Consider the following 113,129-nt stretch of genomic DNA (forward strand, 5'->3'; position numbering starts at 1 on the left):
TGGAAAAAATTAAGGATAGTCTACCTGCTTTGCACGTCCATATCCTCTCAACAATTCACTGACCGTGACGAATTTATACCCTCTATTTTTCAGTTCAGGCAATATTTGCTCGAGGGCTTGTACGGTCTGTCTTCGATTGCCTCCGTAATCATGAAATAGCACGATGTCTCCATTCCGAGCGTTGTTCAAAACCTTGTTGACGATTTTTTTTACACCGGGATCGCTCCAATCACGTGTATCTTGATGCCAGGACCACATGATCACGAGAAAACCAGCTTGCTTGGCTGTATCGACCACGGTCTCGTCATAATATCCCCCCGGAGGACGAAAGAGGGTGGGACGAACCCCTGTTGCCGAATAAATCGTCTCCTGCGTTTTTTGCACCTCTTCTAACAGTCGCTTCGCGGACAGCTTTCGAATATCTGGATGACTGTAAGTGTGATTGGCAATCTCATGTTGATCATTCGCGAGAGATTTGACGATTTCCGGGTACTCGCTCACACGATTGCCTACGACAAAAAAGGTGGATTTCGCTTGATATTGCTTCAAAAGCGCTGCGATCTGAGGAGTGTATACCTGATCTGGACCATCGTCAAAGGTAAGGGCAATCACCTTGCTCTCTGTCGGCACTTCCCAAACGATATCTCCTCTTGTTTCGTAATACTCGCGATTTTTTCCCCGAATGGCATTGGCTGTCTCGTTGAAGGAAGGAGCCAGAATGACAGCTAGCAAAAGGGGGAAAAAGAGGATATGCTTTTTCATTCGTTCACCTCGTTGCAGAGACTTTCGTGCTAGGTGGCTGTACGTAATGATGTACTCATCGTTACTATGCGACAAATCTTGATGAATATTCTCGTGTGTCTTCGTGGAAAAGACACTTGTTCTTTTTATGTGGATAAATTAAGCTAGTAAGAACATAAGACGTGAGAGTTGGGTGGAGGAATCAATCATGAAGGTGGCAAAATTCGGGGGAACTTCTCTGGCGAATGCTGAGCAAATAAAAAAAGTATGCCAAATTGTTATGGCGGATCGGGATAGACGATTGATTGTTGTATCGGCACCTGGGAAACGGAACAAGGAAGACACGAAGGTTACTGATTTGTTAATTGCCTATGCGGAGCGATCTTTGGCTGGGGAACCGACAGAGGAAGCGAAACAAGCAATTTTCTTGCGCTATCGGGAGATCGTAGCAGATCTCGGGCTTTCTGCCGAGATCGGTCAAGCGATCGAAGCGGAGCTCGAGGAGGTTCTCGCAAACAAGGCGGGCTTGTCCACGGAAAGATTCATGGATGCAGTCAAAGCTGCCGGAGAGGATACATGCGCCAAGGTTGTTGCTCGTTATTTGCAGAGCTTGGGTGAGGTGGCGACCTACATCAATCCAAAGGATGCAGGAATGCTGGTTACGGATGAAGCAAGCAATGCGCATATCCTCCCTGAAGCGTATGCCAAATTGGCGACATTGCGAGAGCGGGAGGGAATCGTCATTTTCCCTGGCTTCTTCGGTTATTCGCGTGCCGGTGATCTGGTTACTTTTTCACGAGGTGGCTCGGATATTACGGGCTCGATTTTGGCTGCGGCAGTTGAGGCAGAAGTCTACGAGAATTTTACCGATGTGGACTCTGTTTATGTGGTCAATCCAAACCTCATTGCCAATCCGAAAAAAGTAACAGAGATTACGTACCGAGAGATGAGGGAGCTGTCCTATTCCGGTTTTAGTGTATTCCACGAGGAAGCGTTGATTCCCGCGTATCAAGCAGATATACCCGTATGCATCAAGAATACGAACAATCCGTCTGCACCTGGTACGATGATTGTGGCCGAGCGAGGAGCTGCTACAAACGGAGTGTCGGGGATTGCAAGTGACGGCGGCTTTTGCAGCATTTACGTCAGTAAGTATTTGATGAACCGCGAAATTGGCTTTGGTCGCAAGCTGCTACAAATTTTGGAGGAGGAAGAGCTTTCGTATGAGCATACCCCATCTGGGATTGATAACATTTCCGTCATTCTGCGCGAGCGTGATCTCACGGAAGAGAAGGAACAGCGGATTGTAGAGCGCATCCGCCGGGAGCTGTTCGCTGATGATGTCGCTGTTCAGCATAGTCTTGCGCTCGTCATGATTGTCGGGGAGGGCATGCGTCAATCGGTGGGGACAACGGCGAGAGCCACTACGGCTTTGGCTTCTGCGAAAATCAATTTGGAAATGATCAATCAGGGTTCATCGGAAGTAAGCATGATGTTTGGGGTGAAGGCCGAAGAGGCAGACCGTGCTGTGATTGCTTTGTATCAAGAGTTTTTTGGGGGAGAAGAACCAGTGGTTTCCTCATCGTCACAAGCCGCTTCTGTCAGTGTGTAATCACGTGCTTCAAATGACCCGCTATTTTCATTCTGTACCCATTGATAGACACGCCATGCTGGCTGGGCGGATGCGAGTCCTACAATCCAATAGCTGAGCGTGGGATAATGCCAGCCAGCAATGTCGCGTGCAGAAGGGATTGGCGGCGTATGGGGGTGTGTATGTAAGACACCTAACCATTGAAGATCGTTCTTGCGAATGTGCTGCAAGGCTTGAAGAAACGTTGTCCCATCCCAAGCGAACACATGCTTGTCAGGTGAGTTTGGCATCGGTACATAGGCAGTAATCGTTGCTCCATGACCTACGAGCAAAGCAGAATACTCATAAGGAAACGCCTCTTGTGCTTCGGCCAGGAGGCGTTTCGCTACTTTTTTCGTTAGGAATATTTTGTTATTCTTAATCGCAAAGGGGTCACCCAACCAAGCGGGATTTTTCATTCGGCTTTTGTCCTTCTTCTCTATTTGGCTATGATTTGGAGGTTAGCATTCGATGACTACGATACAAGTGGGAGTTTGCGGCTGGGGAGATCAGCACGAATTGTACGTACAAGGTGTGCGCAATCGAGACAAGCTGTCTGTATATGCCAGCCACTTTCCAATTGTAGAGGTGGATAGTTCTTTTTACGCTATTTTACCACAGCGAAATTACGAATCGTGGGTGAAGGATACACCTGAACGATTTGGCTTTATCGTCAAGCCTCATCAAGGGATGACGGGACATCAACGGGGGGATGCTTCGGGAAGCAGACGGGAATTGTTTCGCCAGTTTGAGGAGAGCATTCAGCCCGTCGTAGAGGCTGGCAAGCTCAAAGCATTGCTGTTTCAGTTTCCGCCGTGGTTCGATTGCACCCGGGAGCATGTCCAGTATGTGACTGCTTGCCGCCAAGCCATGCAGGCGTATCCGTTTGCGGTGGAGTTTCGCCATCAAAGCTGGTTTGAATCACGCTATTCGGAGCGAACGCTTGATTTCTTGCGCAAGATCGAAGCGACACATGTCGTATGTGACGAACCGCAAGTCGGAAAAGGCTCAGTCCCGATTGTTCCTGCCGTGACCAAGCCATCCTTGGCGTTGGTTCGCTTTCATGGGCGCAACAAAGCGGGCTGGCGAGATCCCGGAGAGGGACAAAATTGGCGAGATGTCCGTTATTTATATCGATACAGTGAGACAGAGCTTGCAGAGTGGGTTGAACACATCAGACTGCTCGAACAGGAAGCGGATGAAGTCTGCATTTTGTTCAACAATAACTCTGGAGGAGATGCAGCGGCGAATGCGAAGCAGTTTTCGGAGATGCTTGGCCTTGCACCTACTGGTCTGAATCCTCGTCAGATGGACCTGTTCTCCACGTAGCTAGAAAGAAGGGGAGTTTCATGCTTGCAGTAATTGCCATCTTGTTTGTCATCATTGGAGTCGTGGCTGGTGTCATTGGCAGTATCGCGGGTCTGGGTGGTGGGATTTTTTTCGTACCTGCTCTGCTTTATTTTGCGAACTGGTACACGCCTGGATCGATGAACCCGCAAGTAGCAGCGGCGACTTCGCTAATCGTGATTGCGGTAACCGCCCTTTCTTCTTCTCTTTCTTATCTCAAACAAAAAAAAGTAGATAAGCAGAGTGCTATGCTCTTTTTTATCGGGAGTGCCCCAGGTGCTATTGTGGGCGTGTATCTTAATACATTACTAGCAGTGGAGGGCTTTTCGCTGCTGTTTGGCTTGTTTCAGCTCTGCATGTTTGTCGTATTGATGGTCAAAGACAAAATCAAGCCACGCAGCATTAAGTGGGAAGTTCAACGCCACTTTGTTGACAACGAAGGAAATGAATACGTGTACGGGTATAGCAAATGGTCCGTGATTACGATTGCCTTCTTTGTCGGGATTACCTCTTCGCTATTTGGCGTGGGTGGCGGCATCCTGATGGTTCCAGCCATGATGATTTTGTTTCGCTTCCCGCCACACATTGCTACGGCTACGTCCATGCTGGTCATCTTTTTATCAGCGGTGGTTGGGTCAATCACGAATATCTTCCACGACAACGTACACTGGCTGTATGCAGCGATGCTCGCACCAGGGGCATGGGCGGGCGGAAAGCTCGGAGCGATTATTGCCAGTAAAATGAAGGGTCGCACCATCGTGCTGTTTTTGCGTGTTCTGATATTGGGAATTGCCATACAAATGATCGGGGAAGCGATTTTTGGATGATTTTTGGATAATGAGACGAGAGGGAGGGGAAAGCCGTGGCTGACACCTGTACCTTACATATTTTGCACACGAATGACTTGCATAGCCATTTTGATACGATGCCGCGAATTGCAACCTGCCTGAGCATACATCGAGAAGAGTGGGAGGGCAGGGGAGAGCATGTGCTGACGGTCGATATTGGAGACCATATGGATCGAATGGATATCCGATCGGAAGCGAGCTTTGGGAAAACAAATGTCGAGATCATGAACCGAAGCGAGATTCAATACGCGACGATTGGAAACAACGAAGGCATCACACTCCCAAAAGACAAGCTGAATGAACTGTACACAGATGCACGCTTCACGATCATTACAGGCAATCTGTTTGAACCGAGAACCAATTCTGTCCCGTCTTGGGCTGTACCATATGCTATTCATACCGTCGGCGAGCTGCGGCTGGCGATCTTGGGAATGACGATTCCCTTTGGTCCCTCTTATCAAAGTATGGGCTGGGAGATCAAGGAACCGATTCCGATTTTGCGTGAGCAGATTGCAGCGCTGCGCTCGGCAGTGGATGTTGTCATTTTGCTTTCGCATCTCGGCTATCAGACAGATTGTGTGCTGGCTAGTGAAGTCGATGGCCTAGATATCATTTTGGGCGGACACTCTCACCGGGCGCTGCCTCATGGAGAACGCATAGGAGGCACCTTGATCACACAAGCCGGGCGATTTGGCGAGTATGTCGGTCATGTAGAGCTCGTCTGGGACAGGACTCAAAATGGCATCAAAGACGTGCGCGCAGAGCTTTTTCACACAGAACAGTATCAGGTAGACGAATCATTGAGCCAGTTCATTGAGAGTGAAAAAGTATGGGCACAAAATCGTTTGTTTCAGCCGATTGCGCAACTGGAGCAAGACCTGCATATAGGCTGGACGGAGGAGACCCCCTATGGTTCCTTCATCGCAGCGAGTATTCGCAAATGGACGGGTGCTGAGATCGGCATGGCAAATGGTGGGTTGTTGCTTGCAGATTTGCCGCGGGGCAGCTTGTCTTTTGCCGATTTGCTGCACAGTATACCACACCCGATCAATGCCTGTGCGGTCACGATTACAGGCGCACAGCTCACCACTGTTCTGGAGCAAGCCATTCAACCGGAAATGATTCAGCGGGAGCTGCGCGGGTATGGTTTTCGCGGCAAAATAGAAGGCTGGATGTGCGTGGACGGATTGCACATTCGCTACAGTGAGGATGACCAGCCGCAAATTATCCAGATTGAAGTCAACGGGCAACCGCTTGATCGCGAGCGTCTGTATCGAGTCGGGACGATCGATATGTTTATGTACAATCGCATGTTTCCCGAGTTGCTGCTCGGCAGTGAGCTTACGTTTTTCTTACCCGAGATGCTACGTGAGGTGCTCGCCATCACGATAAAGGACCAGCAGATGCTGCAAAATGCGTTTCTTCCTCGTTGGGAAAAGATATCGTCCGCGTCAAAAAACCAATCGTAGAGACCGTTTTTTCGGGAATGCTATCGAAAAACGGGAGGAGACGAGCGATGCGCTTCATTGATGAGGTATACGAGCTGTACAGAGGACATTTTAATGGCGATGAAGAGGACATTACGGCGGTTATCGTCGGCATTCTCGCTGAGCAGTCTCGGGATGATTTGTTGGACTTGGTCGAGGAAATGGACGAAGAAGAGCTGTTTCACATGCTCGCAACGTATATGATTGAAGTCATGAAACGGAAAGTCGCGATGGAGGATGAGCACTTTCCGACAAGCATCATGCATTAAAATTCGATCAGGGAGCTCCTTCATTCAAACCTCACCTTTCTCTGCTAAATGTCATAGGATGGTAACGCTAACAGACAGGAGAGAAAAGGGAGGAATCTTGATGGTCGAGGTAGTGCCAATCCACTTTCCAGAGGGGACTGCTATTGCTGTCACTGTTCGTTTGCCCAAGACGACGCTATTGGCTGTAACGACCGATCATGGCTACATCATGTGTGGGGCGCTGGATGTAGGGCTATTAAACGAAAGGCTAGCAGCGAGAGAAATTCTTGCCGGTCGTGCGGTGGGGGTCAAGACCATACAGGAATTGCTGGATGCACCGCTGGAGTCCGTGACGACGACGGCGGAGGAGAAGGGGATTACTGCTGGGATGATTGGGCGGGATGCTGTCGTGAAAATGTTGTAAAACAACAAATGGTTTGCCTATAGAAAAACCTTTGTCCGATGACAAAGGTTTTTTAGTTTTCTCGCTCCTGTTTTACCAACGGGCATTTTGTTCTTCACAGATTCCGATCTTGTTTTGCACCACAACCGTTTTTCCATCAGGTGTTGAGAGTGTCCCGTCATATCGGCCGATTACTTGATGCAGAGTGGTCCGCACCAACGCAAAATTTTTGTGCTCGGTTCGAGCAAAGAGTGGTGTAAAGGTAAGGCGTACGGCAGACGATTCTTCGCTCGCAAGCGTCCAAGGGAGCATCCGGTTGTCAGGATCGTAGGAAAAACGCATTTGTTCACTCAGCTTGTAGAGGACACCGTCGATCATCAAGCCATTTTCCGTCATACCTGTTCCGTCCGTCCAGCCTTTGCCAAAGTTAAAGCCTGCGACACCTTCCGCGTGACGGAAAGAGCAGGTCGTCCAGTTCCAGCGAGTGTGATACGGCCAAACGCCACGTCCAAAATCCAAACTAGCAAAAGCATTCTGTCGATCGAGCAAATAGGTTTTCCCGTTATAGGCAATGGTGCCGTGCACAGGCCTGGCCGTTTGCTTCGATGTGAACTGAAAGCGCTCCGCACTCCACGGAATCACGACATTTAAGGACTCGGCTGGCGGATCAATCACGATGTCGAGCGAGAGAGGCTTATCACCGGGACAAATGGCAGTCGCTTGTACGCTCGTTCCGCTGGCTTCTGGGTGAAAGGAGACGGAGAGCTTGCGACTCGCAAAATGGCAAGGATCATCTACAGTGGCACCAAGCCGAATCCCTACACCAAAAGGAACCGTAACGGCACTGTCCGCGGTCTCCCCTGTCGTTAGATCAATAAAATGGACAAAGACAATGCCAGCGTAATCCAAATTGACCATCGCAATCGACATCGCACATTCAGGCGCGGTGATAAACCAAAAATTCCATTTTTTCCGGCGAAGCCAATGCCCACTAAATTGGCAGTCATGCAACGGATAACGGGACCAGCCAACCGCTTCGGGAAGCAAGCGGCCATCCTGGTCACATAATGAAAGAGGCTGCGTTAATTCTTTTTCGATAAGCGGCATATGATCATCTCCCTTGACAAACAAGGATTCTTTCAGACAAACTCGTCCTAAGCGTCTTTCCTCGATAGACATGAAATGGAAATCTAGAAAAAATTTCATGTAGAATCAAGTCGAATCACGCTATAATAGGGGTACCCTGAGGAAAGGCGAAGGAAAGGAAATGCGACTGAAATCCATTCAAAAATGCCAGCCGGGTGATAAACTGGCTCGTTCCATCTATACAGAGAATGGAACGATTCTCGTTGGGGCCGGAGTAGAACTAACCCAACGAATGATAGATCGACTCAAAACCAAAAACGTGAACAGTCTCTACATTCAAGACAAGCGCACCGATGATATCATCGTGGAGACAGTCATTTCCGAAAATACTCGCAGACAAGCAATGTCCATGATTCACGATACATTCCGAACTGTTCATCAAGTCCCGGACAAATGGCAGCAGCTTTTTTCGGACAAGGGTTTGGGACGTAAGCTGCGTGATGTCATGCAAATCGTTGCGGATGAATTGAACAACAGTGATTCAGCCATAAATTTATTGGCAGATGCTTGCGCCTTCGACAATTACATATTCACGCACTCATTTAACGTTGCCTTGTATAGCACAGCTCTCGCCATCAATACCGGCTGTTCGGAAAAAGATGTGTTGGAGATTAGTATTGGCGGTATGCTCCACGACATCGGTAAAGTGCATATCCCAGACAACATTTTGAAAAAGCCGGGCCGCCTGACGCAAGAAGAATTTGAAATTATGAAAAGACACACGGAGATCGGCTTTGAAATGCTTCGTCGGCAAGACGACATCCCGTTGCTTGCAGCCCACTGTGCTTTTCAGCATCACGAGCGCTGGGATGGCACAGGCTATCCACGGCAACTGAAAAAAGAAGAGATTCATCCGTTTGGTCGCTTGATGGCTGTGGCTGATGTATTCGATGCCCTGACGTCGCATCGGGTATACCGTCGCGGAATGCTTCCTCACGAAGCGATGGAGGTACTCTACTCCGGTTCAGGCAAACTGTTTGACCAAGTCTATGTAGAGGCTTTGCGAAATACGATTGCACTCTACCCTGTTGGTCTGACCGTCACCCTGAACAATGGTCTGTCTGGTGTCGTTGTCGATTCGAACAAAGGAATGCCGAGCCGTCCGATCGTCAGAATTCTGGTGGATGAGGACGGTCGGGATATCGAGCATCCCTATGAGTGTGACTTGTCCAAAATGCTGACGCTCATGATCATCGCTTGTGGCGATTTGGTATAATCAGAGCCAGTCTTTCTTTTTAAAAATGATAAACATCGTCGTGCCGATTACCGCCATACATCCCAGTACGATGTAGTAGCCGTAGGGTGAACGCAGCTCAGGCATCACATCAAAGTTCATCCCGTATATACCGGTCACAATCGTCAACGGCATAAAAATCGTCGTCAAGGCGGTAAAAACACGCATAATATCGTTGGCTCTGCCAGCAAGCGCCGCTTGATACGCTTCGCGCAAGTTCCCGATGAGCTCGCGAAAGGCTTCAAAGCTCTCTACAATTTTGCTGGCATCGTCTACAATATCGCCAAAGTACTTCCGCAGATAAGGTTGAATGAGCGGGAGTTCTTTTTTATGTAGGGCGTCAATCAAATCCCGCTGGGGTACGAGCATTTTACGGGCGTACAGGATTTCACTGCGCAGCCCGATAATTTGATCCAGATGGGATTTTTTCGTGTGCATCAAAATTTGTTCTTCCAGATCTTCAAGCAGGTCTTCAATTTTTTCGGTCACATCAAAATAAAGATCGACAATTTGATCGACCAGGTAGTAGAGAAATGCATCGGGGCGATTGACTTCCTTTTCCCGGATGATCGAAAGCATGGTAGTGAATTCAGGGGCCTCCTGCTTCGTTACGGTGATGATGGTGCTGCTGCCCAGAAAAATATTGATTTCACGCAAGAAGATATCATGATTGTGAAAGGTAATGCCATTGATGACCATAAAGTAATGATCCTCGTAGTTTTGCAGCTTGGGCCGCTGTTCTTCCTCGTCGATACAGTCTTCCACAGCCAGATGATGCAGTCCGAACAGCGGCTGTAAAATATCCAAATCGAATGGCGAGGCATGAATCCAGTAAAACCCGTTCACAGGTGGAGTAGCAGCCTCTTCGATGTCTTCTATCTCAGTGATGATTCCGTTTTGTACGAGTCTGATCTTCATGTTCGATTCTCCTGCAAGTGGATTCGGTTGCGGCGGGTAGACGGGGCCAGATTTGTGTGAGAATCAGTTCATAAGCAGAGCGAAGTGCTCGGCGGCTAGGCGGAGCCTTTGATATGCGCTCTTGCTTGGGAGTCGTCATGCAAGTTCGCCTCCTCGATGAAAGCCTTCATCCTATATGTATGAACGTCAACTCGTCCGCTTTCCCGCTTCGGCTAGTGATGGTAATTCCTTATGATTCGTACTCATGCGAACCTCCGCACGTTTTATTGCCATAGTGTTCCTCACTTTCTACATTCCCTTTCTCTTATTTTACCGTGTAGGACGGTATGACCAAAGCCATTTTTTGCATACTACAGATAAGCTGAGCAGATGAAAAGGTGGATGTATCGACATGTGGACAAGCAAGAGGGCAGGTATGATTGGTTGTATCGTATGGATGTTGACAGGAGCTGGTTGGGGACAAGCTGCTCTTGCCTTAGAGGCGAGAGACGTACAGCCTCCTCCGACTGTGTTTGAGGAAATCCAGATTAAACGGCAGGATGTGACAGGCGATGGTAAGCCAGATCTGATAACGCTGCTAGGAAAGAGATTTGCAGCAGACAGTCCTTACTTCGAACACTTGAAAATCATGGTACAAGACCCCGTTGCGAAAAAAACAACCTTTTTTACAACACCGTATGGCGCCTATCAGCCGGAGATGTTCTTTTGTGATTTTACCGGAGGGGGTGTGCAACAAATTTTGCTTCAGGCGCCGACTGGGGGCAGTGCAGGGACGTCTGAGTTTTATTTGTTCGCAGACAAGAACAATAAGCCGGCGATTCTGCCTGTTCCGCAACCCTTGACGATTTCGGGCTCCTATCAGGATCATTACAAAGTGAAGTTGACGATCAAGGAGACGGGGGAGACTGTCGTTCTCGATTTGTCTGATCGCAAAAAAATCTATGAAGAAAATGGTGTCTACAAGAACGGGAAGCTGGTTTCTCCAGTAGAGGTATTACCTAACACCTTCAGCGTACTCAAGCCCATCGATGAGAACCGCGATGGCATCTGTGAATTAAAAGGGGAGCAGAGAGTCAGCGGTGTTGCCAACGCCGATACGATCGCGTATGTGGAGTCGTACTGGAAATGGGACAAGACGAGCTGGAAGCTGCAACGGGCAGTCGTGAGGAAAGCGGAAATGTAGGGGTTAGCAAGGCTCATTCAACCGCCCATTGTCAAGTTGGGCGGTTTACACCCGTTTGTAAAGGGGTATATAATTGAAAGGATATTCATATGTACTCAGATAAAAGGAGTTCAGGCTATGAGCACATGTCCGTTTTCCACCTTTTTTGGATTAAAAGGGAAAGGAAAAAGTGAATCTTTTTTTCAGGGGGTGAAGGAAAAGGGGGAAGTGCAGATTGTAGGGAAAAGCACACTCGCGAAGCAACTAGCAATGATCAACCTGACCGAAGAAGAACTGAGCATTGTGAAAGCACTTCAACCACTTATCATTCAAAATATTGAGGCTATTATTGATTACTTTTATGCCAGTATTGAAAATGAACCGCTTTTAATGAAAATTGTAGACCAAAACAGCACGATTGAACGGTTGAAACTAACGTTGAAGCGCCATATCTGCGAAATGTTTAGCGGACGCATCGACAGCGCTTACATTGAACAGCGTAGTAGAATTGCGGTTATTCATATGCGAATTGGCTTGGAACCAAAATGGTACTTGAGTGCATTCCAAAACATGCTGGTCTCCTTGATTGATATCTTGCAAAAAAACATCGCGGACAAGGACGAGTTCGTACAAGCCTTCACGGCCGTCACGAAGATTCTCAGCATCGAACAGCAAATTGTGCTGGAGGAATATGAAAACGAGCATGAAAAGGCACGGCGAGCGGATCAAGACAAAAAGGACGAGCTGCGAATCCTCCTGACCAATTCCGCACATGAGCTGGCAGCGGTATCAGAAGAAAACAGCGCGTCTGTGGTGCAACTGACAGAACAGTCGAGAGAAGTGCTTCGTTTTGCTGAAAATGGCACGGGCTTTTCCACGAAAGCACAAGAGCTGTCCCGAGAAGGCAAAGAAAAGCTGGAAAAACAACAGGAACAAATGTGCTTGATTCAGAGCAGCGTCAAGCAAATCTCGGAAGAAATGAACGCGATGGAGAAGAACGCCGAAAAAATCCAAGGGATTGTCGAGGTCGTGACGGCGATTGCTGAGCAGACGAATCTCTTGGCTTTAAATGCTGCGATTGAAGCAGCACGGGCTGGCGAACAAGGACGCGGATTTGCTGTCGTAGCCGATGAGGTACGCAAGTTGGCGGAACAGACGAAAAAGTCAGTATTCGGTGTGCGTGAGCTGATCGAAAAGACGAACCAACAGACAGTGGTTCTTTCGTCTGTTGTGGTAGAAATTCAAGCGCTAGTCCAATCGAGCACTGCGGTAGCAAACGAGACGAATGCCTTTTTTGAAGGAATCATGAGCGCTGTCTCAGACAGTAAAGAACAGAGCTCACGAATTCAGCGGGAGCTGGAAAACTTCTTCAAAGTCATGGAAGATATGAACCAAGCAGTGGCACAGGTAGCCAGCTCTGCGGATGAGCTATCGGAAATAACAGAAAACCTGTAGAAAAACAAAGATCAGTATTATGTTGTCGGTTCAAAGGGGCAATATTGGCGGCAATTACGCAATGGAGGACTGTAAACGTTTATGGAAACAACCGGACTTTGTCCATTGTTGCGAATGGCATGAATTTCCCCAGGCTCAACAAAATAGTATTCACCCGTGCTGACATGAGTTGTTTGTGCTCGTAGAACTTCATTTTCATTATTCGTTTGGACATAAATCATATTCGTTAACGTGCCTGAGACTACCAATTCCCATCCAAAAGAATCACCGTGATTATGCGGAATGGATTCTTGTTCTGTCGGCAGATGGATCAAGACCACTTCTACATGTGGCGTGGAGAATAATACTTTGCGCCCATAAGGGAGGTTTAGCGGCTCCGGGATGTATGGACCGAGTTGTTCCATGCAAGGAGACAGGGATACGAGAGCGTGTCTAAGCTGGGCAGGAGTAGGCGAAACAAGGGAGCCAAATGCTTGTTCCAGACGTTCCAGATTCATAAATAACCTCCCAAACGAAAGTCATACTCCCTACACCATATGATTAAATTTCAAGAGAAGTGATAGCCTGAGCTTGTCCAAAAGGAAATTATTTACCATTATTATTGCATTGTAAATCAACAGGATTACTTGAGTTTAAGGCGCTTTTAGAGAAAAAGCGTCTTTTTTGTGCTATCGACAATCAGTTCACTCACCACCTATGTCGATGTTTGTCGAAAAGGTTGACTTGTTTCGACACAGGGAATTATTTATTATTATCACATTGTAAATGAAGAGTCGTTTGTTTGATCAGGGGACGCTTTAGAATATAGAGCGCCTCTTTTTTTTTGTATGGACTTGGATTTCATTGGGGGATTTGTAAATGGAGAGGAAGAAAGGGCTACTAGCTAAAGGCATGCTCATGATCATGTTCACAGTTGGAGCATCGCAAGGGGCATTTGCTCAAGGAAACGTCCCAGTTGTATCAAAGACTTCGTACGCATCCATCGTGGAAGCGGATATTCCGGGGGTAGTAGCGCGTGTTTCTGCGAGTGTAGTAGCGATAGTTGGGAAACCGGAGGGGAATGAGAGCGGTAGAGATAACCGTTTTAATCTCGCTCATGGGACGGGTGTCATTGTTAAAGCGGACGGCTGGATATTGACGAACGCCCATGTCGTAAAGGATATGCGCAATCTCACAGTCATTACGGTAGACGGCAAGCAATACAGTGGAACCGTTACGAATATGGATGAAGAGAGCGACTTGGCTCTGGTGAAGATTCAGGCAACGGGCTTGCAGCCGGCAAAATTCGCTACCAATTATGCGATCCGTGTAGGAGAGCCAGTGATCGCGATTGGGACACCGATCTCTGTTTCGTTACGCAATTCAGCCACGCTGGGTATTATCAGCGGGGCAAATCGGTCGGTCAGCTCGACATATCGCTTGATCCAGACAGATGCTTCCATCAATCCGGGTAATAGTGGGGGACCACTCGTCAACGTAAAGGGCGAGGTCGTCGGGATTAATTCGATGAAATTCGTTTCAGTAGGGATCGATAATCTCAGCTTTGCGATCCCCGCAGATACAGCGCAATACGTCATGAACCACTTTTTTACGTATGGCAAAGTAAATCGTCCTTACTGGGGTGCAGAATTGGAGGAGAGCTGGGCAGCTGTGGTCGGACTTCCGACGAAAGAGCCGTTGCGCATTACACGCATTGAGCCGGGCTCACCAGCGGCAAAGGCGGGCTTTCAAGTGGGGGACGTCATTTATTCCATCAACCAAGCTCCGTTCAGTACATTGGTTGAATTCAATGAGCTGTTAAAAAAATACTTGCCAGGGCAAACCGTAGAACTCATGGTGCAGTCTGGTGGCGATATGGTTAAACGTAAAGTGCAATTTACCAAGTATTCGTAGAGGAAAAGGAAATGGGGAGAGCGTCATGGCTAAGAAGAATTGGAAGGTCCTTTGTGCAGCAACAATGCTGGCTGTCTCATTGACAACAAGTCAGGTAGCTTGGGCAGCAAATACACAAGCAGAGCAAAACGTAGAGGTAAAGCTTAAATTAAACGCGAGTAATGCGAAGGTAAACGGTGTTGATGTCACAGTCGAGGAGCCGTATCTCTCGCAAGGAACGACGATGGTTCCACTCAGTCTATTAACCTCCGCATTTGGAGTTGCGCTTCAGTATGACAACGAGAAGCAATTGATCGAGCTCATCTACAAGACAAAGAATGTGAAGCTTGCGCCAGGCAGCAAGGAAGTGTGGATCAATGGTAAGGCCGTGACCTTGACCGCATCGCCCGAGACGAAAAACGGCAAAACAATGGTGCCGCTCACGGTACTTACCCAAGGCTTAGGGCTTACGATTGTGATCGATGCCAAGACAAAAGACGTAAGCATCATGGGGGCAAAGCAAGGAGATGCCCTCAAGACGGACAGCTCCCTCGATAGCGATGTGGGCAAAACAAAGATTGGTGATAGCTATTATGGCTGGTCGATGAAGTACCCGACTGGCATGATTCAAGCGCATCAGAGCTTCCAAGGGAATTACGTCCTGTTCAAAGACGCCAAGGAAGCAACCTATTGGCTCGATGTTAGCATTGAGACGAACCAACCGGAGAATCTTTCAGGCAACGGATTATTAACCCGCTTGGCTGACATGACGGAAAATTCTATCCTGTCAAAAGAATACATAGCCAATGAAAAACAGCCGTATGCACGTCTGATCACGAAGTCTTCTGAAGGCAGTATGAATGAAGAACGAGCCTATCAAAAAGGGAGCAACATCTATTACGTTACGCTCACGCTAGAGAACGAGGTCGACTTCCGCAATCCTGCGAAATACAGTTTCTACAAAAGCTTGTTAGATAGCTTCACCCTAGACTTTCCGACCGGTGAAAAGTCAGTGAAGGACTTGTCCACAGTGGAAGGAAACTACCGTTGGTACAAGAACGATGACTTTGCCTTAAAAGTAAAAGTACCAGCGGAGTGGACTCCGAACTACAGTGAAGACATGCTCTTCTCTAATGATGCAGGTACAGAGTGGATGAAGATCAAGATTACCTCCAAGGAGCAAGGTCTTACGCTGGACGAGTGGGTCAAAGACCATGAAAAGCGCAATCGGGAAGATATAAACGAAAACTATATCAAGGTCAGTCCAGAAGTAGGATCTACCTCGATTGCAGGCGAGGCCGCAAAGGAACAGGAATACAGCTTCTTGGATGGAACGACCTGGTATACGTATCAATATCTATTTTTCACGAAAGGCAAGTACAAGTATTTGATTACGATCGCGTATATGAAGGATGAGCCTACGGAGGAAATAACCGACCTCACGCGTACGATCAAGCAGTCTTTATCCATCGATCCCTCGAAAATGAATCCGTCACTTGGGCAAATCGCGGATGATGATCAAATCGACAAGAATAAGACGGTCATCATCAAAGACAAGAATGCCACGTATTCACTGGAGATTCCAGAGTATTGGCAGGAAACAGGGGGAGAGAACGGAGGACGGTATTATGCATTTTTGGGTGGAGATTTTACTTTCCAGGCAATCCCCGGTAAATTGAGCGCCGTAAAGGAGCTCATCATCAAAAACATTGAGGAGAGCAAGGCAATCAAATTTACACTCAAAGAAAATAAAGCCACGACGCTGGCAGGTAAGCCTGCTCACAAGCTGCATGTCCAAGGAAACGAAGCGGGCGTAAGCTTCGAACGCACCCTCTACTTTATCGAAAAAGGAAACAGTACGTATTTACTGTATTGGTCGCTGGTGGATTCGGCTAAAACAAAGGCCGCAGAAGAGCGTCTGCAAAAAGTAGCGAATTCTCTTACGTTTACAAAATGATAAAGGAAGTAAATCTGAACGGCTGTCGGGATGGCAGCCGTTTTTTTGTCGACAACTAGCCTATATACCACCTATCATGGAAGTGCGGCAGCAAATGCCGTACAGGACGATTTGGGGAAGCGCCCCCGTCAGAATGTTCCGGACAAATGAGCTTTTTATTTCAATTTTGAGGAGGCATGCGCATGTCAACTGCCATAATCAGTGTACGCACCCACTAGAGGGGGCGTTGATCCAAACCACCTGTTATGATCGGGAGGTTTGGATGCAGATGAATCACAGATGGTATTTGTATGTCAATGCGTTGTCGTCCTTGGGATCACGGATGAATTTGATCGCGTGTAGCGCGTTGATTTTTACATTTGAACATAGTGCTTATTGGATGACCGCTTTTTTTGTGGCAAGACAACTAGGAGGGATGCTGTTTAGTCCCTTGGCAGGCATATTGGCCGATCGAATGGACAGAAGGCGTACCATGATCGCAAGCGACATGGGGGCAGGTCTTGCTATTGTGGCCATCGCTTTTTATCCGACACCGTATGTATTAATTGCAGCGGCTTTTCTCAATGGCATGCTGTATACGCTGTTTCATATTAGCTTTCAGGCATCCATGCCGCAAATTTTTGAGAGTGAGCAACTGGTTCAAGTCAATGGATTGAAGGTTCGGCTGGAATCATTGGTAGGCATCATAGGCTTCATGCTGGGAGGATGGCTGACAGATCATTATGGCTATACGATTGTGATCGTTTTGGATGCCGCCAGCTTTCTTTTCTCGGCATGGATTCTAACGAAACTTCGGTGGGAGGAGAAGGGGGACAATGCGCGAGCTGCGTCAAAAGCATCGAGCGGCTTTCGTGTCACCCTTCGCTACTTACGGGAAACACCCGTGCTTCTGACGATTAGTCTGTTAGCTTTTCTCGTATCGCTCAGTACGTCTGCGTATAATTACGGGTTGCCATTTTTGGCGGATCAATTGCGTAGTAGTGACGCTACTCTGCACGGATTAATGTGGACGGCGATGAGTGTCGGAGGCTTGATTGGCTCCTATGTGGCAGCTCGTTTGCGGATAAAGCTGGTGAATGGGATGCTCGTCGCTTATGCTGTTTGTTCCGTGGGGATTGTAGGGGCATTCGCGGCAAACCATGCTGTGTTTGTGCTTCTGCTCTTGGGTTTCGCGGGTCTTTTTTCCGGGGCAGCACAGGTTTATGAGAGCACACTTTTGCAGCAAGCCCCAAACGAGCTGCGCGGCAAGGTGATGGGGGTACAGGGGCTCTTGAGTCGAAGCGGGTTCTTTGCTGGTTTTCTCATGGCTCCATTCTTTGTGGGTGCCTTCACTTTATTTGGGATGCTGGTCTTTGCCCAATTGATGTTTGTCGCAGGACTAATCGGATTTGGCTTGTATCTTGCTTTTACTCCCAAAAAATAGAAATCCGGCCTCTCGATACACGTAGTCTTTTTTCCACCCTCTAACCATAGGATGTACCAGTTGGGAGGTGTCGGGATTGGCCGTATTTCGACCCCGTCGGCGTTGGAGAAACCCGCTTTCACGTACGAGAGCGTTTTTGATCGCATTGGTAATCTTTTTTGTTTTGACGATACAGACCCTTGTGTTTTTGCAAAATCGATTGGAGCCCACTCTCATAATCCTGGCGACGCAAAAAGCCGAGCAATTGGCGAAAGAGGCGATAACAGATGCTGTAACCAAGCGGATTTCGCAGCAAGGTGTCGACTTCAATCAGATTGTCAAAATCGAGAAGAACAACAAGGGGCAAATTCAGGCGTATCAGTTCAACTTCAAGGAATATGCAAGAATCGTGGGCGAGACAACAGCGAGAGTCCAGAATAAGCTCCAAGAGTTCGAGCAAGAAAAAGTAGACCGCACGATCCCGCTTGGTTTGGCTACAGGAAACTCCTTTTTGGCATCGATGGGGCCGAATTTGCCAGTGACTTTCGTGCCCATTGGCTCGGTCAAGACCAAGCTGGAGACAGAGCTGAAGGAAGCAGGCATCAACATGGTGCTGGCGACGGTTTATATTTTCGTGGAAGTCGATTTGCGCATCGTCATCCCTTTTGCGACTGAGGAGCAGACGGTCACGACAAAAATCCCGATCACCCATTCCTTGATCATTGGCGATGTGCCGACGTATTTGTATAACAACTCGGAAGGCAAGCCGGATGTACCGCGGATCCCTGGTGATACACCGAACAGCACTCCGTAATCGCTGAATAGGAAAAAGCGGCAGCGCGTTGCTGTCGCTTTTTTTATGCACTGCATTTCGAAAAATCCGAATATATAAACTTTTTTATTGCGCATAAAATGACAAATTATAACAGTTAAAATACGTTACCTTTATTTGGAAAATTATTAAATGTACCTGGCATATAGAATCGAACAAGCTAATGCAGGTTACACCCTTTTGCCGGAGTACTAAAAGGAGAAATTATATGCAAAAGAAAAAGCATATCTTAGTAGCATCCTCTATAACCACTGCTTTACTATTCAATGTATTGACACCAACTATGGCGATGCATGATGCAAGTAACTCAGCAAAAAGAAATGATGTGATAGAATCTTTATATAAATTAGATAAAAGTATGGAAGCTGCAGAAGGACTATCTGAGGCAGAGCTTGCTAAAAAAGTGTTTAATAGTCTTACTCCTGAAGCTCAACAAAAATTTGTAGATTTTATGGTAAAACAAAGTGAGACTGGTGATTCCAGTTTATTAGATTATCATGAGGAAGTGATAGGAAAGGTTGAGAAAGTCAATTATAAAATGGGAAAAATGCCTAATAAAACAGCGCTAAAAGCCGATCCATTGGATATCCTATCTACTAAACTTGATAGATTAAAATTACCTAGACCAGTCTACTATTCGTTTATGGCAGTTGGTGGGGGTATAGCAGCAGCCGCAGCTGATGGGCCATTACCTATTGGAGATATTATTGGAGTACTAATTGCTGTTGGTGCTGGAGCAGTTGTCGGATACTATTGGGATGAAATAGAGCCAAAGTTTGACGAAATAATAGAAGCATTTCAAGATTCATTTACTGCGATGGCTGATGAAATTGTAGAAGCTTTTAACTATCTTTATGCAAAAGGAATAATATACTACTATGATATTCCTAAAAGGCTTTTAAATGATAAAGGTGATGGTGTTGATTTAGGTCAGTTTGATAAGAGAATTGATGGGAAAACCAGAGAAAATGAAAAAACCGGTTGGAGTATTCAAAAAGATCGGGGCAATAAGCCTCATGGTGGAAGTGCATGGAAACTTAGAGATAGTAAAGGTAATCGAAAGGCTACATTGGATGATACAGGTAAAATCCTTCGAGAATAAGCTTGAGGAGGAAATTTGATGAATATCACTAAGATAGTTGAGGGCATATGGGGAAAGAAATGGTCTCCATCAGAGGATATCGAAAAAGATATAGAGTGTGATACGGCTCTCTTAGATCATAGCCATCTTGTGGCGGAACGGTTCCCACAAAAAAGTTTTACTCTGGATAGATTCCCCATGCAAATAAAAAATCAAACTGTTTTTGAACAGGTAAATATCTTTTTTGATATGACGAATGATAATCCTACCTTAATTCATTCCTATCTAAGAGAAGAAGAGAAATTTAAACAGGTATTCCGTAAACTTTGGGCGTACAATTCGGTTTGGATTGAAACAACATTACCTAATGTAAACGTGGAAATAGCGGCAGTTGCTCTAGATAGTGAGAATAAAAAAATAAGGGTTAAAGAGATTCATTCGGAATTGAAAGCATCTGATAGTATGAGTATGAAAATAAATAATCTGCATGATTTTGAATTATTCCTTGAATTAGGGCTTCGTGAGAAAGTCCCTACCGTTTTTATTTTTGAAGATATGAAGATTTGTGTATGGTCAAATTTTGATTTTTCGTTACCTTTATATTCGGGTGATGATAGATACACTGAGCTACTCCAAAGGATTTGTTCTACGGAGGGAATATATTTGCGCTCATTAACTGATTGATCATCGCTGGAAATGGGCATCGAACGCTAAGAGCCGCCGACAAGCTCACCATAGTGACTGAATAGAAAAAGCGACAGTGCACTGCTGTCGCTTTTTGTCGTGAAGGAACATGAAGAAGAGCGGGTTTGACACGAATACGATTAAAAATGGTTGGGTCTATGAATTGACGAGATCACTTATTAGGAAGGAAAATCGCGTCTATGGACTTGAAAAAACTACGCTACTTTATTGCAGTAGCAGAAGAACTGCATTTCAATCGCGCTGCGAGTAAATTGAATATGACGCAACCTCCTTTGACTCAACAAATTCAAAGTCTTGAGGAGGAACTTGGCGTGAAGCTGTTGGAACGGACCAAGAGACAGGTTCGTCTTACGGCAGCAGGCGCGATTTTCTTGGAGGAATCCAGGAGAATTGTTTCTCAGTTGGAACAAGCCGTTACGAGAACAAAACGGGCAAGCCAAGGGAAAATTGGACATTTGTCCATTGCCTTTGTAGATTCGGCAGTGGGTGGTATGCTGGTCAACGTCATAAAGGGATTTCAGGAGCGTTTTCCCGAGGTGGAGCTGTCTCTATTAGAAATGACATCCGCCGAGAAAGGGAAAGCTTTAGAGGATGGAAAAATTGATATTGGCTTCCTTCGTGTGGCAGAACCGTCCATCCATATCACTTCTCGCTTGTTTACCAACGAAACACTTGTTGCCGTACTGCCCAAGAATCATCCCCTTGCCGTAGAGCCAGCACTTTCTGTACAGGCATTGGCGGACGAGCCCTTTATTTTGTTTCCGCATCGGATGGGGACTTCTTTTCACGACTTCATTCTAAACTTTTGCAGGCAACATGGATTTTTACCTCGCGTCGTGCAGGAAGCTGTTCAAATGTATACCATTGTGAATCTGGTAGCTGCCGGTATGGGTATTTCCATTGTTCCTTCTTCAGTATCTGTTTTCCAACGCAGTGATGTGGTGTTTCGAACATTTATGGAAGAGTCACCTCCAGTCCCACTCTATGCCGCTTGGAAAACAGATAGAAGCGAGCCTGTTCTGGCAAACTTTCTAAATGTGATGGAAGAAACGACATCTTAGCCCGTTTTCTTAGGGTCAAACTCTGCGACGTCAGCTAATAGGTGATTGATTTGCTGCATGACCTGCGTATCTAGTTTGACTCCTGCAGCTTTGACGTTTTCTTTGATCTGTTCGGGGTTCGAGGCGCCAATAATAGCGGAGGATACATGGTGGTTTTGAAGAACCCATGCAACGGCAAGTTGCGGAAGCGTCAAACCGGCTTCTTGTGCGATCGGCTTGATTCGCTCTATTACCTGTAGAACTTCTTTTTGCAGCCATTGTCCGACCAGTTTATCGAAAAAGGGAGATCCGGCGGTCGAAGCCGCTCGGGAGCCCTCGGGTATTGGCTTGTCAGGTGTATATTTTCCGGAAAGAATGCCTTGCGCCAGTGGTGACCAGACAATTTGTCCGATTCCTTCACGCTCGCACGCTGGAATGACCTCGGCTTCAATCACACGCCACAGCATGGAATACTGAGGTTGACTGGCTACGAAGGGAACACGATATTCCTTTGCCAAAGCGGCACCCAGTCTTATTTGCTCTGCTGTCCATTCACTTACGCCTACATAGAGAACCTTTCCCTGCCGAATCAAATCGGAAAAGGCAAAAAATGTTTCTTCCAGCGATGTAGATGGATCAAAACGGTGTGCATGATAGACGTCAATGTAATCCGTTTGCAATCTGCGAAGGGAAGAGTGGCAGGCTTCCATGATGTGTTTGCGGGAGAGACCCCGATCGTTTTTTCCGGTACCGATCGGATGGAAAACCTTCGTGCACAACTCAATGCTTTCACGACGAATCCCCTTTAAAGACTCACCCAATATCGATTCTGCTCTCGTCTCCGAATACACATCAGCAGTATCGAATGTGGTGATTCCAGCGTCTAATGCAGCATGTACGCAGGCTTTTGCAGTGGTGTCATCTACTTGAGCACCGTGGGTGATCCAGTTTCCCAATTGAATCTCGCTTACGAATAAGCCGCTTTTGCCAAGTCTCCGATATTCCCTGTAGTCCTTCCCCCTTCCAAAATTAAACAGATTATAACAAGTATCATTACATATGAAAAATATATAAAATCATCATGATTAATATAAAAAATATATTATTCGGAGCACTCCGTATTCTAGACCAAGGTTTGTTAATTATTCACATTTTCTGCAATCATTTGCCGCTATGATGAAAGATGGATGTGATACCTATGAAGAAACAAAGGAAAATCCTCTTTCTCCTCATATTAGTGGCAGGAACTCTGCTCGATTGGTCCAGTAGTCAGCAAAAACAGGACGTCGATCTGTACACGATAGGAATTGTGATTGCCAATGAGGATCGAAAAGATAAAGTAGGGGGATTAAAGGCGGGATTACAATCGTTAGGTCTTAGTGAAGGAGTACGTGTTCAGTATGTGCCTGTTTATTTGAATACGGCTCGAACTCTTGAAGAGGAGCGCTCTCTTGTCCAGGACCTGATTTCCAAAAAGCCTAATGTCGTCGTCACGACAGGGGCGCACGAGACCTTTTTGATTCAACAGGAGACAACGACGGTTCCCATCGTTTTTATTGGTGTCGCTTCATTGGTCGAGCTACCACTTGTTGAAACAGAGGGGACGGTTACGTGTGGAATCAGCAATGGCCAAATGAATGTGATTGGGAAAAGGTTGGAGCTGACAACTCGATTGTTGCCTGACGCCAAGCGCATTCTGATCATTGCCGATTCTCATGCTCCTACGACAGAGCAAGCTATCGTAGAAGCAGGGTCAGCTGCTTCCTTGCTCGGTGTTCGCTTGCAGGTGGAGCAGGTTGCTTCCCCAAGAGATTTAGAGCTATTGCTCAGTAGGCTTTCTCCAGGAGAATACGACGCGATGCTTCCTTTACCTAGCTATGTTCTGGAAGACGCGATTACCGATTGCTTGCCTCTTTTGATCGAGAAGCAATTGTTTGTCATGGGCTCTTATCCTGAGCAGGTGAAGGCTGGTTTGTATGCCGCTTACGGTGTTTCTTTTCATGCACAAGGCATGCAGGCTGCTCATATGGTAGCGCGGGTGTTGGATGGAGTGCCGCCTACCGCACTGTCTATCGAATGGCCGGATGACGTGCGATTCGTTGTCAATGCGACTTCCCTGTCCAAGCTTCCGATTACCGTAACTGATCAACAGTGGTCACTGGCACAGGAATGGTATGGGGTGAAGAACAAATGAGGAGGAGCAGACTACCGCGCATCAATCGACTGAAGACAAAGATGCTCCTGTTTGGGCTGTGCATGTCCATCATTCCTTTTCTGATTCTTGGTTCAATCAATTTGCATACCAGTAAAGAAAAGGTTCGAGAAGAGGTAGACAGAGCCAATCAGATCTACGTGGAAAATACGTTGGCGCAGTTGGATATGCTTTTTTTACATACTTCCCAATCCATGCAGGTGGTTCAGCAGCGTTTTCTCAATGAGCGCCCTAGCGATGATGATGCTTATTTTTTGTTGAATACGTTATTGAAAACCTCGCCTTACATGGAGGAGGTCGCGCTTTTTCATCAGGATGGAGAGCCGCAGTTTTTGTTGAATCGCTGGAAGCACCAAAGACTGGACACAACAAGGGAGCAAGACAGCCAATTTCTTCCCACCATCCAGTCGGGAAAGCCATACATCGGAAGCATTGTCCGATCAGCGGAAGGGAAGCTGCTGGTAACGGTCGCGATCCCTCATGTATCCGCTAACGGTGTAAAAGGCGGCATGTACGCAAAGCTCAATGTAAAGCAGCTGCTTGAACAAGTCACGCTGCGAGCTCGATATGAAAACGAGGCCTATTTGTTTGTCACGGATGGGAAAAGTGATCGGTTTGCAGATCCGTTTATGCTGGGCAAGCCTTCTGATGGCTCCTTGACCTATTATGAACAAGCGGTTCCTCCATCCTGGACACTACCAGTTCGAACAGACAAGCCTGTTATCCGTACGTATCAAGCTTCCAATGGAGATGTCATGGTCAACTATGCCATGCGCTCTTCTGTCACACATTGGGTCATTATGCTGGAGCAGTCGAGCCAAACGGCGTTTGCTGCCTTTTCAAAATTGGAACAGTCTCTGCTTTTTACGACCTTATTCATCGCACTTATCGTGTTGGGGATTAGTATTGTATTTTCTGTCTCGTTTAGCCGATTAATGGAAAAGATCGAATCCGCTGTGCAAAAAATCGCAGGTGGCGACTTAACCGTGCGAATACCAGTGACGACCTCTGATGAAATTGGCAGACTAGCAGCGTCCTGCAATGAAATGGCACAGAGTCTGGAGACGAAGACCAATCAGCTTCTGGATGAAAAGAAACGGCTTGATCTTGTCGTCAGTGGTATGGGGATGGGGCTGATTCTCGTAGATGAATCTTTTCGCATTCGCTGGATTAACCAAACAGCGTCGGCGTGGTTCCAGGATGCGGCGAATCTCCTAGGGAAAGACTGCCACCTGACGATTGGTCAGCAATTCAGCTCATGCAATAGTTGCATGCTCCGAACGCGACAAATGGTAAACGAAAAGCAGACTGACCTTATTTCGTCTAGAGTCGATCAGGATGGACGTGTCCGCTCTTATCGCCATCAGGTTTTCCCTCTGCATCCGGAGAAAGAGTCGTCTGCTTTTCTGGAGGTTATCGAGGACATCACGGAGAAACGAGAGCTGGAAGCCGCAATCGCACAAGCAGACAAGCTCGCTGCTATTGGACTCTTGGCGTCGGGCATCGCTCATGAAATCAATAATCCATTAGGTATTCTGTCGTTGTATGGACAAGACTTGCGAGACCGTCTGGTGGAAGAGGATATTCGAGAGTTACAGGACACAGGAGAGCTTACCCAATACTTGGACACGATGGACAAACAAATTAACCGTTGCAAGGAAATCACGACCCGATTGCTGCACTTTTCGGGGAAATCACCCGTTATCGTAGAAAAAGTAAATATTCATCAAGTCCTATCAGACATTCTCATTCTTCTGTCCCATGAAATACGTGTCAAACAGGTAACGGTGAACCAGTCTCTGTCGGCCTCTGCACCGTTTCTTCTTGCTACCCCCGGACAGCTTCAGCAGATTTTGCTCAATCTGTTAACCAATGCGCTGTACGCGACCGAGGAGCGAGGAACTATTGAGATAGCAACGGATTCTCCATCGGTTGATAGACTCCGTCTGTGGATCAGAGATGATGGATACGGAATACCCGCAGCAGATTTGCCACATGTTTTGGAGCCCTTTTATACAACCAAGCCTCCTGGAAAAGGGACTGGTCTCGGGTTATCGGTCTGCTACGGGATTGTGACGAATTTAGGCGGAGAAATCGAGATCGAAAGTACGCCAAACATAGGCACGACTGTTACGGTCATCCTGCCGTCGGCAAAGGGGGAATGAACAAAAGATGCACACTGACACTCGTATACTCATTGTTGATGACGAAGCGGATTTCCGCCATCTATTAACCAGTCGATTGAAGAGAAAGGGATATACCACGCTGGAAGCATCTGACGGAATCAGCGCACAGAAGCTAGTAACCAGCGAAACGATTCATGTCATATTGCTTGATTTGAAAATGCCCGGGATGGACGGTCTCTCCTTTCTGCAATGGTGCAAGGAAACCACTCCTGCGATTCAAATCATTGTTGTGACGGGACACGGAACCATCGAAACAGCGATCGAAGCAATGAAACGCGGCGCTTATGATTATTTGACAAAGCCTTACAACCTCAATGAATTGGAGGTTTTGATTTCCAAGGCCGTCGAAAAACAGCAGTTGACCGAGGAAAACCAACAGTTGAGAGAAGCTCTATCGACAAATGGAAAAACGACGTTTCAAATCGTTGCGGAAAGCCCGAAGCTAAAAGAGGTCCTAGCTACTGCCAAGCGAGTAGCCAGTACGGATTTTCTCGTTCTCTTGAAAGGGGAAAGTGGGACAGGGAAGGATGTCATCGCGAGACTCATATATGAGTATAGTGAGAGAGCATCAAAGGCATTCGTACCGATCAATTTGGGAGCAATACCAGAAACGATGCTGGAAAGTGAACTGTTCGGGTATGAAAAGGGAGCCTTTACAGGCGCAACTGCTCAGAAAAAGGGGCTGGTAGAGATTGCCCATCAAGGAACGCTCTTTTTGGATGAAGTAGGGGATTTGCCTTTTCCTTTGCAGGTCAAGCTACTCCGTTTTCTGGAAACCGGTGAATTTCGCCGAATAGGGAGCCCGATTCTGCACAAGGTGGATGTTCGGATCATCGCTGCTACCAATGCCGATCTGGAAAAGAAAGTGGAAGAAGGAACGTTTCGATCCGATCTTTATTTCCGGCTGCATGTCATGGATATAACGATTCCACCTCTCACGCAGAGAAGCGAGGACATTTTGCCACTGTCTGCTTTCTTTTTGAATCGCCTCAAGCGTAAGTATCCAGTCAAACCGCTTTCTGTGAAAGCGCAGGCAGCTCTTTTGGCCTACTCATTCCCGGGGAATGTTCGGGAGTTGGCTCATATGATCGAACGCGCAGTCGTTTTGGCAAAAGGAGAGGAGATAGACGACAAGGATCTCTTTCCACACGAACAGCCAGTACCTCACAACCCGTCAGATCGAAAGCTCCTTTCATCAGCAGAAACGAGCGAGGAAGAGGCGTATTTACTGAAAAATGTAGAGCGAGAACATATCAAGCATGTGCTGGATGTTTCCCAATGGAACAAGACCAAGACAGCTGAGAAGCTGGGGATCAGCGTACGTAATCTGTATCGAAAAATCGAAGAGTACGAGCTGCGACCGTGACATTTTGTCGCGGACTGACCATGACATTTTGGCATGGTCTTTTCTTTTTCTTGCTCTTTGGAAGCGCCAACTCGTTCGTTTTCCAGCTTTTATGGCTTGGCACGCCTCTTGCTATTCTTACCCTAGTGAATACACGATCAACATGGAGGAGTGAGACCTATGATCAAAAAAGAGAAGACAGGCTGGAAGAAGCTGTCCATGGTTGTAGTGGCGATGCTGGTCTTTGCTGGCTGCGCTACACAGCAGACCGCCCAACCCACCTCAACAGCGAGTGAGGCATCGGGAGCAATCAATCTAGATTCCTACACCCCGCCTAGTATGGACAAGGTGCCAGAAGGGCCATTGGGAGAATCGATTAAGTATGGACATAAGTTAATGAATGAAACGAGCACAGTGATCCCTGAATATACAGGGAATAAGCTCTCCTGCTCTAGCTGTCACGGTAATGCCGGAATGGATGCGACTTCCCCTTTAACCGGTGTCACCGCAGTCTACCCCCAGTACATTCCAAGGTCTGGAAAAGTGGTTACCATTGAAGATCGCATCAATGGTTGTTTTCAACGAAGCATGAACGGAAAGCCATTGCCTTATAACAGCGATGAAATGAGAGCGATGGTAGCCTATCTGTCGTATATCTCAACAGATGTACCAGTAGGCATTAAAGAGCGCCCGTGGATAGAGAAAAATGATTTGAAGAGCGTACCTCAACCGAATGTGGCAAATGGAGAAGCCCTCTTTCAAAAATCGTGTTTACAATGCCACGCAGCTGATGGTTCAGGAACAGGACCAAACTCTGGACCAGCCCTATGGGGAGATAACTCCTTCAATATTGGTGCAGGTATGGCCCGTATTTCCAAAGCTGCTGGCTACATTCAGCGCAATATGCCTCTAGGGGAAATGGGCGGTATTAAGCAAGGCTCGTTAACCGATCAAGAAGCAGCGGACCTGGCTGCCTATATTTTGTCCAAGCCACGTCCGGACTTTGCCAAAAAGGCACAAGACTGGCCAGCTGGAGGCGTTCCAAAGGATGTGCCGTATGAAGTAGACAGCGCCAAGAAGAAGCAATAGGAACTCAACGCTTGGCCCCAAAAACGTCACCTGCATGCAGGCGGCGTTTTTTTTTTTGAAACGGATTGGACGAAACTTGCTGTACAATTGAACAAGAGACTTTTTTAGGCAGAAAGTAGGTAGCAATCAACATCGGATTACTCAAATAGGAGGGTTCCAATGAACAGGAGCTTGCATAAGGGCATTATTTTCGATATGGACAATACCTTGTTGCAATCTAGAATCAACTTTTCAGCAATGAAACAGGCCATTTTTCAGCATTGGGTGGATCATGGCATCTGTGAGCCAACCATAGAGTGGGAGAAGCATACCGCCTCTCAATTGATAGAGATTGGGAGACAATCAGAGCGAATGACAAGTGAGTTGGAACAAGCGATGTGGGAAGCAGTTACCGCGATCGAGAAGGAAGGGATGCATGGAGCTGTCCTGGAGAAGCATGCGGTGGAAGTACTGGATCAGTTGAAAGAGAACTACCATTTGTATATATTGACCAACAATGCCTATGCTGCTGCAGTAGAAGCATTGAAAGAGACGGGTATCGCATCCTATTTTGACGAAATCGTGGCCCGTGAACAAATGACGACCTTGAAGCCGTCTCCATCGGGCATTCACTATATTCGAAATCTGCGCCCTGATTGGCCTGACTCTGCATGGACGATGATCGGCGATTCGTGGATTGATGGAAAGGCGGCCACCGATGGACAAGTAGCGTTTATTTCGTATCAAGGGAACCAGCTGGATATGGAGCGCCATGAGGTGAAACCAGTGGTTTACATCACGGATTTACTAGAGCTACTAAGAGTATTAGAGGCGTAATTTGAGGCGCTGTGCATATTCGATCCGAAAAAGATAGATATGAGAGAGAAGTGTATATGATTTGCAAAGTTACTAAGATTACATGTAAAAAGGCTGTCGAAACGTTCTCGACAGCCTGAGCCGTCCAACAATCGGACAACTTCTCTACCAGTTGCAGCAAGAGGAAACCATTCAGACGCATGTAGTCAAATTAATTAATTTAGGTAATAGGTATAGATTGAGTAAGCGTTACTCATAGACGAGTCGGAAGAAGCTCTGGCTGCTCTTAAATAGTATGTCTCGCCAGCAACGACTTGCTTATCAAATGAATGACGAGAGTAGTCTGCTCGGGTACCGCCAGGGCCAGTGTTTTGCACCATTTCAAGCCAAAAATCCTGATACTTGGAAGAATTTATATCACCACGGGCATAAGCAAACTGTACTCGAATGGTACCAGACTTTTCAGCAACGAACTTATAATAATCAAAATTGCTATCGTCTAAATTACCATTAATTTGTCCACCGATTGAATATGGATTAGCCGATTCTCTATTGTTGTTAGGCTCATAGTCGTAATATATGGCTCCTGCAGTGTTCATGAATTCCGGAGATTTTGCTTCTACTTCTGTAGCAGTAGCAGAAATGGAGAGACTAGCTAATAGAGTGAGAGAAAGAAAACCAGCAACTACCTTTTTCATCGATATACCTCCGATTATTAGTATTAATGGTACAAATTGAGAGTATAATACATTTGATGGAAATTCAATATTTTTTTGTAATATTTTAACTTATTTTGTAATATATGATGACTTTTTGTGTCATATAGTGGGAAGTAAGGTGATAGATTGACAGAAAAGCTGAAAGAGTAGTTTGAACTGTTAAGCACATTGCCAATTGATAAAAATATGCTATACTTTGCCTAACTGAATACCAGCCTTCAGGGTAGGGTGCAATTCCCGACCGGCGGTAATGACGAACGCACGTCTGAGCCCGCGACTCGCTATCGTAAGCAGTTGATAGCGACTGACTTGGTGCAAATCCAAGGCCGACGGTACAGTCCGGATGGGAGAAGGTATTTGGAACGGCCTGTTTCGCTGTTTTTTTCAAAAAACGGTAGAAACAAGGCTTCTTTCTGAACGCCCTGAGCATAATATTCATGGGCGTTTTTATTTTTCATAAAACTTCATAGCGACAATCTTCAGGGCAAGGTGAAATTCCTGACCGGCGGTAATGGCGTACGTACGTCTGAGCCCGCGACTTGCTGACCACACTTGCAGCGACTGATCTGGTGAAAGTCCAGAGCCGACGGTACAGTCCGGATGGAAGAAGATTTTGTGCTTTCTTCATTTGTTTTTTGGAAAAATGAATGAGGTAAGGCTTCTTTCCCTATGCCCTGAAACGCTTTGAGGTTTCAAGGGCTTTTTGTGTTTGGCTGGAATGATGGAACAGAAAGGAGTGCGGTATGGAACAGGACAGCAAGTACATGGATCTGGCGCTGGAATTGGCACGATCGGCACGAGGTCAAACCAGTCCGAATCCCATGGTCGGAGCTGTGATTGTGAAAGATGGAACCATCGTCGGAATGGGAGCGCATCTGCGAGCAGGAGAGCCCCATGCTGAGGTGCACGCACTTCGGATGGCTGGGGAAAAAGCGCAAGGCGCGACCGTGTACGTGACCTTGGAGCCTTGCAGTCACTATGGGAAAACACCGCCGTGTGCAGAGGCGTTGATCGCAGCTGCTGTACGTCGTGTCGTTGTAGCGACGCTCGATCCGAATCCATTGGTGGCGGGACGAGGAGTGGAGATGCTGCTGGCCGCAGGAGTGGAAGTAGCGGTGGGCGTGAGAGAAGAGGAAGCGAAGGCGCTCAATGAAGTCTTTTTCCATTACATCCAAACCAGACGTCCATTTGTGACGGTAAAGACGGCCAGTACATTGGATGGGAAAATCGCTTCGTTCACGGGACACAGTCGATGGATTACTGGAGCAGAGGCTCGGTCAGAGGTGCATGAATTGCGCAGGCAGCACGATGCGATTCTCGTTGGGGTTGGAACGATTCTCGCGGATGACCCACTGTTGACGGCGCGTCAGGAGAAGCAGCGTTTTGGAAGTCAGCCAGTTCGCGTGATTTTGGACAGCCAATTACGGACGCCGCTGGATGCCCGTGTGGTCCAAAATGCAGATGCGAAGACATGGATCTTTGCGACAGATTCAGCCCCAAAGGAAAAGCAGGAGCTGTTTGCGGCAAGAGGAGTAAAGGTCATCACAACGGCAGGGGCAATTCGCGTGGAAAAGGTGCTAGATACGTTGGGAGAGCTGGGAATTACCTCGCTGCTTGTGGAAGGCGGGCAGGAGGTCAACGGCTCCTTTTTGCAGGCGAGAGCGATTCAAAAGGTCGTGAGCCATATCGCGCTAAAGCTGATCGGGGGAAGCGGTGCGCCTTCGCCATTCGGAGGTCAAGGCTTTGCGACGATGGGAGAAGCGGTACAGCTGGCAAATGTCACGATCACGCCGATCGGGAAAAGCGATGTACAGATCAGCGGGTACCCACAATGGGAGGATCAGACGTAGCGAGTGAGGAGGAAAGAGCATGTTCACAGGACTGGTCGAAGAAGTGGGCGTGTTGGAATCGATTCAAGGGAACGAGCAGGCGAGTCGACTGGTCATCCGCGCACAGCAGGTACTCGAAGGGGTGAAGCTCGGTGACAGTATCTCGGTCAATGGTATTTGCCTTACCGTTACTTCTTTTACCAATCGCCAGTTTAGCGTCGATGTGATGCCAGAGACGATGAATAAGACGAGCTTGCGCCAATTACGCAGTGGACAGCGAGTGAATTTGGAGAGAGCGATGCGACTGGGGGACCGATTCGGCGGGCATATCGTCTCCGGACATGTAGACGGGACCGGAATGGTTGCTTCACGAGAGGTAAATGCGAATGCCGTCGTGTTTCGGATTGAGGCCGAACCGCAGCTGTTGAAGTACGTTATTGCCCGTGGATCGATTTGCATAGATGGCATCAGCCTCACTGTGGTGGACGTAAACGATAGCGGTTTTACCGTTTCGATCATACCGCATACGCTGGCGAATACGAGTCTTGCAGACAGACGACCTGGGGACTTGGTGAATCTCGAAACGGATGTCATCGGCAAATATGTGGAGCGTTTGTTAGGTTATCAAAACCATGGCACTACTGAAAAATCTGGCGGGCTCAGTCTGGACTTTTTGCAGGAAAACGGCTTCGCGTGAGTAGGAGGGAGAAAGCATGTTTCACAGCATAGAAGAAGCATTGGAAGATTTGCGTCAGGGCAAGGCGGTCATTGTGGTAGACGATGAGGATCGGGAAAACGAAGGAGATTTTGTCTGCATGGCCGAAGCGGCTACGCCTGAAATGATCAACTTCATGGTCACACATGGCAGAGGACTTGTTTGCGTACCGGTGACAGAAGAGCACGCGACTCGCTTGCAGCTCCAACCGATGGTGAATGCCAATACAGACAAGCAAGGAACGGCTTTTACCGTGTCTATCGATGAAGGGAGTACACATACAGGGATATCCGCTCATGAGCGCTCTCAGACGGTCTTGGCGATGCTTGACGAGCAGAAGGTCGCAGACGATTTCCGCAGACCGGGACATATTTTTCCGTTAATCGCGAAGTCTGGCGGTGTATTGCGCAGAGCGGGACATACGGAGGCGGCAGTTGATTTGGCTCGCTTGGCGGGGGGCATTCCAGCGGGAGTGATCTGCGAAATTATGAATGAAGATGGCTCTATGGCACGTCTGCCGCAATTGGTAGAGATCGCGCGCCGCTTTGATCTCAAGCTGATTACCATTGCAGACTTGATCGCGTATCGGATGCGGACGGAATCCATGGTGAAACGGGAAATCGAAGTGCAGCTTCCGACTGCCTACGGTGATTTTCGGATTGCCGCTTACACGAATGAGCTGGATGGCAAAGAGCATGTGGCTCTCATCAAGGGAGAGATCCGACCGGATGAGCCTATTCTCGTCCGCGTGCACTCGGAGTGCTTGACAGGAGATGTTTTCGGCTCTCATCGCTGCGACTGCGGCCCACAGCTGCACGCAGCATTGAAACAGATCGAAGCGAATGGACGCGGCATTTTATTGTACATGCGCCAGGAGGGCAGAGGCATTGGCTTGATTAATAAGCTGCGTGCCTACAAGCTGCAGGAGGAAGGCTTGGATACGGTTGAGGCCAATGAAAAGCTAGGATTCGCCGCTGATCTTCGAGATTACGGTATTGGTGCGCAAATTTTACGAGATTTAGGGGTGCAACGCATGCGGCTTTTGACCAACAACCCACGAAAAATCCGCGGGCTTACCGGTTACGGATTAGCAGTAGAAGAACGGGTGCCGCTTCAAACGCCAGAGCATCTGCACAACAAACAGTATCTATCAACAAAACAAGAGAAGCTGGGTCACCTGCTTCATCTGAACGGATAAGGAGAGGGAATAAACGATGAGAACATTCGAAGGACATTTGGTTGGAACAGGCTTGCGTGTAGGGATTGTGGCAGGACGCTTTAACGAATTAATCGTAAGCAAGCTGGTCGGAGGGGCTCTCGATGCCCTGAAGCGTCACGGCGTAGAGGATGAACAGGTAGACGTGGCATGGGTACCGGGCGCGTTTGAAATTCCGTTGATCGCCAAAAAAATGGCGGAATCCGGTCGCTATGATGCGGTTGTTACATTGGGAGCTGTCATTCGTGGCTCCACTCCACACTTTGATTATGTCTGCAATGAGACCGCGAAAGGAGTTGCGTCCCTATCACTCTCGACTGGGATACCCGTTATTTTTGGTGTTTTGACGACAGACAATATCGAGCAAGCTATCGAGCGAGCAGGAACCAAAGCAGGCAATAAAGGCTGGGAAGCAGCAACGGCAGCGATCGAAATGGCTAACTTATCTAAGCAGTTCGCCTAATCATTTCATATGGGTAGGGAGATAGTTCAACGGGGGCTTCGGCTCCCGTTTTCTATTTTTTTGGATAAAGTAACCACAGATAGGTCAAAGTAAGAAAGATTTTCCTGAAAAAAAGGGGGATCTAGCATGAAGCCGACTGATTGGTGGAGAGCGCAAGTAGAGGCCATACAAGCAAAGCAGCGCATCAGTTCGGTTCAAGCGCGGCGAAGCGAACAAATTACACCGGATACGGTAAAACAACGCATGCAAAACGTGGATGACCTCAGCAGCTTGTCATTGAAGATGAATGACGAGGAGGTACACGTTTTTTTTCTCGATACGCTGGTGGATGTGTCTCAGATTTATGAGAATGTCTTTCTTCCGTTGCAGCGTTCCGATGGTAAAGATCCGATGCAGACGCTCCCTTTCTCACAGGAATGTCTTCTTGACGATATGGAGACGTTGATGAGTAACTTGCTACGCGGTCATACCATCTTGTTTTTCCTGGAAAGGGATCTCATTCTGCATATGAATACATTTCAGGTCGCTCATCGTTCCATTACGAAATCCGAGACGGAGGCGACCGTCCTTGGACCGCAAGACTCCTTTGTTGAAATGCTGGAGATCAATTTGTCCTTGCTTCGGAGAAGACTCGCTACACCTCATCTGAAAGTATCGAGCTACACGATTGGCACCGAGGCGCACAACAAGGTAGCTGTAATTTATCTGGAAAACATCGCGAACGCAGAAAATGTGGAGCGCGTGAAAAAACGGCTCGCCAATGTCAATTACCCTGGATTTGTCGGGATGCCTGTCTTAAAGCAGATGCTGGAAGACAAGCCGTATTCTCCATTCCCGCAATTTGGCTTGACGGGTCGGCCTGACAATGCAACAGCAGCCTTGTTGGACGGCAGGATCGTGATCATGCTGAATGGCAGTCCGGAGGCTGCCATCTGTCCAACGTCCTTTCTGGAGATGTTTAGCAGCCCCGAAGACTTTTACAATCGATGGTCTACGGCGAGCTTGCTGCGGATGATTCGCTTTTTCGGATTGTTTATCACCATTATGCTCACCTCCAGCTACGTCTCTGTCTTGACGTATCATCCGGAAATGCTTCCTCCCGCTTTGCTGACGATTTTGTCTGAATCGCGCAGTCGGGTGCCTTTTCCGCCCGTGATCGAGGTACTCATTATTGAGCTCGTCATCGAGATCTTGCGGGAAGCGGGGATACGCATGCCGACTAAAATCGGCCAGACAATCGGTATCGTTGGCGGTATCGTGATCGGGACAGCCTCTGTACAAGCGGGGTTAGCCAGTAATATCCTGATCGTCCTTGTTTCTGTATCGGCACTACTTTCTTTTGTGCCACCCAATTTTTTGATGAGTAATGCGATTCGGCTCGTGCGCTATGGTTTCATCCTGATGGCAGGTGTATTGGGCATGTACGGACAGATGCTGGCCCTGTCGTTTTTATTCGCGCATTTGCTCAACCTGACTTCGCTCGGGACTCCGTACATGACCCCGGGAGTTCCGCGTCAATGGACCGATTTGATGAATGGTCTCGTACGTGCACCATTGAGGTTTATCGTCAATCGCAACCGCATGTCTCGGGCAAAGCAAAAGCATGTCCGGCCAGTTGGGGAGGATTAGGGAGATGGATAGAGGGAGAATTGACAGCCTGAATCCGATCCTGGTAATCGGATTGATCATGAATACGATGGTGGGAGTTAATTTACTTGGACTGGCTCATTCTGCTAGTAAACTAGGCTACAATCTGTGGTGGTCTCCGATTTTGTTGGGGTGCATCGTCAGCTTAACGTTAATACCGATGATGGCCTTGTGTCGTCGCTATCCAGAGGATAATTTGTTTCGGATTCACGAAAAGCTGTTGGGAAAATGGCTGGGACGCTGTTTCAATATCTTGATTATCGTCTACGCCATTTTGAATGTATCTACCGCCAATGAAGGATATGTCAGACTGGTGCAAACCTCCATGCTGAGCAATCAGACAGCCACATTGCCGTTGCTCGGATTGACTTTGACGATGGTCTACATTACAAATGGCGGCATCAAATTGATCGCGCGTTTTTGCCTGCTAACCTTCTTTTTTACGGGCTGGATGGTTTTACTTTTGCAGTACGGATTTCAAAAGGGAGGATTCACGCATATTTTTCCTCTTTTTAATACAGATTGGCGCAGTATAGCTGAAACCGTGCACAATTCTTACGCGAGTATGCTTGGGTATGAATTGGTCCTGTTTTTCTACCCGTATATCCAAGAGAAGAACAAGGCACACAAGCATGTGCTAATTGGGGTATGGATCGTGGTTTTGTTGTATGTCATGATCTTGATCACAAGCGTAGCTTATTTTTCTGAATGGCAAATGGAAAATCTCATTTATCCCATTTTGAATTTATTTAAGGCTGTAGAGCTGTCTTTTTTGGAGCGGATCGAAAATCTCGGGATTGGTCTCTGGGTCTTCCTCATTCTTAGCACGAGTACGGGATATTTGTGGGTTGCGCGTACAGGTCTTGAAGAAATGGCAGAAAAGACTCGGCTGTGGCATCTGCTTTTACCTACCATCATTTCGTTTTTATTCATTGTGGGGCCATTATCTGTAGAAAAACAACGCTACATTTATGACAAGGTGACTGTTTATATAGCCTATGGGTTGATCTTATGGCCTATTTTTTTGTTATTGCTTCATTCTTTGAGGTTCGGTAGAGGAGAGCGGGTATCATGAAGAGGGCGAGCTGGTTCATTGTTGTTACGGTTATCCTCTTGCTCAGCCTTTGCGGGTGCGGAAGCGAACTCGAACGGCCAGCACTGGAAGACATGGCCATGATTGGGGTTATGGGCTTTGATTATGTGGATCGTGAAAAGATAGATGTCACCGTATCCGTACCGGTTCCCTCCAAAAATAAGGAATCCACGCAGGTGTACTCGACTTTTTCCTCGATGACGAGCGAGGCGATGCTGAATCTCGCGACAAAAGCAGAGAGGACCATGTCTCTCTCTCAATTGCGTGTGATTTTGTTCAGTGAAGAATACGCCCGCAAAGTAGGGATCGGAAAAGTCATCCTTGATCTCTATCGCAATCCGATTGTAGGAGAAAATGTATACATTGCCGTCGTACAAGGAAAAGCGAAAGATGTCATCAAAAGAACCTATAACCACAGGCCGGAAATCAACACGTATTTGAACAGCTTGCTCCGTCCGCGAGTGGAAACGGCCTTTTCGTCTTTTGCGACCATTCACGATTTTGTTTTTATGATGACTAGCAATACGATGGACCCCAATCTTCCTTATCTTATCCACAGTGACGGAGATATTCAGATCACCAAGGTGGCCCTTTTTCGAGTGGACAAGATGATCGGAATGTACTCACAGCGAGAGGGGAAGCTGGTTCAGGGGTTTCTGGGTAGAAAGCGCTTGCCCCGTATGAGCTTCGAGTTCAAGCACGAGGCGAAGACAGGTAAAAAACAAACGGAAAAGGTCGTCTTCGATTTTGTAAGGGCAAACACGAAAGTAAGAAGCAATGGCAACATGAAAAAGCCTGTCATCCACATCGATCTTCGGGTGAGAGGGATGCTGGTGGGCTATTCAGGCAGCAAGGATTTGGAGAAGCGGGGTCAATTTCGGACCATGGTTCAAGAGCTTGAGAAACGGATCAGTAAGGAAAGCATGGAAATGCTGGTACGTTTTCAAAAGCAAGGGGTTGACCCGTCGCAGCTCGAGGAGAGCATTCGCCAAAAATATGTTGGCAAATGGACACGCGAAACGGGTCTCGCCCTCTATAAAAAAGCAAAATTCAATATCAAAGTTCATGTGGACATCGTCGGTTTTGGCACACTGAAATAAAATAAGGAGCAGCAGCATTCCGCTGTGGTTAGAACAGACGCTTGAATTCGCGCCAAATCGCACCCAAAGTACGGCGATTTACATTTTGGAGCTTGCCGTACAACAGGTTCGTCAAACCAATAAAGGTGAGCTCCTGATCTTTCGTATACGGATACCAATTGAATTCACGCTTGCGTTTGCCCGGATCATGGATGACAGAAATGCTGTGCGTAAAGGCTTGCAATCCTGAAGGCCCGCGATAACGGCCGATGCCACTCTGTTTGACCCCGCCAAAAGGAAGGTGGGGATTGGCGTAGCTGATTATGACGTCGTTGATGCACACATTGCCGCTATCGAGCTGACGAGCTACGCGATCCGCTTTTGTTTTATCGCCTGACCAGACAGAGGCATTCAGCCCGTACGGTGAGCTGTTAGCCAGGCGAACAGCCTCCTCTTCGGTGGCAAAAGTCATGATGGGCAACACTGGACCAAAGGTCTCTTCCCGCATGATTTTCATCTCAGATGTCACGCTTGTGAGAATGGTCGGCGCGATATACATGCTGTCAGAGGAAGGAAGTCCCCCGGTGACCGCAGTCGCGCCAGCGGCCAGTGCTTCGCTCACATGCTCACGGACAATTCCGATTTGTTGGGAAGACGTCATCGAACCGACCTCGGCCTGATCCGGATAGCTTTGGCGCAATGCTTTTGTCTTTTCGATGACCAGCTGGAGAAATTCAGGATATACCTTTTCATGGACAAAAAGCCGTTCGACAGACATACATACCTGTCCCGAGTTCGTAAAAGCCCCCCACACCGCGCCATTTGCTGCTCGCTCCAGATGAGCGTCTTCGAACACGATCATCGGGTCTTTGCCACCCAGCTCCAATTCAACAGGGATCAAATGCTCCGCCGCCGCCGCCATAATTTTTTTGCCTGTCGCAACAGAGCCTGTAAAAAATATTTTATCTGGGCGAGCAGCCACTAGCGCCTGTCCAGCTTCGCGTCCCCCATGAAGGACGGTCACAACTCCATCTGGCATTGAAACAGCGGAAAACACCTCTTCAATGATCAGTCCGGCAGAAGCAGTCACCTCGGAAGGTTTTAAAATAACGGTATTGCCTGCTACGAGGGCAGATAATACGGGAATGATGGCCAGCTGAAACGGATAATTCCACGGAGAGATGACCGCGACTACACCCATTGGCTTGTAGTGGATATACGATTTCTTCGGCCACAGCACGATAGAGGTTGGTACCGGCTGATCGGCCAGCATCTGATAAGCATATTTTTCATAAAAACGGATCGTGTCGACAGTGACGAAAATTTCGGTCATGTACGCTTCCAACGTAACCTTTCCGGTAGCCTCACTAATTTTTCGGGCAATTTCTTCGCCGTGATCGACTAAATAGTGCCGCAACCGTGTCAAATAGTCCAGACGCTCGGCCAACGATGTAGTAGACCAAGCTGGAAAGGCAAGGCGCGCACGTGCCATCGCGTCTTCTACTTGTGCTGGAGTCGCTTCCTGTAAAGAGCCAAGCTGCTCACCAGTGGCGGGATTTTGCAAAGACATGACTGTCATCATGATTCACCTCGATTCAGGAGAGTAGGATTCAGTTGAGAAGAGTGTATACATCAAATGGGCAAAGGTCTGTTCAAAGCGGGCAATCGCTTCTTCCGGATTCTGTAACTCATCGAGTAAAAATTGAAAAAGGAATCCATCGATTGCAGAGTAAATGAGTGAGACTGCGGAGTCTTCGTCGATGGTCAAGGAAGTTTGTTCTTCGAGCTGCAATCGTACGAGCATACGAGAGATGAGCTGATGCAGACGGGATCGAATGACTTTTACCTGTTCACCAAACACTGGAACGTACATGGCCTGTACCTGCAAGTCATACCAGAGCCGATGCAGCTTTCGATTTTCTTGTAGACTACGGCACAAAACACGGCCTAAAGCTGCTGACCATTTTCCGGATGGAGCTGCGAGTACTTCGCGTTCCAGCTCCTCCATAAAACGTCCTTTGTAGCTAGAGATTACAGCGAGCAAAAGCTCTTCTTTGCTTGCAAAGTAATAATGCAGAATGCCAAGTGAGACGCCAGATTCCTTGGCAATGTCGCGCAAGGAAACAGAGGCATACCCTTTGTCAGCCAAACAAGCAGTCGCTTGCTCAATCAAAAATGCCCGTTTTGCCTCGGCTTTTTTCTGGGTAGTCACTTTCTCACCTCTTTTTTGGACAATTGTCCAGTTTTTCTGTTTTTATTGTATTTTTACGGATGATGTCTGTCAATGAAAAGAGCTGCCCATAAAAAAGAAGCGGCTTTATTGCCGCTTCTTTTGCCGTTCCCATCGTCGTAAATACGGATAAGGATCAAATGACCAATCTGCGCCACCTGTCTCCCGGTACATACCGTAATGCAGATGGGGAGGGAATTTGCCGGAAGTGCCGGGCTTCCCATAACCAGAGCTGCCGACATATCCGATTACTTCACCCGGCTCCACGATGTCACCCGGCTTCAAGCCCTTTTTAAACGAGGACAGATGTGCGAAGTAATGGTACACATTGCCCATGTCACGCATGCCGATTCGCCATCCACCATACCTGTTCCAGCCGATTACCTCAATGACTCCATACGCTGTGCTGAGTACAGGGGTGCCGTGGCTGGCAAAAATATCGGTCCCCTCGTGGATGCGACGACCACCCCAGCCGCGCGGAGCTCCCCATGTACTACGGTAGCTGTATTCATACCTCGCTGGGATGGGAAAATGGCGCTCATCTAAGTGCAGATGCTGATACTTTGCATACACCTGTGCGAACTGCCTGATCGTCTTCACGGCACGATCCCGCTGGTAGTACGACCAGAGACCGATTTGCCAATCTTCGTGGGAGAAGCCGTACTGGGATAGGTAATGAATGAAAGTAGTGAGTGCATCGAGATCGTTGTGACGATCTGCGACACCATCGCCATCTCCATCCATCCCAATCCCTTGAAAAAATTGGATAGATACCGGATTCGTATCCTCTGCGTCAGGATTGAACGCTCCTGCCCAACGATCACTTGGGATGTCCACAGCTGTTAGCCGCGAAACGTTTTCCTGCTCCTGCTTCTTTCGGCGTATTTTCATGGTACGCTCGTATTGATCAATAGCTGCTAAATAATTCCACGGAATGCCGTACATCGATTCCAAGCGCAAAAAAACTTGCAGGCGCTCTTGAAGAACCGGGTCTTGCTCTTTGGCGGACGGAGCGATTCCAGCGGCGGATTCTAGTGGAGAAATAGCTGCAACCACGCACAAGCTGATCTGAATGATTAGGCGGAAAACTCGCATGCCGTCTCCCTCCTGCCTCGTAGTCTTTTGTTGTAGTTTCTGCCAGTTGGAGTGAATTATCCAAGATACTTTTGGAAGGGCTTTTGGTTGTTATTGAGGAAAGTTTTGTAAATTCGCGGTGGTAGTGGCAGGAGCACACCCTATCGTCAAAGAATTGAAATCTGGAGGAGTGTATTCCTTAAAAATCGTCATGAGGAGGCTGTGTGATGAGCAAAAAAGTGTTGATTGTAACAGGCGACGCTGTAGAGGCACTGGAGGTTTTCTATCCGTATTATCGCTGCTTGGAAGAAGGGTATGAAACGGTCATTGCAGCGCCCAGCGTGAAAACCCTGCACACCGTTTGCCATGATTTCGAAGCACACAGTGAGACATACACAGAAAAGCCAGCTTATCAGCTTCCCGCCCATGTTGCCTTTTCGGACATTAACCCTGAGGCGTTTGACGCTTTGATTATTCCGGGTGGACGAGCACCAGAGCATATCAGGCTCAATGAACACTTGAAGCCGATTGTCGCGCACTTCTTCGAGACGAACAAGCCAGTCGCAGCCATCTGCCATGGCTCTCAAGTATTGACGATTGTTCGTGAGCACTTAGCCGGTCGTGAAATCACAGCGTACCAGGCTTGCAGACCCGATGTAGAAGCGTGCGGAGCAATCTACCAAACGGAAACGCTCCATGTCGATGGTAATCTTGTTTCCGGACATGCTTGGCCAGACTTGCCAGGCTTCATGCGTGAATTCCTCCATTTGCTCAAGTAAACAACCAGTTCCCCAAACTTCCGTCATTGCTGGCGGAAGTTTTTTCGTTCTGACAGATACTTTTCATCCAGCCTTTTCCTCTGTATCATAAAGGGAAAATATGTTCGTCTGGTTCATGTGAGGAGTGGAAATAATCGTGCTGTCATTTATTCATACAGCGGATGTCCATCTGGATGCGCCGCTTCAAATGTTGGGGGAGCGCTACGAGCTGCGTCAGGATGATTTTCGTCAAACGATGAAAAGAATCCGTGATCTCGTTCGGGAAAAGGAAGCAGATTTCTGGCTCATTGCTGGAGATTTGCTGGAATACCACGGGGGAAGACGATCCACTGCCTTGTTTTTACGTGATCTTTTTGCCAGTATCGCACCAATCCCTGTCGTGATCGCACCTGGCAATCACGATCCGTGGCGAGCGGATTCGTTTTATCAAACATTGGAATGGCCGGGGAACGTCTACTGGTTTACACCCGAGTGGGGGGTGTATGAATTTCCCGAAAAGTCGTGCGTAATTTACGGCTGGGGCTTCGGGCAGCCACATGTGTACGAGTCGCCACTCGATACATTTCCAGGAAAATTGGAAGGGTATACCCATCACCTGATGGTTCTGCATGCCAGTGTGCTTTCCAATTCAGGAGAAGGAGAGCATCACCCGTATGCGCCTGTTACCTTGCAGCAGCTTGTACAGACGGGCATGGATTATGTTGCGATGGGACACATTCACAAGCCGGAATCATTCATGCATCCTGTCAAAAAACAACCGTTCGCAGCTTACCCAGGCTCTCCAGAAGGATTGACGAGCAAAGAAGCGGGAGAACGACATGTTTTGTATGGAGAGCTGGATCATGATGGCAGGTTGCAGCTGACGGCGATTCCTGTCCAGTCACGCAAAATTCAAAAGCTGGAAATCAAAGCGAATGGAGTCGAAACAACTGAGCAGCTCATTGAACGAATGGAGCAGCAACTCATGGAGGAAAACGACTCCGATATGATGTACATCACGCTAATAGGGGAGCGAGCAGCCCATTTTCAACCTCCCTTGTCCGTCCTTCAACAGCGATTTTCCCGATTTTTTGTGTTGCAGCTGACAGACCAGACCTGGCCTGATGTGGATGAGGACAAGCTGATCGCAGATGGTGGCGTCTGGGGGAGATGGCTTTCCAAACTGGCAGAGGCGGAGTCCCGTGCACAAAATGAGGACGAGCGAGAAATCGTCAGGCTAGCCAAACAAGAGGCTTTGGCGCGGATTGGAGGGACCATTCGATGAAAATAGAGGAGTTAGTGCTGGGGAGCTTCGGAAAATGGCAGGATGCTTCCTTTCGTTTTGCTCCGGGCATCAATCTGTTTTATGCTCCCAATGAGTCAGGAAAATCAACCATCTTACAAGGCATTTTCGCTGCCTTGTATGGAATGAAACGCGATTACGTCAAAACGGCGCGATACTTGCCTGAATATGAAAAGTATCGTCCGTGGCAGAGTGGCTCATATGAAACGATTATTACGTACAAATTAGCGGGCAAAACCTATCGTTTGCACCGACAATTGACGAAGGAACGGGAGGAGGCACGCCTCTTTTTGGACCCCGAATGGACGGAGCTGACTGAGCTTTATTTGGAAGACAGGCGCAAGGAACGGAATTTTATCGAAAAGCATACGGGCCTTACACGCAGTCTATTTACGGATTTGACGTGGATCAGGAGGGAACCGCTTCAAGCGGCTGAGCATTTGATTCCGACTTTTACGACTGCGGAAGAAGCCAATCCGGCTGTCCAACAAATTTTGGCGGAGCTGGATCGAGAGGTTGCCCTCATCGGTAAAAAAGAACGGGCCGAAAATACACTTTTGGGAAAAGCCGCTACGAAGGTGGCGCAAAAAGAGCAGGAGAAAGAAAACGCAAAGGTAGCTTGGCGAACAAGCAGCCAACTGACGCTGCAAATAGCGGAAGCGAAAGAAGAATGTCAGCAATTAGAACTGCGGCGAAGCCGATTGCAGCAGCATCTGGAGCGTTCGATTGGACAAGCAAAAGTGTTGCAGGAACGCTGGCAACGAAGCCATGCTCCTGTCAGTCAACAAGACTGGGAGTGGTGGGAGCAAACAGCTCATTCAGAGGGCGAGTTGGCCATTCATCAAGAGGCAAGACGAGGTCTCACTCAGGTAAACATGCCGACAGTAGCCGTACAACAGATGGATGACCAGCTTATCCCCCTACAGAACGATTATGAAAAAGGAACACAATTGCTCAAACAGCGAGAAGCACTGCATATTCGTTTGGCGACATTGGCTGTATCCGCCCTTTCTACAAGTCCACGAAGATCAGCATCACGCAGCACCCGACAAGGCAATCAGGCAAAAAGGAGACGGGGAGCTGCCCTTATGTGGGGCGGCGCAGGGATATTGTCTGTTCTCGGGTTAATCGGCTTCGTGAGTGGACATCCCATTCTGGGAGGGATTTCTGCGACCGTCGCTTTGTTGCTGTTTGGCTTTGGGGTTTTCTTGCTGCGGGTAGGCCGGAGTACGGGCGAAGTCAATCAGACAGCAGATCAAGATGCGGTACAGGATAGTCAAAGGGTACAAGAAGAGATCGTTTCCATCGATGCTGAGGTCGCGGCACTTGTTCAGAGATGGGGTGCGAATAATTGGGATACATTTTTGGAAAGACGGGAAGGGCTACTGAAAAGCACAAACAAGCAACAATCTGAGCAGCTTCTATCGGAAATGGCGAAAACGAAGCAGGAAGCTGATCTGTCTGCAAGCTGGGGTGAGGCACTTCGCAACTTGCTGGATCAGGAAAAAAACGTGCTTGAAACCGAGCAAGGCAAATTACGCATCGAGATGGCAGGGATTGAGGAGAGACTGCAGGAGCTGCGGGAACAAATGGCAAGAGGAAGTGGGGAGATGGCGGTTCACGAGAGCCTGTCACTATCTCGCGCAACGGATGAGCTTGAGGAAGCCCAGGCAGCACTTCGTCAGCTGCAAAATAAGCGAGATGCCCTCCAGCTGGCTCGGGAAATGCTGCAGGAGGCAGTAGGGGAATGGCGACGAGATAGCACGCCCGCTGTGAATCAGCAGGCTTCGGAGATCATCGAGCATATTACAGGGGGAACGTATCGAGATGTCAGACTCGATCCCCGTGACGGATTTGCCGTTCGTTTGCTTGCGCCGACCAAACAAATGGTACTCGAGCAGGACCAATGCTCAACTGGGACTATCGATCAGCTTTACCTTGCCCAACGTTTAGCCTTGATGCATCATGCCAGGCAGTTGGAGCCATTGCCTCTCTTTTTCGATGATCACTTTGTCCATTATGATGAAGAACGCCTTCGTCGAACGCTTGACTATGTCACCATGCTGGCACAGGAACATCAAGTGTTTCTTTTCACCTGTCATGAGCGAGAGCTGCGCATGCTTGCGCCATTGCTTCGCCAAGAGGAGCGCCATGCCGTTCACCGAATCGGGTAATTGTTTCCGGGGCAGGAAAGAGGTTGCCCCTCTGAAATCCAACCTCTATAATGGAAATTGTTATTGTCTTGTACCATGATGTCACATGAGGAGTGAGCCCTATGACGCAACGCAAGCCGGAGTGGCTCAAGATCAACCTTGTTTCAGGATCAGAACTAGCCAGCTTTAAAGAGCTTAAGCAAACCATGCGCACGAAGACGCTACATACCGTTTGTGAAGAAGCAAAATGCCCCAACATTCATGAATGCTGGGCAAGCGGTACAGCAACTTTCATGATTTTGGGTGATATATGTACCCGTGCCTGTCGGTTTTGTGCAGTAAAAACGGGGTTACCGACGGAGCTGGATACAGCTGAACCAGAACGTGTAGCAGAAGCAGCTGAACAAATGCGTTTGAAGCATGTCGTTGTTACTTCCGTTGCTCGTGATGATTTGGCAGATGGAGGCGCACAGATTTTTGCCGATACGATTCGTGCGATTCGTCGTCGACTGCCGTTTGCTTCCGTAGAAGTATTGATTCCCGATTTTATGGGGAACTGGGATGCGTTAAAAGTGGTCATGGACGCAAAGCCTGACGTACTCAACCACAACATTGAGGCGGTTCGCCGGATGTCAGATCGCGTACGGGCAAGAGCCAAATACGATCGGACGCTGGAACTGTTGAAAAAGGCGAAGGAATTCCAGCCGAGCATTCCGACGAAGTCCAGTCTGATGATTGGTGTAGGCGAGACGATGGAGGAAATCATCGAGACGATGGATGACCTGCGTTCTGTCGACGTCAACATCATGACGATTGGTCAGTATTTGCAACCGACCAAGAAGCATTTGAATGTAGAAAAGTTTTACCATCCAGATGAATTTGCTCGCTTGAAGGATGAAGGCATGAACCGTGGTTTTAGCCACGTGGAATCAGGGCCATTGGTGCGCAGCTCGTATCATGCTCACGAGCAGGCGAGTGCCGCGAAGGAAACGATTGCGAAAGAATCCATGCCGAAAGCGCAATAATAAGTAACCCCCTCAACCGCCCTAAGAGCGGAGTTGAGGGGGTTTTTCACTACTTGGGGGAGAGGCTTTTTAGCGGCTGGTTGTTGTCTTCACGTTATGGGATGTTCCACCCATACGCTTGACGAGCGTGTCAATGCTTCTCGCATCTTCTGTACGCGCTGTACTCACATTGCTGGAGCGACTTGCTACACGAGCGATTTCTTGAATGTCATTCGGATTATCGGTGACATACACTTTGTAATAGCGTGGTGAAACCGATTCGGCGTTCATTCTTGCCTGTTTTTTCGCTGTGTGCGCATCTGCTCCTTGTGTGTGCAAGCCTACAAAAACTTCTTTGTCCGTTACCAAGACGGTAGAACGCTGTACGCCAGGGCAGCTAGCAGTAACATTCCCTACAGCTTTTGCCAATGCTTCACGGTCTACATAGACGTTTGTTACACTGGCAGTTCTCATATGCTGACGGTCAGTCTGCACATAACCCATGTGTGGCATTCCAGTTTGCATGACACCTGCTCCACCGCGGTTTGTACCATGCTGCTGGTAAATGGAATGGTTTGTACCAGATGGTGCATTGTAAACACCCGTTGTACCCATACCAGCTTTATGATCCGTAAAGGCATTGTACGGTCTCATTCCACTTGTGTAGGCGTTGTAGTTGTTTACATGTGGGTAAGTACCATTTGGATATGCACCATAGTTATTCCCAGCATTGTTGGTCAGTCCCATGCCATTGCGAACATGGAGTCCATCACGAGTGCCGTCGTAGTTGCGGACGTGGAGCCCGTCGAGACTAGTGGTGCCAGCACCAGTGTAATTACGGGTATGATGATACCCGTCAATGTTCGTCGAGCGCATGCCATCGTAGTTACGGACGTGCATTCCATCAAAATTTCGGACGTGCGGAGCAGACTGGTTCGACATCGTCTTGTTCGGATGCGTGTAATTAGGCGCAGCATTATTTGCACAACCAGAAGCCAACAGCACAATACCTGCAATTGCAGGATACAACCATGTCTTTTTCAATGGTAACACCCCCTACATGATAGAATGTCCAAAGGCACAGGTCAGTTATCGTGGGAAATTTAGCTCATGTTGCGTGAAATATGATAAGATGGACGTAGTATACATGCGTAAGGAGGAAGCGAGTTTGATTCGCACGCAAGCCGGTACTTATGAAGTCATGGAAGTAAATCGAGACGGCTGGAACCTTGAGGCGTTCAAGGAGCGCTATAGCGACATCCTCGACAAGTACGATTATATTGTAGGGGACTGGGGCTATGGTCAGCTTCGTCTTCGTGGGTTTTATATTGACGCTAATCGCAAAGTACCGTTCGAGCAGCGGATCGCCGCTTTGGATGAGTACCTGCATGAGTTCTGCAATTTTGGTTGTCCGTACTTCGTTTTGCGCAAGGTAAAAGCAAACGTTGGCAATGGTGACGACCAAAGCGGGCAAGACGAAGCTGGTTTTGATGCCATCATTGATATTCGTCTGGACATTCCTCGTGAAGAGGGTGGCTCTTCGCCTTATGTAGAACGAAAAGAACGTAGACGTTATCACCCGCGTCAAAATAAACAGGATCGCCAGAACAATGCTGGCGCTGATCGCAATGGGGCAGGGAGAAACGAACGTGGGGAGAAGCCAAAGTTTCAAAAGGATCGCCCTGATAAAAATGGCAAGGATTCCAACTCACGAGAGCGCCGTCCTAATCAATTCAAACCCAATCGCGAACGCGATAAAGTCCCAACAGGACCAAATACACCAAAGCGTGAGTCCTAAAAATCAATCAGAATAACCGAAGCATAAAAAAAGAGCCCTGGATGTCAGGGCTCTTTTCGTTTTGCGATCGAATAACCTCCGCCAAAACCATTAGGGGTTCAAAAACCACCGGGACCACCGAAACCACCGGGTCCACCGAAACCACCGGGTCCACCGAAACCGCCGGGTCCACCGAAACCGCCGGGTCCACCAAAGCCACCGGGTCCTCCGAAGCCACCGGGTCCACCAAAACCACCGGGACCCCAACCAGGCCAGCCCCAAGTGGGCCAATAACCAGGCCAGCAAGTACTGCATCCCCACCAAGGATATGGCTGTGGGACGACAACGACCTCAGGACCGCGTCTTCTACGGAAAAAGACTGGGTGAGCCTGATCTTCTGGAATGTATTGAAAATCCTGGTCTGATGAGTAATAAGGTGGTTGGTCATATTGAGCAGGAACAAATTGGTTTTGATCGTATTCGTTTTGATCATATTGGACTTGATCGTATTGGTTTTGGTCATAAGAACTTTGGTCATAAGAGTTTTGGTCGTATGGATAAGATTGCATGATGCGATTCGCACTCCTCTCGTTATCTGTCAGTGCATCTGTGCAGTAGCAGTATACGAGGCATACGCCTGTAAGGAGCATTGTCCAGCAGGAAATGGGCGGAAGTTATCAATAAAAAAAGGAAGAGCCCGTAATGGCTCCTCCTTTGGGGAATTAAATGGCTGCTTCCAAAAATGCTTTCAATTCTTCGGCTTCACTCTCATTCAAGTTGAATGCAAATTCCAGATAGCCTTCTTCTTCCAGATCATCATGTCCAATAATAGCGGAGCGTCCATTTTGAATGTTGATCACAATCGCCTTCCCATAAAAACGGGTGGTCGTTGTAATCGCGAGGTCAAAACGCGTAGCTTCGCCCGTGAAGCTGACAAAGCGCGTTCGAGTATCCTCGGCTTCGTCGTACAAGTAGAACAAATCATTTGCCATGTAGGTGTCCCTCTACTTCCATAAAAGATTTGGTTTGTGTTCGGTATTGTGTACAGCGCGGACAAAGCGAATGGTTTTGGTTTTGGCACGCATGACGATCGAATGAGTTTCCACCATATCATCGCCGAGGTAGCGTACACCTTGCAACAGCTCTCCATCAGAAACGCCTGTTGCCGCAAAAATGGCGTCGTCCCCTTTGACCAGATCGTCTAGCGTCAAGAGCTGCTCCGGATTATCGAGCCCCATTTTGATGCAACGCTCGCGTTCGCTGTCGTTTTGTGGCTTGAGCTGGGCTTGCATGTCGCCACCCAGGCACTTGATCGCTGCGGCACTGATTACGCCCTCCGGCGCACCACCGATCCCCAAGAACAGGTCAATCCCTGTATGCGGCAGACAGGCAGCAATCGCTGCACCCACATCGCCATCTCCAAAAAGCTTCACGCGCGCACCCTTTTCACGAATGGCGTCAATGATCGCCTGATGGCGGTCACGTTCCTGAATAATGACCGTCACATCTTGTACGCGCTTGTTGTTTGCTTTTGCTACAACCTCTATCATTTTATCCACGGGATCGTAAAGGTTGATTTGTCCGGCAGCACGTTTGCCGACGGCCATTTTCATCATGTACATATCGGGTGCATGCAACAGTGTGCCACGGTCTCCGATGGCGATAACAGACATGGCATTGTTGTGACCCTTCGCGACAATCGTCGTTCCTTCTAGCGGGTCAACCGCCACATCTACCTCAGGCCCGTCTGCTTCCTGGTTACCGAGCTTTTCACCGATATAGAGCATGGGGGCCTCATCCAGTTCACCTTCGCCAATAACGACGGTACCCCTCATGTTGATCGTGTCAAACATGGCGCGCATGGCGCTGGTCGCTGCTCCATCTGCTTCATTCTTTTTCCCGCGTCCCATCCAGTGAGAAGAGGCGAGTGCAGCCATTTCCGTTACCCGCACAATTTCCAGTGCCAATTCGCGTTCCACAGTGTGTTCCTCCCCTTATGCTTGCCGACAAAAATTCACCCCATCATTGTAACATAAAGTTATCACTGATTCGTCTTTTCAGCACCGAGAAAGTGGCGAGAACCTGAAAAGGAGGAGCGGAGTGTAGGGGATCTACATGAGCACCGGACTTTGAAAGGTGAACGCCACTTTCGATGTCGAATAATCCCCCGGTACAACTACGTGATCAAAAGACGAACGCGATTCGTGACAGGTCGTACAAATTTGGTATACTGAGGGATGAAAAGAGGTGAAACCGGTGAGCAATTCCTATTTGCAGGAAGGGGAATTGGTGCTTCTCGTCCTGGTGCTAACATTTGTGTTTACTGTTTACTACTCAAAACGCAAATCAAAAAAGCGAAAGTAAGGAGAAATATATGTACGACGTGAATACAAAACGAATCGACCAAGTATTGGAACATATGTCTCGTATGCTGGATCTGTTGGATAAGCTCAGTGAACGAGGAGCCAAAGAGGTTTTGGCAGATGAAGTAGCTGTTGCTGCGATGGAGCGAGCCCTGCACTTGTCTATCGAAGGAATAGTGGATGTGGGAAATGCGCTGATCGACGGATTCATTATGCGAGATCCAGGAAGCTACAGCGACATCGTGGAAATTTTGCGGGATGAGCAAGTTATCACGGATGAACAGGCTTTGATCCTGACACGTGTAACTGATTTCCGCAAGCATCTGGTCAATGATTATACAAGTGTGCCGGTCAGTGAGATGTACAGTCTGGTAGAAGAAGCGACCAGTACTATTCGTCAGTTTGAGCCACAGGTAAGAGTCTTCTTGAAAAAAGAACTTTTTTAAAAAGCCATTTTTAGTCTATCGCCATGTAGCGGATATTTTATACAAAAGACTTTCGTTTGTTTACTAAAACGTCTTCATCCACTACAATAGGTAGAAAGGACGGTGATACGTATGACAAACGAAGGAACGTCCACTCGTGATCAAATCCTGCATATGCTCAAGGTCAAAGGTTCACTCCCTGTCAGCGACATGGCCGTCGAGCTGGGGATTACTGAAATGGCGGTACGGCGTCATTTGAACACCCTCGAGAGAGATAATTTGATCAAGTCTACGCTTGTTCGCCAAGCGATGGGACGCCCAACGAATGTTTATTCATTGTCGCAGGAAGCAGACGAGCTGTTCCCGCGCAATTATTCTCATTTGACATTAGATTTTTTACAAGACATAAAAGAAATCGACGGTTTGTCCAAAATAGAAATGCTATTTAGACGCCGCGAGAATCGCTTGGAGGAGACTTATCGCTCCTACATGCAAGGCGACCTGGAAAATCGTGTAGCCAAGCTGGCCGAACTGCAAAACGATAAAGGCTACATGGTGGAATGGGAAAAGGACGAAGACGGAGACGGCTACCGGATTCAGGAGTTCAATTGCCCAATCTCGCAAGTAGCCCGTGAATTCAACCAAGCGTGTAGCTGTGAGCTTTCCTTGTTCCGTCGGGTTTTGAAAGCCAATGTGGAGCAAACCACGTGCATGGCAAAAGGCGGAGACAAATGCGTGTTTCACATCAAGGAAGCGAAATAAAATAGCGATAACGACAGTCCACTCGAATCGGGTGGATTTTTTCTTTTGTTTACAACCGGCTATTCTATAAGAACGATGCAGGCACAGGATTCAGTTAACGTCCTGTGTCTTTTTTCTATAATCAGGCAGGTATTAAGTACCTTTTTTTCTCCATTCTCGCAATCTTAATGTTGGTTTAACGTTTTCTTTATGTTGGACATTTACTATTTATGGTGTAAAAGGGCAACTAAACACACAGAAAAGCAACGGAAAGGTGGAATGATATCAGGAAAGTATTGGTAGAACGGATGGGCGTCGTGACGAAAACAGATGAGGAGAGATCCGTAATGAAAAAAATGGTATCAAGTATAGCTGCTTCTGCCATCTTGTTGGGTGGAATCCTGCCAGTCGTTGATTTTGCTCATGCAAAAGACAAAATTCCTGAGAAAAAGATGACGATGACATTTGATGTGATCAGTGATATCCAGGGAGACCTCCGAGATTTTAGTCACGTTTTGCAAGACATCAATGAGGAAAATCCAAAATCCAAAGCGCTGATCATTAACGGTGATATTACTTCTCGCGGTTACGATTTTGAATATCAAGCCGTACAAGATGTGCTCGATAAAAATCCTCATCCCGAAAACGTGTGGTCCAGCATCGGCAATCATGAGTTTTATGTGCCGAAGTGGAAGAATCCCCAAACGCTTGCACAAAGTTCATGGCCAAACGGCACAACGGAAGAAGAACTGTTCGATAACTTTTACCAATTCAGTGGAGAAGACAAAGTCTATCACCAAAAAGAAATCGATGGATATCCCTTCCTTTTCCTCGGCACAGAAAAATACATGAAATACCACGATCCAAAATTGTGGGATGAAGTTTACATGAGCGACGAGCAACTGGATTGGCTGAAAGATAATCTGAAGCGTTATAGCAAGAAGGACAAGAATAAGCCCATTTTTGTATTCTCCCACCATGTGCTTCCGGACAGTATCTCGGGCTCCAGACAAAGTCCATACACGAACGATTACCTGGATGTGGACAAGCTCCTCGACATCTTGAAAGACTATCCGCAAGTTGTTTTCTTTTCGAGCCACACCCATTGGGACCTGAACCTGCCGGATTGGGCAGGCAAAAAGAAAGTCAAAGGCGGAGACAAACGCGGCTTTACCGTCGTAAACACTGCCGGTATTGAAACGGGATGGATGTCAGCAGGTCCAGACGGGGGCGAAAAAGTCACGCCGGATGGAGGAGCTTTCAAGCAAGGACTACGCTTGCAGGTGTACGGTAATGATGTCGTCATCCAAGCGTATGACTACCAACACGACAAAGTAATTAAGCAACTCAGCATCCGTTATGGAAAAATCGAGCAGTTGCCGCCGGATGTACAGGCGGATGATGAGAATAATGTGCTTGTGAACGCGACGGAATACATGGAGTACGCAGTTGGCAAGCAAAAAAACTGGCAGGATTATGATCCTGAAGATCCTCCGACATTTCCAGGATACCAGAACGTGTATGTCCGTCATAAAGGGGAAATGAACCTGGAAGCCGGCAAGCCAATCATGGTCAAATTCAAGAAATAACGGGACTTCCGTAGTTCGTGATAAGAGGGCCGATCGGGTACTAAACAAAAAGCAGGAAGCGGTGGAAGCCCGTTTCCTGCTTTTTGCGATAGGAAGGAGGAAGGATTACACTAAGAGGGGAGAGCCTGTTCAACCGGCTTACGACAACAGATGGGAGATGGAACAACGTGAAACTATATAAAGGCTATTTGCTTGATCTGGATGGGACGATTTATCGGGGAAAAGAAGCGATTCCGGGAGCAGCAGCATTCATCACCCACTTGAAAACTCATCAGATCCCGTATTTGTTCCTGACAAATAATTCTTCAGCCTCTGCACAGCACGCCGCAGAACGGCTGGTAGCAATGGGCATAGAAGCACAGGCTCGGGACGTGTATACCACGAGTATGGCGACCGCTACGTATTTACAAGAGCATGCACCAGCGGGTACACGCGTCTACGTGATTGGAGAGGCGGGCTTGCATGATCAGCTGGCGGATGCAGGCTATGTGATTACCGATGAAGATCCGGCTTATGTCATCGTCGGGATTGATCGTGCTTTTACGTATGAAAAGCTGGCGATCGCCGCACGCGCTATCCGTGCAGGAGCAACTTTTCTCGCTACAAATGCAGATGCTGCCCTGCCGACAGATGCCGGTCTGTTCCCCGGCAATGGTTCACTGGTGGCCGCCGTCTCCGTTGCCTCCGCGACCAAACCAATCGTGATTGGCAAACCAGAGTCCATTATCGTTCGGTACGCACTGGATCAGCTTGGTACTGCTGCGGCTGACACGCTGATCGTCGGGGACAATTTATATACGGACATTGAGGCAGGTGCCAACAGCGGCTTGGACAGCTTGCTCGTTTTGACCGGCTATTCCACGCGCGAAGAAGCAGAACAGCATCATGCTGCTCCGACCCATATTGCGGAAGATTTGCCGGAATGGCAGCAGCGAATCTCACTATGATTCAGCGCATTCTTCTTGCTGCTTCTGGCGGTGGGCAATGCGGCTAGAGGCGGCGGCTGCGACCGCACCAACAAGATCGTCTAAAAAAGTATGGACACCATTACGCTTGTCGTTGAGATCGGCGAGTTTGCCGTGCTTCAGCTTGTCTACATAACCGAAGTTGGTGAATCCGATGCTTCCGTACAGGTTGACGATGGCGAGGGCGAGTACCTCGTCTATGCCGTATAGCGGCTCGTCTGTTTCAATAATCGCCTGGAGCGGGGGAAGCAGCTGTTTTTGTTCCGCGAGGATATCGAGCTGAATCCCGGTCAGCAACGCGTTTTGGACCTCGCGTTTTTTCAAGACGGACGACACACTGTCGAGACACATGTCCAAGGTGATGTCCGGGATATATTTTGACTGTAGGAACATGACAATTTCAGCAATGTCGTTCATGCTGACTCCTCGTTTTTCCAACAGCTCAATAACGAAATCTAGACAACTCTCACTATTTAGTGGATGCTCACTCATGCTTGTCGCTCCTCCTTTTCGGCATGAATGCATCTAGTATCTGCATACAGATAGGCACCTATCCCGATCTACTGACATACAATGCCAGAAGAGCAGTATGCAAGGAGGGTGAACAACTGTATGGAAGAAAAAGAGCTTCTTCAGGAGAAGTACGGTTTTGAACTCCAGGGATATCGTACGACGGGGGCAAGCAAGGTACTGGAAACGGATCGAGGCCTTTACTACATGTTCGAGGCGCCAGCCGGATATAAATACAAAAGCAAGTTTATTGAGAAAGTAAAACAGCATTTGAGTCAACAGCAAAACATTCGCTTGTTAAAGCTGGTGAACACAACAAGCGGGCAGGCTCACATCGTTGATGATGAGCAGCTTTACTATTTATACAGAGGCGTGCGAGAGGCGGTTCCTGAAAATCCCTATTATGCCGGTGGACAGTCGCTCGCAAAGTTCCATCTGGCCACGAGTGATTTTTCATCTGACAAGATGTTTATCCCCTACAGTTCACTTGGCAACTGGCCGAGCACATGGCACAAAAAGCTGCGGAATTTTAATGAGTACCGGGATGCAATGGATGAGGAAAATGTAGAGCTCGCGCCAATGGATGAATATTTGTTGACCTGCTTCACATACATTACTCAGCTCGGGGAATTGTCCGTTCAATATTTGTTGGATGCTGGTTACGATAAAGTCGTGAAGGAAACTGCTAGTCTCGGGAAAGTAGCCTACCAAAATTTTGATCAAGGGTATATGCTATGGAAAGAGAAGGATGTACGTCTAATGGCAGGTGAATGGAACTGGGTTCTTGATATGCGTACGCGAGATGTGGGGCAGTGGATTAAAGCCGAGACAAAGCGAAATGGCTGGAATGAAGAGGCTGTTTCCAGCTTTTTCGACGGCTACAACAGCGTCTCTGCTCTGCTCCCAGCTGAATATGCTGTGATTTATGCGCTCATGCTCTACCCAGGCAGGTTTTTGAAGCTCGTGGAGACTTATATGGAGTTGCCGGTAGAGGAGCGCCAGGAAGTCAACATCCAAGCATGGCAAACGCAGTTGGAAGACGAGCTAACCAAAATGGAAGACGGACTTCGAAAGTACCCGCTATTCATTGCTGAGCGTTATGACGTATCCATTCCACAAATTGATTGGTTGTGGAGGAAAAAAGATGATCAAGCAACAAGTTTTCGTTACGAGGAAACTCAATCCTGAAGTGATCGCGATGCTTGAAAAAGTAGCCGAGGTCGAGCAATGGACAAAAAATGCGCCGATCCCGCGTGAATTGTTGCTGGAAAAGATTAAACATGTAGATGCCGTCTTGACCATGCTGACAGAACGAGTGGACGAAGAATTTTTGGCGAGTACAAAACGACTCCGTATCGTGGCGAACATGGCGGTCGGTTACGACAATATCGATTTGGAGGCGTGCAGACGACACGAGGTCATCGTAACCAACACGCCAGATGTCCTGACAGAGTCTACTGCCGATTTGGCTTTCGCTTTATTGATGGCGACAGGCCGCCGATTGACGGAAGCCAACCGATTTTTATTGCAGGGGGAATGGACAGCGTGGAGTCCGACCCTCATGGCTGGGCAAAATGTATATGGTTCGACTATAGGGATTATCGGGATGGGGCGAATTGGGGAAGCTGTGGCGAGACGCGCCAAAGGATTTGGCATGCGAATCCTGTATCACAACCGGAATCGCAAACCACAGGCTGAGCAAGAGACAGGAGCACAGTATGCTGGTTTGGCGGAGCTTCTGCAAGAGTCCGATTACGTCGTTCTGCTTACACCGTTGACAGAGGACACACGCATGTTAATGGGGGAAAAACAATTTTCGCTTATGAAGGAAACTGCTGTTTTTATCAATGTTTCTCGTGGTGGGACAGTCGATGAGTCCGCACTGTATCAGGCGTTGGTAGATAAAAAAATTTGGGCAGCCGGACTGGACGTTTTTGCGGTCGAGCCAGTCCCGATGGATAACCCGCTCTTGCAACTGCCGAATGTAGTGGCATTGCCACATATCGGTAGTGCAACTGTACAAACAAGGGCGGAGATGGCGAGGTTGGCTGCTGCTAATATCGTAGAGGTGCTCAGTGGAAGGGGACCACTGACTGCCGTATGAACACGTTCTTTGTTTTGATTACAGGACTCTTCGTGCTGCTCTTGATTGCAGCAGTAGCCGTTTCATTTCACGTAACCTGGCGCTTGACGCATCCTGTAAGAAAACCGATTCACATGGAACCCCGGAATTTTGGAATCGAACAGGTGGAGCCCGTTGTTTTTTCGAGCAGAGAAACAAAGATTTCGTTGGCTGGATGGTACGTGTCGGCAGAAAAAAATGGGCAGGTTTCGAATGGTAGTACGCTGGTCTTTGCTCACGGCTATAGTCAAAACAGATTAGAGCCACATCTGCCAGCGTTGTCTCTGGCTGCAAGACTGGTTCAGGCTGGGTTTGATGTATTGATGTTCGATTTTCGCAATGCAGGGGAGTCCAGCAAAGCACTGACTACGATTGGTCTTCGAGAACAGCAAGACCTCCTTGGGGCCATCGATTTTGCAGCGGCGAAGAAGCCCGAGCACAGACTTGGTCTCGTCGGATTTTCCATGGGGGCGGCAACCTCTTTGATGGTTGGCGGAGTGGATGATCGCGTCACAGCGATTGTAGCAGATTCACCGTTCTATTCCTTACGTGAGTACTTGGCTGAGAACTTGCCGCAGTGGACGGGCCTGCCCCGATTTCCATTCAACTGGCTCATCCTTACCTTGTGTCCTGTTTTACTAGGAGCCAATCCGCGAGACGTCAATCCGTATCAGGCAGTCCAGCAAGCGAATAAGCCGATTCTTTTTATACACGGGACAGGCGATACGACGATCCCACTGGTTAACAGCGAACGACTTTTTGAGCTGACCCAAGACGAAGATTCCGAGATTTGGATCGTACCGCGAGCGGGTCACGTCCGCAGCTATGCGTTAGTTCCTGAGGAGTACGAGAAGCGCATGATTGCCTTTTTGGAAAAAGGAATGTATAAGGGGAAATGAAAAAAGCAGCTACGCATTTGCTGTAGCTGCTTTCATGTCGATGTGACTGGATTAGAATACTTGTTGAACTTCTTTGATGCCTGGGATTTCTTCCACCAGTGCACGCTCGATTCCTGCTTTCAGGGTGATGGTAGAGGAAGGGCAGCTACCGCAAGCACCCATCAGGCGCAGCTTCACGATGCCATCTTCTACATCAACGAGTTGTACGTCTCCGCCGTCACGTTGCAGGTAAGGACGCAGTTTATCGAGAACTTCTTGTACTTGATCCATGATATCCATGTTACATTCACTCCTTTCCAACCTCTCCTTTATTATAATCATACCATGGTGAGAAATCCATGGCTTACATGCCCTGTTGACACTTTAAAGTTCAGCTGGCATACCGAAGTTTAGTAGCATGGACTTTTTGTAATCTTTGCATGTTATAATGAAAAAGAAAGAAGCAAGTACTTCAATATAAGGAGTCAGATCTTCGTGAACGTATTTCGCAATGTGAAGGAACTGATTGGTAATACGCCGATCGTCGAAATTACTCAATTTGAGCTTCCAGAGGGTGTCCGCTTGTTTGCCAAGCTGGAGTATTTTAACCCAGGAGGCAGCGTAAAAGACAGACTCGGCATAGAGTTGATTCGTGCCGCTGAGGAAAACGGCCAATTGGCCCCAGGTGGTACCATTATTGAACCGACAGCAGGTAATACAGGAATTGGTGTAGCGCTGGCCGCTGTAGGAACAGGTTATAAAGTCATCTTCTGCGTACCAGCGAAGTTTTCCGAGGAAAAGCAAGAGCTGATGCGTGCCCTTGGAGCAGAAGTCGTCAATACACCGACAGAGCTAGGGATTAAGGGTGCAATCGCAAAGGCAAAAGAACTCGCAGAATCCATTCCAGGTGCTTTTGTTCCACAGCAATTTGCTAACCCGGCGAATCCAGACGCACACTACAAAACAACAGGTCCAGAAATTTGGAGTCAAATGGACGGACAAGTAAACGTATTTGTGGCAGGTGCTGGTTCTGGCGGTACTTTTATGGGTGCTGCTCGCTACTTGAAGGAACAAAATCCAAACGTAAAAACGGTCATTGTCGAGCCAGAAGGTTCCATCTTGAATGGGGGAGAATCTGGCCCTCATAAAACAGAAGGGATCGGCATGGAGTTCTTACCTCCATTCATGGATACGAGCTACTTCAATGCCATTCACACGATTCTCGATGTGGAAGCCTTCGATCTGGTCAAGCAGCTGGCTGCCAAGGAAGGCTTGCTCGTAGGTAGTTCTTCAGGTGCAGCTATGGCAGCGGCACTGCGCGAAGCAAGAGAAGCAGCTCCAGGGACAAATATCGTCACACTGTTTGCCGACGGCAGCGAACGTTATCTAAGCAAGAAAATTTACCAGGGGGGAATTTAAGATGCGCATCAAAACTCGTCTGATCCACGGCGGAATCGATGGAGATCCACATACAGGAGCCGTATCCGTTCCAATTTACCAGGTAAGTACGTATAAACAGGAAGCCATTGGCGTCCACAAGGGCTTCGAATACTCCCGTACCGGGAATCCGACCCGCCACGCATTGGAAACATACATCGCAGAAATCGAAGGCGGCGCACGTGGCTTTGCATTTGGTTCTGGTATGGCGGCACTCTCTACCATCCTCTCCATGTTTAACAAAGGCGATCATCTCGTAGTAGGTGACGATGTATACGGTGGTACGTACCGTGTCGTTACACGTGTTTTCTCCCGTATGGGTCTGGAAGCCACCTACGTAGATACGAGTGATCTGGCAGCAGTAGAGGCGGCAATTCGCCCGGAAACCAAAGCAATCATTATGGAAACACCGACAAACCCCCTGCTGAAAGTAAGCGACATCAGCGCGTTGGCAGGAATCGCGAAAGCAAAAGGCGTGCTGCACGTAGTAGACAACACGTTCATGACGCCATACTGGCAAAATCCGTTGGATCTCGGTGCTGACATCGTGTTCCATAGCGCAACGAAATATTTGGGCGGACACAGCGACGTAGTAGCTGGTCTGGTTGTAGCAAAAGATGCGCAAGTGGGCGAAGACCTCCATTTTGTGCAAAATGCAATTGGCGGTGTGCTTGGACCACAAGATTCTTGGCTCTTGCTGCGCGGTATGAAGACGCTGGGAATTCGGATGGAAGAGCATGAACACAACGCTCGTACGCTCGCAAAATGGCTGTCTGAGCGCAGCGACATCAAACGCGTCATTTATCCTGGTCTGTCCAGCCATTCCGGTCATGAGCTGATTCAAAAGCAAGCGCGTGGCTTCGGTGGCATGATTTCCTTCGACGTAGGTAGCGCAGAGCGTGCTGACGAAGTGTTGGCAAAGGTAAAATACTACACGCTGGCAGAATCGCTGGGTGCAGTGGAGAGCTTGATCAGCGTACCTGCACGCATGACACATGCTTCTATCCCAGCAGAACGCCGTGCTGAGCTGGGCATTACAGATGGATTGGTGCGCATCTCTGTTGGTATTGAAGATGTTCAGGACTTGATCGAGGACCTCGACCAAGCATTGTCCTAAGCTAGCTGACCCGGGGGAGGGCGGATATAGTGACTGTCGATATCAAGGTTTTTGGGACAGAGCAATTGTGCGCAAGCTGCGTCAATTTGCCATCTGCAAAGGAAACAGCCGAGTGGCTGGAGGCGGCACTCTCTCGCAAGTATGGGAGTGACAGCATCCGCATCGTTTATAGCGACTTTCAACAGCCGCAGACAGACGATGACAAAAGCTGGGCGAATCGCATTATCGAGGAAGATTTATGGTATCCGCTTGTCGTAATTTCCGGGGAAATTGTCGGTGAGGGAAATCCGAAATTAAAGGATATCTATGAAAAGCTGGAGAGCATGGGCGTGCAGCCGATTGCTTCTTTGGCAGAATAAGATCGCTCAAGAAACGACCAGATAAGCTATATCTGGTCGTTTTTCTTTTTATAGTAATAGTCTAAGCGCAACTTCGAAGGCCAAGAAGCGTTTAACCAGTACCAAAAGGAAAAGGGTGATTTTTCCATGATCGGGAAAAAGATGGTGTTTAGCGTTCTAGCAGGCTCCCTTTGTTTATGCACGATACTTGTTACCCCATCTGCTACAAATATTGCAGAAGCAAACACAGCGAGCTACCGAATTACATATAAACTTCCGCCCAATCCGGAAAAATACTTGTTTTTGAATGTACAGATGGTCTCTATTACTAATCCGCATCCATTGCCTTTGCAACTGCGCCCTTATTCATCCGATGACTATATGATCGACATAGAAACGGAAGAATCGTATCACAAAATGAATTTCTCCTATCGCTTGAAATTCTTATCCTCGAAAAAAGGATTTCTCTGGAATCTGTATCACTTTATCGGTACTCTACCTCCAGCATATCCGGCTGACATGAATCTGGATGAGCTAGACCAAGGCATTAAGATTACGGACGCTTATTCAAAAGAGGGGAGAGCTTTACGACAAAACAGAGCCCAAATCAATATGAATGCCCGCCTGCAGCCTCTTGTTCAAGCCGGTTACGTCATGCCAAATGAGATCGACGAGGGGATCGCAACGAAGGAGTTTGTCGCGACTGTTCTGTATCGGATGTTCGGAACCGTTCGACCTTACCACGGAGGAATTGATCTGAAGGATTCGGAGAATGTTGCTGTGCGATGGGCAGTTGAAGTAGGCTTGCCGGGTTATGTAGTAGATAGCGAAGGTTATATTTATCCTGATTCTCCGCTTAGCATGGAATCCGGTCCGGAAAAATACGCGCAGGAGCATGCGTATGATCGTCTGCAGCATTTTATGAAACTCATTCTTCCCGGGAAAAAGACCGAATCAGGTTGGGAGTACTATCAGGTGAAATTAGCACCGGGCATGGTGCCAACACAACCGCGCGATCTCATTTCAGTCAATGGAAAGCCCTATAATGATGATCCTGTTTACTCTATTACAGAGACCCAAGAATATAAAAGTGCTAATAGAAAAATCGGGCAATACTTTATTCCGAAGTTTCCCCAAATGCTCGATCAAGCACGCAAGGATGCGATGAAGCCTCGCGTATGGGACTGGAGCCGTGATCTCATCCACCATCCGAAGTTTGCCAAGCAAGTAGCTGCCTATCGCAAGAATAAAGGCAGCAAAAACGTAGATGCCGTCTATCATGCGGTCAGAGAGCATTACAATCTGAACATCCGTCAAGACTCGGCTGCTATTATCAAAAGTGTGCTGGATAACGTCAAGTAACGTGCTGTTTACTTTTTGTATATCATTCGTAAACATTCTGTAACGAAATAGAGCAGGCGTCGTCCTATAGTAGTAAATGTAACCAATAACTTACCATCTAGTGGAGGCCATAACGATGAATAAAAAATGGATGAAGCCTGTTACATATTTGCTGCTTGCAGGAGTTGTAGGCGTAGCTGGATTTTCTGCAATGAATACACAAGTAGCTCACGCAGATTCGGAAAAAGGAAAGCTGTTCTCTGCCGCAGCTGAATTGAAGCTCGCGAAAAACACCTATGTGATCGATCAAAAAACAGCTGACGTGAATGGCGATAAGAAGGATGACGTCGTATACCTGATTGGCGAAAAAGAAAAAGCGGATGACATCTATTCCTCCAATATGAACATCGTAGTGAAAGACGGAAAATCCGGCGTGTATAGCCAAACGGATATCAAAGAGTTGGGCGGCTATGAAGGCGAGCTGACTCTCGTTGACTTCACCGGTGACCATGTTGCGGATGCCTTCGTGAAAACAGCGACTGGCGGAAGCGGCGGTGTTTACAGCCACGTAATCGCTACCTTTGAAAACAATAAGCCAGCCGTGATTTTTGGTGAAAAGGAAAACGAAGGAATCCGTTACGAGGGGAAATTCGTAGATGGCTTTAAAGTAGAGGGCAAAGGCTCCCACCTGGATAAGCCGCTGACGCTTGATGTGGGTGCCAACCAAGATGTATACGTAGCTGCCAAGCTGTATGACAAGGCAGGAAAAGTACAGCCAACAGAAGATGCTGTTTCTGTATTCTCTTATCCATTCGGTTCTTTGACGCCAGTCGATATGGATGCGAACGGTACATTTGAGCTCGTAGGGGAGCAACGACTTGTAGGTATGAACAACACAGATACTGTTTCCCGCATCAACTCCGTTTGGGGCTACCAAGGGGAAGGCAAATGGAATCCATGGGAAGTAGAGTACTCTACTTTCTTGAAAAAACACCCAGGTGAAGCGATCAACACCATGATTGAAAAGTAATAATAGCAGAGCTTGATACGCAGCCTCCTTTTCATGACAGTAATGAAAAAGGGGGCTGTTTTTCGTTGCCAGCGAATGGTTCTACCAACCGACTTTTTCTCATATGGATTTTGGATACAGGGGTAACCAAAGGAGGAAGAGCGGATGGACCAACCGATTGCTCGCTACTATGAGTTAAAGGAAATTCAAAAGCAGCTAGAGGAAGAATTGAACGAGCTGCGGAGTAAACTAATTGAAGCTTACAGCGAAGCCGGCAGCGTAGAGGAAGGCGAATACAAGCTGCAGATCTCCTATCAGGAGCGGCGAGAATACAACGATGATCGCCTTTACAACGCCTTACCAGATCCTTCGCTTTGGCGCCTCATGTCGAAGGCCGATACCGGGAAAATTTCGAGCTTGCTCAAGCTGAATGTCATTCAAGAGAAGATACTGGCAGACACCTTTGAACCAAAAAAAGTACCTGTTTTACGTGTCCAAAAGCGATAAGCCAGCAAAATGAGGGAACCGTCAGGATTAGTCTTGACGGTTTTTTACGTTCAAACAATTATCTTATATAATGGGATGGTATTGCCAATTTTTGAGAGGAGGATCGTGCAGATGAAAGTCTTATTTTGCAATCAGCCATTTCAAGAAAACAATGTCGATGAAACCTACGAATATGAGTATACGTGCGCAAAACAACTCGGCTTGGATATTCATCTGATCAGCCTGGAACAACTGATATACCAGGACAACCCGTTAGCGGCTGTGAAACAAATCCAACCCTCTCCTGAAAAAGTAATGGCTATCTACAGGGGATGGATGCTAAAACCGTTCCTGTACCAAAAATTATATGACGCTCTGCTAGCCAAAAATATAGTGTTAATCAATACACCCGAAAAGTACGTGCATTGCCATTACCTGCCTGAATCTTATGAGGTCATCAAAGATTTCACCCCGCTGTCGGTCTGGCTGCACAAAGAAGAGATAGACGCGTCATTTGAAAACGTGTATCGGGTCGTAAATAGATTTGGACAGGCTCCGATCATGATCAAAGATTATGTGAAATCTCGAAAGCACGATTGGAATGAGGCGTGCTATATACCCGATGCTTCCGATAAAGAAAAGGTACAGCAAGTGACCAGTCGATTTTTGGAGCTGCAACAGGATGAGCTGAATGAGGGAGTCGTCTTTCGAGAATTTGTAAAGCTTCAGTTTTTGACCCATCACTCGCAGAGCAACATGCCATTATCCCAGGAATATCGCGTTTTCTTTTTGGATGGCGAACCCATGTACATGGCAAATTACTGGGAGGAAGGACAATATGATGATACGCCGCCAGACCTCGAGCCATTTTTAGAGGTAGCGAAAAAAATCAAGAGTCGCTTTTTTACTATGGATATCGCCAAGCTGGAAAATGGCTCATGGACCATCCTCGAGCTAGGGGATGCACAGGTGTCGGCTCTGCCTGAACAGGCTGATAGATGTGAATTTTTCACGAGGTTAAAAAGAAATTTTCTGTAGAAAGAGGGATTTTCCATGAAAATAGGCCTGGCTCAGACGAGGTTCCCCCAATCAGCGGCGGAGGGGCTTGCAATCATTAAGCAGCAGATGATAAATGCTGCGCAAAACAATTGCGATCTGATTTGCTTTCCTGAATCGATGATTCCGGGGCTGCGCGGTGTTGGCTATGAAGTGGAAGCATACGATCATGAGGTACAACGGAGAGCTTTGGAAGAGATTCGTGCTCTGGCGAAGGAACGCCAGCTCGCCGTCATTTTACCGATGGAATGGAAGGATGAGCGCGGCTATCGTCTAGTCGCCTTTGTGGTGGGGAAACAGGGAGAAGATCTTGGGTTGCAAATAAAAAATCAGATCGACCCAGATGAGGATCAGTTTGACTATATTCCGGGCGAAGGGCGGCAAATGTTTACGATAGAGGATGTGGCGTTTGGCATTGTCATTTGCCATGAAGGATGGCGATATCCAGAGACGGTACGGTGGGCGGCACGCCGTGGAGCGAGCATTGTTTTCCATCCGATGTTTACAGGGGAGGTCAGCAATCCCGATTTTTACAACGGGGCGATGGTTTGCCGAAGCTTGGAAAACAATATCTACTTCGCCAGCGTGAACTACGCGATTCCGAATCAACAGGTGACGACGGCTTTGATCTCACCGACCGGGGAACGGCTGTGTGTGGCGACTTCAGGGGTCGAGGAGTTGCTTGTGTTAGAGATTGATCCTGCGAAAGCAACGCGATTATTGGCCCAGCGATTCCAGCCCGGGTTGGTTGAATAGGAAAAGGTATCTTCTAACCAACCATAAAAAGCTGACGTCCAACCATCTCGACGTCAGCTTTTTTGCCAATCTACATCTCCTTGTCCACATATCGCCCATACTTGGGGACAGCTACCCGATCAAACTCCGCAACCAATTGGACCAATCCATCGGCCAACTCCTCGCCATACATAGGTTGACCGTGACCAGTGATTGCATACGCAGGGGCGAGATTGGCAAGCTTTTCGACGGATTGTCGAGCTGCCTGCCAATCAGTTGTCAAATAAACAGGAGGACCGGTCAGTTGCTTTTGCTGAGTCACAACTTGATACAGTGAGTCCTGTTTTACTGTAACAAAAGCGTCCCCTGCGAGGAGAGTTCTGTCTTCATCTCGAAAGAAGGAAATGTGCCCGGGGGAATGTCCAGGTGTATGTATCCAGCGCCATCCAGGCATTCCGGGAACACTCCCGTCTTCGGGCAAAGGATGAACATGGCTGCCCAAATCGATTGGTTCATTTGGAAACAACGGGGATATCTTCGCAAGCAGCCCGCCCTCAACCGTTCCATCTGGCTCCGGATAGTATGTTTGACCTGTCAAATAGGGGATTTCAAGCGAATGGGCATAGACGGGCACCCTCCACGCTTTTACGAGCTCGATGACTGCCCCGACATGATCGAAATGACCGTGAGTGAGTAGGATGGCCCTCGGCTTGGCATCCTCACCAAAGCGCTCCTGGGCAATCCCGATGATTTGTTCCGCCGATTGTGGCATCCCCGCATCTACCAGAACCCATGATTTTGAATCTCCGACCAGCGCGATGTTCACAATTTGAATGGTGTAGCATTCTACATCTGGTCTGACTGTCTCTTCGACGCCACTTCGAAAGGAAGTCATCGGCATGTAATTGTCAGCCAGCGTATCATTCATATCCTCATATGTGTTGGGTTCCACTAAAAAACCTCCAAGCTGGTTATTCCGGTCTACGATATTATGTGGGTTTCGCTCGGAGATTATCATTGATACATTTTTTTGAATTATTTGACGATGGGTCCCGTAAGCCCTTCCGCCCAATCCAATATAAACGCTGCCTGACCGGGATTAAGTGTTTGCGGGAGGTTGTCCCGTGTAAAGAACGTATGCTCAGAGCTCTCAGGGCCCTCTTGTTTGAGTTCCCCATGAAACGAGGTTACTCGAAAGATGATTTGCACACTGAACACTTTATCGCCGTTCGGGTATTCTCTGCAACCCGAAGGGCCGGAGTATATTCCAAACAGCTCTGGCGCCTCAATGATCAGATTGGTTTCTTCTTCTACTTCACGAAATAGTGTTTCTACAAAGGTTTCCCCAATTTCCATCAGACCTCCAGGTAGACACCAGTTGTTCTGGTCTTTGCGCCTTTGCAGTAAAATACGTCCCAACTCGTCCTCGATGATCGCACCACAGCCTACCGTTATCAGCCGTTCTTGCCCGATCAGACGGCGCATTGTTTGAATATAATCATTCATCTGGAAAAATCCCCCTCCTAATCCTTTGATTATACAAAAAGAAAACCTGTTAGACCATCCGGTCAACAGGCTTGTTTGCTATCCCATATGCTTTTTATACATCCATAGCTGACCGCTCTTGATGACACGAGCCATCTGACCAACCAGAGACATTTTCCCCATGCTGGCAAAGCCTTCCTTTTTGCCGAGGGAACCGAGGAAGCCTTTGTGCTTGAGAGCAGGCAATGAAGCTGGATACTCCTCACCTTTGATGTCTTTTTTCAACATCAAGGCAATTTGTTCGCCTTGGATCTCAGCTGTTTGCGCGCTCGGTGCGATGATTGTGCTTGCACAGTCACCTACTACATACACGTTCGTATGGGATGGGATTTGATGATACTGATTGAGTTTGGCGCGTCCGATGTTGTCTGTTTCGATCGGCAGAGAGCGCACGATTTTGTTCGCTTGAATACCTGCTGTCCATACGATAACATCACTTTCAACAGGCTGATTGTGGTTGTACACGATCCCTTGCTCGATGCCAGTGACATTCGCCATGGAAACAAGCTGTACATCGTGCTCAATGAACCATTGAGATGCATATTCCTGAAGCTTTTTCGGGAATGGGCTCAAAATGCTTTGACCGCGGTCGATGATGCGCACATTCAGGTCGGGACGGCTCTCGCGCAGCTCAGCAGCCATTTCCACTCCGGAAAGACCACCGCCCACAACGCTAACCGTGCCGTATGGGTTCACATTATTGATTGCCATGTATGTGTTGCGAGTAGCTCCCATGGTTTGAATCGAACACGTAAATTGATCAGCACCAGGGATATCATGGTAACGATCCTCACAACCCAATCCGATTACAAGCCAATCGTAGGAGAGGGTGTCCCCGTCAGCAAAATTGACGACCTGCTCGTCCATTTCCACGCCAGCAATTTCACCGTATTTGACGGTCAGACGCGGATCGTTTGGAAAAGTAACACGCAGGTGAGATTCCGGTGTAGTACCTGCCGCCAGAGCGTAATACTCTGTTTTCAAGCCGTGAAACGGCATACGGTCTACGAGGGTTATAAACACGTCATCTGGTAAATCAGGGGACAGGACTCGCTCAATAATACGAAGACCCCCGTATCCTCCTCCAAGGATCACAAGTCGTTTCATAGAAGGTCTAGTCCTTTCTTCTGTCCGTTTTTTACAGCACCCACTCTATTTTTAGTCTCTTTCACTAAAAATGCAAGCAGAATCTTTTTCCCGTTTTCTCCGCTGGATTTTTATCAAAGTCGCGGTACAATAAAGTACGTGATGATGTCGAAATAATCGGTAGGTGACAATAGATGAAACCACTAGTAGAATTTTGCGCGAGCAATGTTTCCTCTTATACGCAATCCGTCGTGGATGCATTGGAAAATGATCCTGATCTGGATGTGGACGTACTCGAGTACGGCTGTCTGGGGTATTGCGGTGAGTGCTACATGGAGCCATTCGCGCTCGTAAATGGCAGCTTGGTACAAGCTCCAACAGCCGATGAATTACTGGTGAAAATCAAGAATAAATTACGGGAGGAAGAAGAGCTGCTGGATGCAGATTTTCCTCTGTAGATTGTTCTCTTAGGATGTTCATTGGGAAGCATGATCAACCGCGCACGTATCAAAATAGTAAAGCTGATGCCCAAGTGATTTGGAGCATCAGCTTTTTTTTGATTAATGTTCTTTGATCACGTTGTAGAAGGTATCGCGTTCCAGAGCGCGTTTTCCTGCGCCTTTGATCAACCAAACCAACTCATCTACTGTCAGGGCTTGCTGGGTAAGTGCACCGGCTGAGTGGCTGATGCGCTCCTCGATCAAGGTTCCGTGAGCATCGGAAATTCCCATTTGCAGAGAAAGCTGTGTGAGTTGGGTACCGATGTTGATGAAGTATGCTTTGACATGCTGGAAGTTATCGAGCATCAGACGGCTGATCGCCATTGTTTTCAAATCATCAATGGCAGAGTTACGGCGTTTGATACCTGCTGTTGCTTTGATCGGTTGAACAGCCAATGGAATAAATACCATGAAGCCGTTTGTGTCATCTTGCAGCTCGCGCAGGCGGAGCATGTGGATCACTCGCTCTTCCAATGTCTCGATGGAGCCGTACAGCATGGTGGTATGTGTTTTCAAGCCCAACTCATGAGCCGTGCGGTGTACTTGCAGGTACATGTCTGTACTTGCTTTTTCCGGGCTCATTTTCATCCGATAGCGCTCAGTCAAAATTTCAGCGCCACCACCAGTAAGGCTTTGAAGACCAGCCTTCATCAGCTCTTGCAAAACCTCGCGGATGGAGAGACCGGAAATGCGGGAGAAGAACTCAATCTCTGCACCTGTATACGATTTAATCGTCACATCCGGGTACGCTTTTCTCAAGGTACGAAGGGTGTCGAGGTAGTATTCAAATGGCTTGTGCTGGTTATGTCCGCCAACGATATGGAATTCACGGATACCTGGATGGAAGCGCGTTTCTACATAATGAAGCAACTCTTCCATGCTCATCGTGTAGGCACCTTCATCCCCTTCATCGCGGCGGAAGCCACAGAATTTGCAATGAGCTTCACATACGTTGGTTGGGTTGATGTACAGATTTTGCAAAAAGTAAACGTTATCCTGATTCTTGCGATAGTTAACAACGTTAGCCAATTGTCCAATCGTCAAAAGATCGTTGGAATTAAAAAGGGTGACACCGTCTTCCAAGGTAAGTCTTTCGCCATGCATAACTTTTTCAGCGATTCCGGCGAGAGATTTGTCTTGTATGGCAATCGTTTCAAGCGCCATTCCAAACACTTCCTTTCAAAGTCAATGGTTCTTAGATGAAAGAGCTTTAATCCAGTCCTACCCAATCGATATTCGTTCCATGGGAGTGGAAAGCTCTTAGGAATAAAGTGAATCTCGGGCAACAAGAGCACCTATATTATAAACCTCTTGGTAAGTACGAACAATAACATAAGTTCTCCAACTCTACACTTGGCTCCTTCTCGCCCCATTTTCCCACTCGATTGGTCATGAAAAGCCGTTATTTCTTTGTGTGAAATATTGTAAAAAACTAACAAATATCGGCATTAAATAAGGAAAGTAGGAATTTTTCGTTTGCGAAATTCTAGCTGTTCTTGTAAAATATAGTAAGAAAGCCTGATCTATTATTAGGAGGAGCTTCAAATGCGGGACGTTTTGCTCGAGAAAATCGAACTCCTTCGACAGCGTATGGTAAATATGGGGTTAGAGTTTGGGTTAGATCATCCAGATGTCCTAGAATACAGTATACAAATTGATCAACTACACAACGAACTGAACCAGATCGATCATAGTCTGTCTAAGGCAGAGAACCGGAAGAAATCGTATAGATTTTATTTAATGGAAAACAATGCACATTTTGCATAGGAAGGGGAAACCCTTCTTTTTTTATTTGGAAAGAGAGAATGAGCGCGTAAAGTGCAGGGGAAGCTTGTGGGAAGAAGCGTTTCTTAGTAAACTGAATATACTGGTTGTAACAAGTGCAGGAATGATGAGCCTGTGAAGGAGGGAAAGAAGCATGATTACATTGACAGAGAGCGCCAGTCTGAAAGTAAAAGAAATGCTGGCAGCAGAAGGCAAACCCGATGTGTTTTTGCGGGTAGGTGTCAGAACAGGTGGTTGCAGCGGCTTTACCTACGGGATGGGCTGGGACGAAGAGATGAAAGAAGGCGACGAGACCTTCGAGCAAAACGGTGTGAAAATTGTTGTCGATAAGGACAGCTACCCATACATTAAAGGTACAGAAATCGATTTTAAGGAATCGATGATGGGTGGAGGCTTCTCCATCGAGAATCCGAATGCAGTCGCTTCTTGTGGTTGTGGATCTTCGTTCAAAACAGCGTTGGCTGAAGGAAAAGCGGAGAAATGTGACGACTAATTGGCGTCATATCAACGTTTTTTAGTTCCGGTGATCTGACCGGAGCCTAGTCGGTAGCCTAACCGGAATTTTTCGGAAGCCTGCCGTGGGTTGAGGATTGCACCCGAATATCTGCGGATTATCAAACGCGCGAATGTGCAATAACAACCCCGAAATTTACGTTTTAGGGTTGAAGATAACGGCCTTCTTAACGGTGGATTGTGTAAAAATACCGTTGAGGAGGCTTTTTCTGTGTTGAAGAAACGCGCAAAACGTACGCCAATCGGGAGACGGCAGGCGGACAGTGAGTATCCGCGACTGACATTTAACTAAGCTTTTGATCTAGTAGTTTCCGCTAAATGTGCGGAGGGAGTACGAGAGCGTACTTTGACGGGCTACAGCAATCATTGGAAGCAGTTCACGAAGTGGTTATTCGATAATTACGATGTGCTTCCGATAACTTCCGATTTGAGGCGATTACATCCGCTGCATGCCTCCGGCGCGCGAAGGCCCGTTGTCAGGCGCTTACACCTTGTGTACAGGTTTTAAAACCTCGGGTCTACCCCCAGCACCCCCTATTTACCCCTCAACAGGCGTCAGAAAGGTCCGCAAATCAGATTTTATCTTTGGGTTTTTCGCAAAGCTATGTTATACCTTAATGTTGATTTGGACAAAGTAAAACCGCCTTCACAGCCTAGGCGGTTAATTTCCCGTTTGGTGAGCGATTTGATATCTCACTACAATAAAATCCTGCTTCTGCCGTGCTAAAGCTTCTTTATCATATGAATGTCATAAGGTTCTTTTTCAAATAACTCCTCATCTATTTCTGATGTAATTGTAGAACCATAACTTGAATAAAACTTTACCGCAGAGTTAGTTTCAGTTGAAGATATATATAGGTATTTCGCCCCTTTTTGAATTGCCACTTTACTTAATGCGTCCAAAATTTGGCTACCAATTCCTTGTCTTCGGTATTCCCGTGTAACATACATTAGGTCAATCTGAAGTTGGTTATTCTCTTTACCCCTAAACTTATGAGCTAAGACTCCGAACCCAACCAATTTATCCCCGTTGTACGCTCCAAAAGCTGTCCCACCGTTTTTGAGTTCATATTCGTACCGCGAAATTATTTCATAATAATCATCTTCTTTCCAATTTGGGCATTCATGTCCTGCTGTAATTTCTTCAAGAACTCCGTTCTTGCATTTGTAAATCAGATCTATTGTTTCTGAACGGTCAATATCATGTATTCTGTAAGAATCTTCGAGTTTCATTTGAATTATCGAAACCATTATTACCTCCTGAATTTATGTTGTATGAACCGATCCTCTTGTTTTTGATCTTCAACTTACTCTTTACTATCTATATAACGGAACCAAGCTAAATAAAGTTGTAAATACTTGGTTGCAACGCCATTAGAGCGGTCGATCCAGCGTTGCAATAGTATAATTGGGTAAAAAAGGAAAAGAGGAGAAATGTGACGACTAAGAGAAATAAAGACAAATAAGACGGAACCCCTTCGACTTGTGTGAATGATTGCGCACGAGTTGAAGGGGTATTTTGTTGTGCGAAATAAAAGAAATTTACAAAATATGGACTTGAAATTATAGTTAGGAATAATTGGAAGTGAAATGAAAAGATGAGAGGCAGGATCATGATGAAGAAATTCAAACGACTTACTGCTTGCGCATTTTCGGCCATCCTTTTGTGTACGGCTATTCCCGCTACGATTGATGCGGCACCACAGGTTAAGTCAAAAGGATATGTGGCAGGCAATCTGACGTTGTTTCCACAACTTGATGTGAATGTGGGTGAGAAAGTCACCGTAACAGCAACGATTGCGAAGCATGGGAAGATAAAAGGAGATGCGGAATTTCGCTTTACAGGTCCTGATGAGGATCTCGTGATGGAAGATGTGAAGATCACCGAAGGAAAAGAGCAATACGAGGTAACGGGAACCTTTACGCCCTCGGAAAAAGGAAAATATGAGATTAAACTCACACTAACCATGAAGGGCGAGGAAAAGCAAGAGATACAGGGTGCGGCGTCTGGCATCATTCGGGTAGGAGATGAATGGAAATACTTCTTTGTCGCAGATGAAGACAGCAAGCTGAAAGGTACGATCTACAAGGATAAATTGGTCAACGAGAGTCCGATGAAAGTGAGTCAAGCCAAGCAGGTGACCGGTAAAATCTTTCGAGGAAATCAAGAGATTTATTACTTGCAGCTCAACGATCCAGCAACGGAAAAAGGGCTGCACAAAAGCTCTCTTTACAAAGTAAAGCAAGGTAGCAGTACACCTGAAGCTGTGAAATTTGCAGGAGACAAGATTACGTCCTTTGTCATGGATGAAAGCGATATGTACTTTACGGCTTATACTGACGACAACCGAGCAATGCTGTATAAAGCGAAAATCAATTCGGACAAAAAAGAGGAAGTCCTTGAAAATGTAGACTATGCAACGGTTTCGAATGGCTGGTATTACTTCCATGACAGCCTTGATCAAGGACTTTATAAAATGAAGCTGAATGGGTCAGAAAAAACGAAGCTTACCAAAGATGACACAAAAATAGATGGAAGCAAGGGCGGCAGCTTTGAAGTTTATACGGACGCGATTGCCTACGTGGATAGCAGCTCTCAGCGTGTGCTGATTTCCAAAGAGGGTAAGCACCTGCAAGATGGCAAGCAAATTAAGGGAAAGATCGTAGATGTCGTAGGTGACAATATTTTCTATCTGGACAGCGACAAAGCTTTACACCGGACACAGCTCACTTCAGATAAAACAGAGAAAATCATGGACTTGAAGAGCGATGCGATTGTAGAGATAAACGTACCCGCACAATACATCCTCTATGCCAAAACGAACAATGAGCTTTACAAGGTTCAGTGGAAATAACACAAGGAATCCATACTTCGGTATGGATTTTTTTGCGGCAACCTGTCACAAAATGACAGCCTTGTTTGTTATACATGCGAATCGGAGGTGAGAGGGCTTGGATCATAACGAAATGGAGCAAGTGTTAAAGGAGGTCAGAGCTGGGGATATCGACCAATTTGGTTTAATCATCGATGTGATGCAAAAGCCATTGTTCGTGTATTGCTATCATATGCTGGGACACCGACAGGAAGCGGAGGATGCTGTCCAGGAGGTTTTCTTGAAGGCATTCGAACAGCTGGATAGCTATCGACACAATGTTTCTTTCTCGGCATGGATGTATAAGATCGCGTATCATCATTGCCTGAACCTGTTAAACAGGGCGAAGCTGAATCGCGTGGTCACTTTTTTGCGTGCGGGGATTCAGACGGTCAGTCGCCATGAGGGTGAAAAAAAGATTGAAGATACGGAGTACTTGAACAACCCTCTTCATGTAGCGATATCAAAGCTATCCGTAAAGGAGCGGAATCTCCTAATCTTGCGTGTGGTGGAAGAACGCAGCTACGACGAGCTGGCCTTGTTGTTTGATAGAAAGCCAGCTACGCTGCGAAAACAGTATGAGCGGGCATTGAAAAAATGTAAATCTTACATGCTCGTGAGTGAAGGCGGTGATAGACATGACTCGATCTCAGCAACCCGATGATTGGAAACAGCAGTTACTAGCAGCCGCCGATGATTTCGATGTCAAGGATCAAGTCCTTCAAAAAATCAAGGAACGAAAAAATATATCGGAGGGAAAACAGATGAAAAAAAGATTGGGATTACTTGTCGCGGCTATTCTTGTGTTTGGGGGAACATCCGCTTATGCAGCCATGAAGGTATACGAATTGAAGAATGAGAAAGGGGAAGCCGTTGTAAAAGTGGAGCAGACTACTACACCACAACCCAAAAAAAGTGCGGAAAGTATAAAAACCTTTGAGGATGCAAGAAATTCGCTAAAGCCAGGCGAAGGCGCAGCAATCTATATGCCCGGCCCGGACAATCCGAAAAAACGTGTTTCCTTCACATATGTTCCTGTCGAACATCTGACCACAGAACCGTTGCAGAAAGAAGTGGGCAGCTTTTATGAGGTACCAGCTGAGCTTCCGGGTGGATACAAATTTGTAAATGGGCATGTAAACTATCCGTTTGTTTACAATCAACCAGAGTTATTCGAAGAAATGTACAAGGAGGCAGAGAACGAGAAGAAGCAAATCGTTGTACGAAAAGTATCGCCTAAGCCAAATTTTGATAGAATATTGACGGTGTATAAAGGGAGTGAAGGGGCAGAGCCGGATGGGGACGTCTACATTGCCGTCACGAACTTTGAAGGTATGAAATGGATCCAGGAAGAAGTAGGAGAGGATGGAATCGTAGAAAAAGTAAAAGTGCAAAAATACGAGGGAATGTATGTAGTCCAGAAGTTATTGGACGGAAAAGAAGAAAAAAAGGTACAGGTTTATCAAGAGGATAAAAATAGACTAATCGAAGTGGCTGCCCTGAATTCTGCCTTAACGAAAAAAGATTTACTGACGATTGCCGAGAATTTGAAGTAGATAGCCATGAAAATAGAGGACGGAGACGAGGGGATTTATCGTCTCCGTTTTGTTTGGAACCAAAAGAGATAGAACAAGATGCCCACAATAATGATGACAACGATCCCTGTAAAGACATAATCAGTCCATACTAGATTGGTAGAACGGATAGGTATGGCACCAGGACCTAGCGCTTGCAGATCCTCTCCGGCATCGGCCTTGATGGCTGTTCGTGTACAGATATTGGTTTCTAGCTCATTTAGCTCCCAATAAGAGGCATAGACAAGATATTCTTGACCCGGTTGAAAAGGAATGCCACATGAACCTCCAAGACCGCTGGTGACGATCTGAACTTGTGTCTGATCTACCCCTTTCCACGTGGACTGCACCTCGAAAATAACATCAAAGCCGCCTCGCTCTGGTTTATCCCAAAAGGGAAGCCAACGAAGCCAGTCTGTTCGCTCATTTACCTGGAGCACCTTGCCTGTAAATACAGCAGCAGACTGATCCTTTGCTGTTAAAGGGTCAGGAGGTCTGGCACAACTACAAGCCGACACAGGAAAAGGCTGGATGAAAAAGGTGAAAAGAAGCACGAACGAGAAAACGATAAGATTACCTTGAACGTTCCTGAAAATCATCACTGATCCACTCCTCTAAACCATAAGACGGAGAACAGAGAGGATTGTTCCGAAAATGATGGCAACGATTTTTTTGTGTATTCTGGTGGGAATAATATTTCTCGCCTACCATACGACTTATGTCAAAACATCGACAGTGAAGCTGACGATCCCTTCTGTCCCTCCACTTACATTGGTTCATCTTTCTGATCCTCATGGACGAATACGGTTTTGGAATGGAGAGCTGCACAAACTGGTGAATGTACACGAGCCGGATTTGGTGATGGTGACGGGAGATTTGACCCAGCACAGTGGGCAGTTGGCGCGTGTGTTAAATCAGCTAGCAAAAGTAAAGAGCAAGGATGGAATCTTCTTTGTTCCTGGTAATTACGAGAGAGAGGCAGGAAGATTTCAGAAAAGGGTCTATTCCGCTGCTGTTTCCCGTTCCCAAAAAGAAGCGTGGCAGCAGGTGATGACGGTATTGGAAAACGAGAGTGCCGTGATAGAAAAAGACGGCAGTCGCATTTGGATATACGGCTTCGATAACTCGATTTACGGCAATGAACGGCATACGGAAAAAGAGATTCGGCAGGCGAACTTGACGATCTTTTTAGCTCACTCTCCGAACATTATCTCGTTGATTCGCAACGAGGGTTTGAAAGCTGACCTTCTCTTGACCGGACATACCCACGGGGGACAAGTCCGCATGTTCAATCGTACTGTCGGTGCTTACAAGCATTTTCATATCGGGCAAATAGATGATCCATTCGTTGGCGTATTTGGCATTAGTCGCGGATTAGGTGCTTCCAGGCTGCCAATCCGGCTCAATTGTTTTCCGGAGATCACGGTATATGTGATCAATCCATCATGAACGCTCAAGTTCAACAATCGTTCCCCATTTCGTCACTGTTCGTTCACAAGATGTCAGATTTTGGATTGGTCTCATCGAGTAAGATGGAAGTGTAGAAAAAGAAGAAAGAAGGGGTCAAAAGTGAACAAGAAGTGGGGTCTATTGATTTCTTCAGTTGCATTGTCTGCAATGTTGATGACAGCATGCGGCGGAGACAAGGAGCAAGCTGCTAGCACGAATGCTGCAGCGACTACTGGCACACAAGTGAATATCGAAGCTAGTAACTGGAAATTCAATCAAGAAACCTATGAAGTAAAAGCTGGTGAAGAGTTCACGCTCAACTTCAAGTCGACAGAAGGCTTTCACGGTATTGGTATCCAAGGGCTGGATGTAGACCTTCAAAAAGATGGCAGCAAAACGATGAAAATCGATGCCGCTGGTGAGTACACCATCTTTTGCAACGTGATCTGTGGACCGGATCATGGCAAAATGGTAGCAAAATTAGTCGTGAAATAATTCGATTCTTTCAATAGCATAAAAACAACAAACAAGCACTTTGGCCTGCATAGCAGGTCAAGGTGTTTTTTCATTTCACTAGTGGGGACATACTACATGAGCAGCCAATCATCGAGTAAGGGAGGGAACCACATGTCCAAGCACAACAACAAAGACAAACGCCCAACGGAAGCATCCGCTGGCTCACGCAGCACTCCTCCGAAAACGGGAGAGAACACTGGGCATAATCTGCGGAAAAAAGATCGATCGTAACATACCGGCTAAAACGAAAGTAGGAAAGAGTCCTCCCCTGACGGAGGGCTTTTTTGCTTGTTATATACATGTTTTCGCGATTTTTGCACATCGTAAGGAGGAAAAGTTTTCAAGTCGGTGATGCGATCCAAAAAGGAGATGAGTGACACTGGATAAGAAACACTACTACGTGACCTTGCAAGCGGGAACGACCGTGGCAGAAATCCGCGATGAAAAAGGCTCCGCCACGTACGATTTTGAGATCGAAGCGACCGACGTAGAAGTTGGCATGATGCGCGATCTGTTCAATAACTGTGTGCACGGCGATTTCATGATGTGGATGCATGGGCATACGCTATGGTCTGACATGCCGGATCGGGACAACGACGAATACGATGATAACCTGCGGGCCATCTACCAGCTTATTTATCAGTATGGCACCGAAAAAACGAAAAGCGATCTGGAGCAAATGGGCCTGGTAAAGCTATTAGGGCTGGATAGAGAAGAATTGCGTCCTTTTTAACGGATCAATCATAGACGTTTTCTAAAAGAAGAAGGAGTGAACAGCATGAAGATGTGGAAGCAAGGAATGATGACTACAGCGCTGGTAATGGGTCTCGCGATGCCAGGTATCGCGTTGGCCCGGGATGTGTCTGCAACAGTTGCTCAGGTGACCAAGCCGACTCACGGCCATGAAGAGCATGGAGAAAAGCACATGAAGGTGCGACATAGCTCAAACAGAGGCGTTCATCAAAAAATGTACATGCTCTTGCTGGCAGAAAAATATGCACCAGATAGCGTGGGGAAATGGCAGGCAGCGTTTAAAGAACGTGATCGTTTAATGAACGAGTTCGGGGCGTTGAGTGACGACCCGAAGTGGCAGGCGAAGCGTGAAGAACGCAAGCAACTGATCAACAAGCTGAACGAACAAGTGAAAAAGGGCGAAATCACCAACGAACAGATGGAAAAGCAGTTCAAGGAATGGAAAGACAAAAACATGGGGCCGAAAGAAGAGCGTGACGCCCGAAGAGCCCGAATCGAGCAAATGAAAAAGACACACGATGCTTTTGACTCGGCGATTGAATCTGGTGATACTGCCAAGATTAAGGAGTCGCTTCAACAAATGCTGGAACAAATGCAAGCAAATAATTCTCGCATGGCGGAAAAGCTGGCCATGAAGAAAAAATAACGATTCGAACAAAAAAAGGACGTGGCCGACTTACTGGTACGCGTCCTTTTCCATATCGGTTACAAGCATAACGGGGGTCCATTCATTCAGAAAGACCTTCTCTTCCATTTGGCAGGAAGGACACCAGCCTGTATGGACGCATTGGTGGCGGGTACGATCTAAGTAACCGTTGTCCATCTTGGCATCGTCTATCTCCCGGTACGGGCTGTAGCTCCCATAAAAGTCATACAAACGGCCTGCATCTTGCAGAGCTTGACCGCATGCTGAACAGGGTTGTTGGAGCGGTGTGAATCCATTGCAAACTGGGCAGAGATGATTCAAAGTGTAATCGCCTCCTCGTTGCTTCTACTGTGCACGCCAACAAAAGCGGTTATGCAAAGGAATGAAAAATCCCTGTCGTAGCCATCGGAGGCAACAACAGGGACGAAACATTTTTACGATTTGAAGTTGTCCATACTTGAAGAATGACCAGGCTGCAATTTGGCATCCGGATTAAAGTAGGAAACCGCATTGTTTACAGCGGTAGGTGCTTCACCAAATCCGACAGCGATCAGCTTGACCTTACCAGGGTAGGTAGCGATATCGCCTGCTGCGAAAATGCCAGGGATGTTTGATTCCATGCGTGTATCGACCACGATGGAGCCTTTTTCGAGCTCCAGCCCCCAGTTCTTGATTGGACCGAGAGAGGAGATGAAGCCGAAGTTGACAATGACTGCATCGACTTCCAGATCCATTTCTTCTTTTGTGGTGCAATTGGCCAGCGTGAGTTTTTCGATGCGCTCCTCGCCGTGCAAAGCTGAAATTTCGTAAGGTGTCGTGACGTTTACTTTGGAGGACATGAGCATTTCTACGCTATGTTCATGTGCGCGGAACTTGTCTCTGCGATGGATGAGGTATACTTCTTTTGCGATAGGTTCTAGCATGAGGGACCAGTCCAGAGCGGAATCACCGCCGCCAATAACAGCTACACGCTGTCCCTTGAAGGAGTTCAGATCGGTAACAAAATAGTGCAGATTGGATTTTTCATATTTGACGGCATCTGGGTGTTCCAGCCTGCGAGGTTCGAACGCTCCTACCCCAGCAGTGATGATGACGGATTTGGAGTAGTGAGTGCCTTTGTCCGTAGTGATTTCAAACACATCGTCTACTTTTTTTACGACATTTTCCACTTTTTCTTCCAGGCAAACGGTTTGCTGAAAGCGGGAAATTTGATCTTTCAGATTATTGATCAAATCTTGTGCTAAAACCTTTGGAAATCCGGCAACATCATATATGTACTTCTCCGGATAAAGAGCGGATAATTGCCCGCCTAGCTGGGGCATGCTCTCAATGATTTTTACACTGGCCTGCCTCATCCCGCCATAGAAAGCGGTAAATAACCCGGCAGGGCCTCCACCAATGATCGTAATGTCGTAGATTTGCTCGTCCTTTTGCAGAAAATTCAATCCAAAGCACCTCCGAATTAATCGTAAGCGAACTCCTCAACCATTATAACCCATCTAAGTGGAAAAACAGGAGAGAAAATTCGAAAGATGATAGGCAAAAAAACCTTGCAAAACCAATTGGTTGCCGATAAGATGAGGATGACTGTAAAGAAATTGTCACATTTTTCTATGGCTGACTTTGTGCATTTTTTCACAGAGTGGTTCAGATGGCATCGGAGGCAATAATTCCGATACTACACGGATCATAAATTGGGGCATCTTAATTTGTACCAGACCACGTGAAAAATCGCACAATCTTCCTGAAGTTACCATGAACAATGAAATCATACATGATTGGAAGGGATACTGATGGGTACACCCAAAATCCTGATTCTCGGCGCTGGATACGGTGGTTTGCTCACAACGTTGCAGCTTCAGAAAAAGCTCAACTACAATGAGGCGGAAATCACCTTGGTCAACAAGCACAACTATCACTACATCACGACTTGGCTGCATGAGCCGGCTGCAGGTACTGCACCAGCGGATCACGCCCGTGTCAGTCTGGATGGCATTTTGAACAAGGACAAAGTCAACTTTGTCAAAGGAACGGTGCAAGCCATTCAGTCAGAGGAGCAGACCGTTACGCTCGATAATGGCGAGGTGCTGTCGTATGACTATCTCGTCATCGGATTGGGCAGCGAGCCAGAAACGTTCGGAATTGAGGGACTCAAGGAGCATGCGTTTAGCATTCGCAGCATCAATGCGGTCCGCAATATTCGCGAGCATATTGAATACATGTTCTCCAAATTTAAAAATGAGCCGGATCGTATGGACTACCTCACGTTTGTTGTGGGTGGAGCTGGCTTTACAGGTATTGAGTTTTGCGGAGAGCTCGGCGATCGTCTGCCAGAGCTGTGCCGAGAATTTGATGTTGATCCTGAACTGGTGAAAGTCTACTGCATTGAGGCAGCACCAACTGCATTGCCTGGCTTTGACCCAGAGCTGATCCAATACGCCATAAATGTATTGGAGAGAAAAGGCATCGTGTTCAAAATTGGAACACCCATCAAGCAGTGCACTCCAGATGGCGTACTGTTGAATACCGGAGAAGAAATTAAATCGAAGACCGTTATCTGGGCAGCAGGTGTCCGCGGCAACAGCATCGTGGAAAAAGCAGGTTTTGAAGTCATGCGCGGTCGCGTCAAGGTAGACGAATACTTGCGTGCGCCTGGCCATGAGAATGTTTTCGTCGTAGGGGATTGTGCCTTGATTTTCAATGAAGAAGGACGTCCGTATCCACCAACTGCGCAAATCGCGGTGCAGGAAGGCGAGACGCTGGGTGAGAATCTCGCTGCCTTGATCCGTGGCGATCTTCCGCAAAAATTCATCCCACATCTGCAAGGGACACTGGCCTCTCTTGGAAAAGGTGAGGGTATCGGGCAAGTTGGTTCGAAAAAGCTGTTCGGCAGCACAGCAGCCATGATGAAAAAAGCGAGCGACCTCCGCTACTTGTACAAAATTGGTGGCGTCGGTCTCGCACTGAAGAAAGTAAAGCTGTAAAACGATGCGTCACGCGAGCATTCAAGTCCGGGGGCTCATGGTCCGCGAAGAGATGGAGCGGTACAACGCTATGATGGAAGTGGGCCTTTATCTGGAAGAGCAGGGGCGACACGATTTGGCATGGCATGTACAGCGTGAAGTAGATATTCTCATCCTGCCTGCCATCGAACGGCTCAAGGAAAAGGGCCGCGAGAGGGATCGGGAAAATCTGCGATACATGATCGATAATGGGCTCCTAGATGACGAGGATGATTGACAGGTACCCCCGGCGATGAAGAGCCGGGGGTTTCGTTTAGCTAGGACATAAAAGGAGCGAGTCGGATGCGCGAAGGGAAGGTTTGGCTAGGCGCCTGCGGGATTGTCATTCGTGGGCAAGAAGCATTGGTTGTCAAAAAAACGTACAGCGGACTAAAAGGGCAATGGTCATTTCCAGCGGGATTCGTGCAGGAGGGTGAGACAGTAGATGAAGCAGCAGTGCGTGAGGTGCTGGAAGAAACGGGTGTCGAGGCAGTCGTGCGACAAGTAGCGGGAATCCGTTCAGGCGTTATTCGAGAGTCCATTAGTGACAATATGGTCGTTTTTTGGATGGATTACATAGGGGGAGAACCGCGTCCGCAGGAAGGTGAGATCGCGGAGGCGAGATTTATGCCCATACAAGAGCTGCTTCATGATCCGTTGTCTTCGACTTATTTGAAAATCATATTGCCGGACTATATCAAACGGGAACAGGGAATGACAGGTCAATCGTTTGCAATCGATCCCATTTTTCAATACACTTCCTATAAAATCTTTAAGCAATCCTGCGAATAAGCTAGATAAACTGCAATGTTTCCGTTTACATTGCGGTTTTTTTATGTTTTTTTCGCGATGAACTGCATTGTAAACCAAGGGGAGATTCTGATATAGTTAGATACATCAAAATAATCTGAAAATACATGCAATTAATCTTCACGCATGTATGCCGAAAGGGGAGCTCAACATGAGACAAAAACAAGAACAGTGCCCATACTGCCATGGCCAAGGGTATTTCCAACTGCTCCTGGGGGGCTCGGAGAATTGCCCTAACTGTGACGGAGCCGGTACACAGGAAGCTCAGAAGGAAGCTGTTTCTTCTCATCCATAATGAGTAAGGAACCTCGCATAGAAAACCGTCGAAGCGAATGCATCGGCGGTTTTTTCTGTCAGCGTGCAACACATACGCTTGGCTTCTCTTATTGACCGATCCCTCGCCTTTTTGCTACACTTAATACCGAAAATAGCCCGCCTTTCCTGTATTTGCATAAAAAGTGGCAAAAGGTGGAGAAGGTGGCAGGAGGTCTTTTTCGGCGATGAACTTGATGCAATTTATGGTATCCATTGTTCTGTTCTCCGTGCTAGGGTTTGGCATTGGGTTTATTTTAAACATGATTTTGAAAACGACATGGTTTCCAGTTGTAATCGGCGTTGGTGTAGTCGTAGGTGCACTTGTCTATCAACAAATCGTTCCGGGAATTTGGGATTCGCTCATTCTGGGCTGCGGTATGGCAGGTACAGTGGCGAGTGGCTGGACCATTCACACGCTTCGCAAAAAAGGATATCGGATGTTTTAAAACAAGCACAAGCAGGCCTTCGTTTCGGGCCTGTTTTTCTTTTGGCATTGGATTAGAAAAATGAGCAACAGACAGAATATTTCTATAATCAACCAAAATTTGTGTATACTTTCCTCCTCGTCGGGACATGACTAGAAACGAGAGGAGGTTTACCAAGAAATGAATGGAAAGCAGTTCGTAAGTATCGTCGCGCTGTTCATCCTGGTCTTGACGGCCTTCGCAAGCGATGGATACAGCTATAATGTTGTGGGAGACTACGGTGTCTCGTCCACTTTTGGAATCAAGGAAACGAAAGAGGGGCAACGTGTCGTCAAAAAACGGACGGTATCTGCCAGTTCTCTTACTCAAGTGATTGATAAAGCGGATGTATTTCACGATCAATATCCAAAAGTACGTGTAGTGGCGACAGGCTACTATGCCGGATACGAATCGACGGGCAAAAATCCATCTCACCCGTCCTATGGCATTACCTATTCAGGTGTAAAAGTACGTAGAGACGACTATTCCACGATTGCAGCTGATTTGCGCGTTTTCCCGCTGGGGACCATTTTGTACATTCCCGGTTATGGATATGGTGTGGTAGCTGACAAAGGTGGAGCGATTCGCGGCCATAAGATTGACCTGTATTTCGAGACCAAGCAAGACGTATTCTCGCAATGGGGGAAAAAGTCGGTGGACGTGTATATCGTAAAAAAAGGCGAAGGCAAAGTAACGGAAGCTTTTCTGAATAGCTTGAATGAAAAAGGAATCGCGGCCATGGCGGAGCCCGTCAGCGGCCAACAACAAACTGAATAGCAACGAATGAAAACAAATGGATGCCGCATCGGTGGCATGAAAGAAAAAAGAAAAAACGTTCAAGGCACAAGCTTTGAACGTTTTTTGTGTCATTTTGTATGAATCAAATCAACCAGCTTCTCCAATCCTTCCAAAATGCGAGGAGAAGGGCGGCAATAGAGGCCTTCTTCCAACAAGTGGACCTGATTGTTTCGAATTGCGGTCATATTCACCCACTCTGGGCGATTGGTGATCAGATCAGGCTTGATTCGCTTTAGTTCAATTCCGCACCAGACGACGCAAATATGATCCGGATTGCGTTCCATGACCATTTCCCGCGTAGCCTTGACGTTCGCGACAGGATAATCTGCAAAAATATTGATGGCACCCGCAATGTCACTTACATCGGTCAACCAGTTTTCCTGACCCGGTGTGTAGATGGGATTCGGCCACCATTCCCAGTAAAGCTTCGGGCGTTGCTCGTACGTCGCTGCCTTTTGCCGGATGCTTTCAATGGTTTCGTCAAATTGGATCGCAAGCTGCTCGGCTTGCCTCTGTGTTCCTGTCGCCTCACCGACGAGTCGGATATCATGAGCGATATCCCCGATGCGGGAAGGGTTCAGGACGATATGAGGAATGTCTCTGTTGCCCAGAGCTTCTATATTCTTCTCCATGCCAGGAACAGAGAGGGACGCTACGACCAGATCCGGTTGGAGAGCAGCGACCCGGTCCATATCGATTGTCAAATCGGGTCCAACCCGGGGGAGATGCTGCCACTCCAGCGGCCAGTCAGAGTGATCATCCAAACCGACGACATGCTCATGCAGGCCTAAATAATACAGGATTTCGGTATTGCTGGGACAGATGGAAACAATGCGCATGGGAGCCCTCCTTTAAAAAAACGGATGGAGCAATAACGCAATCATGACGCCTAACCAACCGCCGATCAATACCTCGATCGGTTGATGACCAAGCAGTTCTTTCAGTTTTTTTGCTTTTTCCTGGCTAGGGCGTACTTTTAACGATTTCATACCTTCTAACAGGTGGTTGAATTCATCGACCAGCTTGTTTAAGACAACGGCTTGCATACCGGCATGGCGGCGGACACCTGCGGCATCAAACATCACAATCACACCGAGAATCGCGGAAATAGCGAACATGTTGCTGCCAAAGCCCTCACGCAGTCCCACGGCTGTGGATAGGGCTGTCACGGCAGAAGAGTGAGAGCTGGGCATACCGCCTGTACTCATGAGCAATGACCATTGCCACGTTTTTGTGGCAAAAAAATGAAGGGGAATTTTGATAAATTGGGCGATCCCTATGGCTAGCAGTGCTGCCCATAAGGGGAAGTTTTCAAAAAAATCCGCCACGGAAAATCCATTCCTTTCTACTGTGCGCTTATCTCTAGGATTATTGTAACAGAAGGGCGTTGTCTTAATCCGTGAAGTTTTTGTTTGGATGTAAAGTGACTGCCAATCTGTGTTACCATGAAGATGGAAGGTTCGAAACGGAGGCATGCATCCATGGGATATCCTGAGCAGTATTTGCAGTTCATTGAAAAATTCAATGATGGAGAATACTATGAATGCCACGATCTGTTGGAAGACATCTGGATGGAAGACAAGTCAGACAAGTTTTTGCAAGGATTGCTGCAATTGTCAGTCGGACTGTACCACCAAGAGTACGGCAATATCAAAGGTGCTCGCTGGATGTTAGGCAATGCACGAAAGTATTTGACTCGTTACCAGCCAGTTCATTGGGGACTGGACGTAACAAGAGTTCTTCGTTACATAGATGAATGCGAGAAATTGTTGCCGGAAAAGGATGTCATTTCTTACACAGAGGCAAAAGCCATGACGTTTCCACCCTTGCGCTTATATGTCGACACATCCTGTTAAACAAATGTGCCCATATAGTATCCTACCACACAGAAAGAGGGAAGAGTATATGAAAGTAGCAGTAGAAAATCGCATACAGCTTGTAAATATCGCGTGTGATGAACTGATTGTCCCGCTATGGAAGGGTGAGGAGCTTTCGCAAGTATACCCGGAATTGGACGAAGCTTTTGGGGGCAGTCTGAGTGGCTTGCAGCAGGACAAGGAAGTTACAGGTGAGGCAAAAGAAATTACGGTTGTCCACGGAATGAACAAGGTAGCTGCAAAAAAACTGTTGATCGTCGGGATGGGTGAACCGGGGAAATTTGATTTCGTCGCAGCCCGAAATGCATGGGGACGTGCAGCCAAAACAGTTGTAGGAAAAGGCAACGGGAAAACAGTCGTGATTGATTTGCCAACAACAGAGCATATGAGTGCCGACCGTCTGGCGCAGGCAGTTACGGAAGCCTTTGGACTTGCCGAATACAATTACGAGGGCTACCGTCAAAAGGCAAAGCGCGAGTTTGACCCAATTGCGACGGTGCAGATTTTGGCAGCAGCTGCCGATTCTTCATTGGTTCAAGCGGGTGTTGCTCGTGGCTCGGCGCTCGTATCCGGAACGAATCTGGCGCGTACGCTCGTCAATGAACCAGCTAACTACTTGACTCCACGCGCTTTGAAGAACGCAATGGTCGAGGTAGCAGAGCGCTATGGCATGACTGTGGAAGTCATGGAAAAAGCGAAGCTGGAAGAGTTGGGAATGGGCGGAGTTCTCTCTGTTGCACAAGGCAGCGAGCTCGAGCCATATGTCGTCGTAGTTAAATATCAAGGAAGAGACACGTGGGACGATGTCATTGGCTTGATCGGTAAAGGCGTGACGTTTGATACAGGTGGGATCTCCATCAAGCCAGTAGCAGGCATGGAAGACATGAAGTCGGACATGGGCGGAGCAGCTACGATGATCGGCGCATTGGAGGCACTGGGACAGATTAAACCAAAGGTAAACGTTCTGGCTGTCGTCGGTACCGTGGAAAATATGCCATCCGGAACGGCATTCCGTCCAGGCGATGTCATCACGACCATGAGCGGCAAAACGGTGGAGATCATTACGACAGACGCAGAAGGTCGTCTCGTACTGGCTGATTGCATCACCTATGCAAAAGAGCAAGGTGTGTCTTGCCTGGTGGATGCCGCTACCTTGACAGGTGGTATCGTGGTCGCACTCGGTCATTTCTGCTCTGGTGCTATGACCAATGACAAAGCACTGTTGGATGAGCTGATGAACGCAGCAGACGTGGCTGGTGAGCGCTTGTGGCAGCTGCCTACCTTCGATGAGTATCGCAGCCTGAACAAGAGCCGTTTTGCCGATTTGAAAAACTCTGGTGGACGTTATGGCCACGGCATCATCGGTGGTGTTTTCCTGCAAGAATTCGTTGGCGATACACCGTGGGTACATCTGGACATCGCAGGTACGGCGTACACAGCAAGTGCTGGCGACATGCAACCAGCTGGAGGTACCGGAGCGATGACGCGCACCATTGTTGAGTTTGTTTCCAGCCGTAGTGAATAAGAGGTAGTTCAATTTCCCATTTCAATATAAAAAGGAGTGTTTTCACATGGCACAAAATCCAAGCAACGAAGTACGTCGTCAACTGCTGGAGGATGCAAAAACGATCGCAGTAGTGGGGCTGTCCAACAAGCCTGACCGCACCAGCTATATGGTATCGCAAGCTATGCAGAACGTGGGCTACAAGATCATCCCGGTCAATCCTGTCATCGCGGGTGAAATGGTTTTGGGTGAAAAAGTGGTTGCCAGCTTGTCTGAGATCGATCAACCAGTCGACATCGTTGATGTGTTCCGCCGCAGCGAAGACATGATGCCTGTTGCCGAGGATGCATTGAAAATGCAGCACAAGCCAAAAGTGTTCTGGATGCAACAAGGCATTGCCAACGAAGACGCAGCAAAATTGGTTGCAGATCAAGGCATCGAGGTTGTGCAGGACATGTGCATCAAGGTAGACCACGCCCTTTTGCGGGTTGGAAAATAAGAGACTTAACAATCGGGGAGTGGAAACAACATGTTTATCAACCCAGCGGCTGATACCAAGCGCGATCGCATTCCACCGAATCAAAAACAGACGACAGGCTTTCCTGTCCTGCACTACGGAGAGGTTCCCGAATATACAGATCTCTCTACGGAGTGGAGCTTTCGCCTTTTCGGTCTCGTCGAAGAAGAAGTAACATTGACCTACGAACAAATGCTGGCCCTGCCAAAAGGTGGCACCACCAACGATATTCACTGCGTTACAGGCTGGAGCAAGCTGGACAATGAATGGGAAGGCATTCCGGTGGAAGAAGTTCTGAAGCTGGTCAAGGTGAAGCCCGAAGCGAAGTACGTCATGCTGCATGCTGAGCACGGATGGACTGTGAACATTCCGCTTGTCGACTTCATGAAAAACGGCAACCTGTTTGCTACGAAACATAACGGCGAGGATTTGACCCCTGAGCACGGCTGGCCGCTGCGCTTTGTCATCCCGCATCTCTACTTCTGGAAAAGCGCCAAGTGGGTGCGTGGGATTGAGTTTATGGAGAAAGACAAGCAAGGGTTTTGGGAGAAGAATGGATATAATATGTATGGTGATCCCTGGAAAGAGCAGAGGTTTGCTTGGGATTGATTGAGGAAAAGAGACGGTGATTACCCGTCTCTTTTTTTGTTTTCATTGGGCTTACACTTAGTGACACAAGTTTACACTTCCAGAGTTTTCAGCGAGTGAAAAATTAATGGGTAAATAGAAATAGAATTAGAATTTAAGTGAAGAAAATCAATATAAATACAAAATATCATTACGAATAGCGGCATGCTGCGATCACCAGTATTTGTAGATTTCATTTTGTCTGCATAGTGTTGCCTTGGATAAAATTATCGTAATGAGAGCAAGGTAATATCAATGGTCCCACTTCAAACCTCCTTCTTTTAAAGAGGGAGGGGTTTTTATTTGTTTAAATAAAGTGTTCAAACAAAAAAGCGATGGTCTGAATAATTATTCGCATATTGATAAATATTACATGGAGTAATTAAGAATACAGTAAGGGGGTTCTTCAAGTTGAAAAAGTTGAAGGTAATTATGTTAGCTTTAATGTTAACTGTAACAATGAGTTTAACTGCATTTGCTGAGACTAGTGGTACCATAGGTGCGGGGAACACTGGAGGAACAAACACCCCAAATAATATGACGGGCAATACAGGTGTAGGCGTTACAGGAAATGGGGCACCTCCTAACACAGGTGTCAATAACAACACCTACAGAACGACAGCAGTGGACACTGATTCAGACTGGGAATGGATAGGTTTGCTTGGATTAGCTGGTCTCTTCGGTTTGAGAGGAAGAAATAGGGAACGAAATCCACAGAAGTAACCAAAATCAACAACCCGTCCCTTTTTTGAGGAGACGGGTTAATAAACATTTAATGGCTGGCTTTACAAATGTGCATGGTAATCCTAAGAAAGATAGGATTAATGGGTCCTTTTTCTGTTTACAAAGATACCTAATTCCTTCCTATGTAAGAAAATGCATTCAAGTAAAGTCAAAGGTCACCCCCAAGCTGAGTGATTAATCTTCCAAGTACAATCGGCATCTCATTAGGAATTGGATATTTGGATAAACTGAAGGATTATAGGAACACCTTGGAACGGGACATCACTCAGCATCAAGGCGCCCGGCTGAACCACATACGTATTTGTAGGCTGAAGAATGCCGTTGATAAAAAGATTGATAATGGATACGCTGCCGGGGTCTAGAATTCCCGAAGTACTAAACTGTAGAGAGGCATCGGCATTCGTATATACATTTTTTTGTCCATCCGAAAAAGTCGTATATTGCCAAATCAATGTAGTCAGCAGTCCAGGAGTACAGGGGCACGGCGGGCAGGGAAGACAGGGTGGACAGGTCGGGCAAGGTTGCCCGGGAAAGATATCAGGGCACCCGAGTGGCGGCATTACTGGGTAACAGGTCCTCAGATTATTGGATCGAGTCACTACTATTCTTTTACTGGTTTTTTGCTGCATGGTCTCCAGCCCTTTCCCATAGTAATGAAGATGTGCAAGAATCTGAGGCTACAACGCGTTCTGGACTTGTTACACTTTGGATGGAATATTCCCCAGGCGTGTATCCTCTCCTGGGGAATTTCTTAATCACTTTCTAGTTGTCAGTTGATGACGAATTCTACGATTATTGGTGTTCCGCCGTTTTCAACATCACCGTCGGGAATTGTAATCGTAGTTGTTGTGACTGTGGAAGTACTCCCTGACTGAAGTACTCCATTAATGTAGAGATTGTAAAAAGCAAACGAACCAGGAAATGCAGTGGCAGCAGCACCTGCATCATTCGTAAATGATGTTGCTGCAATGGCAAATGTTGCGCCAGTCCCTGTTCCAGCCCCCATCGTTGAAGTGAACCTGAGCGACGTCATAAATGGTTTGGTAATCGGCATTCAACCAACTCCTAACTGTAGTAATGTAAGGAAAATCCTTACACCGTTTATTGAATGCGCAGTGTTTCCTTCCCGAAACGTACAAACGCCTCTCGAGGGAATAATTTCCACAAATATAACCTGTCCTATTTGTTGAGACGGGTTTTATTAATGATTAGTCGAATAATGGTTACATAAGAGTATGTACGGTGATCCCTGGAAAGAGCAGAGGTTTTCTTGGGATTGATTGGGGAAAAGAGGGCTTACACCCAGTCCAATCTTCAGCATTATAAGAATGGATTCCAAGTATAAACAAAACAACTATAAAAACAATCACATTTATTTTCATTTGAGAGTAATGTTAGTTTACACAACAAAATTTAAGACGCCTATTAGAATCTGGATGCAAAGGGAAGCAGCAGCAATATATAAAGCTGTTCTTCCTACACTTTTAAATTGCTGATTTTGGTTGAAAAATGAAGTGATCCATACGATTAGTCCGATGGGAAAGAAAATAAAGCTAAAGAAATAAACAATTCCTTTTTCGAATTTGTTCATTTGAATTATCACCACTTAGTTTTTAAAATATTTTACAATATTTGGATTCGATTAACAAACCACACGATTTGTTAACGGCATCGGTCTTCGTTTCAGAGCATGAGTTCTTAGTTCATCGTTTTTATCTTGACTCAGTATTTGTAGAGCTTTAAAAGTAGCTTTCTTGTTATAAGCAATACGTTTTCGAACAAAAAATTCGGGATCGCTGGCAAGCTTGATTTGCAGCTCTTCTGAAAGCTTATTCTTCGAAGCAACCATGCTTCGAACACTCTCCTCCGGGTGGGTAGCAAGAATGCTAAGAATCTCAATAGGTACCGATTTATTTTGAGCAACCCAAAAAGACATGTCTGGATATTTTTGAATTACTTCTTTCCAAACATCCAATGGGGCTTCATCCCAAGCTGCAGTAAGATATTCATCAGGATTCTCACTTGTTCTCGGTCTTACAAATTCTTCGGCGGATGTAATCACATAATCATTCCTCTTAGCTGATGATATTGGGGTTATCTTACAACAACGTCAAAACATTACTGGAATAAAGGAAAGCCTAATCTTCCCAGAAAGAAAAGATATCAATCCCATCACACCATTTTTTGTAATCAAAAAGCTCTGGGTTTTGAATGAGTTGAAACGATCGAGAGACCCATTGTTGGATGTAGTAATTTTGATTGGATGAAGCTTGCGCTACAAAAAGTCGGACTTCCTCAAGGTGTGTTCTATCTTTTACTATTCCCACTACATCGCCTACTAATAGGTATAGACAAGCTAGAAAGACAATGATACATGATTATTTATCTATGATTATTGCGGCAAGATTAGGCGAATGCCCGAACGAACAAGTTGAACTCATGCGTATCTTAAGGGGTACTATAATATAGGATATGGGAGTACACTCTTCAACGGAATCTGTGAAGGGTGTTTTTGTCTCTTAACTGCAAAAAAACGAAATTCATTGTCACGAAATCCCTCCAGCTGGATCAAATAAGTGATCTAAAAGTAGAAGGGAAGTCAACGAAATGAAAAAACAAACGTTTTTTGCCGTTAGTATGATGACAGTGCTGTTGTCAGCAGCAGTTCCATTTGCGAGCATGCCAGCACCAGCTTATGCAGACACTCAGACGCAATTGGCGCCTGAACCAATGAAGAAACTCGCACAATTGGATAAAAATGTCGTAGAGGCTGCCAAACAAGCCATGCAGAAGGAGGCGGGCAGTCTGCCGATCGAGTTGGATGAGATTACAGCGATGAACGCTGATTGTTGGGTAATCTCAGCCAAAGACAACAGAGGCGAGGTTCTGGTTACCAAAAAAGAGGGGACGGTCGTATCTGTACATGTTAACTTCAAGTTCAGCGAAGTGGCTACAGATTTGCAAAAAACGATCATAAGCACGTTGAAAAGCATGGATGGCACACAGGCTTTTAGATTGGATAAGGTAGATCGAATCAGCTCGGATGTAGAAAACAGTTGGGTGTTTACGGGGGAGAATGTAACGGCATCCATCGATGCGACAACAGGGAAGCTCAAGGTTGTTTCGATAAAATATACAAGCCAAAAAATTAACCCCAAAGTGGTCGATACAGCGCAAAAGGCAATGAAGGCACTATCAAACGGAAAAGCATCTGCATTGTTCCCTGAGGTCTCGCTCCTGAAAAATTCGGACTATCACCTGGACCAGGTGTGGAGCTTCATGGATCGTGACCGTACACATAGTGTCTTCATCGGGGCGAAAACAGGGAAAGTTGTTTCAGCCATCATGTACAATGAATTCAGAGATAGCAACTATGTTTCGGACGAAGATATTCCAAAAGTGTTTGCCAAACCGTTCTATACGAAAGAAAAAGCGATTGCTGCCGCTAATCCAATGGTGAAGAAAATCTTTCATATGGATTTGACGGGATACCATGTTTCAACGAAATACAACGAGTATACCTTTACGAAAAAGGGAAAACCCACCGTTACGGCATCGATCAATAAAAAAGGGGTTTTTTATGATTTTACTGTCACTCCGGAAAACGGCATGATCAACTAGACCGTTGATTCCAACAGGATGTGGAGATTCGGTTGCGGAAGCTCCCGCCAAGCAAAACCTCTGCTGGTGAATCTTGTATATAGGAGCCAGTTAGGGAGGATGGGTGGGAAGGAACGGAACGGCTTAATAATTCTGTACGACGCCAAACAGAAGGCGAACGGGAGCACATAGTATGTAGCGAGGATTACAGCAGTAAAAACCCGCCAGGCGAAATGTCTAGGCGGGTTCTCTACATAAAAATGAAATCACTATACAGTTGGTTATAAATCCCATTTAATGCGGAAAGAATCATGCGTAAAGTATGTTTTTATTCAAACGAAAGAACCATAAAGGAGGGGAAGTATGCCAGCTTTTCTTAATTGGTTACTATTCATTGTGTTACTAATTGGAAGTGGCATTCAACTATTTCTTAATTTGCTTATGGGCGCAGATATTCCGGTAGTACTAGATGAAGGGGAGTTTATTCGGTTTATAAAGTATTCTGGCGTATTGTTTTCACTATTTGTGGTTTTCTTATCGTTACTACGAAAAATTTCTATACTGATCATCAATACTTTTGTTCAAATCATTATATTTGGTTGGTGGTCAACTAGCCTAGAATCATCATTAGAATTGGAAACAAGAGTAGACGAGTTAATTTATAGTAGCCTAACGGGATTGGGAAGTTCGATGCTAATCATTACTTATTCCCTTGTTCTTTTCGTTAAATTACTGAAGGAAACCGGGAAAATCAAACTATAATGCTTTTAATACTTATCCACCGACTTCATGTCGATCATCTCTAAAATTTCATCATAAGTCATTTTTTTAATCACATTGTAGTCAAGGGCCCTAAAAATAAATTGACGACGTAATTCCTCTTGTTCATTTTGAGGCTCAGGAAGATTTTCTCCAGTAGCTATAGTGTTAAAACGAGGATTAAAAGTTTCCATATTGTCGTCTGCATGAAGTTCTACCCAAATCTCTTTCGATGAGCCGTCATTTAGTGTGAGAAGGTAACATACTTTTACGAGATAACCGTCATTATCGGTGTTTCTTTCAGCCATAATATTTTTTACATGTACTTCCTTTGCGGGAAGAATGCCTTTCTTCTGCATTTCCAAGTATGTTGAGAGTTCTTTATGGGTTGTAGATAATTCTTTCTTTACTCGTTCTTTTTCGTCTGGACGTAAATTCCAAGTGAGATCAAAATATGTATTCCATAAATCCTCTTCATTCTTTTGTGTAAATAAATGATGCCATTCAATCGTTAGTATTTCTGTCATTCGACTTAAGGTAGTGTCGTGGTTCTCTAATCGATCAAGAATTTCTAGCTTTTTATTATAGTCGACCAATGGAGGCTGGGGACTTGCTTGCATGGATAACGCATTGTTATTAGCAGTACATCCAGCTATTGTAACGACAGAAAGCAACAAGAATACTCTTAACTTTTTGTACAAGTAAATTACCACCTTTTTCTTAGTCTAGCTCTCGCAATATCAGCTGTTGTCAGTACGGGGAACGGAACTACTTACGCATAGGCATAAATCGATACAAATAATAAAGGGAAGTATGACGGGAAGTATATTACCTATTCAAATACGAATAGACCCTAAATACTTTTGGCCTCGCTACTTTGATGGCCCGACCTTTGCGCTACATGAAGAGCATCAAACGGAAGATGAATGATTACGTAAATTTGACAGTGCAGAATACTTTTTTGAAGACACCCTTATAAAGTATGTAGGGGAAATTGAAAAGAGGCGGGAAACCGCCTCTTCATTTGTTTCAAATGAAATAATTTTTGCATGCTGCTCTTCTACCAGGACCCCCAACAGCTTCATCATATATATCTGTTACGATTCTGGAGAATACAGTTTGCATAATTACTTTCTTGTGATCAAGTTCAAGATGTGGCCAGTTTTCCTTTTTGCTCTTTGCAAATGTCATGACATCTTGTTTTGACAATTTAGGTATCATTTTATCCATAGATGATTCTGCCATGAGTTGTGCCCTGATAGTCTCTTCACGTTCATTTTCTTCATGTATGTGGAGTTTGAGGTCATCTAGGCTAATTACATCATTAGCAAAAGCCATCTGCTATTTTGCCATGAACCATCTAAATTGATCTGGTGCCAGCAAAAGGGCAGCAAGGACTCTGGAATTGGGGGAAGGGAACGGTCTACTTCTCAAATAGGTGGCAAGGAATGGGCGTTCTAGTGGAGGAAGCTGAAAAGCAAGGGATTTACCTTGAATACGAGCATTTTCAGAAAGGCTGATACCTTGGCCGCGTTTGGAAATACTGCGAAGAATCTGAGGACTGGGTGAGCATGCCAAAGGACAGTACGATAAAGCCACCTGTCACCGAAACTGTGCCTCACGCGGTAAGCTTAGCATTCCTGAAAAGCTCTATTTAACAAAAGAGAAATTGATTCTGGTGAAAGCCTCTTTCAACAAAGTTTAGGTTTATGGTGTAGTGACTGAAATAGTCCCAGAAGTTCGGCCACGCTGTTTGCTTTTATAACGAATGAAATATTCGCCAGCAGGCAGTGGTTTACTAGTTGTGAAGCTAAAAGAGCCATTTCCTTTGATGTTTGAAGAGCCATAGGAGGTTGTAGTACCATCCGGGAGGTATGTAACAATTGAATAGTACATGTAAGCTGTTTTTGTACCATGGTTCTGTGTCACATTTAATGTGACATAGCCAGGTGTAGTTACATTGAAGGTTGCAGAATACCCACTCGGATCATTTGATCCAAGGTTTGAGTAATCCGCTACTTGTTTGGTTGAAGCAGGTACAACCGTATTAGAAGTTTGTTGAGAACTTGCGGCTTCTGCCCCTGTTGGAATAACAAAAGATGCAGTGAGTAATGCAAGCAAAGCTGCCTGAGCAAACTTTTTCACATCTGTCATCTCCTAATTTTCGGATTGAACTAAATGTTACATGTATATACAAAATTTAACAACATTTTTCTGCAAGAAATACCTTATTTAATAGTTAAAACATGAATAAACTGACCCGACCATTGTTTGTTGCAGATCCTCTGTAGTTCAACTTAACTTAATATTTCAAGTGGAGAGTGGAGGAGTGTTATGAGCAAAGGTTTTGATCTTATAAGGCATTTTGATTGACATTGATATCATGAATGAACTTTTAAAACGTTGAAATGGCACCAATAATAGGAAAAAAGAGGCCTTCTGGTGAAAGCCTCTTTGAAAAAAGTTTAGGTTTATGGTGTAGTGACTGAAATAGTCCCAGAAGTTCGGCCACGCTGTTTGCTGTTATAACGGATGTAATACTCGCCAGCAGGTAGTGGTTTACTACTTGTGAAGCTAAAAGAGCCATTTCCTTCGATGTTTGAAGAGCCATAGGAGGTTGTAGTACCATCCGGGAGGTCTGTAACAATTGCATAGTACATGTAAGCTGTTTCCGTACCATGGTTCTGTGTCACATTAACTGTAACATAGCCAGGTGTAGTTACATTGAAGGTTGAAGACTTCTTAGTCGGATCATTTGATCCAAGGTTTGAGTAATCTGCTACTTGTTTGGTTGAAGCAGGTGCAACCGTATTAGAAGTTTGTTGAGAACTTGCGGCTTCTGCTCCTGTTGGAATAACAAAAGATGCAGTGAGTAATGCGAGCAAAGCTGCTTGAGCAAACTTTTTCAAATTTATCATCTCCTAGTTTTTGGATTCAATTAAACGTTACATATATATATAAAATTTTACAATATTTTCTATTGCGAAATACCAAATAGTTAAAGCATAAATAAACTGACCCAACTATTTGGCTCTCCAATAAAGATAAACAAAAGCGAAACAAACAATTGTTCTAATCAAAACCATGTCTGTAATTTCAGATGATAAGTGGATTTCAGGCATTTTGGCGTGACAAGAACAATCATTAATGGAGAAGATCACGAGTATTCATCGACTTTATCTTCTCCGTATGGGGATCAATAACCAGAACAGAGTAGTCATAAAAAGTAAGAGGCACTTTCCTGTTTTCCAGAAGGTGCCTCTTACTTTTATTTGGTATATTCCCTCACTTCAAAGGATTGGATCTTGCTGAAAGCTACATAGTCTTTTCGAGAGGAAAATGGCCCCTTGTAAAGTTCTTATTGAACAACATATATATTTCTTTGCCATTATACCAATCTGAGAAGTCCTGTACTTGTACACTAAATATCTTTATAACAAACAAAGCCTCATCATAGTTATTTTCAAGCTATAGACTTCAGAATTAATGATATGATCGAATTTTTAACTTTGTCTCGGTAAAATCAAATTTTATCTTTTCTCCGACAGTTTTGCTTTATTAAGGAAATGGATGACCAAGGAAGAGGAGTCAGGAGGCTTCATTAAAGAATTATAAATTCACACAAAAAAACATAATTGGAAATATTTACAATTAAATATATGTGTGCTATTTTATATATTGTATCAATATACCAAATGGTGGAGGTTTTACTAATGAAAAAAATAGCTTCCTTATTTGCTACTATCGCTATTCTTGTATCTGTAGCTCCTATTTCTTCATTTGCTGCTCCCCAAAATGCTAGCTCACAAGCTCTGAAAAATTATACTTTGGAAATTAAGACATCTGATGATCAAGATTCAGGCACTGACGCTAATATTAAAGTCACGATAAGAGGATCAAAAGATTCTTTCACAAAAGAGATTAATGGTAGCTTTGAGCGAGGTGATCTTGAAACATTTTATATTTCAGGAAAAGATGTTGGAGCAATTAGATCAGTTACTTTAATTCAAGATGATAGTGGTCATAAATCAGACTGGAAAGTTGAATATATCATCCTGAATAATTTGAAAAAAACCGTGAATTCATGGGTGGGACTAAACGGGAATTCTGGTAGTCTAGACATTCCTTTAAGTTAAAATATTGGTCAAGCCCCTGTTGCTCAGCTATTAGGCTGGGCAACACTACTGTAATGAGACAGAGAATTTATCCGGATTACGATATGAGAAGACTGGATGCACTCAAGAAATAACAACCTGTTCTCGTTTAAAGAAGTCGAGTTTTTCAGTGTATCGTATTATGGTTACATTAATAAATGTATGGTGATCCATGGAAAGAGCAGAGATTTGCTTGGGATTGATCAGAGAAAGGAGGCGGCGATTATCCGCCTCTTTTTTGTTTTCATGGGCTTACACTTAGTGACACAAGTTTACACTTCCGACGTTTTCAGCGAGCAAAGAAATAATCAGTAAAATAGAAAATAACAAATACAAAGTTCTACTACAGTTAGGAGGATAACCCTTTGAAAAATAAAATAGACAGAAATTAGCTAAAAAAATGATCGGAGTCCTTTGGTTACTACGGACAACCAGTCTCCAACTCAAAGCAAGGGATGTAGCCAATTTTGCGGATGTTTTGCATGAAGCGGCTTTCCTATATCCACTTGGTTTAATCTTATTGAATTTTTTGGAAAAGTTTAACCGTAAATATAGTTTAAGCCGATATTCATCTTATGAAAAATATTGTTATTTGGAGGTATTTCATGAAGAAATTTATGAAAAAATTTTCTGTTCTAAGTGCAATCACCTTGTTGCTCACAGCTAATTTTTTTATCGGCTGGTGCAAATGCGTGTGAAGAGCCCAATGGAAAGTATCAAGTAAGCACCAATCTAAACAATTCATTTTTTGTGAAGCCTGATGGGACACTTTGGGCAACCGGTTATAACACACTGTGGGGACATCTTGGAGATGGTACTGCAGATACTAAATAGCAGACAACACCTGTTCAAATTCTTGATGATGTAAAATTTGTAGCAGCAGGTAACTCTATTCACTCGTTGGCTGTTTAGAATGACGGAACCGTTTGGGGATGGGGAAGCAACGCAAACGGACAAATAGGGAGTGCTAGAGAGATTAAAGCGGTGCTGTCACCAACCCAGGTTCCAAAGTCGTATTCACCTATTCACGTAGAGACACTATCAAGCATTTCTGCTATTTCATCAGGAAAGTATCATGCAATGGCTTTGAAAAGCGACGGAACGGTGTGGACATGGGGAAAGAATAGTACTGGACAAATTGGTGTGAGTAAGGATGTACAAATGACAGGAGTACCAATGCAGGTTGAAGGACTTTCAAATGTAGTTGCCGTATCTGCCGGACGTGAATTTTCGCTTGCCTTAAAAGAGGATGGAACCATATGGGGCTGGGGTAAGAATTCAGATTTGTTTGGAGCGTCTGTAGTGGGTAATACGTATGCACCTGTTCAAATTAAGGGCTTAGAGAATGTTACTTACATCGAAGCAGGACAGACTCACAGCTTTGCTAAAAAAAGCGATGGAACTGTATGGGGCTGGGGGGAAAATGGAGTAGGTCAGTTAGGGAATGGACAGAGGACTTCCACTGCAGTTCCTATCGAAATTACGAATTTATTTAATTTTGAATCCCTGTCGGCTGGGACGAATGTATCTCTTGGGGTAAAATCTGATGGTACCGTATGGAGCTGGGGTTATAATGATCATGGAGAATTAGGCGTAGGACATACAAACTATAAGACTTCTCCTGTACAAGTGAACCTCAATTAAGGTATAAAAGCTCACGATAAAATGATGCAGGCGCTCCTTCGGAGAAATCCGGCGAATTCTTTAAGCCTAAGCAGCGTCTTAAAAAGTGCAAGGCACCTGCCTGTTTTACAGGAGGTGCCTCGTCGTGTTATTTGGTATATTCCATAACTTCAAATGATTGAATCTTGCTAAATGCTACATAATCTTTTCGAGCGGTGAAAGGCCCCATATTGAAGTCTTTTTCAAACATGTAGGTTTCCTTGCCGTTACCTTCAGCACGATTGTTGTACCAGTTGATAAAGTCTTCAATCTCAGCAGCAGATAACTCAAACTCTTTTTCAAGACCACTGATCATTTTAATAACAAGCAATGCGTCATTACCGGTTGGAGTTGGCTCTGGTTCAGGTTCGGGATCTGGGTTTGGAGTGTCCGGAGAAATAACCATTCCTGTTTCATCGATGTCGATTGAATCTATCCAAAAATTTGGCTCCTTAACAGTAATCTCAACGCTATGACGTGAATTTGTTAGTGACTCATTTACATAGGTCACCCCATAAGCTGTTTTACCGTTTGAATGAATGTCTCCAATTTCTACACCGTCAATTTTTAATTGATAGACTCCGGAATAAAGATAGGATCGAATATTCAACTTTGTCCCAGTAAAATCAAACTTGATCTTTTCCCCGACAGTCCTACTTCCCACTGAGTTTCCACTTGTCTTTCCAGTGTATGTAGGGGCTGTTGTGTCCACAAACCAAGAAGACCCTTGATATTGAATATTTGGATCTGGTTTGTTGATTTCATAGCGTTGCCATCCGTCTTCAACTTTTGGCAATACATCTCCATATTGAGCAGCATAAGTAGTTAGTGGCAATAGTAAACATAGAATTGCTGAAATACCCAAACCCTTGATTAATGAAGTAATTTTCATAAGTTCACTTTCCCTTTCTATAAAAACATAAATCTTCTATACAACACGTGAAAACTATTTCACCAATGTTAAATGTTAACAAAACAAATGCTGGAAATTAGCAACGGCCCTCATATTAGAGATGGGTTTACTCGGGGGATCATACAAGAAGCGTACCGGGAAATCGCCTAATAATTATCATTTATTTTAGCGGATTCACATTCACACCTAAACAGCCATATCATGATCAAAGACATTTGCATCGTATACACCACATGCATTTTTTATCCTTTATTTATGTTTGGAGTGAAGCATTTCGAAGAGAATGGCTGCCTGTATTCCTGTATTCCTGTAAGAAAGGGTGAATCCAATTTGGCCTGCCCATTTTTTCAGCCTGCTGTCGAATATAATACGGGAGGGACATCTCCTTCCAGCATTACATCTGCTGACTTTAATGGAGACGGTTTAATAGACCTAGCTGTAGTGGATATTGGGTCCAACGATGTTTCTATTCTTGTCAACAATGGGTCCGGCGTGTTTTCCGTATTCCAAACGATACCCTTCAATACTTTGTTCCCTGGGTCTTTATTAGGGCAAATTGCAGCAGCAGATTTTAATGGAGACGGCTTTATTGATTTGGCTGTAACGGATCAAACTCCCAATGACCGCGTTTTTATCCTTTTGAATAACGGGGATGGCACGTTTGCTGCACCTGTAGCTTATAGTACAGGTGTGTTTCCTGCTGTTTCGCAATCTTTTGCTATTGCTACAGGGGACTTTGATGGTGTAAACGGTGTGGACTTAGCTATAGCAAATGTAGGCCAAATTACAGGAACTAGCTTCATTACTGTCTTGTTGAATAATGGATCAGGTGTATTTACCATGGCGCCAGGAAGTCCTTTTGCCACTACTCCTGGTTTGGCCCCTTTTGATATTGTAGCAGCTGATTTTAACGGAGATGGGAACCTTGATCTGGCCACTGCCAATCGGGACACGAATGATATAACGATATTTAACGGGAATGGGGACGGTACGTTCCAAACTCCTGGAGTGAGTTTCTCTGTACTTCCAGGGGGATCATCCCCCCTTAGCCTTGTAGCAGCTGACTTAAATGGTGATGGGTCTATCGATATTGCTGTTGGTAATATTGCTACGAGTAATGTAACCGTCTTTCTAAACAATGGATTCGGTTCTTTTACAGAAGCAGCAGGGAGTCCCTTTCCCTTGGGCACTGATGCCTTTCCTTTTGATATAACGGCGGCGGACTTTAATTGTGATGGAGCCATTGATTTGGCTACCCCAAATGCAGGTTCTGATAACGTTTCTGTACTCATAAACAACGGGTCAGGAGGGTTCTCGACTCCCTTTCAATTCCCTACAGGAGCAGGTCCTTTCAGCATTACAGTAGCTGATTTTAACGGAGACGGAAGAGTTGACATCGCTACTGCAAACGAGGATTCGGACAATGTTTCTGTTTTGCTCAATGGCTGCGTGCAGCCACCAACCTGCCCACCTGACATGGTAGTACCCTGCCCTATCGTAAACTATCCAACACCTGTTGCCACCTGCCCCGGAGTCACTGTTACTTGTTCTCCGCCTTCCGGATCACTTTTTCCAGTGGGAGATACTGTTGTCACCTGTACGGCACAAGATATATTTGGGAATACGGAAGTATGTTCATTTACCATCACGGTTATTGACGAGCCTCCAACCATTACTTGCCCTGAAGACATCACAGTCAATGTTTTACCGGGGCGAACTTCCGCTACGGTTACCTATGAGGTCACTGCCACTGATACTTGTGGGGTAACCTCAATTACTTGTCATGGGATGACACGTTCCTTTTCCCCTCCTGCCCCCATTGCAGTTGCAACTTTTACCATGGACTTTCCTGTAGGGATGACGATGCTTACCTGCACAGCTAGGGATCAGTCAGGAAATACGGCCTCTTGCAGCTTTGTGGTTACCGTCACGTTTGGAGTCCCCAACAGTATTCAGCCGGAAATCATTCGCGTAAAAAAAGTGTATGATTGGGTTGTCCTTCAATCTAATTTTAGGCTCATACTGGATTTGAATCATAGTCGTGATGATCAAGGTAATCAAAAATGATGAACCCGTCTCCTTACAAAGGGACGGGTTTTCTTCGGTGTTTATGGCTTAATGGATACTGCTTCATTTCTTTAACCGGTATGGAACCGTAGCAATTTTTACATCTTGGCGGGCGAATAAATACGCGCGGATCAATAAACTCGTTTGGTTATGAAGTAGGTTATGCCACCAGCGCTTGGTAATAAACTGTGGAATCATGACAGTAACATGGTCTGTTTCTGCTTTTTTCCATTCAACCGTATCAATAAACTTAAACAAAGGTCTTATTATACTGCGATAATGGGAACGCAGGACAATCAAGCGTATTCCCGGATTCCAGACCTCCCATTTTTCCTCCATTTTTTTCATGTCTTCATCACTGAACCCGACGTAGACTGCGACAATGTCGTCTGACAAGGATTGCGCATAACTAATGGTGTTTTTCACCACCTGCGAAATCCCTGCCACAGGAATAACGATGACACTCCCTTTGGGTTCGGGCTTTTCTGTTTCCATATCGAGTCGTAACTCATTTGCCAAATCTCTATAATGCTGATTTATTTTCCTAAAGATGAAAATGACGATAGGAAGGAACACAAAAATCGGCCATACCTGCGTGATTTTTGTAATGAAAAAGATCAGGCAAATGGTAAGGGTCGTTAGCATTCCTAACGTATTAATAATGAAAGGTGTGAACCACCCTCGGGGCTTTTTGGAAATCCAGCGTTTCATCATTCCTGCTTGTGACAAGGTAAACGGTATAAAAACACCGAGCGCATACAAAGGAATTAAGTTTTCCGTTTCACCTTTAAACGCAATCACTAATAGGGCGGAAAGAACTGCCAAGAAAATAATCCCGTTTGAAAACCCAAGACGATCGCCTCGAACCATGAACATATTTGGCATAAATCTGTCCTTGGCAAACATAAAGGCGAGTAAAGGAAAGGCTGCAAAAGCAGTATTAGCCGCCAGGAATAAAATAAGCGCTGTAACAGCTTGTATCGAGTAATACATGATTCCTCGTCCAAAAACAGTAGAAGCTATTTGAGATACCACCGTTTCCTTAGGATTCGGTGAAATACCGTACAAATAGGCCAACAGGCTAATGCCCATGAACATAACTCCGAGGATAAGTCCCATCATGATAAGAGTTAATGCTGCATTTTTGGGTGCGGGGTCCCTGAAGTTGGGAATGGCATTGGATACGGCTTCTACCCCTGTTAATGCGGAACACCCTGAACTAAATGCTCTCAATAGAAGAAATAAGGTTATACCTGGAACAACTGCCCCATATGCTGGGGGATGAGTTTGAACATTTCCCACCAGCCATTGATATCCGCCGCCTATAATTAGGACGAGCATCGCGACAACAAACAAATAAACAGGATACATTAAAATCGTTGCCGATTCTGTGATTCCCCGTAAATTTAATACCGTCACGATGGCAATCATGAACAGTGCAATCAGAACGCGATGTTCATGTAGGACTGGAAATGCCGAAGTAATAGCGTCTGTAGAAGCAGACGTACTAACAGCGACCGTTAAAATGTAGTCCACGAGCAAAGAGCCACCTGCAACCAGTCCCGTAGTCGTTCCTAAATTGTCCTTAGCGACAATGTATGCTCCACCGCCTGTTGTATAAGCAAAGATGGTCTGGCGATAAGACAAAATGAGGATGGTTAAAAGACAGACAACCGCAATGGAGATGGGGAGAGAGTACCACATCGCTACTGCGCCCAAAGAAATTAACACGAGAAGAATCTGTTCTGTTCCGTAAGCGACAGAAGACAGAGCATCAGATGAAAGAACCGCCAAAGCCTTTACTTTATTTAACTTTTCTTCGGCAAGCTCACTTGATTTCATAGGTCTACCGAGTAAAAATCGCTTGAATTCTGAGATCATGTATAGTCCCCTTATCTGACATTTCTCGTTAGTTTTCCCTCTACCACAATAAAATTAGTCAAAAGATGAAGGCCATTAAAAGAAGGAACCTGAATAGCTGATGATCGAATAATACAAATACCATAATGTCAAAACTAAAAATTGACATGACACCAACGAGATGAGGGGTGTTCCTTGATGACAACAAGTAAAACGAATCCTAAGGTCGATGAATTTTTAGGCAAGGCGAAAAAGTGGAAGTCAGAATACGAGAAGTTAAGAAGGATTGTTCTGGACTGTGAGTTGACTGAAGACTTTAAGTGGATGCATCCCTGTTACACGTTTGAGAAAAAAAACATCGTTTTAATACATGGATTTAAAGAATATTGTGCGCTACTGTTTCAAAAAGGTGCTTTGTTAAAAGATCCAAATGGGATTCTCATTCAACAAACGGAGAATGTACAGGCTGCGCGCCAGATCCGGTTCACCGGTGTGGAAGAAATCATGGAAATGGAATCTATTTTGAAGGCCTATATTCAGGAAGCCATTGAGGTTGAAAAAGCTGGTTTGGAAGTGGACTTTAAAAAGCATGAAGAATATGCCATTCCTGAAGAATTTCAAAATAAATTGGATGAAATCCCTGCCTTGAAAACTGCCTTTGAAGCATTGACCCCGGGACGGCAAAGAGCCTACCTGCTTCATTTTTCAGCACCCAAACAAGCCAAAACGCGAGAGTCAAGGGTTGAAAAATGTATGCAGCAAATTCTCGAGGGAAAGGGATTAAATGATTAATGGAAAGAAAAGAGGCGGAAACTACCGCCTCTTTTTCGTGCTTCGCCAAAGGGCTCGTTACATTTTGAAAAAAAAATACGAAGAAAACCGAACCTTTTTTCGATTGAGAGACAATATAGGGTGTAAGCTGCTCACTCAGGAGGGCCCTCTGAATGCAAAACGAAGAAATGTATCAATTACTTATAAAAATGAAAGAGGGTGATCAACAAGCGTTTCATACGATGTATGATGCCACCTTTCAGGACGTATACCGGACCGTCTCCTTTCTGGTTGATCATAAGCAGGATCGGGAAGATATCATGAATGAAATCTATATGCAAATGTGGACCTCACTTGCTAATTACGATACGAACCGTCCTTTCCAGTTCTGGCTGCATGGCCTGGTAATCCGTCAAGTGCAGAGATTTCGGGTCAAGAGCTGGAGGAGATTCCGCATTTTTGAACGCATTCGTGCCTTCTCCCACGAAGAGTCTTATTTGGATGAACATACAGCGTTGATGGATGGTACAAACCAAATGATATCTCAGTCCATACGAGAACTGACCGACAAACAGCGGACAGTGATTATCTTCCGCTTTTATCATGACTATACGCTTGAGGAAATTGCGACTTTGCTCGATATTCCGCTGGGTACAGTCAAGTCCAGATATCATGCTGGCCTCCAGGCGCTTCGAAAATACTTAGGGAATCTCCCCCTGGAAAGGATGGAAAAAATCAATGACTATTGAACGCAAAATCCGTGAACATCTGCACGAAGAGGCACAAACGATGGAGTGCCCGCCGGCCATTTCCAAACGAATCGAACAATCCTATTCTCACTATTTACAACGAAATAGGAGCGAAATAACGATGAAAAAACGATTAATTGGTGGATTAGTTGCTGCTGCGATTTTGATTCCAACCGCAGCATTTGCGGCCCCTGTTGTGATTGACATGCTTACTCGAGCACCAATAACTTCTGAACAAGCCAAGCTGGATGAGGCTGGAAAAGCAACACTTGAGAAGCTGTATCGTGCCATTCCTGAAACAAAATCATTTGAGATTATCAATGCAAGCTACCTTGGAGACCTCAATGATTCAACCAAAAAGGTCCAATTAAGCATCATCTTGCAGGAAAAAGGAGGAACTGGCAAAAAGATTACCCTCCATACAAACGGTATTACGGATGAGATTCAAGACCTGACTCAAGAGAATTGGGAGCCGAAGGAGAAAGCACTCATTACGTTATCTGATCAGGAAATCAAGGGGAAGGTAGATCAGCTCATTGATAAATTGTATGGCAACATCAAAGATTACGAGGTTGGCATGGAGCACATGGACAATCCAGATCAAAAAACATTTATCTTGAATTACACCAAGAAGGGATCAGAAGGAGAGGGTTACCAAGCATTTGTTCAGGGGAATAGCATTAGTCTTGCTCCGGTAGATTTTGAACCATCTAACGCTGAAGTAGAAGGTTATTTCTCTAGAGACGGTAAGCCTGATTATTATGCTGATAACTTCTTAAACGATGAAAAACTGTTCTCTTTACTAAAAATGACCCCGACAGAGTTAAAAGAAGAACTAGCAAAAGGGAAATCTGTTGTGGAGATTGCAGCAGCCAGAAATATCTCGAAACAACAAGTAATTGATGTGATTGCAAAAACACAGGCAGAAGGACAGCTTCAAAATGGAAAAAATAAAGTAACGATCAGCGATGATTTACTGAAACAAATGATGAAAGAAATTGAACCAAAAGTCGTACACGTAATTGAACACAAAACGGAAACGGAATGGAAGTAATAGAGAGGCGGGAAACCGTCTCTTTTTTCGTTAATCAATAAAGTTGTGCGTCCGCCTACGGGAAGATTCTTGATGGCTACGTATACTGTAACGTACGCTTTTGACTTCACGCTCAAGTCAATCGAAAGGAGAGGTCGACCGTGGCAATTGGACAGATGACTCGGGTCAGCTTACCGTACCCCTCTACATGGGAAATTCAAGCGAGCTTCGGTGGAAGACCAACCACGTTGGGCACATTGGTGATATCCAATGTCTCGAATGGCAGGGTCAGCGGTACCGTTAATTTCCGTGGTACTCCGACTCCCATACAAGGAAGTTGGGATGAGAGGTCCAGGCAAATCACGATTGAATCACCTTATGCCAATTTTGTTGGCACCTTGGCTTACAAAGAAGAGCCAACAATTGGGTTGCGACATTATGTATTACGAGGATCGGTTCGAATGAAGCCCCCATCTGTGCGGGCAGGAGAAGTGGGAACATGGACGGCCGTTACGCATTTGCCGCTGTAAGGAAAAAGGAGGCACCTTCCTGTTAGAAGAAGGTGCCTCCTTTTGTGATGTGCGGTTACAGGTGACAGCCTATTGAGTGATTCCGAGCATTTGCTTCATATCTTCTTGAGCATCACCAATCAACTGAATATGGAACAAGTCCTGTAATACTTGCAGAACACCGGGCTGAATGAACTCAGGCAATTTTGGGCCAATCCGTATATCTTGTATCCCCAGGCTAAACAGACCGAGCAGGATGGCAACCGCTTTTTGTTCAAACCAGGAAAGAACGATACTTACCGGCAGCTCGTTCACTTCACACTCGAAGGCATCGGCTAATGCAGCCGCAATCGTAATGGTAGAAACCGAGTTATTGCACTGTCCCAAATCAATATATCTTGGGATGTCGGTACCTGGTACGGTGCCGAAATCTACATCGTTAAAACGGAATTTTCCGCAGGAGGTCGTAAGAATGACTGCTTCTGGTGGTAAGGACGTAGCCAATTCACGGTAATACTCGCCTCCCTTGCCAGGAGCGTCACAACCAGCGATGACGAAGAAGCGTTTGATCTTTCCTTCCTTGACTGCCTGAATAATTTCAGGGGCGATACCCAGAACCGTTTTATGATGATACCCCGTCGTCAGTGTCAGTTCCGATTCGATGGAAACCTCAGGAAGAGACAATGCCTTTTCAATGAGCGGCGCAAAATCGTTTTCTTCGATTTTCGTTACATTTTCCAAACCGGTTATATCATACGAAAAGAAACGATCGGCGTAGCTGCCTCGAATAGGCATCACACAGTTTGTTGTAGCCAGGATAGCGCCGGGAAATTTCTCAAACAACTGGCGTTGATCGTACCATGCTTTCCCGATGTTCCCTTTCAAATGAGGATATTTCTTCAGTGCGGGATAGCCATGTGCAGGCAGCATTTCGGAATGCGTATATACATTGATTCCTTTGCCTTCTGTCTGTTTTAACAGCTCTTCGAGAGCAAACAGATTGTGCCCCGTAACAACGATGCATTTTCCTTCTATTTTGTTTTGCGAGACGGTAATTGGCTGCGGCACTCCGAAATGATCCGTATGAGCCCGATCCAAAAGCTCCATGACTTTTATCGCGGACTTCCCTACTTTCATGGCCATTTGCAAATGTTCGTCCAAGTTGAAATTCACATTCGTCAATGTAAAATAAAGAGCTTCCTGTGTAATCCCGTCCACTTCAGGATCGATATAGCCTAATTGCCGAGCATGTGTGGCATATGCAGCAATTCCTTTTAAAGCAAAAATAATGGTATCCTGAATACTCGCAAGATCTTCATTCTTTCCGCAAACGCCGATGACCTTACAACCACCTGTTGGAGTCTGTTCACATTGATAACAAAACATGTATAATCCACTCCTTCGATTCAAGATTTCGCTTTGATTATAAGCGGATTGCCCGGAAGGAGCTGTGATTAAAATCACAACGAAACCAAACTTTGCCTCTTATCATAGTGGATGAAGAAGATTTCCCAAGTGAGGGGTGTTGTTTATGGTACGAAAATGGCAGTTGCCGTTACAGACGTTGAGTCTTACGGTCGGTTTCATGGTATGGGTCATTCTGTCATCGCTCATGCCTTTTATCAAAGAAACCGTACCCATGAGTGCAAGCGAAGTGGCGTGGGTGACAGCGATTCCTGTTCTTCTTGGATCGCTGCTGAGAATCCCAGTTGGATATTGGAGTAACCGATTTGGCGCGAGGCTATTATTTAGCATCAGCTTTCTCTTGCTGCTGGCTCCTGTCTTCTATATTAGCCAGGCGACCACGTATACCGATTTGTTAATCGGCGGGTTATTTATAGGGATAGGTGGAGCGGTGTTTTCCGTTGGTGTCACGTCTCTACCTAAATACTATCCGAAAGAGAAGCATGGTTCTGTAAACGGAATCTACGGCATGGGCAATATTGGTACAGCGATCACCACTTTTGCAGCGCCAGTTCTGGCTAAATCGTTTGGATGGGCAACCACTGTACAGATGTTTATGCTATTGCTTGTGGGATTCGCAGTGCTTACCTTCTTAATGGGGGATAAAAATGAACCTAAGGTAGTCACTCCTCTTGGTCAGCAGATAAAGAGTGTCTACAAAAACGAAAAGCTGTGGTTAATCAGTTTGTTCTACTTTATTACGTTTGGTTGCTTCGTTGCTTTCACCGTGTATCTCCCGAATTTTTTAGTGAGCCATTTCCAACTGGATAAAGTAGATGCGGGTATGAGAACAGCAGGGTTCATTCTTTTGGCGACACTTGCAAGACCATTGGGGGGCTGGCTAGGCGATAAGTGGAACCCCTTCAAGGCATTGATGATTGTGTTTGCAGGGCTGGCCTTGTCTGGTCTTGTCTTATCGTTTTCGCCATCGATTTTGATGTATACAGTAGGGTGCTTGTTGGTAGCCGCATGTGCCGGAATCGGTAACGGTGCTGTGTTCAAATTAGTGCCGATGTATTTCTCGCGACAAGCGGGGATTGTAAATGGGATCGTATCTGCTATGGGGGGATTAGGAGGATTTTTCCCGCCGTTGATCCTAACGCTGTTGTTTAATCTGACCGGGCATTACGCGATCGGTTTCATGGCGTTATCGCAGTTTGCACTGGTAAGCTTGGTCTTGGTGATGTGGATGTTTTACCAAGAGAAGCTGCAGCTCGCCGCCACCATTATGGAAAAGACGGGAGAGGCGATACTGATTACCGATACGCGAGGAGTCATTAAAAGTGCGAACCACGCTTTTACGAAAGTGACTGGTTATGAGATGAATGAAGTGATTGGCAAGTCCCCCAATATTTTAAAATCAGGCAGGCAGAATGCCGATTTCTATCAAAAGATGTGGGACTCGATCAAGAAGAATGGCTATTGGCAAGGAGAGATCTGGAATCGTCGGAAGAATGGGGATCAGTATCTCCAATGGTTAACGATTAGCGCGATTCTGGACGATGCAGGAGACGTCGAGTACTATGCTGGCATGTTCAGCGAGCTCGCGGAGCAAAGACATGGATAAAGAAGCTTGAATCACTGATGAAAAAAAGTCTTGGACGGACAAGTCCAGGACTTTTTTTGTGCAGGAAAATATGTAGACTTTGCTCACATTTGACAAATATCAGGTGGGCAATCATCACAATAAATCGCTTCTTTTAAATAGGCAAGGTCCTTAATCAAGATATGCCCGTGGGGAAGCAGATCGATAGAATCCTGTTTTTTTAGATCGGAAAGCATCCGGTTGACACTTTCTCGTGTCAGACCAATGAATTGTGCCAAATCACGATTGGTAAGGGAAAGGTCGATGAGGATTCCGTCGGGGTGTGGCTTGCCGTACGTGTTACTCATGCGGATTAGCGTTGAATACAAGGCGCCGATTTTGCCATTGAGTAGCAAATCGCGAAATTTGGACTGCATCCGCCTGTTCATCAATCCCATCCAACGTAGGAAGTCTACGCAAAATTGGCCGTTTTTGATGAGCATTTTTTCCAACCCTTGTCGCGGGATGATCCATACCTCACCCTCCATCAACATGGTTCCTGTGGAGGTGTACGTTAATTCCTGTTCGAAGAGCCCGGAAACGCCAACTAGCTCTCCTGCACCAAATACTTGCAGTGTTAATTCTTTTCCATCGTTCGTGTTTTTTGTGAGCTTGATTTGGCCCGACGAAATTAAGAAAAGCTGATCGGCTCTTTCACCATCCAAAAACAGAACGGCTCCGCAAACGAAATTTTTCCGAACAGAAAACGTTTCAAGGCAATTCACAAAATCGGAAGAAATCTGCTCGACAAACGTTGTACCATTTCCGGTCATGTGGGTCCCCCTTACAACAAGGATATATAGGTAACTCATTATATCATCCGTAAACAATAGTTTGGGAAGAGAAAATCGTCCTGATTGTGGCAGTGGTGTGAGGTAAATCACAACCTGGGTTTCGAGCCATTGCTACAATGGTCTCGAGCGAAAGGAAAAAATGAGCAGCAGCAGGGAGGGTGTTGTATGAACTATTTATTTGCTTCCAAAGTGGCGAAGCGTGCTTTTATCATCATTGCTTGCTTGTTCGTCCTAAGTTACGTGGGAACACGTTTTTTCACGCATATTGATTTGGCGCTTTACGGCTATATGGTGGGGACCCTAGTCTTTATCGGAGGTTTCCTTTATCGATTTTCTGCGTGGGCAGATCGCCCGCCAACGAATGTCATTTTGAAAAAGGGGCTACGCCTTCTCTTTCGTAAAAGCACGGCGAATACAGCAGTGGATCATCTGGCCATCTATCGCTTTATTTGGAATCGGGGATGGTACCGCTGGACACAGCACATTTTGCTCGGATGGGGATGTATCTTGGCCGCGTTTGTCACCTTTCCGTTAGTGTTTGGCTGGATGTACTTCACGATGACGGACAATGGCTACTATCAGGTCGTATTCATGGGTGTGGATGTTCTGACCGTACAAGCGGATGGCTGGATTGCGTTTCTCTTTTACAACGCGTTGAACATTACTGCTTTTATGGTCATCGGTGGAGCAGTCATGGCCTTGTATCGCAGATTAAAGAACATGCAGGCACGGGCTGAACAATCCTTTGTCTACGACTTTTTGCCTTTATACCTGCTGCTGTTTATCAGCGTGACAGGCTTGATGTTAACCGCAAGCAATATGTTCTTAGGGGGCTTTGGGCACCCGGTCATATCAGTCACTCATCAATTTGCAGTGATTGTAACATTGATATATCTGCCATTCGGAAAACTGGCTCACATACCGTTCCGTCCCATGAGTGTGTTTGCACGAAATTACCGTGAGCACTATGGCGAGCAGGAAATGAAAAAGTGCAAAGTGTGCAGCAATGAGTTTGTTTCTGCGGAACAGTCCGCAGATGTAATCAACGTGCTGGGTAAAAACGAAATGGCTTTTCAAATGGAAGAAGGATTCCACTTGGCTGAACTTTGCTTGCCGTGCCGCAGAAAATACCGGATGTTCCGCTTTACAGGAGTTCCTACGCACGAGATCAATGCCAGGGAGGCAAATCAACATGCCAAAGGATAAATTTTTTAAAGTAATGGAAAACAAGATACATCCGAATGAGAAATTGGTCAGCACGCACTGCAGCTACTGCGGTATGCAATGCGGGATGAACCTGCGTGTAGATACAACGACGAACAAAATTATTGGAGTGGAGCCACGATACGATTTCCCTGTCAATCTGGGGAAGATGTGCCCAAAAGGGGTGACGGCTTATCAGCAGGTGAACCATCCGGATCGGATACAGCGGCCGTTGATTCGAACAGATGCTTCATTAAAAGGCACGGCGGAAGGTTTTCGGGAAGCGTCATGGGAAGAAGCGCTTGACTTGATCGTTTCCAAGTTCAAGGAGTTGCAGCACAACTATGGCAAAGATACCTTGTCTGTTTACTCTGGCGTTTCCATGACGAACGAAAAATGCTACCTAACGGGTAAGTTTGCGCGGGTTGCCTTGCAAACTCGCTATATCGACTATAATGGCCGCTTCTGTATGTCCTCCGCAGCGGCAGGATTGAATCGAAGCTTGGGGATTGACCGCGGTTCTACCATTCCCTGGACGGACATTCACCAAACAGACTGCTTGTTTTTGGCCGGATCAAACGCGGCCGAGTGTCATCCAACCAGCATGTTCCGTATTTGGGAAGTGCAAAATCGAGGCGGCTATCTGATCGTAGCCGATCCAAGGGAAACGCCTTTGGCACGTCGGGCTGATATCCACTTGGATCTGCGGCCCGGTACGGATTTGGCGCTGGCAAACGGAATCGTTCATCTCCTGATCGAGAATGGACATATAGATGAAGACTTTATTCGAAATCATACGAA

General features: G+C 46.3%; 118 protein-coding genes, 1 pseudogene and 2 riboswitches (1 of these 121 running past the window's edge). Of the genes and pseudogenes, 81 read left to right on the forward strand and 38 right to left on the reverse strand.

Features of this window, described 5'->3' with window-relative positions:
* Positions 1-9: 9 nt before the first annotated feature.
* A complete protein-coding gene (locus tag ODZ53_RS16450; protein ID WP_015893078.1) occupies positions 10-762 on the reverse strand; it encodes a polysaccharide deacetylase family protein in 753 nt (250 codons plus the stop codon).
* A 187-nt stretch (positions 763-949) separates the two neighbouring features.
* Between ODZ53_RS16450 and ODZ53_RS16455 the strand changes: the two genes are divergently transcribed.
* Positions 950-2,353, forward strand: a complete 1,404-nt coding sequence (locus ODZ53_RS16455) for an aspartate kinase (RefSeq protein WP_372678388.1) — start codon at positions 950-952, stop codon at positions 2,351-2,353.
* On the opposite strand, the gene ODZ53_RS16460 is transcribed toward ODZ53_RS16455, so the two are convergent.
* Positions 2,284-2,790 carry a M67 family metallopeptidase gene (locus tag ODZ53_RS16460; RefSeq protein ID WP_372678390.1) on the reverse strand — a complete coding sequence of 169 codons (507 nt, stop codon included), beginning with the start codon at positions 2,788-2,790 and terminating at the stop codon, positions 2,284-2,286. The genes ODZ53_RS16455 and ODZ53_RS16460 overlap by 70 nt on opposite strands.
* Positions 2,791-2,842: 52 nt before the next feature.
* Here ODZ53_RS16460 and ODZ53_RS16465 point away from each other — a divergent pair, with 52 nt between their 5' ends.
* The 5 genes from ODZ53_RS16465 to ODZ53_RS16485 all read left to right on the forward strand — a co-directional run bounded on the left by ODZ53_RS16465 (position 2,843) and on the right by ODZ53_RS16485 (position 6,725).
* A complete protein-coding gene (locus ODZ53_RS16465) occupies positions 2,843-3,700 on the forward strand; it encodes a DUF72 domain-containing protein (protein WP_087343397.1) in 858 nt (285 codons plus the stop codon).
* Between the two features lie 20 nt (positions 3,701-3,720).
* Complete coding sequence (locus tag ODZ53_RS16470) at positions 3,721-4,545, forward strand: sulfite exporter TauE/SafE family protein (RefSeq protein WP_372678392.1); 825 nt, start codon at positions 3,721-3,723, stop codon at positions 4,543-4,545.
* Positions 4,546-4,580: 35 nt separating this feature from the next.
* A complete protein-coding gene (locus tag ODZ53_RS16475) occupies positions 4,581-6,035 on the forward strand; it encodes a bifunctional metallophosphatase/5'-nucleotidase (RefSeq protein WP_372678394.1) in 1,455 nt (484 codons plus the stop codon).
* 47 nt (positions 6,036-6,082) lie between these two features.
* Positions 6,083-6,322 carry a DUF6154 family protein gene (locus tag ODZ53_RS16480; RefSeq protein ID WP_372678396.1) on the forward strand — a complete coding sequence of 80 codons (240 nt, stop codon included), beginning with the start codon at positions 6,083-6,085 and terminating at the stop codon, positions 6,320-6,322.
* 100 nt (positions 6,323-6,422) lie between these two features.
* Positions 6,423-6,725 carry a YunC family protein gene (locus tag ODZ53_RS16485; RefSeq protein WP_007715663.1) on the forward strand — a complete coding sequence of 101 codons (303 nt, stop codon included), beginning with the start codon at positions 6,423-6,425 and terminating at the stop codon, positions 6,723-6,725.
* A 72-nt stretch (positions 6,726-6,797) separates the two neighbouring features.
* Here the strand turns inward: ODZ53_RS16485 and ODZ53_RS16490 are convergent, their stop codons facing one another.
* Positions 6,798-7,811: a DUF2804 domain-containing protein gene (locus tag ODZ53_RS16490; RefSeq protein WP_372678399.1), complete on the reverse strand. Its 1,014-nt coding sequence runs from the start codon at positions 7,809-7,811 to the stop codon at positions 6,798-6,800.
* Between the two features lie 160 nt (positions 7,812-7,971).
* Between ODZ53_RS16490 and ODZ53_RS16495 the strand changes: the two genes are divergently transcribed.
* Positions 7,972-9,066 carry an HD-GYP domain-containing protein gene (locus ODZ53_RS16495; protein ID WP_372678401.1) on the forward strand — a complete coding sequence of 365 codons (1,095 nt, stop codon included), beginning with the start codon at positions 7,972-7,974 and terminating at the stop codon, positions 9,064-9,066.
* Here the strand turns inward: ODZ53_RS16495 and corA are convergent, their stop codons facing one another.
* Together corA and ODZ53_RS16505 are read right to left on the reverse strand one after the other, a co-directional pair.
* Positions 9,067-10,002, reverse strand: coding sequence for a magnesium/cobalt transporter CorA (gene corA / locus ODZ53_RS16500; protein ID WP_372678403.1), 936 nt, complete (start codon positions 10,000-10,002; stop codon positions 9,067-9,069).
* Positions 9,965-10,141: a hypothetical protein gene (locus ODZ53_RS16505; protein WP_372678405.1), complete on the reverse strand. Its 177-nt coding sequence runs from the start codon at positions 10,139-10,141 to the stop codon at positions 9,965-9,967. Before ODZ53_RS16505 ends, corA begins: the two co-directional genes overlap by 38 nt.
* Before the next feature lie 252 nt (positions 10,142-10,393).
* Between ODZ53_RS16505 and ODZ53_RS16510 the strand changes: the two genes are divergently transcribed.
* Both ODZ53_RS16510 and ODZ53_RS16515 read left to right on the forward strand, forming a co-directional pair.
* The gene (locus ODZ53_RS16510) at positions 10,394-11,185 is read left to right on the forward strand and encodes a hypothetical protein (protein ID WP_372678407.1); all 792 of its coding nucleotides are present in this window, start codon (positions 10,394-10,396) and stop codon (positions 11,183-11,185) included.
* Positions 11,186-11,302: 117 nt separating this feature from the next.
* On the forward strand, positions 11,303-12,619 hold the full coding sequence (locus tag ODZ53_RS16515) for a globin-coupled sensor protein (protein ID WP_199926643.1): 1,317 nt from the start codon (positions 11,303-11,305) through the stop codon (positions 12,617-12,619).
* A 17-nt stretch (positions 12,620-12,636) separates the two neighbouring features.
* Here ODZ53_RS16515 and ODZ53_RS16520 read toward each other — a convergent pair whose 3' ends face one another.
* The gene (locus ODZ53_RS16520) at positions 12,637-13,116 is read right to left on the reverse strand and encodes a cysteine dioxygenase (RefSeq protein WP_015893064.1); all 480 of its coding nucleotides are present in this window, start codon (positions 13,114-13,116) and stop codon (positions 12,637-12,639) included.
* A 361-nt stretch (positions 13,117-13,477) separates the two neighbouring features.
* On the opposite strand from ODZ53_RS16520, the gene ODZ53_RS16525 reads away from it, so the two are divergent.
* From ODZ53_RS16525 to ODZ53_RS16555, 7 genes are all read left to right on the forward strand, one after another.
* Positions 13,478-14,512, forward strand: a complete 1,035-nt coding sequence (locus ODZ53_RS16525) for a S1C family serine protease (protein WP_372678410.1) — start codon at positions 13,478-13,480, stop codon at positions 14,510-14,512.
* Positions 14,513-14,537: 25 nt separating this feature from the next.
* Positions 14,538-16,448, forward strand: coding sequence for a stalk domain-containing protein (locus tag ODZ53_RS16530; RefSeq protein WP_372678412.1), 1,911 nt, complete (start codon positions 14,538-14,540; stop codon positions 16,446-16,448).
* A gap of 268 nt (positions 16,449-16,716) precedes the next feature.
* Positions 16,717-17,871 (forward strand): MFS transporter, encoded by a 1,155-nt coding sequence (locus ODZ53_RS16535; protein ID WP_372678414.1) that lies wholly within the window; start codon positions 16,717-16,719, stop codon positions 17,869-17,871.
* A gap of 67 nt (positions 17,872-17,938) precedes the next feature.
* Positions 17,939-18,664: a sporulation protein YunB gene (yunB, locus tag ODZ53_RS16540; RefSeq protein ID WP_064201352.1), complete on the forward strand. Its 726-nt coding sequence runs from the start codon at positions 17,939-17,941 to the stop codon at positions 18,662-18,664.
* Positions 18,665-18,890: 226 nt separating this feature from the next.
* A complete protein-coding gene (locus ODZ53_RS16545) occupies positions 18,891-19,784 on the forward strand; it encodes a hypothetical protein (protein WP_372678416.1) in 894 nt (297 codons plus the stop codon).
* 18 nt (positions 19,785-19,802) lie between these two features.
* Positions 19,803-20,447 (forward strand): hypothetical protein, encoded by a 645-nt coding sequence (locus ODZ53_RS16550; protein ID WP_372678418.1) that lies wholly within the window; start codon positions 19,803-19,805, stop codon positions 20,445-20,447.
* 200 nt (positions 20,448-20,647) lie between these two features.
* Positions 20,648-21,529 (forward strand): LysR substrate-binding domain-containing protein, encoded by an 882-nt coding sequence (locus ODZ53_RS16555; protein ID WP_372678420.1) that lies wholly within the window; start codon positions 20,648-20,650, stop codon positions 21,527-21,529.
* Here ODZ53_RS16555 and ODZ53_RS16560 read toward each other — a convergent pair.
* A complete protein-coding gene (locus tag ODZ53_RS16560; protein ID WP_372678783.1) occupies positions 21,526-22,545 on the reverse strand; it encodes an aldo/keto reductase family protein in 1,020 nt (339 codons plus the stop codon). The genes ODZ53_RS16555 and ODZ53_RS16560 overlap by 4 nt on opposite strands.
* 161 nt (positions 22,546-22,706) lie before the next feature.
* Here ODZ53_RS16560 and ODZ53_RS16565 point away from each other — a divergent pair, with 161 nt between their 5' ends.
* The 5 genes from ODZ53_RS16565 (at position 22,707) to ODZ53_RS16585 (ending at position 29,156) form a co-directional block, all read left to right on the forward strand.
* Positions 22,707-23,702, forward strand: a complete 996-nt coding sequence (locus tag ODZ53_RS16565) for an ABC transporter substrate-binding protein (protein ID WP_372678422.1) — start codon at positions 22,707-22,709, stop codon at positions 23,700-23,702.
* Positions 23,699-25,885: an ATP-binding protein gene (locus tag ODZ53_RS16570; RefSeq protein ID WP_372678424.1), complete on the forward strand. Its 2,187-nt coding sequence runs from the start codon at positions 23,699-23,701 to the stop codon at positions 25,883-25,885. Before ODZ53_RS16565 ends, ODZ53_RS16570 begins: the two co-directional genes overlap by 4 nt.
* A gap of 7 nt (positions 25,886-25,892) precedes the next feature.
* Positions 25,893-27,272 carry a sigma-54-dependent transcriptional regulator gene (locus tag ODZ53_RS16575; protein ID WP_372678426.1) on the forward strand — a complete coding sequence of 460 codons (1,380 nt, stop codon included), beginning with the start codon at positions 25,893-25,895 and terminating at the stop codon, positions 27,270-27,272.
* Between the two features lie 159 nt (positions 27,273-27,431).
* Positions 27,432-28,340 carry a c-type cytochrome gene (locus ODZ53_RS16580; protein ID WP_372678428.1) on the forward strand — a complete coding sequence of 303 codons (909 nt, stop codon included), beginning with the start codon at positions 27,432-27,434 and terminating at the stop codon, positions 28,338-28,340.
* 159 nt (positions 28,341-28,499) lie between these two features.
* Positions 28,500-29,156: an HAD family hydrolase gene (locus ODZ53_RS16585; RefSeq protein ID WP_199926634.1), complete on the forward strand. Its 657-nt coding sequence runs from the start codon at positions 28,500-28,502 to the stop codon at positions 29,154-29,156.
* Positions 29,157-29,350: 194 nt separating this feature from the next.
* Here ODZ53_RS16585 and ODZ53_RS16590 read toward each other — a convergent pair whose 3' ends face one another.
* Positions 29,351-29,833, reverse strand: a complete 483-nt coding sequence (locus tag ODZ53_RS16590; RefSeq protein ID WP_372678430.1) for a hypothetical protein — start codon at positions 29,831-29,833, stop codon at positions 29,351-29,353.
* A 231-nt stretch (positions 29,834-30,064) separates the two neighbouring features.
* A riboswitch (FMN riboswitch) is annotated at positions 30,065-30,213 on the forward strand.
* Between the two features lie 112 nt (positions 30,214-30,325).
* Positions 30,326-30,470: riboswitch (FMN riboswitch) on the forward strand.
* A 127-nt stretch (positions 30,471-30,597) separates the two neighbouring features.
* Between ODZ53_RS16590 and ribD the strand changes: the two genes are divergently transcribed.
* The 7 genes from ribD (at position 30,598) to ODZ53_RS16625 (ending at position 37,917) form a co-directional block, all read left to right on the forward strand.
* The gene (ribD, locus tag ODZ53_RS16595) at positions 30,598-31,704 is read left to right on the forward strand and encodes a bifunctional diaminohydroxyphosphoribosylaminopyrimidine deaminase/5-amino-6-(5-phosphoribosylamino)uracil reductase RibD (protein ID WP_372678432.1); all 1,107 of its coding nucleotides are present in this window, start codon (positions 30,598-30,600) and stop codon (positions 31,702-31,704) included.
* A gap of 19 nt (positions 31,705-31,723) precedes the next feature.
* A complete protein-coding gene (locus ODZ53_RS16600; protein WP_372678434.1) occupies positions 31,724-32,380 on the forward strand; it encodes a riboflavin synthase in 657 nt (218 codons plus the stop codon).
* Positions 32,381-32,396: 16 nt separating this feature from the next.
* Entirely contained in the window at positions 32,397-33,596 is a 1,200-nt protein-coding gene (locus tag ODZ53_RS16605) for a bifunctional 3,4-dihydroxy-2-butanone-4-phosphate synthase/GTP cyclohydrolase II (RefSeq protein ID WP_372678436.1), read from the forward strand.
* 16 nt (positions 33,597-33,612) lie between these two features.
* On the forward strand, positions 33,613-34,077 hold the full coding sequence (gene ribH, locus ODZ53_RS16610) for a 6,7-dimethyl-8-ribityllumazine synthase (protein WP_015893048.1): 465 nt from the start codon (positions 33,613-33,615) through the stop codon (positions 34,075-34,077).
* Positions 34,078-34,203: 126 nt separating this feature from the next.
* Positions 34,204-35,706, forward strand: a complete 1,503-nt coding sequence (locus tag ODZ53_RS16615) for a spore germination protein (RefSeq protein WP_372678439.1) — start codon at positions 34,204-34,206, stop codon at positions 35,704-35,706.
* Between the two features lie 4 nt (positions 35,707-35,710).
* Positions 35,711-36,799, forward strand: a complete 1,089-nt coding sequence (locus ODZ53_RS16620) for a GerAB/ArcD/ProY family transporter (RefSeq protein WP_372678441.1) — start codon at positions 35,711-35,713, stop codon at positions 36,797-36,799.
* Entirely contained in the window at positions 36,796-37,917 is a 1,122-nt protein-coding gene (locus ODZ53_RS16625) for a Ger(x)C family spore germination protein (protein ID WP_372678443.1), read from the forward strand. Before ODZ53_RS16620 ends, ODZ53_RS16625 begins: the two co-directional genes overlap by 4 nt.
* Positions 37,918-37,945: 28 nt before the next feature.
* On the opposite strand, the gene ODZ53_RS16630 is transcribed toward ODZ53_RS16625, so the two are convergent.
* The 3 genes from ODZ53_RS16630 to ODZ53_RS16640 form a co-directional block, all read right to left on the reverse strand.
* Positions 37,946-39,478: an aldehyde dehydrogenase family protein gene (locus tag ODZ53_RS16630; RefSeq protein ID WP_372678445.1), complete on the reverse strand. Its 1,533-nt coding sequence runs from the start codon at positions 39,476-39,478 to the stop codon at positions 37,946-37,948.
* A 3-nt stretch (positions 39,479-39,481) separates the two neighbouring features.
* Positions 39,482-40,108, reverse strand: coding sequence for a TetR/AcrR family transcriptional regulator (locus ODZ53_RS16635; protein WP_372678447.1), 627 nt, complete (start codon positions 40,106-40,108; stop codon positions 39,482-39,484).
* Positions 40,109-40,213: 105 nt separating this feature from the next.
* The gene (locus tag ODZ53_RS16640) at positions 40,214-41,221 is read right to left on the reverse strand and encodes a M23 family metallopeptidase (protein ID WP_372678449.1); all 1,008 of its coding nucleotides are present in this window, start codon (positions 41,219-41,221) and stop codon (positions 40,214-40,216) included.
* Positions 41,222-41,427: 206 nt separating this feature from the next.
* Here ODZ53_RS16640 and ODZ53_RS16645 point away from each other — a divergent pair, with 206 nt between their 5' ends.
* The 4 genes from ODZ53_RS16645 to lipA all read left to right on the forward strand — a co-directional run bounded on the left by ODZ53_RS16645 (position 41,428) and on the right by lipA (position 46,439).
* Complete coding sequence (locus tag ODZ53_RS16645) at positions 41,428-41,979, forward strand: DJ-1/PfpI family protein (protein ID WP_015893041.1); 552 nt, start codon at positions 41,428-41,430, stop codon at positions 41,977-41,979.
* A 136-nt stretch (positions 41,980-42,115) separates the two neighbouring features.
* Positions 42,116-43,243 carry a metallophosphoesterase family protein gene (locus tag ODZ53_RS16650; protein ID WP_372678452.1) on the forward strand — a complete coding sequence of 376 codons (1,128 nt, stop codon included), beginning with the start codon at positions 42,116-42,118 and terminating at the stop codon, positions 43,241-43,243.
* Positions 43,240-45,435 (forward strand): ATP-binding protein, encoded by a 2,196-nt coding sequence (locus ODZ53_RS16655; protein ID WP_372678454.1) that lies wholly within the window; start codon positions 43,240-43,242, stop codon positions 45,433-45,435. Before ODZ53_RS16650 ends, ODZ53_RS16655 begins: the two co-directional genes overlap by 4 nt.
* 101 nt (positions 45,436-45,536) lie before the next feature.
* Positions 45,537-46,439: a lipoyl synthase gene (gene lipA, locus ODZ53_RS16660; RefSeq protein WP_372678456.1), complete on the forward strand. Its 903-nt coding sequence runs from the start codon at positions 45,537-45,539 to the stop codon at positions 46,437-46,439.
* Between the two features lie 69 nt (positions 46,440-46,508).
* On the opposite strand, the gene ODZ53_RS16665 is transcribed toward lipA, so the two are convergent.
* Positions 46,509-47,471: a YhcN/YlaJ family sporulation lipoprotein gene (locus tag ODZ53_RS16665; protein WP_372678458.1), complete on the reverse strand. Its 963-nt coding sequence runs from the start codon at positions 47,469-47,471 to the stop codon at positions 46,509-46,511.
* A gap of 79 nt (positions 47,472-47,550) precedes the next feature.
* Here ODZ53_RS16665 and ODZ53_RS16670 point away from each other — a divergent pair, with 79 nt between their 5' ends.
* Entirely contained in the window at positions 47,551-48,216 is a 666-nt protein-coding gene (locus ODZ53_RS16670; RefSeq protein WP_199926621.1) for a YutD family protein, read from the forward strand.
* Positions 48,217-48,314: 98 nt separating this feature from the next.
* Here the strand turns inward: ODZ53_RS16670 and ODZ53_RS16675 are convergent, their stop codons facing one another.
* The 3 genes from ODZ53_RS16675 to glpX form a co-directional block, all read right to left on the reverse strand.
* Positions 48,315-48,764: a hypothetical protein gene (locus ODZ53_RS16675; RefSeq protein ID WP_372678460.1), complete on the reverse strand. Its 450-nt coding sequence runs from the start codon at positions 48,762-48,764 to the stop codon at positions 48,315-48,317.
* A gap of 153 nt (positions 48,765-48,917) precedes the next feature.
* Positions 48,918-49,187 (reverse strand): DUF3055 domain-containing protein, encoded by a 270-nt coding sequence (locus ODZ53_RS16680; RefSeq protein WP_372678462.1) that lies wholly within the window; start codon positions 49,185-49,187, stop codon positions 48,918-48,920.
* A gap of 12 nt (positions 49,188-49,199) precedes the next feature.
* Positions 49,200-50,174 (reverse strand): class II fructose-bisphosphatase, encoded by a 975-nt coding sequence (glpX, locus tag ODZ53_RS16685; RefSeq protein ID WP_372678464.1) that lies wholly within the window; start codon positions 50,172-50,174, stop codon positions 49,200-49,202.
* Positions 50,175-50,569: 395 nt separating this feature from the next.
* On the opposite strand from glpX, the gene ODZ53_RS16690 reads away from it, so the two are divergent.
* The 4 genes from ODZ53_RS16690 to ODZ53_RS16705 all read left to right on the forward strand — a co-directional run bounded on the left by ODZ53_RS16690 (position 50,570) and on the right by ODZ53_RS16705 (position 54,260).
* Positions 50,570-51,004: a DUF86 domain-containing protein gene (locus ODZ53_RS16690; RefSeq protein WP_372678466.1), complete on the forward strand. Its 435-nt coding sequence runs from the start codon at positions 50,570-50,572 to the stop codon at positions 51,002-51,004.
* Between the two features lie 111 nt (positions 51,005-51,115).
* Complete coding sequence (locus ODZ53_RS16695) at positions 51,116-51,745, forward strand: helix-turn-helix transcriptional regulator (RefSeq protein ID WP_372678785.1); 630 nt, start codon at positions 51,116-51,118, stop codon at positions 51,743-51,745.
* A 326-nt stretch (positions 51,746-52,071) separates the two neighbouring features.
* Complete coding sequence (locus ODZ53_RS16700) at positions 52,072-53,313, forward strand: DUF4073 domain-containing protein (protein WP_372678468.1); 1,242 nt, start codon at positions 52,072-52,074, stop codon at positions 53,311-53,313.
* Between the two features lie 167 nt (positions 53,314-53,480).
* A complete protein-coding gene (locus tag ODZ53_RS16705; RefSeq protein ID WP_372678470.1) occupies positions 53,481-54,260 on the forward strand; it encodes a TIGR01457 family HAD-type hydrolase in 780 nt (259 codons plus the stop codon).
* Here ODZ53_RS16705 and ODZ53_RS16710 read toward each other — a convergent pair.
* On the reverse strand, positions 54,255-54,770 hold the full coding sequence (locus ODZ53_RS16710) for a phosphatidylglycerophosphatase A family protein (RefSeq protein WP_372678472.1): 516 nt from the start codon (positions 54,768-54,770) through the stop codon (positions 54,255-54,257). The two genes, ODZ53_RS16705 and ODZ53_RS16710, sit on opposite strands and share 6 nt — an antisense overlap.
* Before the next feature lie 120 nt (positions 54,771-54,890).
* Here ODZ53_RS16710 and ODZ53_RS16715 point away from each other — a divergent pair, with 120 nt between their 5' ends.
* The 3 genes from ODZ53_RS16715 to ODZ53_RS16725 are packed head-to-tail and all read left to right on the forward strand — an operon-like array spanning position 54,891 to position 57,809.
* Positions 54,891-55,976: a hypothetical protein gene (locus ODZ53_RS16715; protein ID WP_372678474.1), complete on the forward strand. Its 1,086-nt coding sequence runs from the start codon at positions 54,891-54,893 to the stop codon at positions 55,974-55,976.
* Positions 55,933-56,892, forward strand: a complete 960-nt coding sequence (locus ODZ53_RS16720) for a 2-hydroxyacid dehydrogenase (protein WP_372678476.1) — start codon at positions 55,933-55,935, stop codon at positions 56,890-56,892. Before ODZ53_RS16715 ends, ODZ53_RS16720 begins: the two co-directional genes overlap by 44 nt.
* Entirely contained in the window at positions 56,889-57,809 is a 921-nt protein-coding gene (locus ODZ53_RS16725; protein WP_372678478.1) for an alpha/beta hydrolase, read from the forward strand. The genes ODZ53_RS16720 and ODZ53_RS16725 overlap by 4 nt, the downstream gene beginning before the upstream one ends.
* Positions 57,810-57,860: 51 nt before the next feature.
* Here ODZ53_RS16725 and ODZ53_RS16730 read toward each other — a convergent pair whose 3' ends face one another.
* Positions 57,861-58,088, reverse strand: a complete 228-nt coding sequence (locus ODZ53_RS16730) for a NifU family protein (RefSeq protein WP_007715787.1) — start codon at positions 58,086-58,088, stop codon at positions 57,861-57,863.
* Positions 58,089-58,283: 195 nt separating this feature from the next.
* On the opposite strand from ODZ53_RS16730, the gene ODZ53_RS16735 reads away from it, so the two are divergent.
* The 8 genes from ODZ53_RS16735 (at position 58,284) to ODZ53_RS16770 (ending at position 65,328) form a co-directional block, all read left to right on the forward strand.
* Positions 58,284-59,207, forward strand: a complete 924-nt coding sequence (locus ODZ53_RS16735; RefSeq protein ID WP_015893023.1) for a PLP-dependent cysteine synthase family protein — start codon at positions 58,284-58,286, stop codon at positions 59,205-59,207.
* Between the two features lies 1 nt (position 59,208).
* Entirely contained in the window at positions 59,209-60,342 is a 1,134-nt protein-coding gene (locus ODZ53_RS16740; protein ID WP_372678481.1) for a bifunctional cystathionine gamma-lyase/homocysteine desulfhydrase, read from the forward strand.
* A 29-nt stretch (positions 60,343-60,371) separates the two neighbouring features.
* Positions 60,372-60,701, forward strand: coding sequence for a YuzD family protein (locus tag ODZ53_RS16745; RefSeq protein WP_007715795.1), 330 nt, complete (start codon positions 60,372-60,374; stop codon positions 60,699-60,701).
* A 126-nt stretch (positions 60,702-60,827) separates the two neighbouring features.
* The gene (locus ODZ53_RS16750) at positions 60,828-62,042 is read left to right on the forward strand and encodes a hypothetical protein (protein ID WP_372678483.1); all 1,215 of its coding nucleotides are present in this window, start codon (positions 60,828-60,830) and stop codon (positions 62,040-62,042) included.
* 115 nt (positions 62,043-62,157) lie between these two features.
* Positions 62,158-63,051 (forward strand): hypothetical protein, encoded by an 894-nt coding sequence (locus ODZ53_RS16755; RefSeq protein ID WP_372678485.1) that lies wholly within the window; start codon positions 62,158-62,160, stop codon positions 63,049-63,051.
* Positions 63,052-63,195: 144 nt separating this feature from the next.
* Positions 63,196-63,537: a hypothetical protein gene (locus ODZ53_RS16760; RefSeq protein WP_015893017.1), complete on the forward strand. Its 342-nt coding sequence runs from the start codon at positions 63,196-63,198 to the stop codon at positions 63,535-63,537.
* Between the two features lie 111 nt (positions 63,538-63,648).
* On the forward strand, positions 63,649-64,554 hold the full coding sequence (locus ODZ53_RS16765; protein ID WP_372678487.1) for an ATP-grasp domain-containing protein: 906 nt from the start codon (positions 63,649-63,651) through the stop codon (positions 64,552-64,554).
* A gap of 15 nt (positions 64,555-64,569) precedes the next feature.
* The gene (locus ODZ53_RS16770; protein ID WP_372678489.1) at positions 64,570-65,328 is read left to right on the forward strand and encodes a carbon-nitrogen hydrolase family protein; all 759 of its coding nucleotides are present in this window, start codon (positions 64,570-64,572) and stop codon (positions 65,326-65,328) included.
* 70 nt (positions 65,329-65,398) lie between these two features.
* Here the strand turns inward: ODZ53_RS16770 and ODZ53_RS16775 are convergent, their stop codons facing one another.
* The 3 genes from ODZ53_RS16775 to ODZ53_RS16785 form a co-directional block, all read right to left on the reverse strand.
* On the reverse strand, positions 65,399-66,259 hold the full coding sequence (locus ODZ53_RS16775) for an MBL fold metallo-hydrolase (RefSeq protein ID WP_372678491.1): 861 nt from the start codon (positions 66,257-66,259) through the stop codon (positions 65,399-65,401).
* 83 nt (positions 66,260-66,342) lie between these two features.
* Positions 66,343-66,813, reverse strand: a complete 471-nt coding sequence (locus ODZ53_RS16780) for an NUDIX hydrolase (protein ID WP_372678493.1) — start codon at positions 66,811-66,813, stop codon at positions 66,343-66,345.
* A gap of 78 nt (positions 66,814-66,891) precedes the next feature.
* Complete coding sequence (locus ODZ53_RS16785) at positions 66,892-67,959, reverse strand: NAD(P)/FAD-dependent oxidoreductase (protein ID WP_015893012.1); 1,068 nt, start codon at positions 67,957-67,959, stop codon at positions 66,892-66,894.
* Between the two features lie 173 nt (positions 67,960-68,132).
* On the opposite strand from ODZ53_RS16785, the gene ODZ53_RS16790 reads away from it, so the two are divergent.
* On the forward strand, positions 68,133-68,396 hold the full coding sequence (locus ODZ53_RS16790; RefSeq protein WP_015893011.1) for a DUF1450 domain-containing protein: 264 nt from the start codon (positions 68,133-68,135) through the stop codon (positions 68,394-68,396).
* 102 nt (positions 68,397-68,498) lie between these two features.
* Here ODZ53_RS16790 and mqnE read toward each other — a convergent pair whose 3' ends face one another.
* Complete coding sequence (mqnE, locus tag ODZ53_RS16795) at positions 68,499-69,602, reverse strand: aminofutalosine synthase MqnE (RefSeq protein WP_199926606.1); 1,104 nt, start codon at positions 69,600-69,602, stop codon at positions 68,499-68,501.
* A gap of 381 nt (positions 69,603-69,983) precedes the next feature.
* Here mqnE and ODZ53_RS16800 point away from each other — a divergent pair, with 381 nt between their 5' ends.
* Both ODZ53_RS16800 and erpA read left to right on the forward strand, forming a co-directional pair.
* Positions 69,984-70,205: an aspartyl-phosphate phosphatase Spo0E family protein gene (locus tag ODZ53_RS16800; RefSeq protein WP_041749614.1), complete on the forward strand. Its 222-nt coding sequence runs from the start codon at positions 69,984-69,986 to the stop codon at positions 70,203-70,205.
* A 151-nt stretch (positions 70,206-70,356) separates the two neighbouring features.
* A complete protein-coding gene (gene erpA, locus ODZ53_RS16805; RefSeq protein WP_064201387.1) occupies positions 70,357-70,716 on the forward strand; it encodes an iron-sulfur cluster insertion protein ErpA in 360 nt (119 codons plus the stop codon).
* A 743-nt stretch (positions 70,717-71,459) separates the two neighbouring features.
* Here erpA and ODZ53_RS16810 read toward each other — a convergent pair.
* Positions 71,460-71,987 carry a GNAT family N-acetyltransferase gene (locus ODZ53_RS16810; protein ID WP_015893005.1) on the reverse strand — a complete coding sequence of 176 codons (528 nt, stop codon included), beginning with the start codon at positions 71,985-71,987 and terminating at the stop codon, positions 71,460-71,462.
* Between the two features lie 362 nt (positions 71,988-72,349).
* On the opposite strand from ODZ53_RS16810, the gene ODZ53_RS16815 reads away from it, so the two are divergent.
* The 3 genes from ODZ53_RS16815 (at position 72,350) to ODZ53_RS16825 (ending at position 75,165) form a co-directional block, all read left to right on the forward strand.
* Complete coding sequence (locus ODZ53_RS16815; RefSeq protein WP_372678497.1) at positions 72,350-73,591, forward strand: DUF5050 domain-containing protein; 1,242 nt, start codon at positions 72,350-72,352, stop codon at positions 73,589-73,591.
* Between the two features lie 97 nt (positions 73,592-73,688).
* Positions 73,689-74,273: an RNA polymerase sigma factor gene (locus ODZ53_RS16820; protein ID WP_372678499.1), complete on the forward strand. Its 585-nt coding sequence runs from the start codon at positions 73,689-73,691 to the stop codon at positions 74,271-74,273.
* Complete coding sequence (locus ODZ53_RS16825; protein WP_372678501.1) at positions 74,248-75,165, forward strand: hypothetical protein; 918 nt, start codon at positions 74,248-74,250, stop codon at positions 75,163-75,165. The genes ODZ53_RS16820 and ODZ53_RS16825 overlap by 26 nt, the downstream gene beginning before the upstream one ends.
* Positions 75,166-75,200: 35 nt before the next feature.
* On the opposite strand, the gene ODZ53_RS16830 is transcribed toward ODZ53_RS16825, so the two are convergent.
* Positions 75,201-75,782, reverse strand: a complete 582-nt coding sequence (locus tag ODZ53_RS16830; RefSeq protein ID WP_372678503.1) for a hypothetical protein — start codon at positions 75,780-75,782, stop codon at positions 75,201-75,203.
* Between the two features lie 55 nt (positions 75,783-75,837).
* Between ODZ53_RS16830 and ODZ53_RS16835 the strand changes: the two genes are divergently transcribed.
* The 4 genes from ODZ53_RS16835 (at position 75,838) to ODZ53_RS16850 (ending at position 78,547) form a co-directional block, all read left to right on the forward strand.
* Positions 75,838-76,632, forward strand: coding sequence for a metallophosphoesterase (locus ODZ53_RS16835; protein ID WP_372678505.1), 795 nt, complete (start codon positions 75,838-75,840; stop codon positions 76,630-76,632).
* Positions 76,633-76,752: 120 nt separating this feature from the next.
* Positions 76,753-77,127: a cupredoxin domain-containing protein gene (locus ODZ53_RS16840; protein ID WP_016742261.1), complete on the forward strand. Its 375-nt coding sequence runs from the start codon at positions 76,753-76,755 to the stop codon at positions 77,125-77,127.
* Positions 77,128-77,521: 394 nt separating this feature from the next.
* Positions 77,522-77,881 (forward strand): hypothetical protein, encoded by a 360-nt coding sequence (locus ODZ53_RS16845; RefSeq protein ID WP_087343262.1) that lies wholly within the window; start codon positions 77,522-77,524, stop codon positions 77,879-77,881.
* A gap of 45 nt (positions 77,882-77,926) precedes the next feature.
* Positions 77,927-78,547 (forward strand): hypothetical protein, encoded by a 621-nt coding sequence (locus tag ODZ53_RS16850; RefSeq protein ID WP_372678507.1) that lies wholly within the window; start codon positions 77,927-77,929, stop codon positions 78,545-78,547.
* A 30-nt stretch (positions 78,548-78,577) separates the two neighbouring features.
* Here the strand turns inward: ODZ53_RS16850 and ODZ53_RS16855 are convergent, their stop codons facing one another.
* Together ODZ53_RS16855 and ODZ53_RS16860 are read right to left on the reverse strand one after the other, a co-directional pair.
* Positions 78,578-78,868, reverse strand: a complete 291-nt coding sequence (locus ODZ53_RS16855) for a hypothetical protein (protein WP_372678509.1) — start codon at positions 78,866-78,868, stop codon at positions 78,578-78,580.
* Between the two features lie 113 nt (positions 78,869-78,981).
* Positions 78,982-79,992: an NAD(P)/FAD-dependent oxidoreductase gene (locus tag ODZ53_RS16860; RefSeq protein WP_199926600.1), complete on the reverse strand. Its 1,011-nt coding sequence runs from the start codon at positions 79,990-79,992 to the stop codon at positions 78,982-78,984.
* Positions 79,993-80,340: 348 nt separating this feature from the next.
* Between ODZ53_RS16860 and ODZ53_RS16865 the strand changes: the two genes are divergently transcribed.
* The 6 genes from ODZ53_RS16865 (at position 80,341) to ODZ53_RS16890 (ending at position 83,915) form a co-directional block, all read left to right on the forward strand.
* A complete protein-coding gene (locus ODZ53_RS16865; protein ID WP_087343256.1) occupies positions 80,341-81,531 on the forward strand; it encodes an NAD(P)/FAD-dependent oxidoreductase in 1,191 nt (396 codons plus the stop codon).
* 4 nt (positions 81,532-81,535) lie between these two features.
* Entirely contained in the window at positions 81,536-81,787 is a 252-nt protein-coding gene (locus ODZ53_RS16870; RefSeq protein WP_372678511.1) for a hypothetical protein, read from the forward strand.
* Positions 81,788-81,852: 65 nt separating this feature from the next.
* Positions 81,853-82,341, forward strand: a complete 489-nt coding sequence (locus ODZ53_RS16875; RefSeq protein ID WP_015892992.1) for an NUDIX domain-containing protein — start codon at positions 81,853-81,855, stop codon at positions 82,339-82,341.
* Between the two features lie 148 nt (positions 82,342-82,489).
* On the forward strand, positions 82,490-82,654 hold the full coding sequence (locus ODZ53_RS16880) for a YuiA family protein (protein ID WP_015892991.1): 165 nt from the start codon (positions 82,490-82,492) through the stop codon (positions 82,652-82,654).
* Between the two features lie 205 nt (positions 82,655-82,859).
* A complete protein-coding gene (locus ODZ53_RS16885; RefSeq protein WP_015892990.1) occupies positions 82,860-83,120 on the forward strand; it encodes a YuiB family protein in 261 nt (86 codons plus the stop codon).
* Between the two features lie 159 nt (positions 83,121-83,279).
* Positions 83,280-83,915, forward strand: a complete 636-nt coding sequence (locus tag ODZ53_RS16890; protein WP_015892989.1) for a 3D domain-containing protein — start codon at positions 83,280-83,282, stop codon at positions 83,913-83,915.
* 89 nt (positions 83,916-84,004) lie between these two features.
* Here the strand turns inward: ODZ53_RS16890 and ODZ53_RS16895 are convergent, their stop codons facing one another.
* A complete protein-coding gene (locus ODZ53_RS16895) occupies positions 84,005-84,775 on the reverse strand; it encodes a cobalamin-binding protein (protein ID WP_087343247.1) in 771 nt (256 codons plus the stop codon).
* A gap of 12 nt (positions 84,776-84,787) precedes the next feature.
* Positions 84,788-85,264, reverse strand: a complete 477-nt coding sequence (locus ODZ53_RS16900; RefSeq protein WP_015892987.1) for a divergent PAP2 family protein — start codon at positions 85,262-85,264, stop codon at positions 84,788-84,790.
* Positions 85,265-85,417: 153 nt separating this feature from the next.
* On the opposite strand from ODZ53_RS16900, the gene ODZ53_RS16905 reads away from it, so the two are divergent.
* From ODZ53_RS16905 to ODZ53_RS16925, 5 genes are all read left to right on the forward strand, one after another.
* The gene (locus ODZ53_RS16905) at positions 85,418-85,792 is read left to right on the forward strand and encodes a DUF309 domain-containing protein (protein WP_017251328.1); all 375 of its coding nucleotides are present in this window, start codon (positions 85,418-85,420) and stop codon (positions 85,790-85,792) included.
* A 49-nt stretch (positions 85,793-85,841) separates the two neighbouring features.
* The gene (locus tag ODZ53_RS16910; protein WP_372678516.1) at positions 85,842-87,338 is read left to right on the forward strand and encodes a leucyl aminopeptidase; all 1,497 of its coding nucleotides are present in this window, start codon (positions 85,842-85,844) and stop codon (positions 87,336-87,338) included.
* Between the two features lie 46 nt (positions 87,339-87,384).
* Complete coding sequence (locus ODZ53_RS16915; RefSeq protein ID WP_372678518.1) at positions 87,385-87,816, forward strand: CoA-binding protein; 432 nt, start codon at positions 87,385-87,387, stop codon at positions 87,814-87,816.
* Positions 87,817-87,846: 30 nt separating this feature from the next.
* Positions 87,847-88,443, forward strand: coding sequence for a sulfite oxidase-like oxidoreductase (locus tag ODZ53_RS16920; RefSeq protein ID WP_199926596.1), 597 nt, complete (start codon positions 87,847-87,849; stop codon positions 88,441-88,443).
* 429 nt (positions 88,444-88,872) lie between these two features.
* Positions 88,873-89,184, forward strand: coding sequence for a WGxxGxxG family protein (locus ODZ53_RS16925; RefSeq protein ID WP_372678520.1), 312 nt, complete (start codon positions 88,873-88,875; stop codon positions 89,182-89,184).
* A 224-nt stretch (positions 89,185-89,408) separates the two neighbouring features.
* Here ODZ53_RS16925 and ODZ53_RS16930 read toward each other — a convergent pair whose 3' ends face one another.
* The 3 genes from ODZ53_RS16930 to ODZ53_RS16940 form a co-directional block, all read right to left on the reverse strand.
* Positions 89,409-89,834, reverse strand: coding sequence for a DUF4183 domain-containing protein (locus tag ODZ53_RS16930; protein ID WP_372678522.1), 426 nt, complete (start codon positions 89,832-89,834; stop codon positions 89,409-89,411).
* A gap of 140 nt (positions 89,835-89,974) precedes the next feature.
* Positions 89,975-90,259: a DUF4183 domain-containing protein gene (locus ODZ53_RS16935; RefSeq protein WP_372678524.1), complete on the reverse strand. Its 285-nt coding sequence runs from the start codon at positions 90,257-90,259 to the stop codon at positions 89,975-89,977.
* Positions 90,260-90,847: 588 nt separating this feature from the next.
* Positions 90,848-91,267 (reverse strand): hypothetical protein, encoded by a 420-nt coding sequence (locus ODZ53_RS16940; RefSeq protein WP_372678526.1) that lies wholly within the window; start codon positions 91,265-91,267, stop codon positions 90,848-90,850.
* A 545-nt stretch (positions 91,268-91,812) separates the two neighbouring features.
* Between ODZ53_RS16940 and ODZ53_RS16945 the strand changes: the two genes are divergently transcribed.
* On the forward strand, positions 91,813-92,826 hold the full coding sequence (locus ODZ53_RS16945; RefSeq protein ID WP_372678528.1) for a hypothetical protein: 1,014 nt from the start codon (positions 91,813-91,815) through the stop codon (positions 92,824-92,826).
* 342 nt (positions 92,827-93,168) lie between these two features.
* Positions 93,169-93,567 carry a hypothetical protein gene (locus ODZ53_RS16950; RefSeq protein WP_372678530.1) on the forward strand — a complete coding sequence of 133 codons (399 nt, stop codon included), beginning with the start codon at positions 93,169-93,171 and terminating at the stop codon, positions 93,565-93,567.
* Between the two features lie 5 nt (positions 93,568-93,572).
* Here the strand turns inward: ODZ53_RS16950 and ODZ53_RS16955 are convergent, their stop codons facing one another.
* From ODZ53_RS16955 to ODZ53_RS16970, 4 genes are all read right to left on the reverse strand, one after another.
* Positions 93,573-94,265 (reverse strand): hypothetical protein, encoded by a 693-nt coding sequence (locus ODZ53_RS16955; RefSeq protein ID WP_372678532.1) that lies wholly within the window; start codon positions 94,263-94,265, stop codon positions 93,573-93,575.
* A 328-nt stretch (positions 94,266-94,593) separates the two neighbouring features.
* The gene (locus ODZ53_RS16960; protein ID WP_372678534.1) at positions 94,594-94,902 is read right to left on the reverse strand and encodes a hypothetical protein; all 309 of its coding nucleotides are present in this window, start codon (positions 94,900-94,902) and stop codon (positions 94,594-94,596) included.
* Between the two features lie 369 nt (positions 94,903-95,271).
* Positions 95,272-95,718, reverse strand: coding sequence for a hypothetical protein (locus tag ODZ53_RS16965; protein ID WP_372678536.1), 447 nt, complete (start codon positions 95,716-95,718; stop codon positions 95,272-95,274).
* Between the two features lie 317 nt (positions 95,719-96,035).
* Positions 96,036-96,482, reverse strand: a complete 447-nt coding sequence (locus ODZ53_RS16970; RefSeq protein ID WP_372678538.1) for a hypothetical protein — start codon at positions 96,480-96,482, stop codon at positions 96,036-96,038.
* 795 nt (positions 96,483-97,277) lie between these two features.
* Here ODZ53_RS16970 and ODZ53_RS16975 point away from each other — a divergent pair.
* Both ODZ53_RS16975 and ODZ53_RS16980 read left to right on the forward strand, forming a co-directional pair.
* Positions 97,278-97,700 carry a PLAT/LH2 domain-containing protein gene (locus ODZ53_RS16975; protein WP_173605175.1) on the forward strand — a complete coding sequence of 141 codons (423 nt, stop codon included), beginning with the start codon at positions 97,278-97,280 and terminating at the stop codon, positions 97,698-97,700.
* Positions 97,701-98,645: 945 nt separating this feature from the next.
* Positions 98,646-99,362: pseudogene (locus ODZ53_RS16980) on the forward strand (RCC1 domain-containing protein); the annotation flags it as partial.
* Positions 99,363-99,489: 127 nt separating this feature from the next.
* Here ODZ53_RS16980 and ODZ53_RS16985 read toward each other — a convergent pair.
* Positions 99,490-100,272 carry a hypothetical protein gene (locus ODZ53_RS16985; protein WP_372678540.1) on the reverse strand — a complete coding sequence of 261 codons (783 nt, stop codon included), beginning with the start codon at positions 100,270-100,272 and terminating at the stop codon, positions 99,490-99,492.
* 222 nt (positions 100,273-100,494) lie between these two features.
* On the opposite strand from ODZ53_RS16985, the gene ODZ53_RS16990 reads away from it, so the two are divergent.
* Positions 100,495-102,360 carry an FG-GAP-like repeat-containing protein gene (locus ODZ53_RS16990; protein ID WP_372678542.1) on the forward strand — a complete coding sequence of 622 codons (1,866 nt, stop codon included), beginning with the start codon at positions 100,495-100,497 and terminating at the stop codon, positions 102,358-102,360.
* A gap of 63 nt (positions 102,361-102,423) precedes the next feature.
* On the opposite strand, the gene ODZ53_RS16995 is transcribed toward ODZ53_RS16990, so the two are convergent.
* Entirely contained in the window at positions 102,424-104,241 is a 1,818-nt protein-coding gene (locus tag ODZ53_RS16995; protein ID WP_372678544.1) for an APC family permease, read from the reverse strand.
* A 177-nt stretch (positions 104,242-104,418) separates the two neighbouring features.
* On the opposite strand from ODZ53_RS16995, the gene ODZ53_RS17000 reads away from it, so the two are divergent.
* The 4 genes from ODZ53_RS17000 (at position 104,419) to ODZ53_RS17015 (ending at position 107,303) form a co-directional block, all read left to right on the forward strand.
* A complete protein-coding gene (locus tag ODZ53_RS17000) occupies positions 104,419-105,012 on the forward strand; it encodes a YdeI/OmpD-associated family protein (protein WP_372678546.1) in 594 nt (197 codons plus the stop codon).
* 152 nt (positions 105,013-105,164) lie between these two features.
* On the forward strand, positions 105,165-105,740 hold the full coding sequence (locus ODZ53_RS17005) for a sigma-70 family RNA polymerase sigma factor (RefSeq protein ID WP_372678548.1): 576 nt from the start codon (positions 105,165-105,167) through the stop codon (positions 105,738-105,740).
* Positions 105,730-106,794, forward strand: a complete 1,065-nt coding sequence (locus ODZ53_RS17010; RefSeq protein WP_372678550.1) for a hypothetical protein — start codon at positions 105,730-105,732, stop codon at positions 106,792-106,794. The genes ODZ53_RS17005 and ODZ53_RS17010 overlap by 11 nt, the downstream gene beginning before the upstream one ends.
* 140 nt (positions 106,795-106,934) lie before the next feature.
* Positions 106,935-107,303, forward strand: a complete 369-nt coding sequence (locus tag ODZ53_RS17015) for a hypothetical protein (protein ID WP_050763843.1) — start codon at positions 106,935-106,937, stop codon at positions 107,301-107,303.
* Positions 107,304-107,372: 69 nt separating this feature from the next.
* Here the strand turns inward: ODZ53_RS17015 and hcp are convergent, their stop codons facing one another.
* The gene (gene hcp / locus ODZ53_RS17020; RefSeq protein ID WP_199929716.1) at positions 107,373-108,668 is read right to left on the reverse strand and encodes a hydroxylamine reductase; all 1,296 of its coding nucleotides are present in this window, start codon (positions 108,666-108,668) and stop codon (positions 107,373-107,375) included.
* 145 nt (positions 108,669-108,813) lie between these two features.
* Between hcp and ODZ53_RS17025 the strand changes: the two genes are divergently transcribed.
* The gene (locus tag ODZ53_RS17025; RefSeq protein WP_372678552.1) at positions 108,814-110,313 is read left to right on the forward strand and encodes a nitrate/nitrite transporter; all 1,500 of its coding nucleotides are present in this window, start codon (positions 108,814-108,816) and stop codon (positions 110,311-110,313) included.
* A gap of 83 nt (positions 110,314-110,396) precedes the next feature.
* On the opposite strand, the gene ODZ53_RS17030 is transcribed toward ODZ53_RS17025, so the two are convergent.
* Positions 110,397-111,104, reverse strand: coding sequence for a Crp/Fnr family transcriptional regulator (locus ODZ53_RS17030; protein WP_372678554.1), 708 nt, complete (start codon positions 111,102-111,104; stop codon positions 110,397-110,399).
* Positions 111,105-111,290: 186 nt separating this feature from the next.
* Between ODZ53_RS17030 and ODZ53_RS17035 the strand changes: the two genes are divergently transcribed.
* Positions 111,291-112,331, forward strand: coding sequence for a hypothetical protein (locus ODZ53_RS17035; RefSeq protein ID WP_015892959.1), 1,041 nt, complete (start codon positions 111,291-111,293; stop codon positions 112,329-112,331).
* On the forward strand, positions 112,318-113,129 hold the start of the coding sequence (locus ODZ53_RS17040; RefSeq protein WP_372678556.1) for a molybdopterin oxidoreductase family protein. The gene runs 1,363 nt beyond the window's last position; 812 of the gene's 2,175 nt are visible here — the first part of the coding sequence; its start codon is at positions 112,318-112,320; the stop codon falls past the right edge of the window. Before ODZ53_RS17035 ends, ODZ53_RS17040 begins: the two co-directional genes overlap by 14 nt.

This window comes from Brevibacillus sp. BD137 (assembly GCF_041644655.1).
Lineage (GTDB): Bacteria > Bacillota > Bacilli > Brevibacillales > Brevibacillaceae > Brevibacillus > Brevibacillus brevis_D.

What these genes read in the sequence shown, in the direction of transcription:
- ODZ53_RS16450 (WP_015893078.1), bottom strand. Translation starts at nt 762, where the DNA reads ATGAAAAAGCATATCCTCTTTTTCCCCCTTTTGCTAGCTGTCATTCTG.
- ODZ53_RS16455 (WP_372678388.1), top strand. Translation starts at nt 950, where the DNA reads ATGAAGGTGGCAAAATTCGGGGGAACTTCTCTGGCGAATGCTGAGCAA.
- ODZ53_RS16460 (WP_372678390.1), bottom strand. Translation starts at nt 2,790, where the DNA reads ATGAAAAATCCCGCTTGGTTGGGTGACCCCTTTGCGATTAAGAATAAC.
- ODZ53_RS16465 (WP_087343397.1), top strand. Translation starts at nt 2,843, where the DNA reads ATGACTACGATACAAGTGGGAGTTTGCGGCTGGGGAGATCAGCACGAA.
- ODZ53_RS16470 (WP_372678392.1), top strand. Translation starts at nt 3,721, where the DNA reads ATGCTTGCAGTAATTGCCATCTTGTTTGTCATCATTGGAGTCGTGGCT.
- ODZ53_RS16480 (WP_372678396.1), top strand. Translation starts at nt 6,083, where the DNA reads ATGCGCTTCATTGATGAGGTATACGAGCTGTACAGAGGACATTTTAAT.
- ODZ53_RS16485 (WP_007715663.1), top strand. Translation starts at nt 6,423, where the DNA reads ATGGTCGAGGTAGTGCCAATCCACTTTCCAGAGGGGACTGCTATTGCT.
- ODZ53_RS16490 (WP_372678399.1), bottom strand. Translation starts at nt 7,811, where the DNA reads ATGCCGCTTATCGAAAAAGAATTAACGCAGCCTCTTTCATTATGTGAC.
- ODZ53_RS16495 (WP_372678401.1), top strand. Translation starts at nt 7,972, where the DNA reads ATGCGACTGAAATCCATTCAAAAATGCCAGCCGGGTGATAAACTGGCT.
- corA (WP_372678403.1), bottom strand. Translation starts at nt 10,002, where the DNA reads ATGAAGATCAGACTCGTACAAAACGGAATCATCACTGAGATAGAAGAC.
- ODZ53_RS16505 (WP_372678405.1), bottom strand. Translation starts at nt 10,141, where the DNA reads ATGACGACTCCCAAGCAAGAGCGCATATCAAAGGCTCCGCCTAGCCGC.
- ODZ53_RS16510 (WP_372678407.1), top strand. Translation starts at nt 10,394, where the DNA reads ATGTGGACAAGCAAGAGGGCAGGTATGATTGGTTGTATCGTATGGATG.
- ODZ53_RS16515 (WP_199926643.1), top strand. Translation starts at nt 11,303, where the DNA reads ATGAGCACATGTCCGTTTTCCACCTTTTTTGGATTAAAAGGGAAAGGA.
- ODZ53_RS16520 (WP_015893064.1), bottom strand. Translation starts at nt 13,116, where the DNA reads ATGAATCTGGAACGTCTGGAACAAGCATTTGGCTCCCTTGTTTCGCCT.
- ODZ53_RS16525 (WP_372678410.1), top strand. Translation starts at nt 13,478, where the DNA reads ATGGAGAGGAAGAAAGGGCTACTAGCTAAAGGCATGCTCATGATCATG.
- ODZ53_RS16530 (WP_372678412.1), top strand. Translation starts at nt 14,538, where the DNA reads ATGGCTAAGAAGAATTGGAAGGTCCTTTGTGCAGCAACAATGCTGGCT.
- ODZ53_RS16535 (WP_372678414.1), top strand. Translation starts at nt 16,717, where the DNA reads ATGAATCACAGATGGTATTTGTATGTCAATGCGTTGTCGTCCTTGGGA.
- ODZ53_RS16545 (WP_372678416.1), top strand. Translation starts at nt 18,891, where the DNA reads ATGCAAAAGAAAAAGCATATCTTAGTAGCATCCTCTATAACCACTGCT.
- ODZ53_RS16550 (WP_372678418.1), top strand. Translation starts at nt 19,803, where the DNA reads ATGAATATCACTAAGATAGTTGAGGGCATATGGGGAAAGAAATGGTCT.
- ODZ53_RS16555 (WP_372678420.1), top strand. Translation starts at nt 20,648, where the DNA reads ATGGACTTGAAAAAACTACGCTACTTTATTGCAGTAGCAGAAGAACTG.
- ODZ53_RS16565 (WP_372678422.1), top strand. Translation starts at nt 22,707, where the DNA reads ATGAAGAAACAAAGGAAAATCCTCTTTCTCCTCATATTAGTGGCAGGA.
- ODZ53_RS16570 (WP_372678424.1), top strand. Translation starts at nt 23,699, where the DNA reads ATGAGGAGGAGCAGACTACCGCGCATCAATCGACTGAAGACAAAGATG.
- ODZ53_RS16575 (WP_372678426.1), top strand. Translation starts at nt 25,893, where the DNA reads ATGCACACTGACACTCGTATACTCATTGTTGATGACGAAGCGGATTTC.
- ODZ53_RS16580 (WP_372678428.1), top strand. Translation starts at nt 27,432, where the DNA reads ATGATCAAAAAAGAGAAGACAGGCTGGAAGAAGCTGTCCATGGTTGTA.
- ODZ53_RS16585 (WP_199926634.1), top strand. Translation starts at nt 28,500, where the DNA reads ATGAACAGGAGCTTGCATAAGGGCATTATTTTCGATATGGACAATACC.
- ODZ53_RS16590 (WP_372678430.1), bottom strand. Translation starts at nt 29,833, where the DNA reads ATGAAAAAGGTAGTTGCTGGTTTTCTTTCTCTCACTCTATTAGCTAGT.
- ribD (WP_372678432.1), top strand. Translation starts at nt 30,598, where the DNA reads ATGGAACAGGACAGCAAGTACATGGATCTGGCGCTGGAATTGGCACGA.
- ODZ53_RS16600 (WP_372678434.1), top strand. Translation starts at nt 31,724, where the DNA reads ATGTTCACAGGACTGGTCGAAGAAGTGGGCGTGTTGGAATCGATTCAA.
- ODZ53_RS16605 (WP_372678436.1), top strand. Translation starts at nt 32,397, where the DNA reads ATGTTTCACAGCATAGAAGAAGCATTGGAAGATTTGCGTCAGGGCAAG.
- ribH (WP_015893048.1), top strand. Translation starts at nt 33,613, where the DNA reads ATGAGAACATTCGAAGGACATTTGGTTGGAACAGGCTTGCGTGTAGGG.
- ODZ53_RS16615 (WP_372678439.1), top strand. Translation starts at nt 34,204, where the DNA reads ATGAAGCCGACTGATTGGTGGAGAGCGCAAGTAGAGGCCATACAAGCA.
- ODZ53_RS16620 (WP_372678441.1), top strand. Translation starts at nt 35,711, where the DNA reads ATGGATAGAGGGAGAATTGACAGCCTGAATCCGATCCTGGTAATCGGA.
- ODZ53_RS16625 (WP_372678443.1), top strand. Translation starts at nt 36,796, where the DNA reads ATGAAGAGGGCGAGCTGGTTCATTGTTGTTACGGTTATCCTCTTGCTC.
- ODZ53_RS16630 (WP_372678445.1), bottom strand. Translation starts at nt 39,478, where the DNA reads ATGATGACAGTCATGTCTTTGCAAAATCCCGCCACTGGTGAGCAGCTT.
- ODZ53_RS16640 (WP_372678449.1), bottom strand. Translation starts at nt 41,221, where the DNA reads ATGCGAGTTTTCCGCCTAATCATTCAGATCAGCTTGTGCGTGGTTGCA.
- ODZ53_RS16645 (WP_015893041.1), top strand. Translation starts at nt 41,428, where the DNA reads ATGAGCAAAAAAGTGTTGATTGTAACAGGCGACGCTGTAGAGGCACTG.
- ODZ53_RS16655 (WP_372678454.1), top strand. Translation starts at nt 43,240, where the DNA reads ATGAAAATAGAGGAGTTAGTGCTGGGGAGCTTCGGAAAATGGCAGGAT.
- lipA (WP_372678456.1), top strand. Translation starts at nt 45,537, where the DNA reads ATGACGCAACGCAAGCCGGAGTGGCTCAAGATCAACCTTGTTTCAGGA.
- ODZ53_RS16670 (WP_199926621.1), top strand. Translation starts at nt 47,551, where the DNA reads ATGGACGTAGTATACATGCGTAAGGAGGAAGCGAGTTTGATTCGCACG.
- ODZ53_RS16675 (WP_372678460.1), bottom strand. Translation starts at nt 48,764, where the DNA reads ATGCAATCTTATCCATACGACCAAAACTCTTATGACCAAAGTTCTTAT.
- ODZ53_RS16680 (WP_372678462.1), bottom strand. Translation starts at nt 49,187, where the DNA reads ATGGCAAATGATTTGTTCTACTTGTACGACGAAGCCGAGGATACTCGA.
- ODZ53_RS16690 (WP_372678466.1), top strand. Translation starts at nt 50,570, where the DNA reads ATGTACGACGTGAATACAAAACGAATCGACCAAGTATTGGAACATATG.
- ODZ53_RS16695 (WP_372678785.1), top strand. Translation starts at nt 51,116, where the DNA reads ATGACAAACGAAGGAACGTCCACTCGTGATCAAATCCTGCATATGCTC.
- ODZ53_RS16700 (WP_372678468.1), top strand. Translation starts at nt 52,072, where the DNA reads ATGAAAAAAATGGTATCAAGTATAGCTGCTTCTGCCATCTTGTTGGGT.
- ODZ53_RS16710 (WP_372678472.1), bottom strand. Translation starts at nt 54,770, where the DNA reads ATGAGTGAGCATCCACTAAATAGTGAGAGTTGTCTAGATTTCGTTATT.
- ODZ53_RS16715 (WP_372678474.1), top strand. Translation starts at nt 54,891, where the DNA reads ATGGAAGAAAAAGAGCTTCTTCAGGAGAAGTACGGTTTTGAACTCCAG.
- ODZ53_RS16720 (WP_372678476.1), top strand. Translation starts at nt 55,933, where the DNA reads ATGATCAAGCAACAAGTTTTCGTTACGAGGAAACTCAATCCTGAAGTG.
- ODZ53_RS16725 (WP_372678478.1), top strand. Translation starts at nt 56,889, where the DNA reads ATGAACACGTTCTTTGTTTTGATTACAGGACTCTTCGTGCTGCTCTTG.
- ODZ53_RS16730 (WP_007715787.1), bottom strand. Translation starts at nt 58,088, where the DNA reads ATGGATATCATGGATCAAGTACAAGAAGTTCTCGATAAACTGCGTCCT.
- ODZ53_RS16740 (WP_372678481.1), top strand. Translation starts at nt 59,209, where the DNA reads ATGCGCATCAAAACTCGTCTGATCCACGGCGGAATCGATGGAGATCCA.
- ODZ53_RS16750 (WP_372678483.1), top strand. Translation starts at nt 60,828, where the DNA reads ATGATCGGGAAAAAGATGGTGTTTAGCGTTCTAGCAGGCTCCCTTTGT.
- ODZ53_RS16755 (WP_372678485.1), top strand. Translation starts at nt 62,158, where the DNA reads ATGAATAAAAAATGGATGAAGCCTGTTACATATTTGCTGCTTGCAGGA.
- ODZ53_RS16760 (WP_015893017.1), top strand. Translation starts at nt 63,196, where the DNA reads ATGGACCAACCGATTGCTCGCTACTATGAGTTAAAGGAAATTCAAAAG.
- ODZ53_RS16765 (WP_372678487.1), top strand. Translation starts at nt 63,649, where the DNA reads ATGAAAGTCTTATTTTGCAATCAGCCATTTCAAGAAAACAATGTCGAT.
- ODZ53_RS16770 (WP_372678489.1), top strand. Translation starts at nt 64,570, where the DNA reads ATGAAAATAGGCCTGGCTCAGACGAGGTTCCCCCAATCAGCGGCGGAG.
- ODZ53_RS16780 (WP_372678493.1), bottom strand. Translation starts at nt 66,813, where the DNA reads ATGAATGATTATATTCAAACAATGCGCCGTCTGATCGGGCAAGAACGG.
- ODZ53_RS16785 (WP_015893012.1), bottom strand. Translation starts at nt 67,959, where the DNA reads ATGAAACGACTTGTGATCCTTGGAGGAGGATACGGGGGTCTTCGTATT.
- ODZ53_RS16790 (WP_015893011.1), top strand. Translation starts at nt 68,133, where the DNA reads ATGAAACCACTAGTAGAATTTTGCGCGAGCAATGTTTCCTCTTATACG.
- mqnE (WP_199926606.1), bottom strand. Translation starts at nt 69,602, where the DNA reads ATGGCGCTTGAAACGATTGCCATACAAGACAAATCTCTCGCCGGAATC.
- ODZ53_RS16800 (WP_041749614.1), top strand. Translation starts at nt 69,984, where the DNA reads ATGCGGGACGTTTTGCTCGAGAAAATCGAACTCCTTCGACAGCGTATG.
- erpA (WP_064201387.1), top strand. Translation starts at nt 70,357, where the DNA reads ATGATTACATTGACAGAGAGCGCCAGTCTGAAAGTAAAAGAAATGCTG.
- ODZ53_RS16810 (WP_015893005.1), bottom strand. Translation starts at nt 71,987, where the DNA reads ATGGTTTCGATAATTCAAATGAAACTCGAAGATTCTTACAGAATACAT.
- ODZ53_RS16815 (WP_372678497.1), top strand. Translation starts at nt 72,350, where the DNA reads ATGATGAAGAAATTCAAACGACTTACTGCTTGCGCATTTTCGGCCATC.
- ODZ53_RS16825 (WP_372678501.1), top strand. Translation starts at nt 74,248, where the DNA reads ATGACTCGATCTCAGCAACCCGATGATTGGAAACAGCAGTTACTAGCA.
- ODZ53_RS16830 (WP_372678503.1), bottom strand. Translation starts at nt 75,782, where the DNA reads ATGATTTTCAGGAACGTTCAAGGTAATCTTATCGTTTTCTCGTTCGTG.
- ODZ53_RS16835 (WP_372678505.1), top strand. Translation starts at nt 75,838, where the DNA reads ATGATGGCAACGATTTTTTTGTGTATTCTGGTGGGAATAATATTTCTC.
- ODZ53_RS16850 (WP_372678507.1), top strand. Translation starts at nt 77,927, where the DNA reads ATGAAGATGTGGAAGCAAGGAATGATGACTACAGCGCTGGTAATGGGT.
- ODZ53_RS16865 (WP_087343256.1), top strand. Translation starts at nt 80,341, where the DNA reads ATGGGTACACCCAAAATCCTGATTCTCGGCGCTGGATACGGTGGTTTG.
- ODZ53_RS16870 (WP_372678511.1), top strand. Translation starts at nt 81,536, where the DNA reads ATGCGTCACGCGAGCATTCAAGTCCGGGGGCTCATGGTCCGCGAAGAG.
- ODZ53_RS16875 (WP_015892992.1), top strand. Translation starts at nt 81,853, where the DNA reads ATGCGCGAAGGGAAGGTTTGGCTAGGCGCCTGCGGGATTGTCATTCGT.
- ODZ53_RS16880 (WP_015892991.1), top strand. Translation starts at nt 82,490, where the DNA reads ATGCCGAAAGGGGAGCTCAACATGAGACAAAAACAAGAACAGTGCCCA.
- ODZ53_RS16885 (WP_015892990.1), top strand. Translation starts at nt 82,860, where the DNA reads ATGAACTTGATGCAATTTATGGTATCCATTGTTCTGTTCTCCGTGCTA.
- ODZ53_RS16890 (WP_015892989.1), top strand. Translation starts at nt 83,280, where the DNA reads ATGAATGGAAAGCAGTTCGTAAGTATCGTCGCGCTGTTCATCCTGGTC.
- ODZ53_RS16895 (WP_087343247.1), bottom strand. Translation starts at nt 84,775, where the DNA reads ATGCGCATTGTTTCCATCTGTCCCAGCAATACCGAAATCCTGTATTAT.
- ODZ53_RS16905 (WP_017251328.1), top strand. Translation starts at nt 85,418, where the DNA reads ATGGGATATCCTGAGCAGTATTTGCAGTTCATTGAAAAATTCAATGAT.
- ODZ53_RS16910 (WP_372678516.1), top strand. Translation starts at nt 85,842, where the DNA reads ATGAAAGTAGCAGTAGAAAATCGCATACAGCTTGTAAATATCGCGTGT.
- ODZ53_RS16915 (WP_372678518.1), top strand. Translation starts at nt 87,385, where the DNA reads ATGGCACAAAATCCAAGCAACGAAGTACGTCGTCAACTGCTGGAGGAT.
- ODZ53_RS16920 (WP_199926596.1), top strand. Translation starts at nt 87,847, where the DNA reads ATGTTTATCAACCCAGCGGCTGATACCAAGCGCGATCGCATTCCACCG.
- ODZ53_RS16930 (WP_372678522.1), bottom strand. Translation starts at nt 89,834, where the DNA reads ATGCAGCAAAAAACCAGTAAAAGAATAGTAGTGACTCGATCCAATAAT.
- ODZ53_RS16935 (WP_372678524.1), bottom strand. Translation starts at nt 90,259, where the DNA reads ATGCCGATTACCAAACCATTTATGACGTCGCTCAGGTTCACTTCAACG.
- ODZ53_RS16945 (WP_372678528.1), top strand. Translation starts at nt 91,813, where the DNA reads ATGAAAAAACAAACGTTTTTTGCCGTTAGTATGATGACAGTGCTGTTG.
- ODZ53_RS16950 (WP_372678530.1), top strand. Translation starts at nt 93,169, where the DNA reads ATGCCAGCTTTTCTTAATTGGTTACTATTCATTGTGTTACTAATTGGA.
- ODZ53_RS16960 (WP_372678534.1), bottom strand. Translation starts at nt 94,902, where the DNA reads ATGGCTTTTGCTAATGATGTAATTAGCCTAGATGACCTCAAACTCCAC.
- ODZ53_RS16965 (WP_372678536.1), bottom strand. Translation starts at nt 95,718, where the DNA reads ATGACAGATGTGAAAAAGTTTGCTCAGGCAGCTTTGCTTGCATTACTC.
- ODZ53_RS16970 (WP_372678538.1), bottom strand. Translation starts at nt 96,482, where the DNA reads ATGATAAATTTGAAAAAGTTTGCTCAAGCAGCTTTGCTCGCATTACTC.
- ODZ53_RS16975 (WP_173605175.1), top strand. Translation starts at nt 97,278, where the DNA reads ATGAAAAAAATAGCTTCCTTATTTGCTACTATCGCTATTCTTGTATCT.
- ODZ53_RS16985 (WP_372678540.1), bottom strand. Translation starts at nt 100,272, where the DNA reads ATGAAAATTACTTCATTAATCAAGGGTTTGGGTATTTCAGCAATTCTA.
- ODZ53_RS16990 (WP_372678542.1), top strand. Translation starts at nt 100,495, where the DNA reads ATGATCAAAGACATTTGCATCGTATACACCACATGCATTTTTTATCCT.
- ODZ53_RS16995 (WP_372678544.1), bottom strand. Translation starts at nt 104,241, where the DNA reads ATGATCTCAGAATTCAAGCGATTTTTACTCGGTAGACCTATGAAATCA.
- ODZ53_RS17000 (WP_372678546.1), top strand. Translation starts at nt 104,419, where the DNA reads ATGACAACAAGTAAAACGAATCCTAAGGTCGATGAATTTTTAGGCAAG.
- ODZ53_RS17005 (WP_372678548.1), top strand. Translation starts at nt 105,165, where the DNA reads ATGCAAAACGAAGAAATGTATCAATTACTTATAAAAATGAAAGAGGGT.
- ODZ53_RS17010 (WP_372678550.1), top strand. Translation starts at nt 105,730, where the DNA reads ATGACTATTGAACGCAAAATCCGTGAACATCTGCACGAAGAGGCACAA.
- hcp (WP_199929716.1), bottom strand. Translation starts at nt 108,668, where the DNA reads ATGTTTTGTTATCAATGTGAACAGACTCCAACAGGTGGTTGTAAGGTC.
- ODZ53_RS17025 (WP_372678552.1), top strand. Translation starts at nt 108,814, where the DNA reads ATGGTACGAAAATGGCAGTTGCCGTTACAGACGTTGAGTCTTACGGTC.
- ODZ53_RS17030 (WP_372678554.1), bottom strand. Translation starts at nt 111,104, where the DNA reads ATGACCGGAAATGGTACAACGTTTGTCGAGCAGATTTCTTCCGATTTT.
- ODZ53_RS17035 (WP_015892959.1), top strand. Translation starts at nt 111,291, where the DNA reads ATGAACTATTTATTTGCTTCCAAAGTGGCGAAGCGTGCTTTTATCATC.